The organism is Comamonas terrigena NBRC 13299, from assembly GCF_006740045.1.
Classification (GTDB): Bacteria; Pseudomonadota; Gammaproteobacteria; order Burkholderiales; family Burkholderiaceae_C; genus Comamonas; species Comamonas terrigena.
The window spans coordinates 1703206-1814817 of the sequence record NZ_AP019749.1; the positions used below are offsets into that span (position 1 = coordinate 1703206).

A 111612-nucleotide genomic window follows, 5' to 3' on the forward strand; every position below is an offset into this window, starting at 1 on the left:
GCTATATCGCCGACGGTTCCTACAAGGAATCCAACGAGATCGACGGCGAAGCCGCCGGCTCGCTGTAAACAGGGCTGAGAGAAAGAAAACACACCATGGCTTTGACCCTGTTTGTTTGTATCGTGCTGCTGATGGTCCTGGGCGTGCCCGTCGCCTTTGCACTCGCCATTTCTTCCGCTGTCGCCATCTTCGTGGGCGGCAAGTACCCCCAACTGGTGGTGTTCAAGGAAATGTTCACCGGCATCGACAGCTTTCCGCTGATGGCGGTGCCGTTCTTCATCTTCGCGGCCGAGCTGATGTCCGGCGGCGCGCTCACCCATGTGCTGCTGCGCTTTGCTGCGCAGTTTGTCGGCCATCTGCGTGGCGGTCTGGGCTATGCCAATGTGGGCTCGTCCATGCTGTTCTCGGGCATCTCCGGCTCGGCCCTGGCCGATGCGGCCGGTCCTGGCGCGATGATGGTCAAGATGATGCAAAAGGCCGGCTACGACCGCCCTTATGCGGCAGCCCTGTCGGCCAACGCCGCCATCATGGGGCCCATCATCCCGCCGTCGATCAGCATGATCATTTACGCGCTGCAGGATGAGAACGTGTCGGTGGGCGGGCTGTTCATTGCCGGCTTCATTCCCGGCCTGTTGATCGCTGCCGCGCTGTGCGTGGTGAACTGGTATGTCAGCAAGAAGCGCGACTACCGCTCCACCGATGCACGCCCCTCGGGCCGCGAAATGCTGGTCAACACCATCAAGGCGCTGCCGGCTCTGGGCCTGGTGGTGCTTATCATCGTGGGCATTCGTTTTGGCATCTTCACCCCCACCGAAGCTTCGGTGGTGGCCGTGGTCTATGCCTTCGTCTGCGGCAAGTGGGTCTACCGCACGCTGCGCTGGGATGCCATTCCGGCGCTGACCTCGCGCTCGGCGCTGCTCACCGCTTCGGTGCTGCTGGTGATGGCGGCGTCCCAGCCATTCGCCTGGATTCTGACGGTGGAGGGCATTCCACAGTACCTGTCCGAGCTGATCATCAGCTGGGAGCTGTCGCCCATCATGTTCCTGATTGCGGTGAATGTGCTGCTGCTGCTGTTCGGCATCTTCATGGAGCCGCTGCCGGGCATCATGATTCTGGTGCCTATCCTGGCGCCCATTGCCAATGCCCTGGGCATTGATCCCATCCAGTTTGCGATGGTGGTGGTGGTCAATCTGACGCTGGGCATGATCACGCCACCGGTCGGTGGCCTGCTGTTTGTGACCTGTGTGGCCACCAAGACCACGCTGAGCGAGCTGAACAAGGAACTGCCGCTGTTCCTGCTGGCGCAGTTTGTAGTGCTGATGCTACTGACCTTCATTCCCGCACTGTCCACCTGGCTGCCGCATGCACTGGGCTTCTGAGCGCCGTGAAAACTGCGCTGCAGCACCGTTTGGTGCAGCGGATGTGCTGCCTGCAGCGCACATCCTGCCTCGGGGCAGTTAACCGGCGATTTGCTGGGCCTGTCAGAGGCCATCAAGGCGGAGGGGAGCCAGCCTAAGAGGGCGAACTTCCTCCACGTAATAAAGCCCGCGATGTCGTTCGGGGGCTTTATTTATTTTGGGAATGAAGATTTTTTCTTTTATTTCCTGTGGTACTATACGTCTGTCGGGAAATGATTGACTCCACGAAGTAGGAGTTGGTCCCCGACGCGAAATACCGCGAGGTGGAGCAGTCTGGTAGCTCGTCGGGCTCATAACCCGAAGGTCGTTGGTTCAAATCCAGCCTTCGCAACCAAAGACAAAGCCCTGGTCAGCAATGACCGGGGCTTTTGTTTTTCTGCACTGCATGGCAACTCTGCCATGAAATTGTCACACCGCAGTGGCAGGATACATGGTGCTGGGAACCGGTGAAGCCGTTGGAACACTGCTTTGCCCCTGGCGCTAATTTCGAAGCTTGCGAAGCCCCGGCCTGCACCGCCGGGGCTTTTTTGTATGGAAAGTTAAACAAGCCCTTGCCTGACGGCAGCACGCTGGGGCAGACGATGGCCATTGCGTGGCATCCGCTGAAGACTGGAGGCAGCCAGGGCATTGGTGCCCTGGCACATGTTTCCAAGGAGAGGCAGATGAACACCAACAAAGCAGACCACTTCGCACACACGCCGACCGACCCCGATCTGCGCGAGCAGGCGCAACCCGGGCACGGCGTTCCTTCGCAAGACCCCGAGGACGCGGCCCAGGTGGGCCTGACGCCGGAGGAGGCTGCGCGGGAAACCAAGTCCTCCTGGGTCGGCGGCGGGGTGATTGCCGGAGTGGCCGCGGGCGCGGCAACGGGCGCTGCCGTGGGTGGGCCGGTCGGGGTGGTGGTGGGCAGTGCCGTCGGTGCGGTGGCCGGGGCCCTGGGAGGATCGGCTGCGGGCGCGGCGGTCAAGCCCGATCAGGCCCAGGCAGACGCCGACTCAGAGACCCGGCAGGGCCCGAAGTGAGCCCTTTGCGGCGGGCTGTCCACGGGGCATTAGGCCGGAACGGGCTGCAGACATCCGATGCGTTGCCAGCCATGTAGCCAGTCAACCAGACATCCCGGCAACTAGAGCGGTCCTGGTCCAGGGCTAGGGCTAGGGGTTATCTGGTGGGAATCTTGCTTCCCAGCGGCTTTCCGTCCGCACCGCGGGCATCCGCATCCTTGAGGCCGCGCTTCAGATCCTGATGTGCCTGCTTCATTTCCGGGGGGCGCTTTGCCATCCGTCATGTCCACCGACTGGTCGCGCTCATGCGGCAGCTTGGCGGCGGCTCCCGGGTCGGAAGGCTGCTGCTTGCGTGTGGTGTTGATCGTGGTTTCCGCGGGGGTGCCCTGGGGGGCTTTGGGTTGAGGTGTCATGTGTCACTCCTGTATCGGATCAGTGTGGATGGACACCGCAGGAGGGTGTGTAGGCCAGTTGCCTGCTTCTGAATTGTGTAGAAATGCATGTGGGGGCTTGTCTCACAGACAGGGGGCGCTGGGCGGCCTATGTTGGGGAGGTCTCGCACACGGTGTGCAGACACCAGACACCTGCCCACAGCAGGTGCCCATAAAGGAACCCACGATGACGGAAGCAAAAACGACCAAGTTGGCCCTGGATCAAAAGCGCCTGAATGCTGCCAAGCGCAGCCTGGACAAAGGCGCGGTGGTGCCGGACTTCAGTCCCTACCGTGAAGACATCATCAAGTTGCTGAACGATGCGCTGGCCACGGAATGGGTGTGCATCCTGCGTTACAAGCGCCACCATTTCACGGCTTCGGGCCTGGAGTCTCCCGCCATAGCCGAGGAATTTCTGGTGCACGCCAATGAGGAGCAGGCCCACGCCGACCGCATTGCCACACGCATCGTGCAACTGGGTGGCGAGCCCAACCTGGACCCCGACACCCTGACCCGGCGCAGCCATGCCGATTACAACGCGGATCTGGATCTGCACGCCATGATCCGCGCCAACCTGGTGGCCGAGCGCGTGGCCATTGAGGCCTATACCCAGATGGTCGACTTGATCGGCGACAAGGACCACACCACGCGCCGCATGATCGAACAGATTCTGGAGCAGGAGCAGGAGCATGCCGACGAACTGTCGGACTGGATGAAAAAGGCCCGATAAGCCGCGCCAGGCGATCACGTCCACCGTGCTGCGGTGGCTCACCCGTCTGTGCCGACGGGCGCGGATCGGGTGATTTTTGTGCGCAAGGCCTTCAGAATCGCTCCAGGCTGCCGATAACAGGCAGAGAGGCCGCATGGTTGCAGCCTGTAGCAAGGAGCGAAACTGGCTGTGAGCACTATTTCTGCAATCCGAACCGGCGTGTTGGCGGGGGACGTCAACCAGGGTGTGACGGTTTCGCCCAGCACTGCGGCAGTGAAAAGCGTGGCCGTTAGCACCACACCGGCGCGCTCTACCGTGGTGAGCGTGGATACGCGCGTCGCCTCGGACGTCACCTATGCCAAGTCGGCCTCCCTGTCCCAGAACCGGCAGGCATGGTCCAACCCGGTACAGGACGATGTGAGCGCCATCATGGTCCGCAACAGTGCGCGCCGCCAGTCCGACGGCCTGGCAGCGCAGTGGCGCGGGCTTGGCAGTGCCGTGCTCAGCCAGTTTGCGGCCACCGGCACGGCCTACCGGCAGACGCTGGTGAACTACGACGCCGCGGGCATGGGCGCCGGATCTGCGAAAGAGCTGGATCAGGCGGCGCTGGACAGTTTCAGCAGCACGGTGGCAAAGGCCAGCCTCACGGTCCAGACGCGCTCGGGCACGACGGTCGAGCTCACCCTGGCGGTGGACCGGGGCGGCGTTCTGGGCCGCAATGGTTTGCAGGTGGAGATCAAGGCTTCCGGTTCGCTGAGCAGTGCGGAAAAGCGGGCGCTGGCCCAGCTGGCGCAGGGTTTTGACAAGGCGCTGGAAGGCTTGGGGCAAGCCGACCAGCCCCGCATGGACATTGCGGACCTGGCCAATTTCGACCGGAACGTGCTCAAAAGCGTGGACCTTTCGGTCAAGAACCCGGGCGAGGGCGAGCTGCTTTCCTCCTTCGACCTGCACCTGGGCGCAGACCGCAATGCGATTGCCTATGCCGGCGCGCTGGGCAAGGTCGACGTGGATGTGAACGCACAGATGCCGCTGGGACGGACGGACGACAAGCAGCGGCAAGCGTCCATCACCGAACTGCTGCGCCAAGTGGATGCCGCAGCGCAGCGCAGCCATGCAGACAGCCGTCTGGTGACGCTGTTCAAGGACGCATTCAGCCAGTTGCACAGCGCCACGGGCGCCACGGGCGCACGGATTGCGGCATTGTCTGGCAACCCGCTGTCGGGCCGTATCGATCCGATGCTCAGCGGCCTGGCGGACTTCAACGCCAGCTTCAGCGGCGCCTTTGAGCGCACGGGGCGCTTCGGGGCCGTGGTGGAAACAGGCACGGCCTCCTACCTGCTCAGCCAGGAGACGACCTTGGTGCCCAGTGCCCAGGCCGATACCTGGAAACTCGACCAAAAGCAAAGCGAGAGCCTGGTGGCCCAGTACGTGAAGTCGCGCGGCGACGTCATGCTGGACATGAGTTCCGGGAACTACGATGTCTTTACCGTGAACGACAGCACCGAGAAGCGGACCACGGTCTCCGTGGTGGAGGGCCGGGTGAGCGATGCCCAGCGGACCACCGAGCAGAACCTGCTGCAGACCATGAAGAAGCTGGTCAACTTCAAGGTGGAAGAAGAGCAAGAAACCCCGGTGAACCGCAGCCAGCTGGAAATCCTGCAGCCCAACGCCTGAAGCCGCCGGGCGCAGCGTGCCTGCTGCGCGCAGCGCCAAAGGGAACCCGAAGAAGCCTGCCTGGCCATTGCACGGTGGGCTTTTTTGCATCGTCTGGCGTGGCCCGGTAGGGCGTGATGCCAGGGCGGTCCAGCCGTGTCGGCCTGTCGCCTCTACGTTGGGCGCCAAAAGCTTGGCGCGTGAAGTCGCCCGCCACACAATTTCGCCATGACCTCCCTCGCTCTTGCGGCGTTCATCGCCCAGGCCACCAGCCGCAGTCGCCTGCAGCCGGATGCTGCCGACTGCGTGCTAGCCCTTGCACCGCTGATGCTGGACCTGATCGATCAGGCGGGCTCCTTTCTGGAGCCGCAGCACTACCGCAGCAATGCCGCGGGCTACACCCGCAACCTCATCTTTGATGCGCCGGATGCCAGCCTCTCGCTGTATGCCATTGTCTGGCTTCCAGGCCAGTGGACCCCGGTGCACGACCATGGCAGCTGGGGCGTGGTCGGCGTGGTCGAGGGCGTGCTGGAAGAGCGCAGCTATGTGCGGCTGTCACCGGATCGCGGGGCGAATGCCGGGATTGATCTGGCACGCGGCGGCACGGTGCTGCTGCGGCATGGTGCGGTCACCAGCTTTGTGCCCAATCCGGCTCACATCCATGTGACGGGCGTGCCCGCAGAGCGTTCCCGTGCCGTCAGCCTGCACCTGTACGGCAGGACCATGAGCAACTTCAACATCTACGATGTGGCGGCCCGCACCCGGCAGCGGATCGAGGTTGTCCACAACGAAAGCTGAGCGGGGCCTTAGGCAACCGCCGCCACCGTCCGTTGCCGAAGCTGCGCCCGCACCATGGTGGCTTCACTCCTGTGTGCAAGACCCCCACACCAAAAACAACAAAGCCCGCGCGGCGTGGGCCGGGCTGGCTGAGGATGCGGCTGGGCGGAATCTATTTGGGAATATGCTGGATATTCTTGGAATATCTGTCGAGGTGCTCCAGCAGGCGTTCGTACAGCTCGTCGGTGGCCATGGAGTTCAGCAGCTCGGTTTTGGCTTCTTCTGCATGGTGTTCGAACCGCTCCAGCAGGCCACTGCGTTGCACCGGCTCCAGCGTTTCGATGACGGAGAACAACAGCGCTTCCTGCGCCAGGAGCTGGCTTTTCATTTTTCTCAGCTCAGTGGGCTGGTTTCCGAGGAAATCCATATATCTCCGTTTTCTTTTCCATGCGGATTATGAGCTTCCAAATACGCATGCATTGGCGTTCGGAGAAATAAATCAGCACCCGGCTACTCCCTTAGACTTACGCCATGGCCAACATCTACGATGCAATGGTCGCCGCGCTGCGCGAGCACTGGGATGCCCATGCAGGTGCATCGCCGCGACGGTTCGAACTGACTCAGAAAGCGTTCAATGCGTTGACGGATGCCCGCAAGGCGGTGATGTCCGTCGGAAGCTACTGTCCCCCTCCGGGGTGGGAGGCGGTTTTCCACGGCATTCCGGTATCGGTGGTGGAAGGTGCCGACTGCCATGTGGTGGACAAGAATGGCCAGCGCACCTCCCTGGGCATAGCGCCGCTGTACTGGGATGCGGATGGCCGGCAGGACCGCCGCCACACGCCCAAAAGCCAGGGTTCCTGAAAGCGGGCCTGACCAGGCTGGCGCCACGCGCTGCGGCGCGATTCTGCTTGTTTGATAGCACCAAACAATTGGAATCAAATCGTCAATAAAAATTTATCGTAGCGTCAATTACACTCTTTGACATTGCTGCAGCGGATCATTTCTTGCTCAGTGAAATCGCCCAAATCTTGCCCGGGTATCACGTTCAGCCTGTCTGGTGGGTGCCTGGGTGACAAGTTGGTGGCCGGAGGTGCTGCATGAATGATGTTTCCGCATGGGGTCAGAGTGATGCTGTCTACAAAACACTGTTGGAATCCACCAAGGCCATACCGTGGAAGATTGACTGGGCGACCAAGAAGTTTGCCTATATAGGCCCCCAGATAGAGCCTTTGCTGGGCTGGCCCCAGGACAGCTGGCAGACGGTAGAGGACTGGGTCATGCGCATGCACCCGGATGACCGGGATTACGTGGTGAATTTCTGCGTGTCGCAATCCCAGGCCGGCATTGACCATGAGGCGGATTACCGGGCACTGACGGCCGAAAACGGCTATGTCTGGATCCGGGATGTGGTGCATGTGATGCGCTTTCCGGACGGCAGCCCCGAGGCCCTGGTCGGGTTCATGTTCGACATCACCGAGCGCAAGAAAACCGAGGAAAAGCTCCTGGTCCTGCAGCGTGAGCTGGAAGCGCTTTCGTTCAAGGATGGGCTGACCGGCATTGCCAACCGGCGCCGGTTCGATGCGTGCTTTGCCATGGAATGGGACCGGGCACTCAGCGATGGCGCACCGCTGTCCGTGCTCTTGTTCGACATCGACTGCTTCAAGCAGTACAACGACGAGTATGGGCATATCCAGGGGGACAAATGCCTGGTGGATATCGCCAGCACCCTGAGTCTGGCCGTGGACGGCCCCCATGACCTGGTGGCCCGCTATGGCGGGGAGGAGTTCGTCATCCTGCTGCCGCGCACCGATGCCGCGACGGCGCTGAAAGTGGCCAACCGCTGCCAGCGGCTGATCCAGAAGCGGTCGATTCCGCACGCGCAGTCTCCGATCCGGGAGCATGTGACGGTCAGCATTGGTGCGGGGACCATCACTCCGGATGCAGACGTCGAGCCTTCGGCGTTTCTGGACGATGTGGACAAGCAGCTGTACGCCGCCAAGAAGAGCGGAAAAAACCGCATCGTGGCCATGCACAGCGCCCCCAGTCTGGCCCCCAGTCCGCTGGACGCCAAATAGACGCCAAATAGCTTCCGTCGCGTGGGATCTTTGCGGCGGAGGTGGTTGCGGCCGCGCCAGCCCGCCAGCCCTCTAGCAGGGTTGGCCAGGGCAGCGTGCCAGCGCCGCTGCTGACACCGCTTTCCATGCCGTGGCTTCGCCGGGCATGCCCAGGGAGCCGTAGCCGTGTGTATGCAGCGTGCAGCAACGCCCCAGCGGTTGCCGGGGTGGCGCATGCAGCACGCAGCGGCGCTCAAGCGCTCAGAAGGTGTTCACGCGGTAGCTGCAGCCCACCAGCACCTTGCCGGGGTGGGTGACCACGGTGGACACCTCATGGCTGATGACCGTGTTGATGGTGCTGCTGCCCACTTTTTCCTGGGTGTGGTGGGCCACGCGCATGGCCATGTATTTGAAGCTGTCATCGCGCAGAGCTTCTTCGATGCCGAGCTTGTGGGCCACTTCCTGCGGCTTCACGTTGTCCAGCACCGCCATCAGCGCGCCGGAAGCCAGCGCCACGCGCTGCGTGCGGTAGCCCAGTACCTCCACCGGTGCGGCCAGGTCGTACTCGTGCATGAAGGGGTTGGATTCATCCGCAATCCGTGTCAGCCCCATTCCAGCAGCCCCTTCACCCGCGGTGCCCAGGGCCATGGCGTATTCGTTGTAGGTGGGCACGTCGTACCTGCAGGCCAGCATGGTGGCCACATCCACCTTCTGGGGATCGGACTGCCGCTGCTGGCGCTCTGCGGCGCCAGCCACCAGGGCAGCACCCGCTGCCATCACCACCACTGAACGCACCGCCGTCGAAAAACAAAATCGCATTACTGGTATCTCAGCCAAAACGGTCATCCTATTTCAGCGGTGCGGCGCTTCTGGAGTCGCTTTTTGACGTGGATCACCGGGCCAGATGCCAGTGCAGGCCACCCAGGCCGAATGTTCTGGCGACACAACGGAGTGGCTTTCTGCCCCCACTGGCATGGGTAATGGGGATATCTCATGCAAGGCAGGCACAAAAAAATCCCCAGCAATGCCGGGGGAAGTCCTCTCATTCACGTGTGAGAGGAGGGAGATTTGATGCTCTCATTATGGGAGCGGCTGCCTGCTATTGCCCCACGCCCTCGGATGAATGGCATGCACGCTGGACAAAAGGCGCATACCCTTCACACAGGTAAAGCAATGCGGGTGGGAGCAGGAGCAGCCATGGGTTGCTGGATAAATACCAGCCACTTCATCCATCAGGCTGCCGGGCTTGCGGCATAACCCGACTTGTCCCGCGCCAGAAGGTGCGTGCGGGCCGCCAGCAGGCGGCGGTCTTTCTGTATCTCCCCCAAACCATATTGGCCCAGGTTTTTCCCGCGGCACCGGCATAAAAAAGCCCGCATGCAGCGGGCTCATTGGGGCGGGTGCGCATTCACTCAGATGGCATATGCGGCACGGTCTTTGCCCTTGATCCAGACGGGTTCCCGGCCACGACCAGTCCAGGTGGCGCCGGTGGCCGGATCCCGGTACTTGGGCGCCACCGTCGCGCGCGCGCCTGCAGTGCGGGCGCCCGTAGTGTTCTTTTTGCCAAACACATCGTCGACATTCAGACCATATTGGTCGACCAGCGCGCGTGCCTGCGCCACAGCCTGGGACTTTTCACGGTGCTGGGCCTCGGCGATCAGGGTGTCCAGTTCGGATTTCTGTTGAAGCAGACTTTGGTAGGTACTCATGGTGCAGATCCCTTCAGTGTGATGGTGCAGTGGCCGTGGATGGACTGCGGATATGGCGTTTACGAAGGTTTTACCCCGGGTACCAATACCTGGTAATCAGTGCCCGTTGATTGATTGTCAATGGTATGGAGATATTTTTGATTGCTGGAATGTAAATCAATTTATATGGTGGCCATTTTCTACCACAGCGCATTCATATTGCGTGCTGATCAGGTGTGGGTTGCCTGCACAGATCCAGGGGCAGGGCCGCCACGGGCTGTACACCGTTTTACCGTTTTGGGCCAATGTGGCGGAGGGCGGCGACAGGGCGTTAGGATGCAGTGCCCAACTTGGAGCAAGCATGGAAAAGTACCGGTTCAATGTGTTTGGCGACATCCTGGCCATAGAGCGCCATGGCCCGGCCTGGCGCTGTTTTGCCATCGGGGGTGATGGAAAGCGTGGCCCGGTGGATCTGGCCATTCCGCCGGAGGTCAGCCATGCCGAGCTGCCCCAGTACCTCTACGACATCTACCACGAGCAGGCGGTGATGTCGGATGTGGACATCTTCGAGATCCGCTAAGCCGCTCCTGCGCACCGCCGCCCCAGTCGCCCATATCTGCAGCGCCGGTCTGCGCGCCATTGGAGGCATGGGGGGGCGCTGTTTTCGAATGGTGCCAGCCTGCAGCTGTACAGGGCTCAGCCTTCAGGCTGTACCCAGTTGATGCTAAACCGCCCGGTTTTGAATATCTTGATGTCGACGGCCTTCCATTGCTGTGCATTTTCAGGAAGGGTGGCGCTGAGTTTTTCGACCAACATCGCAGGAATCAGGGGTCTGCACGGCTCCAGCCTGTTCGTCACACCGCCGGCACTCACGCGGTGGGTCACCGACACTTGATTGAGGCCTTTGTCATCCTTTCCATTGCGGGCGTAATGCACAGAAAGTTCATCCCAATTGCCTGGTGCATTTTCCACCAGGCAAGAGGCCAGGACCTGCACGATGTCCTTTTCGGCGTCGGCCCAGGCAGGGCTTGTAAAGCCCATGGCAATCAAGGCAGGCAAGAGAAGTTTCTTCATCTGTTTTTCAGAAGCTATTGGGTTTATGGCGAGCTGCAAAGCAGCAAGGGGTCTGAAGTTCACCGACTGTAAAAGAGGCAGAGCTATTTGCAGTGAAGGTCTGCTTCAGCGTTGCAAACGCGATTCTCAATATGTCGTTACTCAGTCAAGCCTGGGTGGCGAGCGGGGAGGGCGCAGCCCAGTCAGGCGTGGTTCGCTAATTTCCCGTTGCAGGCCGCTGTGATGGCTGCGCGAACACACTGCCTGTGCCCGCCACGGTGACGTCCGCCTGGGGCGGGATTGGTTCACCGCACGATCAGGACCGGCATCTTGGCCAGGCGCAGCACCTTGCAGGCCACGGAGCCCAGCAGCACGGCTTCGGCGGCCGTCCACCCGTGGGAGCCGATGCAGATACCCAGGCTGTCCAGTGATTCGGCCAGTTCCACGATGGCGGCGGCATCCTCTCCCATCAGCACATGCAGTTGCCAGGGCGTGGCGGATGCTTGCAGCAACTGGCGCGCCTGGGCGGTGGCGGCCCAGCCGCGCCGTGCCAGTTCGCACTCTGCGGCTTCCTTGCTCAGCCAGGGCTGGACGTTCACCAGATCCAGCACATCCCCTTGCCCCATCGCCACCAGGTGCGCGGCGGCGGTCACCGCGCGCAGAGAGCACGCGGAACCGTCCACGGCCACCAGCCAGCGCGTGCTGGTGGTGGCGGCGCGGGTCTGGCCGCCGAACCAGGCCAGGGATGTCAGCCTGCCCAGGTTGTCGCGCCGCTCCAGATCCGGTGCCGGCATACAGGACGGGACAGAGGCCGAGATGGTGGCCGGTGTGGCTGCATCGCTCATACAAGCCCCTTGGACGGTTTGCGGGCGGAGAGCTTCACGCTGAGCCACACGGAGACCAGCACGATCGATCCCACAATCGCCAGCGACCAGTGCGCCGGCATATGGAACCAGGGCATGGCCAGCATCTTGCCCCCGATGTAGATCAGCACCAGGGCCAGGCCGTACTTCAGCAGATAAAAGCGCTCCGCCATGTCTGCCAGCAGAAAGTACAAGGCCCGCAAACCCAGTATCGCGAAGATGTTGGAGGTGAAGACAATGAAGGGGTCGGTGGTCACCGCAAAGATGGCCGGGATGCTGTCGACGGCAAAGACCAGATCACTGGCCTCGATCATCAGCAGCACCAGGAACATGGGCGTTGCATGGCGCACCCCGTCGATACGCACGAAGAACGCCTGGCCGTGAAAGCCCGTAGCCACCCGCATGTGGCTGCGCAACCAGCGCAGCAGGGGGTTCTGTTCCAGATCGGGCTGGTGCCCGTGCATGAACAGCATCTTGCCCCCGGTGACGACCAGCAGCAGCCCGAACAGATAGAGCACCCAGGCAAACTCGGATACCAGCCAGATGCCTCCCAGAATCATGATGGCGCGCATGGCGATGGCGCCCACCACGCCGTACAGCAGCACCCGGCGCTGCAGCTCCGCCGGGACGGCGAAGTAGGTGAAGATCATCACGAATACAAACATGTTGTCGACCGACAGCGCCTGTTCGATCAGGTAGCCGGTAAAGAACTCCAGCGCCTTGCGGTTGGCGATGTCGCGGCCGGCCGTGGCATCCAGATACCACCACAGCAGAACGCCGAATGTGGTGGCCAGCGTCATCCAGGTGACGGTCCAGCCTGCGGCCTCCCGCACCGACACCTTGTGTGCCTTGTTGCCGCCCAGCACGAACAGGTCCAGGGCCAGCATGGCGCACACAAAGGTGATGAAGCCGATCCACATCGGGCCGGTGGCCAGGGTGTCAATGGTGTGCATGCCAAGGCTCCAGGCGGGGTGTGCCGTTTATGCGGTGTATGTCGTCAGGGCCGCTTTGGCCGGGATGCCCGGGCGGGCCGGGTGCGCTCATGGCGGTCGCGCCCCGGCCGCAGGCGCGGACAGGGTCAGCTGGAGGCCATCCACAAGGCGACCAGGCCCGCGCCGGCGCCAACGCCTGCGGGAATGCCAAAGCGTTCCAGCCTGGTGGCAGCTTCCCCCGCAATCACCTCCACGGGCACGCTGGTGCGCGCCAGCACCTGGTTGGTCACCGAGTTTTCGACCAGGCGCACCAGCGCGCTCTTGCGCGCCGTGCTCATCACAATGCCGTCACAGCCCAGCCGGCGCGCGGTGTCCACAATGCAGTCCACGGTGTTGCCGACTTCCGTGTGCACGGTGTAGGGAATGGCCGCCGCATCCAGCAGCTGCCGGGTGCCGGCCAGCGCGGATGCGGCCTGCTCCTGGTGGAACTCCATCAGGTCGCCCCTGCTGGCGTAATCGGTGAAAAGCTGCGGAAAGGGTGGCTGCACGTTCAGCAGGTGGATGTCCAGGCTGGGCTGCGTCTGGTACTGCTGGATCACATGGCGCACGGCGTAGTGCGCATTGGCGGAGCCATCGGACGGGACAAGAACTTTCAGCATGGTCTTTCTCCTGGCAGTTGCACGGTGTGTGCCACAGCGGATGGCGGTGCATGCCTGCGCCATGGCCGCATGGGTCCTGGGTTCGCAGCGGGTGGGGCGGGCCGCTGCCCGGCATCCTTCCCAGGTATCCCTCCCCGTTCTTCCCCTTGGTGTTTCCCTGCATGCGATGTCCCCAACGATAGCCATGCAGCCGGTTTGTAGAAGCAGATAATCAGGAAGCCACAGCTCTGAAAAACCGAACCATGGGTCCAGGCTTCAGTTACCGGCACCTCTACTATTTCTGGGTAGTCGCCAAGGAAGGCGGCATGGCCCGTGCTGCGGAACGCCTGGGCATGGCGGTGCAGACCGTCAGCACCCAGGTGCGCGAGCTGGAACGGTCCCTGGGCTATGCCCTGCTCAAGCCCGCCGGGCGGGGGCTGGTGCTGACGGATGCGGGGCTGGCCGCGATGCGGCAGGCCGAGCAGATCTTTCAGCTGGGCGAGCAACTGCCTGCGGTGGTGCACGATGCCGTGGGTACGCCGACGGTGCGCCTGGTGGTAGGCATTGCCGACGAACTGCCCAAGCTGGCGGTGCGCAGCCTGATGCAGCCCGTGATGCAGGAACCCCATCTGCGGCTGCTGTGCCTGGTGGACGAGTTTGCGGATCTGCTGGGGGACCTGGCGCTGCACCGGCTGGATGTGGTGTTGGCAGACCGCGCTGCCCCGCCCAACCCCAATCTAAAGGTTTACAGCCACCTGCTGTGCGCGTCACCCATCTCTTGGTATGCGCCGGCCTCGCTCTACGCCGCAGCCCGGCGGGGCTTTCCGCAGTCGCTGGCCAAGGTGCCGGTGCTGCTGCCCACCACCCACGCCGCGGTGCGCGCCAGGCTGGACCAGTGGTTTGAGCGCGAAGGCATACAGCCCCATGTGACCGGAGAGTTCGAGGACAGCGCCTTGCTCAAGACCTTTGGCGCGGCGGGCATGGGCGTCTTTCCCATGGCAAGCCTGGTGCACGACGAACTGACGACCCGCTACGGCGTGAAGCGCCTGGGCGATTGCGCGGGGGTGGAGGAGCAGTTCTTTGCGATCGGCGCCAGCCGCAAGCTGCTGCACCCGCTGGTGCAAAAGCTGTTTCCCGCTGGGGGTTAGCTCGGCCTTGCCAGTGGCTCAAGCCACTGGCCGTGAGCCACTCCCACCGCGTGCCTCAATGTGCAGAGGGCGTGCCCCAGTTCAGTTCCATGGCCTGCGCCACCAAGGCAGAGCCTGCGCGCAGCGGCTCCGGCTGTCCCACCGGGGCAAAACCATGTGATCGGTACAACTGCATGGCCGGGGAGTCTGCGACCGTTACCCCCAGTCGGACACGCTGTGCTCCCCGGCTTTTGGCCCAGGCCAGAGCATGGTCCAGCAAGGCCCGTCCGGCTCCCAGGCCACGGGCAGTGGGCGCCACCCACATCTGGTAGATATCGGCCACGCCAGGCTCTGCGACGGACAGCTTGCACCAGACCAGGCCACACACCGTCCCCCCATTGACGGCAAAAAGTGCCCGGTCCGTATCGCTTGCGGCTGCCGCTGCCATCCGCGTGGACCAATGCTCATCCGCCTGCGTTGCTTCCGCCGCCCAGCTGCTGCCAAAGGCATCGGGGGCATCCTGCAGCGCTTGCAGACGGATATCCCGGTACTTCTGCCATTCATGCGGGGCGATGGGACGAACGGAAATCAAGGTGCATCCTTGGCTGCTGGTGGTCGGCAGCCATTCTCACATCTCATTGCAGCGGGTTCAAACGGCAGGGGGCGAAAGTCGGGAAGCTTTGTATCCGGTTACCTCAAAACGTGCATTGATGGGAGCAATGACTGCAAAGCAGCGGGTGCCGCCATCCGCGGTCGAAAGCCGGGATCACGGTCTGGGACATGAAGCCGACATCGGTACGCCTGTTGCAGCGCCGAGAACGATGACCGCTGACCAGGGTGAAGCAGTCATTCAGCCGGTCTGGCCGGTACTCGGCGCACCAACCCCCTAGGAATGTCTGTTGCCCGTGCGGCCGAAATGGCGCTCTCGGCCAGAAGCGGAATTTCGAACTACTTGTTTCACTCTAAGTGAGATAGTTCCTCTTCAATATCCCTTTGCAACTGGCGCGGTGAAACGATTACCCCCTGCATTGTTGGCGTTGGGAATACTGCCGCAAGCATGCCGTCCTTTTCCATACCGGGAAGCCAACGACTCAAGAAATGGTGAATCTCAATGCTCGCTGGGGAATTTCCTGCCCACTCGCTACCTGCGCAAGCAGTTGCATAATCGGGATGTGGCCAAAAAGGGGACACAAGATTTCCACTGTTGTCTGAGGCTGTCACCCATCCATCTTCATTTCTCAGTCCCCACACAAATTCCCAGTCGGATACTCGACCGATGAAATGTCGATAACGCTGATGACTAGCAAGTGCCGATATAGCTTGGAACTGTTGCCGATTGAGTGAATAAGACTTTTCCATATGGGAATTGGCGCTGGATTAGTGAGGCATTCTGTCACCAAGTTACAGCCGGAGGTCTAGTCGTTCTAGAAATGATGAATTGACGGTAGCACCGATGCGTAGGACTGCTGTGGGTCGATCAAGGTCATCGGAGAGTGTTGGCCGACCGGCCGGGGGGCATCCCTTATAGTGCCGCCGATGACGAATCGACTGCAAGACGAAGTACTCCGACTGTTCCCGCCGCCGCTGCCGGACGGGAGCGTGCGGGCGCTTTGCATCGAGCTGGCCGGCCCGGCCGACTGGAGTTCGCTCGGGGCGCTGTGGCGCGGCGTTCAGGCCGAGCTGGACCTGCCGGCGCCGGGCATTGCCATCAATGGACGCCACGGCTATCAGCTGTGGTTCTCTACGGCCGTGCCAGTTGCTGCGACCGAGGCCGAGTCCTTCGCCGCGGCGCTACGCCGGCGCTGGCTGGCTCAAGCGGCCCCGCAACGCGTCCGCGTGCTGACGGCCAATCTCGAGGTCATCCTGCCCCCGCAGCAGGTGGCCGTCGAGCAATGGGCCGCCTTCGTGGCCCCAGACCTCGCCCCGGTGTTCGAGGACACGCCCTGGCTCGATGTGGAGCCCGGCGCGGAAGGACAGGCGGATCTGCTGGCCCGGCAGCAGACGATCCTGCTCGATGCCTGGCAGGAGGCGATGCGACGGCTCGGCGCGGCGCCTGTACCCGCGCAGCCCGGCGCGCCTGCTGTGACAACCGCACCGCTCGTCAGCCAAGAGAGCGATCCGCACGCCTTCCTGCTGCGTGTGATGAATGATCCGCATGTGGATATGTCGCTGCGCATCGAGGCCGCCAAGGCGTTGCTCTCAAATTGAAATGTGCCTCTGGGGGCGATGCTCCAGAACCCGCCGGAGCAGTTTCCAGCCCGACTGACCAGTAATTCGCCCGCGCACCACCAGCCACTGATCGCCGTGCACCCGCTCTCGGAAGCAAACCAGTCATAGGAGCAGCCAGCCGTCGAATGCCCGGTGACAGCCTCCGCAGTCGTTCAGCGGGTCACCCGCGTCTGACTCAGACCAGCCTAAGCCCGCCGCTAGCGCGGATGCTTTAGACAGCTGCAGGCAGGCAACTGTTTTCCGTTGATGCATGCCCGCCTATACCCATAATCACGGCATGACTGCAATACGAATGTCCCGGCCAAATGACGGCGCGCGCGCCGTGGAAATTTGGCGTGATGCTGTGGATGCGACCCATGACTTTTTGACCCGCGAAGACCGGGTGGCGCTGGATGCCATGGTCTGCGGTTTTCTGCTCAGCGCCCCGCTGTGGCTGGCGGTGGACGGGAACGACCGGCCGCTGGCGTTCATGCTGATCGACAACGGCCACATGGAAGCGTTGTTTGTGGACCCTGCTGTCAGAGGCCAAGGCATTGGCGCAGCGCTGGTGCGCCACGGGCTGGCGCTGCATGCCGGCATGACCACTGATGTCAACGAGCAGAACGCTCAGGCGGTAGGCTTTTACGAAAGCATGGGTTTTCAGCGCACAGGCCGTTCTGCGCTGGATGGGCAAGGGCGTCCTTACCCGCTGATCCATCTGCAACACGGTACGCCGGGGGCTGAAGGGCGGTAAGGGCCGCCAGGGGGCGGGCGGCGCACAGCGCCCGACTGCTGCCCCTTTGTCTCACCAACAGACTCTGCATTCAGACGCGCCGAGAGCACGCATCGACCGGGTGGCTCGCCATGGGGTGGTCCGCTGTTTACCTGCTTTGAAAGTTGCCGGCAGCCCTGGCACACGGGCCGCTACGCCGGTCAGCCGGGCTTGGCTCCCGGGAAGTGCTCTGCGTCACTTGTCGGCAAAGACAAACACCGGTTCGTAGGTGATGGGGAAGTTCACCGAGCGGGCGATGAAGCAGACTTCGTGAATGCGGCCATGGATGGCGTGGGCCACGTCCACATTGCTGCCTGGTTGCAGCGTGATCTTTGGGTGCAGCGTGGCACTGGCAAACCTGCCGGCACCGCCTGGGCCCAGTTCTGCGATCCCCACCGGCGTGTCCTGGTAGTCCAGCACCACCACCCCGTCCACGGCGGCATAGTGCAGGTACCACAGCATGTGGCAGGCGGCCAGCGCAGACAGCAACAGATCTTCGGGGTTCATCTTGGCGGGATCGCCGCCCAGCAGGGGGTCGTTGGAGCAATGGATGACCGGCTTGCCTTCGATCGCGATGTCCCAGGTGCGGTCATAGGAGCGGTAGCCGGAGGTGCCTTCTCCACGGTTGCCGGTCCACACAATGTGCGATTGGTACTGGTGCGTCATGGTTTTTTTGCTGCTGAGTTCTTGCTGCTGAAGAGGGCTTGTATTTTGCCCATGCTGCAAGACGGTTCCCGAAGGTCCGCCGCCCAGGGCTTCCACGGTCGGCATGGTGGCCTGTGGCGGCGGAGGGGCGAGCCAGTGAGAGGTGAGACCACGCTGTCCCTGCATGGCTCGCCTGCTCGCCAACTGCCGGCCACCGTCACACCAGCACCGCTGCTTACGCCGCCTGTGCGGCCAACCGGGGATCGGAGCGCAGGCTGCGGGCGGCGGCCACCATGTGCTGCAGTGCCGGAATCACTTCGGCCCACTGGCGCGTTTTCAGCCCGCAGTCGGGGTTGACCCACAGGCGCTCGGCGGGGATGCGCTCTGCCGCCTTGTGCATCAGGCTGACGATGTGCTGCTGGGTGGGGATGTTGGGCGAGTGGATGTCATACACCCCGGGGCCGATCTCGTTGGGGTACTGGAAGTGTTCGAAGGCGTCCAGCAGTTCCATGTCCGAGCGTGAGGTCTCGATGGTGATCACGTCCGCATCCATGTCCGCAATCGAGGCCATGATGTCGTTGAACTCCGAATAGCACATGTGGGTGTGGATCTGGGTGGTATCCGCCACGCCGTTGGCCGTGATGCGGAAGGACTCCACCGCCCAGTGCAGATAGTGCTGCCACTGGGATTTGCGCAGCGGCAGGCCTTCGCGCAGTGCGGCCTCGTCGATCTGGATGATCTGCACGCCGGCCCGCTCCAGGTCCAGCACTTCCTCGCGGATGGCCAGGGCCAGCTGGTAGCAGGAATCGGCGCGGGGCTGGTCATCCCGGACAAAGGACCAGTTCAGGATGGTGACCGGGCCGGTCAGCATGCCTTTCATGGGGCGCGCGGTGAGCGACTGGGCATAGCGTATCCATTCCACCGTCATGGCGCGGGGGCGGCTGATGTCGCCAAACAGAATGGGCGGCTTGACGCAGCGCGAGCCATAGGACTGCACCCAGCCGAACTGGCTGAAGGCATAGCCGTCAAGCTGTTCACCGAAGTATTCGACCATGTCGTTGCGTTCGGCCTCGCCGTGCACCAGCACGTCCAGACCCAGGGCCTCCTGTTCACGGACGCTGCGTTCGATCTCGGCGCGCATCGCCGCCTGGTAGCTGGCGCTGTCCAGCCGTCCGGCCTTGAAGGCGCTGCGGGCCTGGCGGATTTCTGCCGTCTGCGGGAAGGAACCGATGGTGGTGGTGGGGAAGGCCGGCAGCTTCAGCAGCGCCGCCTGCTTGGCGGCACGCACGCTGTAGGCACTTTGGCGTTGGCCCAGTTGGGCGCTGATGCGGGCCACGGCGGCACGCACGGCCGGGTTGTGCACGCGCGGCGAGGTGCGGCGGGCGGCCAGTGCGGCGGCGTTGTCTGCCAGTTCGGCACTGACGGCAGCGCGGCCTTGCGTGAGCGCCTGGCCCAGCACGCGCAATTCGCCCAGCTTCTGCAGCGCATAGGCCAGCCAGGATTTGACGTCGGCATCCAGCTTGTGCTCGCTGTTCAGGTCCACGGGCACATGCAGCAGGGAGCAGCTGGGGGCAATCCACAGGCGATCGCCCAGGCGTTCGGCCAATGGCTCCAGCCAGTCCAGTACCGACGCCAGGTCCGTCTTCCAGATGTTGCGGCCATTGATCACGCCCAGCGACAGCACCTTGTGCGGGGGCAGCAGGCCCAGCAGTTGCTGTACATCGTCGCGGCCGGTGGTGACATCGATGTGCAGGCCGGCCACGGGCAGGTTGGCGGCCAGGTATTTGTTGTCGCCCAGTTCGCCAAAATAGGTGGCCAGCAGAATCTTGAGGCGGCTGGCCTTCAGGTGGTGGTAGGCCAGGTTGAAGGCGTGCTGCCAGTCGGCGTCCAGCTCGGTCACCAGCACGGGCTCGTCGATCTGCACCCATTGCACGCCCTGTGCAGCCAGCGTCTCCAGCAGCTCGGCATAGACCGGAAGCAGGCGCTGCAGCAGGTCCAGCTTGTTGCTGTTGTCCTTGGCCTTGCCGATGGACAGGTAGGTGATGGGGCCGATGATGACGGGCTTGGCGTTCACGTTCTGTGCCCGGGCTTCGGCAAGCTGTTCCAGCAGGCGCCAGGCGTCCAGCTGAAAGGTGGTGGCGGCCGTGAACTCCGGCACGATGTAGTGGTAGTTGGTGTCGAACCACTTGGTCATCTCTCCGGCGGCCACGCCGCCGCAGCACAGGGCATGCGCTTCCATACCCTGGACGGAACGGCCCCGGGCCACGCGGAAGTAGTTGTCCAGCGGGTCGCCATGGAAGTCCTGCACCCGCTCGGGCAGGTTGCCCAGGGTGAAGCTCATGTCCAGCACCTGGTCGTAGAAGGCGAAGTCGCCCACGGGGACCAGGTCCAGGCCTTGCTGGCCCAGTGGCGTGCGCGCAGTTCGGCGCCCAGCTGTTTCAGTGCATCGCGGGAGGATTCGCCTTTCCAGTAGGACTCCAGCGCGAACTTGAGTTCACGCTGGGCGCCGATGCGCGGAAAGCCGAGGTTGTGGATGGTGGTCATGGAATGCTGCTCCTGTCGTCAAGCGTTGTGCGTTCAAGCAATGGGGCGAATGCTAGAGACCGATATCCATGAAGTAAAATGGTTAAATCTCACATATCCATGAGTTGTATTCATTCATGCTGGAGCGCATCCATCTCGCCATCCTCCAAGAGGTTGAAAAACAAGGCTCTTTGACCGCAGCGGCCGATGTGCTGTGCGTCACGCAGTCGGCGCTGAGCCACAGTATGAAAAAGCTCGAAGGCCAGCTGGGCACCGATATCTGGCTGCGCGAAGGCCGCAGCCTGCGGCTGACGCAGGCCGGGCAGTACCTGCTGGCCGTGGCCAATCGCGTGCTGCCGCAGCTGGACCTGGCCGAAGCCCGGCTCAAGCAGTTCGCCCAGGGAGAGCGGGGGGCGCTGCGCATCGGTATGGAATGCCACCCCTGCTACCAGTGGCTGCTGAAGATCGCCTCGCCCTATCTGGCGGCCTGGCCCGATGTGGAAGTGGACGTGAAACAGAAGTTCCAGTTTGGCGGCATTGGCGCGCTGTTCGGCTACGAGATCGACCTGCTGGTCACGCCGGACCCGCTGTACAAGCCGGGCCTGGAGTTTGTGCCGGTGTTCGATTACGAGCAGGTGCTGGTGGTCTCCAGCCAGCACCCGCTGGCGCAGGCGGACTATGTGCTGCCCCGGCAACTGGGCAGCGAGGTGCTGATCACCTACCCGGTGGCCACCGACCGGCTGGACATCTACAACCAGTTTCTGCTGCCCGCAGGCATTGCGCCGCGCCGGCACAAGACCATTGAGACCACCGACATCATGCTGCAGATGGTGGCCAGCGGCCGGGGCGTGGCGGCGCTGCCGCGCTGGCTGGCGCTGGAGTACGCCGGCAAGATGCCGGTGGTGCCCGTGCGCCTGGGCAAGAAAGGCATTGCCAAGCAGATCCACCTGGGCGCGCGCGAGGCGGACATGGACATCGACTACCTGCAGGCCTTTATTGCGCTGGCGCGCGAGCCGTTCAGCGCGGTCTGAGCGTCAGCGGTGCCTTACTGGTATTTCTGCTCCAGCCCGTCCCAGAAGTCCTTGTTCACCAGACGCTGGCGTTCCAGGAAGGGGGCCACGATGGCGGGGTCTTCATCCACCTGGTGCGCATCGCGCAGCACGGTCAGGCATTTCTGCATGCCGGCCACGGCGCCTTGCAGGGCGGCGTTGGCGTAGAGCACAAAGCCAAAGCCCAGCTGGCCCAGCGCATCGGCATTGAACAGCGGGGTCTTGCCGCCGATGACCATGTTCATCAGCTGCGGGGCGTGCAGGCGCTGGGGCAGGGCGCGCACTTCTTCGGCGCGGGTGACGGCTTCGACAAACAGGATGTCGGCACCGGCTTCCTCAAACGCCTGGGCGCGTTCGATGGCAGCTTCAAAGCCGTGCACGGCTGCGGCGTCGGTGCGGGCCATGATGAGGGTGCCGCTGTCGCGGCGGGCGTCGACGGCGGCCTTGATCTTGCCCAGCATCTCGCTGGTCTCGATCACCTGCTTGCCGTTGAAGTGGCCGCAGCGCTTGGGCGAGACCTGGTCTTCCAGCTGGATGCAGTCGGCCCCGGCACGCTCCAGGGTGCGCACGGCGTGGTAGGTGTTGACGGCATTGCCAAAGCCGGTGTCGGCGTCCACCAGCAGCGGCACTTCCACCGCGTCGCGGATGCGGGCGGTGTGGTCGGCAATGTCGCTCAGGCCCATGAAGCCCTGGTCGGGCATGCCGAACCACATATTGGTGACACCGGCGCCCGTGACGTAAATGGCTTCAAAGCCCAGGTCGGCAATGAGCCGGGCCGACAGGGCGTTGAAGGCGCCGGGCACCAGGACGCCGCGGCGGGCCAGGGCCAGGGCTGCGAGTTGTTGCTTGGGGTTCATGTGTATATGGGTTCCGGTGGTTGCTTCGGCGCCCGCTTTGTCCGGGGTTGTTGCGGTTGCTTCTGCGTTGACTGGGTACGGTGGGGTGTGCCGGTCCGGGCCGCCGGGCCGGTGGCGCGAGGGATCTTGGGATCGGTTGTGCAGCGCGGTTTCAGCGGGCGTTCAGTACGTCACCCGGCACGCGCACCCAGCCTTCCATCAGGATGCGGGCGCTGCGGCTCATCAAGGCCTTGGTGACCTGCCAGCTGCCGTTGGTGCATTGCGCCTCGGCGCCCACGCGCAGCGTGCCGCTGGGGTGGCCAAAGCGCACGGCGTTGCGTGCGCCGCCGCCTGCCGCCTGGTTGACCAGGGTGCCGGGCACGGCGGCGGCCGTGGCAATGGCAACGGCTGCGGTGCCCATCATGGCGTGGTGCAGCTTGCCCATGGACAGGGCGCGTACGAGCAGGTTGATGTCGCTGGCGGCAATGGCTTTGCCGCTGGATGCCGTGTAGCTTTGTGCAGGGGCCACCAGCGCAATCTTGGGGGTGTGCTGGCGCGTGGCGGCGTCTTCCAGGCGCTGGATCAGGCCCATGCGCAGGGCGCCGTGGGCACGGATGGTCTCAAACCGGGCCAGTGCGGCGGGGTCGTTGTTGATGGCGTCCTGCAGCTCGCAGCCGGTGTAGCCCAGGTCTGCGGCGTTGAGAAAGATGGTGGGGATGCCGGCGTTGATCAGGGTGGCGGCCAGGCGGCCCACGCCGGGGACATCCAGGCTGTCGACCAGATGGCCGGTGGGGAACATGGCGCCGCCGCTGTCTGCGCCATCGTTCGCACCTTCATCCGCAGGGTCCAGAAACTCCAGCGCCACCTCGGCCGCGGGGAAGGTCACCCCGTCCAGGGTAAAGCCGCCGGTTTCCTGCACCTGGCCGTCCGTGATGGGCACATAGGCCACGATGGTCTTGCCGATGTTCGCCTGCCAGATGCGGATGGTGGCCATGCCCTGGTGCGGAATCCGGGCCTGGTCGATCAGGCCCATGTGGATGGCGCAGGGGCCGACGGCGGCGCTCAGGTTGCCGCAGTTGCCGCTCCAGTCCACAAAGGCCTGGTCGATGGCCACCTGGCCAAACAGATAGTCCACATCGTGGTCCGGGTGGCTGCTGGGGCTGAGGATCACGGCCTTGCTGGTGGAGGAGGAGGCATTGCCCATGCCATCGATCTGTTTGCCATAGGGGTCGGGGCTGCCCAGCGTGCGCAGCAGGATGGCATCGCGCACGGGGCCGGGTTGTTGGGCGGCTTCGGGCAGGTCCTGCAGGCGGAAGAACACGCCCTTGCTGGTGCCGCCGCGCAGGTAGGTGGCGGGAATACGGATCTGCGGCGCAAACCGCTGTGGGTCACGGGGACTGTCCGGCAGGGTGCCGCTGGTGCTGTCGTTCATGCTGTGGTTCATGGTGTCTCTGGCGCGGTGTCTCGGTAGTGCTGTGCTTATACGGCGGCGGCAGCTTCCCGTTGGCGGGTGTTTTCGGCAAGGAAGTCCTGGGCAAAGCGCTGCAGCACCCCGCCGGCTTCGTAGATGCTGACTTCTTCTGCTGTATCGAGGCGGCAGGTCACCGGTACCTCGGTGCGTGCGCCGGTGGTGCGGTGGATGTGCAGTGTCAGCTGCGCACGCGGCTGGCGCTGGCCCAGCACATCAAAGGTCTCCGTACCGTCCAGCCCCAGGGTGTGGCGGGTGGTGCCGGGCAGGAACTCCAGCGGCAGCACCCCCATGCCGATCAGGTTGGTGCGGTGGATGCGCTCAAAGCCTTCGGCCACGATCGCTTCCACCCCTGCCAGGCGCACGCCCTTGGCGGCCCAGTCGCGGCTGGAGCCCTGGCCGTAGTCGGCCCCCGCAATGATGAGCAGCGGTTGCCGGCGCTGCATATAGGTTTCGATCGCCTCCCACATGCGCATGGTTGTGCCCTCGGGCTCGACCCGCGCGAGCGACCCCTGGCGGACCTTGCCCGCCGCGTCCAGCACCATTTCGTTGAACAGCTTGGGGTTGGCGAAGGTGGCGCGCTGGGCCGTCAGGTGGTCGCCACGGTGGGTGGCATAGGAGTTGAAGTCTTCCTCGGGCAGGCCCATGGCGTGCAGGTACTCCCCGGCGGCCGAGTCCAGCAGGATGGCGTTGGAGGGCGAGAGGTGGTCGGTGGTGATGTTGTCCGGCAGGATGGCCAGCGGCCGCATGCCACGCAGCGTGCGCGCACCGGCCAGCGCGCCTTCCCAGTACGGCGGGCGGCGGATGTAGGTGGATTGCGGGCGCCAGTTATAGAGCGCTGCTTCCCGGGCCCCGTGATCGGGCTGGATGGCAAACATGGGTTCGTACACCGCACGGAACTGCTCGGGCCGGACGGCGGCCTTGGCCACGGCGTCGATTTCGGCATCGCTGGGCCAGATGTCCTTGAGGCGGATCTCGCGCCCCTGGAACACGCCGAGCACATCGTTTTCGATATCGAAGCGGATGGTGCCCGCAATGGCATAGGCCACCACCAGCGGGGGCGACGCCAGAAAGGCCTGCCGTGCTTGGGGGTGGATGCGGCCGTCGAAGTTGCGGTTGCCCGAGAGCACGGCGGTGGTGTAGAGGTCGCGGTCGATGATCTCCTGCTGGATGGCGGGTTCCAGCGCGCCGCTCATGCCGTTGCAGGTGGTGCAGGCAAACGCCACCACGCCGAAGCCCAGCGCTTCCAGGTCATGCAGCAGGCCGGCCTGCTGCAGGTACAGCGGCACGGTCTTGGAGCCAGGGGCCAGCGAGGTCTTGACCCAGGGCTTGCGTGCCAGCCCCAGATTGCGCGCATTGCGCGCCAGCAGGCCGGCGGCGATCACATTGCGCGGGTTGCTGGTGTTGGTGCAGCTGGTGATGGCGGCAATGATGACCGCGCCGTCGGGCATCTGGCCTTCGGTCTGCGTCCAGGGCCCGGCAATGCCTTGGGCCGCCAGGTCGGTGGTGGCCAGGCGCGCATGCGGGTTGGACGGGCCGGCGATGTTGCGCACCACGCTGGACAGGTCAAAGTGCAGGGTGCGTTCGTATTCGGCGTGCGCCAGGGTATCGGCCCAGAGGCCGGCCTGCCTGGCATAGGTTTCGACCAGCTGCACCTGGGCCGGTTCGCGGCCGGTCAGGCGCAGGTAGTCGATGGTCTGCTCGTCGATGGCGAACATGGCGGCGGTGGCTCCGTACTCGGGCGCCATGTTGGAGATGGTGGCGCGGTCGCCAATGGTCAGGCTGCGTGCGCCTGCGCCAAAGAATTCCAGGTAGGCGCCCACCACTTTCTGCTGGCGCAGGAACTGCGTCAGGGCCAGCACCACGTCGGTGGCGGTGACGCCGCCGGGGCGCTGGCCGGTGAGTTGCACGCCAACGATCTCGGGCAGGCGCATCCAGGAGGCGCGGCCCAGCATCACGTTCTCTGCCTCCAGCCCGCCCACGCCCACGGCGATCACGCCCAGGGCATCCACATGGGGGGTGTGGCTGTCGGTGCCCACCAGGGTGTCGGGGTAGGCTTCGCCATTGACGGCGTGGACCACGGGGCTCATCCGCTCCAGATTGATCTGGTGCATGATGCCGTTGCCCGGGGGGATCACTTCGACGTTCTGGAACGCGCGCTTGCACCAGTCGATGAAGTGAAAGCGGTCCTCGTTGCGGCGGTCTTCGATGGCGCGGTTTCTGGCGAAGGCCTGCGGGTCATCGCCCCCGCATTCCACGGCCAGCGAGTGGTCCACGATGAGCTGCACGGGCACCACCGGATTCACGGCCGCCGGATCACCCCCTTGCGCCGCAATCGCGTCGCGCAGACCGGCCAGGTCCACCAGCGCGGTCTGGCCCAGGATGTCATGGCAGACCACACGGGCCGGGAACCAGGGAAAGTCGCGCTGGCGCTGGCGGTGGACGATCTGTCCCAGGCATTCGGTGAGGATGGCCGGGTCGCAGCGGCGCACCAGATTTTCGGCATGCACGCGGCTGGTGTAGGGCAGGGTGGCCCAGGCGCCGGGGCGGATGGCTTCCACGGCGGCCTGCGCGTCAAAGTAATGCAGTGCGGTGCCGGGCAGCGGTTGGCGGTAGGGGTTGGGGCTTTGGGGCGTGCTCATTTTTTTGGGTCTGGTGGCAGCGTTCACAGCGCGGTACTCGGGAGCGGCTGCGGCTCTGGTTGTTGCTGCGTGGGTGGCTGTGGCGGCAGCTGTGGGGTGGGGATGTGCGGAAAGACCGAAGCCGGGAGCGGCGCAGTGCCGGGTGGCCGACCGAAGGCCTGGCCCCATGGCGCACCACCTGCGTGACCTTGCGCCAGCCGCAGCCGGGCTTGCGCCACGGCGTGCAGCTGGCGGGTCAGCACGGTGCTGGCGGCATGGGGCTGGCGCTCCAGCTGGGCCAGGTGAGCGGCCAGCAGGCTGCACAGCTGCTGGGCTTCCAGCACCTGGGCGGGCGTGAGCTGTGTCACGCGCATGCCGCGCCGGGGCACGGCAGTCAGCAGGCCTTCCTGGCACAGCAGCTTCATGGCTTCCCGCACGGGGGTGCGGCTCACACCAAACTCCTGGGCCAGCGCGCCGTCGTTGATGTCGCTGCCGGGCGGGATCTGGTGGCTCAGAATGCGCTCGCGCAGTTTGCCGGCAATGGCGATGCACAACGAATGGGGCTGGATGGTCTGGGAGGTCATGGTGTGCGCGCAGGGTGCAGGGCTTATCGTCGTTCGTCGATGGGGACAAACTGCAGATCGTCCGGGCCGGTGTAGTGGGCGCTGGGGCGGATGATCTTGTTGTCCTGGCGCTGCTCGATGATGTGGGCCGCCCAGCCGCTGGTGCGGGCAATCACGAACAGCGGGGTGAACATGGCGGTGGGCACTCCCATCATGTGGTAGCTGACGGCGCTGAACCAGTCGAGGTTGGGGAACATGTTCTTCACCTCCCACATCACCGATTCCAGGCGCGCGGCGATGTCGTACATCTTGGTGCTGCCCGCTTCTTCGGAGAGCCGTTGGGCCACGCCCTTGATGACCACATTGCGCGGGTCGCTCACGGTGTAGACGGGGTGGCCGAAGCCGATCACCACTTCCTTGGCTTCCACGCGGCGGCGGATGTCGCCTTCGGCTTCATCGGCGTTGTCGTAGCGCTTCTGGATTTCAAAGGCGACTTCGTTCGCTCCGCCATGTTTGGGGCCGCGCAGCGCGCCGATGGCGCCGGTGATGGCCGAATACATGTCACTGCCGGTGCCTGCCACCACGCGGGCCGTGAAGGTGGAGGCATTGAATTCATGCTCGGCATACAGATTGAGCGAGGTGTGCATGGCGCGCACCCAGCTCTCGGAAGGGCTGGTGCCGTGCAGCAGGTGCAGGAAGTGGCCGCCGATGGAGTCGTCGTCGGTCTCCACCTCGATGCGGCGGCCCGAATTGCTGAAGTGGTACCAGTACAACAGCATGCTGCCCAGTGAGGCCATCAGGCGGTCGGCAATGTCGCGTGCGCCGGGCAGGTTGTGGTCGTCCTTCTCGGGCAGGGCGCAGCCCAGCGCCGAGACACCGGTGCGCATCACATCCATGGGGTGGCTGGCGGCGGGCAATTGCTCCAGTGCCAGTTTCACGCTGGTGGGCAGGCCGCGCAGTGCCTTGAGCCGGGTCTTGTAGGCCTTGAGTTCGGAGCGCGTGGGCAGCTTGCCGTGCACCAGCAGGTGGGCGATTTCCTCAAACTCGCAGACTTCGGCAATGTCCAGAATGTCATAGCCACGGTAGTGCAGATCGTTGCCGGTCTTGCCCACCGTGCACAGCGCCGTGTTGCCGGCGGTCACGCCGGCGAGGGCCACGGACTTCTTGGGTTTGAACGCGGCTGGGGCAGCCGCAGCGGCGGGTGGGGTGGGGATGGGGGCCACGGTGCTCATGCAGGTCTCCTGAAATATGGGGCAGGCAGATCCAGTGCTGGGGGCCGGCTGTGATCTGCCATACTTCGCAATCTACGCATTTGCTTGACACGGTGGTAGGCCTGAATTGGCGAATCATTGCGAAGCAAAGTGCGAAATTTTGCGAATCTTGCGAAGTCCACGAAGTTAGACCATCTGCCAAGGCCGATGGACTGCAGGACCAGCACACGGAGACAGGAACCATGGCCAAGACCTTCATGGGCGTGCGGCTGCGCAGCCTGCGCGCCGAACGCGGCATGACGCAGGCGGCGCTGGCCCAGGCGCTGGGGCTGTCGCCGAGCTATCTGAACCAGATCGAACAGGATCAGCGACCGCTGACGGTGGCCGTGCTGCTGAAGATCCACAAGGTGCTGGGGGTGGATATCCAGCAGTTCTCGGAAGACGAAGAAGCCCGGTTGCTGGCCCAGCTGCGCGATGCGTTGGCGGCCATGCCCCAGCCCACGGTGGCTGTGCCCCTGCCCGAGCTGCGCGAAGTCGCCACCCGGCTGCCACAGCTGGCGCAGGCGCTGCTGGCCATGCACCAGCGCCATGTGGCTGATGTCGAGCGGTTGGAAGCGCTGACGGCCCGCCTGGGCGATGGTCGCGCCGAATTAGCAGAAGGGGGCGGCAGCACCAGCGCGCTGCTGGCCGAGCCGCCACGCCAGATGCCGTTTGAAGCGGTGCGTGATTTCTTCTTTGCCCACCGTAACCACTTTGATGCGCTGGACCGTGCGGCCGAAACCCTGGCCACCCAGGCCAGGGAGCAGACCAGCGCGCAGGGCGGCAGCCTGCAGGAATGGCTGCAGTTCCGGCTGCAGGCCAGGCACCAGGTGCTGGTGCTGCGCGGCAGCCAGGGCGGGGCGCACAGCCACCGCCGCTTTGATGCCGCCACACGCACCCTCTACGTTGCGCCGCAGCTGCGCCCGGCCCAGCAGGCTTTTCAGCTGGCCACGCAACTGGCGCTGCTGGAGTTTGATGCGCTGATCGAGGACGCGCTGAAGTCCACCCTCTGGCAGGACGATGCCACGCGGCGCCTGGCCCGCATGGGCCTGGCCAACTATGTGGCCGGAGCCTTTGTGCTGCCGTATGGCGAATTTCTGCAGGCTGCCGAAAGCCTGCAGTACGACGTGGACCTGCTGGCCCGCCGCTTTGGGGTGGGGTTCGAGACGGTGTGCCACCGGCTTTCCACCTTGCAGCGGGCGGAGGCGCCGGGTGTGCCGTTCTTCTTCATCCGGGTGGACCGGGCCGGCAATATCAGCAAGCGCCAGTCGGCCACGCATTTCCACTTCTCCAAGACTGGGGGCACCTGCCCGTTGTGGGTGGTGTACGAGGCCTTCACCCAGCCGGGCCGCATCGTGCCCCAGCTGGCCAGCATGCCCGACGGGCGGGTCTACCTCTGGATTGCCCGCACCATCAGCCGGGCAGGGCACGGCTGGGGGGCGCCAGGCAAGACCTTTTCCATCGGCATGGGCTGCGACCTGCAGCATGCGGCGCGGCTGGTGTATTCCAAGGGCCTGGATCTGCGCAATCTGGACGCGGCGACCCCCATCGGCATGGGCTGCAAGGTCTGCGAGCGCAATGCCTGCCCGCAACGGGCCTTCCCCTTTGTGGGCAAGCCGCTGCGCGTGAACGAACATGAAAGCGGGTTTGTGCCGTACGGCTGACCCGCGACCAGCTATTCCCGGGGCCGTTGTTGGCGGTGCGACGCAGCGATAGCAGGACGATGGCGGCGGCGGAGGCAGGGTTACTGCCGGTTGCGCGCATCTGCACTGCTGCCGTGATCGCAGCCCAGCTTGCAAAGAGGTCGCAGGGAGGCCGTAGGCGCGGCCTCTTTATCATCGGCCTGCCGCCAGTTTTTTTGGCGATGGAAATGCCTGATGTCACGACTGCTGCGGCTGACCACAGCCTTGTTCTCCACCACCATGTTGCTGCCCTGGGGCGCGCACGCCGAGGAGTTCCCGGCCGACTGGCACGCCGCCACCTTGCGCGGCACCCTGCAATTCGAGATGGCTTCGCGCCACACCGGCGCCCGCTATGTCATTCAGGTGGGTTTGCCGCACGCACCGGCACCTGTCGGCGGCTATCCGGTGCTGTGGATGCTGGACGGCAATGCAAGCTATCCGCTGACCAGCTTTGTCCGGCCCCATGCGGATGACACCCGCCAGGGAAGCCGCCGCGAAGCGCCGCGCACATCCCGTCCGGCCGGTGTGATTGTGGCCATTGCCTCCGCAAACGACAGCCCTTTCGATGTCGACGGCCGTGCCCGCGACTACACCCCGGTGCCCGATGCGGCAACCGGCGATCGCCTGTCCCCCCGCTTTGGCGGCGCTGCCGCATTCCGCCAGTTCCTGGTTGAAGAACTGCGCCCACGGATCGCCCAGCAATTTCCTCTGAACTCACTGGCGAACACGCTGTTCGGGTTCTCGTACGGCGGGCTCTTCACGGTCGATACCTTGCTCACGGATTCCCGCCATTTCCAGCGCTACTGGGCGGCCAGCCCTTCACTCTGGTTCAGCGATGCACTGCTGGCACGCAGACTGGCAAGCAGCGCGCAGATCAACGCCGGGGCTGGGACCAAGGTGGTGCTGACGGTCGGGGAGGACGAGCAATACCCTGCGACTCCGGTGCCCGCCGCACGCCAGGAGCACCTGAACCAGCGCGCCATCGTCGACCATGTGCGCAGGGCTGGGGCCGCACTGGCTGCCGCCAACCCGGATGCCAGCGTGACCACCGTGGTGGCGCGCGACCACGACCATTTCGACATGCTGATGCACGGGACCCGCAGGGTGGTGGAGTTCGCTTTTGCGTCCTGAAGGGGGAGTGGTTCTCCAATCCCGCTTTTCAGCAAGGCTGGGTGGGATCAGCTGAACACAAACACCCGGGCGCACAGGTAATCCACCAGGGCCCGGACCTTGGGGGCGACATGCCTGCCCGCAGGCCACAGGATGTGGAAGACCCCTTCGCGCTGCGCCTGCCCGGGCATGACGCGCACCAGCCGGCCGTCGGCCAGCGGTTCGCGGATGGCAAAGTCCGGAAGGCAGGCAATGCCGCGCCCCTGCAGGGCGAAGCAGGCGCGGGTCTCGATGTTGTTGCAGACCATGGAGACCGGGACCGTGGGGGGCTCGCCGTCCGCCCCCGGCGGAAGCGGCCACGCCTCCAGCTTGCCGCTGTGGGGCCAGCGGAAATGCAGGCAGCGGTGGGACTGCAGGTCCTGCACATTGCGCGGCGTGCCGTGTGCGGCCAGGTACTCCGGCGACGCGACCAGCACCATCTGGAAATGGCCGAGCTTGCGTGCCGTCAGCCGGGAATCGGCAGGCTCGCCGGTGCGGACCACGGCATCGAAACCTTCATCGATCACGTCGACCAGGCGGTCTGAAAAATCCAGGTCCAGCTGGATCTCCGGATACTCCCGCATGAAATCGGCTAGCACTGGCAGAACCAGGGTGCTGACCAGCGGCAGGCTGACACGCAGCCGCCCCCGTGGGGCCGACGAGGCCTGGGACAGTTCCGTCTGGGCCGCTTCGATCTCGGCCAGGATGCGCCGGCTGCGCTCCAGCAGCAGCAGGCCTTCGGCCGTGGGGGTGATGCTGCGGGTGCTGCGATGGAACAGGCGCACGCCCAGCTTCTCTTCCAAGCGTGCCACGCTTTTGCCCACGGCGGAAGCGGAGACCCCCAGCAGGCGGCCGGCCGCGACGAAGCTGCGGGTTTCGGCGACCTGGACAAACACCACGAATGCGTTGAGGCTGTCCATGTGTTCCGGCCTTCGTCTCTGGGTGCATCTATCGATGCGTTGCTGCGAGTGCCGCTGCATGCACTGCTGGATTGCGGACATATATGTCCTGGAAGTGCGGAACTCTATCCTACTTTTTCTCGGATGGCAGGCCCCATAAGGTCACGGTGTCTGAGCAAAGAGAGCAGCGATCCGATGACTTTTTCACTTTCTTGCCCGCCCGCCACCGGCGCGCGGCATTCTATTTCCGGGCTAGAGGCGCAGGTGGCACACGCCGTGCACAGCGCCCTGGCAGACCAGCGCCTGGTGGGCGCGGTGGTACTGGTCTACCAGCACGGTCAGGCGCTGTGCCGCATGGCCGCAGGCTGGGCCGACCGTGAAGCCCGCAGTGCGATGGAAGAGGACACGGTGCTCCGCTGGGCTTCGGCCAGCAAGCCGGTGGTCAGCGCCGCCGTGCTGCGGCTGGTGGCCCAGGGGCGGGTGGCCCTGGACGACCCCATCACGGCCTGGCTGCCGGACTTTCGCCCGCGCTTGCCGGATGGCCGCGAAGCGTGCATCACGGTGCGCCAGTTGCTGAGCCACACTGCAGGCCTGGGCTACCGTTTTCTGGAGCCCGACGGGCAGGGCGCGTACGCCCAAGCCGGGGTGTCCGATGGCATGGATGCCAGCGGGATCGACCTGGGAGAAAACCTGCGCCGCATTGCCAGCGTGCCGCTGCTGTATGCGCCGGGCACGGCTTGGGGCTATTCCCTGGCGGTGGATGTGCTGGGTGGCGTGGTGGAGGCGTTGTGCGGCATGGCCTTGCCACAGGCCGTGGAGGCACTGGTGACGCGCCCCCTGGGCATGGCCGATGCCGGCTTTGTCTGCCGGGATGCGGCGCGCCTGGCGACGGCCTATGTCAACGGCAGTCCAGCACCCCACCGCTTGCAGGAGGGCGAGGTGGTGGCGCCGTTCGAGGGGACCGTGGGCATTCCCTACAGCCCGGCGCGCGCCTTGGATGCCGGCGCGTATCCTTCCGGCGGCGCCGGCATGGTGGGTACGGCCGATGATTTGCGGCACCTGCTGGAGGCCTTGCGCACCGGCCAGGGCGGCTGGATGCCCGAGCACCTGATTGCCGAAATGGGACGGGACCAGACACCAGGGCAGGAGCTGGCAGCCGGCCCCGGCCTGGGGTTTGGCCTGGGCTTTTCCGTGTTGCGTGACCCGGCACTGGCCCGGTCACCTGAATCCCCAGGCACCTGGCGCTGGGGCGGCGCCTACGGCCATGCCTGGTGGGTGGACCGGGCCCGGGGGTTGACGGTGGTGGCCATGACCAACACCTTGTATGAGGGCATGTCGGGGCGCTTTGTCACCGATCTGCGGGATGCGGTGTACCAGGGCCTGCAAGCATGACGTCTTCAGCCTTGGAAAATCGTCTGCCCTGGACCAGCCTGCTGGCCTTGAGCATGGGCGCGTTCATCACCATCCTGACCGAAGCCTTGCCTGCCGCGCTGCTGCCGCAGATGGCGGGGGATCTGGGGGTGTCGCAAGCCTGGATCGGCCAGACCGTGACTGCATACGCCGTGGGCTCGCTGGTGGCAGCCATCCCGTTGGTGACGGCAACGCGCAGCATGCGCCGGCGCCCGCTGCTGATGGCGGCGGTGCTGGGGTTTGCGGTGGCCAACAGCGTGACCGCGCTGTCGGGCAATTTCACCCTCACCATGGCCGCACGCGTGGTGGCCGGCATGGCCGCCGGGCTGCTGTGGGCGCTGCTGGCGGGCTATGCCACGCGTCTGGTGGCGCCGCAGCTTCATGGCCGCGCCATCGCCGTGGCCATGGTCGGCACGCCGCTGGCATTGTCCCTGGGCGTGCCGGCCGGAGGGTGGCTGGGCTTGGCCCTGGGCTGGCGCTGGTGCTTTGGCCTGGCCAGCGTGTTGGCGCTGCTGCTGTGGGTCTGGATGGGGCTGCGGCTGCCGGATTTCCCGGGGCAGGCCCAGCGCCAGCGCATGCCCATGGCCGCGGTGCTGCGCACGCCCGGGGTGAGATCAGTGCTGATGGTGGTGCTGTTCTATGTACTGGCCCACAACATTCTGTATACCTACATCGCGCCGTTTCTGGCGGCCAACGGGGTGCATGTCCGCATCGACCTGGCGTTGCTGGTTTTCGGTGTTGCGGCGCTGCCGGGCATCTGGTTGACGGGGTTGTTCGTGGATCGGCATCTGTACCGCATGTCGATGGCCAGCATCCTGCTGTTCTGCGGTGCCGTCCTGATGCTGGGGGCGAGCTGGGGCGGCCCCCCCCTGGCCCTGGCGGCATTGGCCGTCTGGGGATTTGCCTTCGGCGGCTCCGCCACCTTGTTCCAGACAGCGCTGGCGCAGGTGGCCGGGGAGCAGGTCGACATGGCCCAGTCCCTGCTGGTGACGACGTGGAACACCGCCATCGCCGGTGGCGGCCTGGTGGGCGGGCTGCTGATCGTGAGCTGGGGGGGCTGGGGTCTTTGCGCCGGTGCTGCTGGTGTTGCTGGGCGTGGCGGTGGTCTGTCAGCGGCAGCTTGCGGGGCCAGGCAGCAGCAGCCTTGCGGTACCGCAGCCGGATGGCAAGTGCTGAAGTCTGCAGCGGGCCGAACTGCGGTTGTCGCAGTTCGGCCAGACTTTGACCTATTCTAGGAGCGGAGGGGGTTCGTTCTGGGGGCACCACGGAGACAGCCATGGGACCAGCGGCGCTGCTGAAGGTTAACGCCCGCTGGCCCGCGACGCCAGCGCCCGCCAAGCGCTAGGGGGTCATTACGGGGACTGCCCGGACGAGCTCCATCCGGTCTCGTCCCTTGCGCTTCGATGCGTATAGGGCTTGGTCGGCCCGCTTGAGCCAGTGCGACAGCTCCTTGTCGGGCTGCTCGAACAAGGTGGCACCGATGCTCAGGGACACGGGTTCCGGTGTCTCAAACATGGTGCGCGCTTGTTGCGCGAACGATTCGCGCAGGCCCTGGCCCAGCGCCTGTGCGGCTGGGCCGGAGACGTTGCGCAGCAGAATCACGAACTCGTCCCCGCCCAGCCGTGCGGCCAGTGCGCCGTGGGGCAACACGATGCGGATGAGGTCGCTCAGGGTCATCAGCAGGCGGTCGCCGGCATCGTGACCGTGCAGGTCGTTGACCTGCTTGAAGTGGTCGATGTCAATCAACAGCAGCGCGCCCGGGCTGGCCGGCGACGCTTTCGCCAGCAACTCCGGCGCACGCAGATAGAGTGCGCGGCGGTTGTCCAGGGCGGTCAGGGGGTCGCGGGCGGCAATTTCCGCGATACGCTCCTCGCGGCGATGGCGTTCGGTGCCGGTCATGGACATCGCAAGCAGCATGATGGCCATCACGCCTTCCACCAGCGAGACCACAATCACCTCGCCCCGGAAATTGTTCAGGTTGATGAAGGCGTCCGGCGCTACGACCGACCCGGCCTTGGCGAGGTAGAACAGACCGTGCGCCAGCAGGACGAAGCGCAGCTGTGCGGCGCCCACGCTCAGCGTGCCGCCCTGCGGGCGCAGCAGCAGGCCGGCGCGCAAGCTGATGACGGCGATGAGCGGCGACTGGGTCCCCATCATCGCCTTGGACCACCACGGCCGGTCGGGCAGAAACAGCATGGCCAGCCAGACGACGACCACAAGCCACCAGGCGCGCGACAGCCGGGTGCGTGTGCAGCTGGCAACGCCGGCCAGGAACAGCCAGTGGGCGGAGATCAGCAGGCCATTGGGGAACCAGATGCCGAACAGCACATAGCCACGGGAGCGCAGCAGGGCCAGCACGCAGCCCACGGAGATGATGGCAAACCCCCCGCTCCAGAGCAGCAGCGAGCGTTCGCGCACGCTGCTCCATTCCGCGGCCAGGTACATCGCCGAGGCGGCTGCCATGGCCGAAGTGAGGACGAGCAGGGTGAAGGGGTCGAGAACCATGGACGAGATGGATGTGTCAGCGCGGGCGGGCTTCGCGCGAGGCGGATTGTCGCAGGATGCGGGTGCTCAGGCATGTCGTGTGGGGCGGTCTGCCGGGAGAAAGTAAGGGATTGAGCTATTCGCGAGGAGAGGATGCCCGGCGCCGCTCCGGCGGCGATCTGCAGACGGTCCTTGTTGACCCGCCGCTGCCGTGGCCTTCACTACGTGACCTTGCCGGCACGGCTGCGGAGTCACGCAGCAAAAAACACGCCTGTGACCCACTCGGTGGTGGCAGGTGTGCGCCGATCCATTGCCGCAGCGAGCGACTTGCACGCCGTTTGTCGCTGGTTGCGGGCGTTCGTGGCCAAAGTTGGCCGCGGAGAGGCCACTTTCGCGGCAGCGCAGGCAGCCGCCATGCGGCCCGAGCTTGCGCTGTGGAAGGTGGGCAGCAGAAAGTTGGCCTTGGGCGGCCGTTCGCGGGGGCTGTCCTCGGCCCGCCGCAGCCATGTGATGCACGCGCATGTGCATGCATCACATGGCGGGAGCGTGCGTCACGCGTCGGTGTGTACGTTGCGTCCCGCAAAGATACCCACCACGGCGGCGGTGAAGGCCAGAGCGGCACAACCGAGCAAGGGGATCTGCCACCCACCGAGCAGGTCGTGGAGCCAACCCGCGGCCATAGGCCCCACGGCGGCCAGCAGATAGCCCACGCACTGCGCCATGCCTGACAGCGAAGCTGCCTGGTGGGCGTTCTGCGTGCGCATGCCGATAAAGGCCAGCCCGAGGATGAAATGCGCCCCTGCGCCCAGCCCGAACAGCGTGGCCCAGGCGAAGGCGAGCTGCGGCGCAAGCTGGAATCCCATCAGCGCCACGCCAGACAGCGCGGCGACGCTGGCCGCCGCCCAGCGCTGGTCCTGGAGCCGTCGCAGAACAGGGCCGAGCAGCAGGCCCGGGACGGCCGTAGCCAGTTGCATCACCCCGTGCAGCGAACCTGCCTGTTCGGCGGACAAGCCGGCATCAGTCAGGATCAGGGGCAACCAGCCGATGACGATGTAGTAGATGGTCGAGTTCAGGCCCAGGTACAGCGTCACCTGCCAGGCCAGGGCTGAGTGCCATATTTTTTTGCCTTGGGGCGGGGTGGCGGTAGTGGCGGCCGGCTGCGTGCGGGAACGAAGCTGGGGCAGCCACATCGCCAGTGCCGCCAGGGGCAGCACAAGAAAGGCAAGCAGCGCCGGTTGCCAGCCCCACACGGTTGTCAACGGCACCACCGCAATGGAGGCCAGCGCTGCCACCACACCCATGGCCAGCGCAAAGGCACCGGTGACGCTGGCTATGCTGCTTGGGAAATCCCGCTTCACCAGGCTGGGTAGGAGGACGTTGCTCACCGCAATGCCCATGCCGATGACGGCGGTTCCCACATACAGCGTCCACACCGTGCCCGTGGAGCGCAGCGCAATCCCCGCGGCAATGGCGAGCAAGGCAGCGAACAAGGTCCGCTCCAGCCCGTATGACTGGGCAAAACGCGCGCTGAACGGGGACAGCAGTGCAAAAGCCAGCAAAGGCAGAGTCGTCAGGGCGCCAGCCGCCGTGGTGCTGAGCGCAAAGCTGTCCCGGACCAGGCCGAGAACGGGCGGCAGGCCGGTGACCGGCGCGCGGAGGTTGGCCGCGATGAGAAGAATGCCGATAAGCAGCGCTGCGCGGGTGCCGGCGCGCTGGTGAGTCAGTGAAGTCATGCAATGTCCTTGGGAATGACCTCGACTCTAAAAAGCTGGCGTTTGACTTGATATGGAAGCAGTGACAATCTATCTCTAAATCATGCCAATTTCCTCCAAACTCACCCAGGCCCTGTGCGGCTTCGATCCGGACACCGACGCGCGCCCGGCGAACGCCCTGCTGCTGGAGGTGGAAGACCACGATGCCGAGCAGCCGGTGCATTTCCATCGAAAGGGGCAGCTGGTGCTGGCTGCACGGGGAGGGGTGACCTGTGAGGTGCCCAAGGCCCTGTGGATGGTCCCGCCGCAGCATGCGGTCTGGATACCAGGTGGCATGCCGCACAGCAACCGCGCCACCGAGAATGCGCAGATCTACTTTCTGTTCATCGAGCCCGGCGCAGTTGCCATGCCGTCGGAATGCTGCACGCTGGCCGTGAGTCCTGTCGTGCGCGAGATGATCCGGCTGCTTGCCGCACAAGGGGGCGCATACGAACCCGACGATGCGACGGGCCGCCTGGTCTCGGTACTGCTGGAGCAGGTCGCACTCTCCCCGGTCGAGCAGCTGCATTTGCCGATTTCCGGGCACCCCAAGCTGCGGCACATCGCGGATGCACTTTCCGTGGACCCTGCCGACCGCACCACACTGCCGGAGTGGGCGGCGCGCCTGGCCATGAGCGAACGGTCGCTTGCCCGGCTGGTGGTGCGGGAGACCGGGCTGACCTTTGGCCGCTGGCGGCAGCAGTTCCACCTCATCGTGGCGGTGCGCAGCCTTTCCTCAGGATTGGCGGTTCAGGACGTCGCGAGCACGCTGGGCTACGACTCCGTCACTGCGTTCATCACCATGTTCAAGAAAGCGCTGGGCCAGTCGCCGGCCCGCTACATCTCACAGCTGCGGTAGAACACCAGGGCCTGGCCCCGGTGGCACCGCGCTGTGTCTTCAGGGGAGGTTCAAGTCCATACCCAGCTTGCTGGCCAGGGTGAAGGTCAGGAACAGCACCGTCAGCAGCGCCAGCATGAACAGGGCTGCCACCTTGCCGCACGTGCGCAGCAGCGTGCGCCGGTCCGTCTTGTTGCCCCCTTTCTTGCCCTGGTCGTAGTGCCACTTGATGGCGAAGAACATGCAGGTGCCGAAGATGAGCACCTTGAACGTGACGAAGACTATGGGGGTCCAATCGGTCATTTGAGAATTTCCAGCCTGTAACTTGACTTGCCTCCAAGGAGAGAGAGGCAAAAACGCCAGCGACATCCATACAAGAATGGAGGCTGCTACACGTTCGGGGGCATACTACTTAAAAGCAATTTCCATACATCGGGCGCAGACGCCGCCGTTGAAAACCATGCAAGACGACAATGCGCCCCTCTGGTTGCCGCGATTGGCCAGGCAGGGCGGACCACGCTTTTTGCAGATCGCCGATGCCTTGCAGGCGGCGGTGGCAGACGGATCGCTGAAGCCGGGTGACCGCCTGCCGCCGCAGCGCCACCTGGCGGCGCTGCTGGACGTCGACCTGACGACGGTCACGCGCGCCTACGATGAAGCCCGACGCCGCCACCTGCTGGAGGGCCGCGGCGCGCGCGGCACGTATGTGGCGGCGCCGAAGGTCGAACTGACCTCGGTCCTCGATTTGAGCATGAATACCCCGCCACCGCCGGAGGGGGTGGATTTTGACGACTTGCTGAAGCAAGGCTTGTCCCAGGTATTGATGCGGGCCGATGCGGAATTGCTGATGACCTACCACCTGGGCGGAGGCAGCGACTCCGACCGCAAGGCCGGAGCCCACTGGCTGGCGCCGATGTTTGGAGCGCTGGATGCAGGGCAGATGGTGGTCTGTCCGGGGGCACAGGCGGCGATTGCCGCGTTGATTCTTGCACTGACGGAGCCGGGCGATGTGATCCTGGCCGAGCCCGTCAGCTACCCCGGTTTGCGTGCCGCAGCGACCCAGTTTGGTCGGCGCATCATTGCGGTGGAAGCGGACCAGCACGGGATGGTGCCCGAGAGGCTGGAGCAGGCGTGCCGCCAGCACCAGCCCGGGTTGGTCTACCTCAACCCGACCTTGCAGAACCCGACCGCCATCACCATGGGCGAACGCCGGCGCAAGGAGATCGCCAGCATCGCCAGGCGCTGCCGTGTGCGCATTGTCGAGGACGATCCCTACTGGCTGCTGGCCGATGCCCCGCCGCCACCGATTGCGACCTGGGCCCCGGAACAGGTGTACTACATCTCCACCCTGTCGAAGTGCCTGACACCCGGCTTGCGCGTGGCCTTTGTGCTCATCCGTGACCCGCATGAACGGGAGCGCTTTCTGGTGGCGCTGCGCTCCTTTGCGCTGATGGTTGCGCCCTTGACGGCCGCACTGGCCACGCAGTGGATTCTGGACGGCTCGGCTGATGGATTGATGGAAGGCGTGCGCAAGGAGGCGCGCCTGCGCCACCGGATGGCCAGGGATATTCTGGCGGGGCGGTACAGCGGCGCCGGAGACGGCCTGCATGTCTGGCTGGAGTTGCCGGGGTATTGGAGCTCCGCCCAGCTTGCGCGTGCAGCCGGCAGCGAGGGCATCGCCGTCACCCCGGCGGAGGCATTTTCCACGGGCAGCGAATCCGTGAATGCCATCCGGATCTCTTTGGGCAGCATCAAGGACCGTTCACGTCTGAAGGCGGGTCTGCAACGCCTGTCCCATCTGCTTGCGCGTCGGCCCGAGCCGTTCAGTGCTGCGGTGGTGTAGTGGTGCAGAACCCAGGGCGCGGCATGCCGGCGTTTTCTCCAAGTGGTGGGGCACGAAGTGGCAGCTTGGTGTTTATGCCGCGTGAGATCAGGGCCCCTTGATACCCATTGCTTGGGCTCTTCGCTGCCTGTCGAGTCCGGAGCAATGGGAGTCCGTTGGCGAGCACTGGCCCGTCTGTGGTTCCCGTGTGGACCATATCAATGAATGCCATGCCATGGTTCTCGGGGAAGGTAGGCACAAATTCCTTGCCAGGAGCCGCGATATGTCAAAGGCGCAATTGATAGTGCCATCAATGAATGGAGCGATTCCTGCTGTGCTTGTCTTGATCTTGCGCATCAAATGCGTACATCAGGCTGAGCAGGATCGCTGCACACGCATTCTGTGGCGCGAGCGCAGTGTGTTACTGGCTCCATTTTTCCGTGCTGCCGTGCTGTCATGAGGCGATAGGTGTGGGGTGGAATAACCTATCGACGCCGCGCGATGGCTGAGTGTTATTTGTGCAACAAAAACGGAGTGGCCCGCAGGAGGTGACAACGCCAACTGTAAAAATATAGAATCACGAAAATTTTAGCCATGCCTATACACATTTTGGCATGTGCGTTTTTTACTGAATAACTGATTCTTGGTGGTTGCATGAATATTTTTGGTGTTTCATCTCATTCATCTATTGGCTATCGTGTAGAAGATAGAGGCGCCAAGTCTTCGGCGAAGGCTCCAGATGCTGAGGCTGGAACATCAAATGCTGCAGTTTCTGTGAATATCAGTGGCAAGGCTTTGCTGTACTCTCGTATCTTCAGGACGACAGACCTGTCGAAAGAGCTTCATGTTGAGACGGAAGTGGGGACTACCAAAAGCCTGACTACCAGTAAATATGATTATTTATCGAGAGATGACCGGGAGCTGTTGGCGTCTATTTATGACTACGCATCTGACAATAACATTGATCTCAGGCATGTAGATATTTTCGCTGATGAATTGGCTGGTTTTCGTCAGTCGGGCTGGGTGCCTGCTGGAGATCTATATACATTGGATGGAAGAAAAATCACTGCCGATTTCAATTCAGCAGACAAAGAGGTGGCCAATAGAATAAAAGATTCCAAAGAATTTTCATCTACCAAGATTGATAAGGCCTTTCTCAATAGAATTCTGGACAGCAGCAGACCAGTCCATGCGGTGGATTTTGAATTTTTAGAGCATCTGGTTTCTGCTTTTTCAGCTGATGGAGTGCCCAGTAATTCTGCTGAAAAGTTCGCCACTTATGACAACAAGCCTGGCTCGTGGGTGACGCATATTTCCGATGAAGTGGATGCAAGATTTATCCCGGAGGAGCCTGACCTGATCAGTATCAATGGTGGGCCATACTTCAAAAATCCGAAGAAAGACACATTGTCTAATGACGAATTTTTGAAAAGCATTGATGTGAATCTGGTATCAAAATACTTGTCCGAGTTTGTCGATTCATCGTTTAAAAAAACAGATTCTGCCAAGGCAACCTCGGAAGACAATAATTGGATCGGAGGCCTTTACCAAGGCGTAAAGAAGATGATTGGCGGGTGATGCACCGCCTTAGTCGCGATATCCGTTCTCAACTCATTGTTTGTCGCCGACCGTGTGATGGCGACTCGCCTCTGCACTGAGCCGCGCTGCCCTCCGTCGTATCACACAGCCGCCAAAGCGGCCAGGTGACTGTCCGCATTGCTTCCAGTGCTGGCGGCATTCACGTGGTCGAAATAGCCGTACCAGCCGCTGGCCTGGATGCCGGCCAGCAAGGCGTCCCGCGCGGCCAAGGTAGGGAAGCGCCAGATGCCAAGAAATCGGTGTGCGCTGCCCTGGTCGATGCCGGGATCGGTTTCTGCCAGTGAGAGGACTTCGACCCCCACGCTGGACAGCTGGGCAAGGGCACTTCCGATGTGGCCCAGAAACTGCTGGCGCTGTGTGGCGGGCAGTGCGTGCCAGGCGGCGTTGGGCGTATAGAGTTCCACGAGGTAATGGGACATGGTGCTTCCTTGGTATCGGTGTTGTTCAGCGGAGATTGCGCAGGGCGCGTTGGCAGATGCGCTGTGTGGCGCCGGTGGGGGCGTGTTCCAGCCATTGGGCGCAGGTGGCGCGCACCCAGTCGGGCTGATCCTTGGCTGCGTCATTGAGCCAGTTGGCGACCGAGTCCTGCACATAGGCGGATGGGTCGGCACGCAGCGCAGACAGCAACGGCAGCGCTTGGCCGGGCATCTTTTTGAGCGCGTCGATGTGGGTGCTCCACACGCCGCGGGGGCGCAGCACCTCGCACGCGAAACGCCGGATGCGCTCCGACGGGGCCTGCGTCCATGGCATCAGATGGGCCAGGGCTGTAGGTAACTCTGCCACCAGGTACGGCCGCACGGCCATCCAGGCCCATTCGCGCACCCCAAAATGCGCGTCATCTGCCAGCGGGCGGATGGCGGCTAGCCGAGCTTTCACATCCAGTCCGGGCTGAGCGCCGATCATGAAGCACGCCCAGCCGCGCACCATGTCCGCGCCGTGTGCCTGGCACTGGGTGAGACCCTCTGTGCCCAGCGCCTCCAGCAGGATTGCACCGATGCGGGCCATGCGCTTGAGCACGCCCAGTTGGCAGGCGGCATCAATGGCGTGCAGCGCAGAAGGCGCCAGCCCCGGAAAGACCGCCCGTGCCAGCACGGCCTGATCGATGGCCAGGCATTCCGCCAAGGTGGCGCTTTCCAATTCCCCATGCGAGAGCGCATGCAGCATATCCCGGGGAATGTCGGCCGCGCGCGTTGCGCCGGTTCGGATGGTCTGGCTCATGGTGCGGTACTCGCCAGACGGCCCGCCACCTTGCCCAGCAAGCTGGTCAGCTGCTGGCGTTCGGTGGTGGACAGGTGGCCGAACAGGCTGGCGATCCATTGGCCATGCTGGGCGATGACGGTGCTGGCCAGCTGCTTGCCTTTGGGAGTCAGCCGGATGCACAGTGCGCGGCGGTCCTTGGCATTGGCGTGGCGTGCAACCAGTTGCTCGCGCTCCAGCCCGTCGAGCAGGCCGGTCACGGTGGCACGGGTGACCCCGGCGCGTTCGGCCAGCACGTTGGGTGCGAGCCCGTCAGGTGCCGCATCCAGCAGGAACAGCAGCACAAACCGCCCCTCGGACAGGCCATGGGGGGCGAGCAGGGTTGCACAGTCCCGGTCGATATGGGCCGACAGCGACAGCACCTGGAAGCACAGCTGGATGCCATCCACATCCGGCAGCTTGCGCCTTTGCGCTTCGTCGATGAGTGCCAGGTACTTCTGCTCCAGCTGCATGGTTAGTCTGTAAATAATAAGGTGACTAATTATATGCATGAAGCACGCTATGTGATCCAGTGGTTGACTGCCACAAGTGCCTGAAGGCGAAGCGGGGATTTCGTCTCCAAGCCTTCGGAGTGCCGCAAGTGCCGCGAGAATCTGCCGAATGTCCGACGTCCATCTCTTCGCACCCTATCTCCAACGTTGGAGCGTAGAGGTGGCTGGTGATCCTTTCTCCACCCACACCAGTGATCTGCTGCCGGTGCGTCTCACAGGGGCGGGGCCAGGACGGCCTGCGATGATCAAAATCACGCGCAGCCTGGACGAGCAGATCGGCGGCCAAGTGCTGCAATGGTGGGGCGGTGAAGGCGCGGCGCGGGTCTATGCCCGTGACGAAGACACGGGAACGCTGCTGATGGAGCGTGCCATCGGCTCCAGGCATTTGCTGCGCATGGCTTTGGAAGGCGAGGATGATGCCGCGACGGCCAACATCTGTTACGTCATAGGCCAGTTGCATGCCCAGAGATGCTCAGCACCGACGGACCAGCTGCAGTCGCTGGGACAGTTCTTCAGATCGCTGGCACCGATGGCACAGCAGGAGGGGGGCCTGATGGCCGAATGTGCCATGGTGGCCGATGCGCTGCTGAGTGAACCACGGGAGCAGGTTGTGCTGCACGGCGATGCGCACCACAGCAACATCCTCGATTTTGGCGGGCGTGGATGGCTGGCGATAGATCCCAAGTGCGTCATTGGGGAGCGGTACTACGACTACGCCAATGTGCTGTGCAACCCGGATCTCAAGACTTGTACCGACCCGCTGCGCTTTGCCCGGCAGCTCGATTTAGTCACCGGTGTCGGTGGTTTGGAATGCCAGCGCTTGCTCAGATGGGTGATGGCCCAGGCCGCGCTGTCGGCAGCCTGGTTCCTGGAAGACGGAGGGCGCCCCCAGGGCGAAAAGCAGTTGGCCGTTGCACGTCTGGCTCAATTGGCCCTGCGCTGAGTCCCCTGTTCTGCCAACTGCATGGCCCTTTGTGGCTCTACACGGCGGGTGTTGCGCGTGCAGTAGTGGCGCAGACCCTGAAGGCGGCCAAGAAATGTCGTCATAAAGGCCGCCATAGAGGCCTGCGTTGGGTGGCTGTGAGCCATGGCTTCGGCAGGCTGTGGCTGGCGCGGCCCGTTGAAAATTTGGACCGCGACCAAGAAGGGGGCGGCACCTCTTTACTTGATCTGCACCACGACTTTGCCTTTGGCGCGGCCTTGCGCAAGATACGCCAAGGCCTGCTGGGCCTGCTCCCATGGAAACACCTTGTCGATGACCGGGCTGATATGCCCGGCGCTGAGCAGTTCCCCAATCCTGTCCAGTTGCTCACCGTCCGGCCGCACAAACAGGAAGGAGTAGCCCACGCCATGCGCAGATGCCTTGCGGATGATCTTCCGGCTCATCAGGCCAAAAATCAGCCGGAGCACAAAGTTCAACTCCCGGGTGCGCGCAAAGGCGGCGTCCAGAGGGCCGATGAGCGAGATGATTTGCCCGCCCGGCTTCAGGATGCCGACCGATTTTTCCAGCGCATCCCCGCGGATGGTTCCCAGGACCACGTGGTATCCGCGCAGTACTTGCTCGAACGCCTGGTTTGTGTAGTCAACCACTTCGTCTGCGCCCAGGTGCGTGACCAGGGGGACGTTTCCGGTGCTGGTGGTGGTGCCCACGTGGGCGCCCAGGTGCTTGGCCAGCTGAATCGCAAACGTACCAATGCCGCCGGAGCCGGCAGGAATAAACACCTTCTGACCTTGCTTCAGCTGGGCGCGCTCTTTCAGCGCTTGCCAGGAGGTTAGCCCCACCATCGGAACCGATGCGGCCTGCACGAAATCGAGATTGGCAGGTTTGGGTGCGGCCAGGTTTTGGGGGACCACCGCAAATTCGGCGAGCGATCCGGTTCCCTGGTCAAAGATGCTGGCAAACACTGCATCGCCGGGCTTGAAGCGCGTGACGTCGCGGCCCACTTCCACCACCACGCCCGCCAGATCGCTGCCCATGGTAGCGGGCAGCTGGAATGGGAGTACGGCTTTGAAGATGCCGGTCGTAATCATGTTGTCGATGGGGTTCAGTCCGGCTGCATGTACTTGGACCAGCAGCTCGTCGGGCTGTAGCGTGGGGCGGGGCAGCTCGGTGATGCCGATCTCTGGCGACTTGCCATAGCGTTGGAAGGTGAGGGCTTTCATGGTGTTCCAGCAGGTGGGTTGCAGAGGCTGCAGATGGGGAGGCACATGTGCGGCCTCCTACTTGGGCCGGTCTTCGGCGCCCTGGTGTTCCGGTTGGGGGCATCGGAGGGTTGTCACCGCACGAGGAGGGCGAGCACTTTCGGGACGAAGTCCTTGTGGCACGGGAAGATCACTCGGTGGTCTGTATCGGGATAAAACTGTCGCTGGCGCTGGGCAGGCGTTTGGCCGGTTTGTACGGCGTACCCCTTGGCCAGGGCACGGGCCGCATCAGGCACACACAGCGCTGCGTGCTGCGTGCTGCGCGCGCCCATGGCACGGTTGCCGCCCACACGCCCACACGCCCACACGCCCACACGCCCACACGCCCACACGCCCACACGCCCACACGCCCACACGCCCACACGCCCGCAGCATGGCAAGCTGTTGCGGCGCGGGGCGGTGGAGAGCAGGATCAGGCCTGTGGCTGGTAACGCTCTGCGGCATGGGCCTGGCGGATGTCGGACATCAGGCCCTGGCGCGCCTGGTTCAGTCCATCCCAGCGCTGCGCGACATGCAGTGGTGGAATGGTCACCAGTTCCTTGCGGTCAAAGCCCACGAGTGCTGCGTCCACAAGCTCACCGACTTCCATCACCTCCGGCAGGGTGTTGATGTCAACGCCGGAGCGGCTCCAGATTTCCGTGCGGGTGGCGGCCGGCAGCACCGCCTGCACGTAGACGCCCTTGGCGCCCAGTTCCACATGCAACCCCTGTGACAGGAACAGCACAAAGGCCTTGGTGGCGCCGTAGATGGTCATGCCCAGCTCCGGCGCGAAGCCCACGACCGATCCGATGTTGACGATGGCGCCCTGGCCCGCTTGTGCAAAACGCGGCGCGACAGCGGCCGCCAGCCGGGTTGGCACGGTGGTGTTGAGCATCACCAGGCGGTCGATGCTGTCGGGGCTTTGCTGGACGAAGGCGCCGGATTGCCCCATGCCCGCGTTGTTGACCAGGATGCCGATGGAGGCGTCTTCGCGCAGGCGCGCCTCCACCCTGGCCAGGTCGGCTTGCTGGGTGAGGTCGGCGGGCAGCACATCGACCGCGACCTGGGCTTCTGCGCGCAGGCGGGTGGCCAGCAGTTCCATGCGGGCCTGGTCGCGGGCCACCAGCACAAGCGGATGGCCGCGGCGGGCAAAGCGTTCTGCGTAGGTGGCGCCGATGCCGGAGGATGCGCCGGTGATGAGGACGGTAGGCAGGGTGGTCATGGTGGGATACCTGAGTGGGAGGGAAAGGACAAAGAACAGACCGGCTATCAGGTGCTTGTGCGATCAGACGGTCTGCTGGCGGCGAAGAAGTACGGTGGGCGGGCAGCACCCTTCCGCGCCACAGCGGCGGGCGCTGTAGCGGAGGGTGCTCCTGCGAGCGTTGCTGTAGTGGAGAGGGGCGTAGCGGGCAGGGACCCGGAGGCGGGTTCCTGCCGTGTGCTGCGTCGTACTGCCTGGGCCTGGGATCAGGCCGTGGCTGTGGCTGTGTGTGCGGGGTAGTCGGTGTAGCCTGCCGCGCCGCCGCCGTAGAGCGTGGCCATGTGCATCGGGGCCAGGGGGGCGCCAGACTGCAGGCGCTCCACCAGATCCGGGTTGGCAATGTAGTCATGGCCGAATGCGACCAGGTCCAGCTTGCCTTGCTGCAGCCGGGCTTCGGCCAGATCGCGGGTGTAGCCGTTGTTGGCCATGTAGGTGTGCTTGAAGCGTGTGCGCAGAGCGTCGTAGTCGAACGGGGCGACATCGCGCGGACCGCCGGTGGCACCTTCGATCACATGCAAGTAGACGATGCCCAGTGCGCTGAGCTGTTCCACGATGTAGTTGTACTGGGGCTGCGGGTCGCTGATGGAGATGCCATTGGCCGGTGACACCGGCGAGATACGCACGCCGGTGCGCTGGGGGCCGATTTCCTTGGCCACGGCAGCCGTCACTTCCAGCAGCAGCCGGGCGCGGTTTTCCACGGTGCCGCCATAGGCGTCGGTACGGTGGTTGGCGCCGTCCTTGACGAATTGCTCCAGCAGGTAGCCGTTGGCACCATGCACTTCCACACCATCAAAGCCTGCGGCCATGGCGTTGGCGGCGGCCTGGCGGAAGCTTTCCACAATGCCGGGGATTTCATCCAGTGCCAGTGCGCGGGGTTCGGACACTTCCACGAAGCCATTGTTCACAAAGGTCTTGGTCTGGGCACGGATGGCGGAGGGCGCCACGGGCGCAGCGCCGGCGGGCTGCACGGACACGTGGGACACGCGGCCCACATGCCACAGCTGCACAAAGATCTTGCCGCCCTGGGCGTGCACCGCATCGGTGACGGCGCGCCAGCCGGCGATCTGCGCGGGCGTGTACAGACCGGGGGTGTCCTGGTAGCCCTGGGCCTGGGCCGAGACCTGGGTGGCTTCCGCAATGATCAGGCCTGCCGAGGCGCGCTGCGCGTAGTAGGTGGCCGCCAGCGGGCTGGGTACCAGGCCTTCGCCAGCGCGGTTGCGGGTCAGCGGGGCCATCACGATGCGGTTGGCCAGCGCCAGATCGCCCAGAACATACGGTTGGAAAAGCGATTTCTCAGTCATGTTGCATCTGCTCCAGGGGTGAAGAAGTTGTAATGATGATGAGCATAATCTAAATTGTCAAGACTTTGATGATGGTCATCATCTATGTATAGTCAAGGCATTTCCTGCAGGTGTACACCTTAGGGCAAAGCCATGAAAACCAGCAAGGCACAGGCACAGGACAACCGGGCGCATGTCGTGCAGACAGCGTCCGCGTTGTTTCGCGAACGCGGCTACGACGGCGTGAGTGTGGCCGAGCTGATGGCGGCCGCAGGCTTTACCCATGGGGGCTTCTACAAGCAGTTCCGCTCCAAGGCGGATCTGATGGCCGAATCTGCGGCCTGTGGCATGGCACAGACCGCTGCACTGGCGGCGGGCATGGACCGGCCGGCCTTTGTGCGCAGCTACCTGTCGCGTGCGCACCGCGACACGCGTGCAGCGGGTTGCACCATGGCCGCCCTGGGGGCGGATGCGGCACGCCAGCCCAAAGCAGTCAGAGCCGCATTTGCCGAGGGCATCGAGCACCTGCTGCAGGCCCTGGAGAAAGAGGTTTCTGCGCCGGAGCAGACCGGGCCGGGCGTGGCGGGCGAAATGGGCGAGGTGCGTGCCCATGCCATCGACACCCTGGCACACGCGGTCGGGGCTCTGGTCCTGTCGCGGGCCTGCCCGGATGATTCGCCTTTGGCCGACGAGATCCTGTCGGTGTGCCGGGACCGGATGCTGCAGAGGCTGGCTGCGGCACCCTAAAAACCACCCAAGCCGCCATTCAAGACAAGGTCTGCGGCAGTGCGCGCCTCGGAGCCTCGCTGAGCACCTGCCGGGCGGGGTAGCTACCGCCTGCGGTCAGGCGGCTGGCGCATCGTCCAACGCTTCATCGTCACCCAGCAGTTCGATGCAGGAGTCCAGCAGCGCATGCAGCGCCACCACGCGTTCGCTGCCCAGTTGTTCGTTCAGCGCCAGCTGGGCGGCCTTCCAGGTCTGCTGCGCCTGGGTCTGCTTGGCGATGCCGGCTTCTGTGGCGCTGACCAGGCGGCTGCGTGCGTCCGCGCCGGCTCCCACGGTCAGCAAGCCAAGGGCCGCCAGCGGCTGGAGGTTGCGCGTCAGCGTGGAGGCATCCATCTGCATGCGCCGGGCCAGATCCCCCGGGCGTATAGGCCCGAGTTTGACCACATGGGACAGCAGCGAGTACTGCGTGATCTTCAAGCCCACGTCGGCGACAAAGCTGTCGTAGTGGCGCGTCACGATGCGGCTGAGCTGGCGCAGCTTGAGGTTGGTGCATCCCTGGGGCTTGATGGCGTTCTTCATTTGATATATTGTAGATACAACAGTTGCAATTGCAAGTTTAAGCAATCAAGGAGACCGTCATGACCATGGAACAGGTGATCGAACGCTGGCAGGTGGAGGAAGCTGCGGTACGCGCGCGTCTGGGGGAGGTGGGGACAGCGGCCCCCAGCGATGTGGCCCAGCGCTCAGGTATGGAAGTATTTGACGCCATCTTTGCCGGGGAACTGCCTCCGCCGCCCATTGGATTGACGCTGGATTTTGTGCCCATCCATGTGGCGCCAGGGGAGGCCGTGTTTCAGGGTAGCCCCAAGCGCCGCCACTACAACCCGCTGGGCACGGTGCATGGCGGTTGGTTTGCCACCTTGCTGGATTCTGCCGTGGGCTGCGCCATCCACGCGAGTTTGCCCGCAGGCAAGGCCTTCACCACGCTGGAGCTGAAGGTGAACATGGTGCGCGCACTGACCGATGGCGTGCCGCTGGTGCGGGCAGAAGGAAAGGTGATCCATGTGGGCCGCCAGGTGGCCACCGCAGAAGGGCGCATCGTGGGGCCCGATGGCAAGCTGTACGCGCATGCGACCACGACCTGCCTGATCTTTGACCATCCGGTTGGCAAGCAGCCGTCCTGAACTGCGCTCCAAGAGGGGGCTGCTGAAGGTGTGGACTAGAAAAAGCTGCCCGCCCAGTGGCACAAACGGCCTTGCGAGCCCGTACGCCGCGAAACGCGCCATCGACCGCTCCATGCTTATGGGGGGCGCCTGTTCAGGGCAGGCAACGTTCCACGCTGGTGTTGGTCGCTGCTGTTGTTGCTGCTCAGGCGCTGGAGCGGGAAGGACTCTGCCCAGCCAGCAGCCACCATCTACAGAACCCGCTGCTAGCACGGCTTGTGGACGGATGCAGCCGACGCCGTCGGCGGCCACCAGCGGACTGGGCGGCGATCGCCGGCGCAGGCGTGCACTCCACCAAAATGCGCAGCGGGCACTCTGCAGGCTGGCTACAGCGCGAGCAGATGCTCGCAATCCATCTCTGATTGGCTTGCTCCATAGCCTGCAACCCTGCCTGCCCTAGGCTTGGGGGAAGGATATGGGGGGCGTGGCGCTATGGCAATCTGCACTGCTCGCGCGTGCGGTTGCCCGTGGATAATGGAAACTCGAATAGAGCGGGTTGGACAGCGCGGGCAGCCTGGGGAACGACTCTGGGTGCAGAGGCCTTTTCAGTGGTCTGGACCCGGGCAGCTTGTTGTTTCTTTCCTGTATGCAAGAGATCATCTAGCCATCCATGAAATTCAGCCGCTTTCCCCTGACCTTGTGCCTGCTGGTGATGGCGGCGTCGCCAGCCAAGTCACAGACGGTTCACAACGCGATGAGCTTCGAGCAGGCCAGGGCGGCGTTCCTGGAACGGTCGGAGCAATTGGCTGCATCGATCAAGTCGGTGGACAGTGCCCGTTTGCGCCGGGAAGGCATGGAGGGGCTTGGCGGACCTTCGGTCTCCATCACCGGCATGGCGTATCGCTATTCGGCCAATGTCGACGTGGATCTGGATCCCGCACGGCGTGCGCTCGGTAACGGTATCTCGCTTTTGCCGCCCCAACTGGGCGGCGCGGTCGCGCAATTGCCCAGCCTGCCGAGCAACTACGATCTGCAGCGCAAGAGCAATGTAGGCTCGGCCAGCCTGGCCGCCGTCTGGCCTGTCTATATAGGGGGACTGGGCGACGCCGTACGCGGCGAACTGGATGCCATGACCGACGAAGCGGTTGCCGATGCGGCCAGCAGTCGTGCGCAGCTTCAGACCCTGCTGGTGCAGCGTTACTTCACGGCGCAACTGGCCGATCGGAATGCGTCTTTGCGCCGCCGCGCCCTGGAAGGCGTTCGGGCGCATGATGACGCGGCCCAGCGCATGCTCAAGGCCGGCGTTATTTCCCAGGTCGAACGCCTGCAAGCCAGTGCAGCCCTGGCCGACGCCCAGCAGCAGTCGCGCAAGGCCGATGACGATGCCCGGCTGGCACACAGTGCGCTGGCGCGGACGGTGCATGCCGGCGCTGCGGTGCGCCCCAGCTCCCCTTTGTTTGTCAGCAGTGAAGCCTTGCCGCCGCTGCTGCAGTTTCTGGATTCCGCACTGAACCATCACCCTGGGCTCAGCCAGGTCGCGGCCAAGCAGCGTCAGGCCGCTTCGCTGCACGATGCATCCGAGGCGCTGCGCAAGCCGCAGGTTCTGGCCTTTGGCCTGCGCGAGGTGAATACCACGGGCAAGCCCAGCTGGGTCGCGGGTGTGGCGGTGCGCTGGACGCTGTGGGACAGCATTGACCGCGACAAGCTTTCGGCGGCAGGCCTGCGCAAGGTGGAGCAGGCCGAGCTGATGGATGCCCAGGTGCGCTCCGACATCGGATTGCTGGTCGAGAAGAACTGGCTTGCCGTGGAACAGTCGCGCACCCAGTACCTGGCAGGACAGGCCCAGGAAAATCTGGCGCGTGAACTGCTTCGCCTGCGCCAGGCGGGCCTGAAAGAGGGCACCAGCACCACACTCGACCTGATTGATGCGCAGCTCAATCTTGCCAAGGTGCAGACGGAACGCGCCTTGGTGGCCAACCAGTATGTGCAGGCTCTGGCCGCCCTGCTGGAGAGCACGGGGCAGAGCGACGAATTCAGCCGCTACATGGCACGTGCCGACATTCAGATCACCGCAGACACACCATGAACACACCTGAACCTGCCTCTTCTGCCGCAAGCCCTGGCCCCATGGTCAGAAAGCCCAAGCGGCCGCCTGTTGCGGCGCTGCTTGCCGTGGCTGCGGTGCTGATCTTCATCGTCTGGGGGTTCTGGCAGTCTGCCCAGCCTGCTGCTCCATTCTTCCAGGGACAGATGGAGGCGCGTGAATCCGATATTGCAGCCAAGGTCACCGCGCGTATCTCCAAGGTGCATGTGACCGAGGGGCAGCGTATCCAGCCTGGCGATCTGCTGGTGGAAATGGACAGCCCGGAGGTGCAGGCCAAGCTGGCACAGGCCCAGGCTGCGCGTGATGCGGCCCAGGCCGTGGCCACCAAGGCCAGCAACGGTGCGCGTCCAGAGGAAGTGCAGATGGCGCGCCTGGGCTGGGAGCGTGCCCAGGCGGCGGCGAGTCTGGCCAAGACTTCGTACGACCGGGTGCAGAGCCTGTTCAACCAAGGCCTGGTTTCCGCCCAGAAACGCGACGAAGCGCTGACGAACTGGCGTGCTTCGGATGCGCAGGCACGCGCCGCCAAGGCCCAATACGACATGGCGGCCAGCGGCGCGCGTGCGGAAGACAAAAGCGCAGCGGCCGCGCAGGTGCGCCAGGTCGATGGTGTCATCGCGGAAGCCAAGGCCGCTGAAGCTGAAACCCAGTTGCGCAGCCCGGTGGGCGGAGAGGTGGCGAATGTGCTGGCCAAGCAGGGCGAGCTTTCGCCCCAGGGCGTTGCGGTGGTGACGGTGGTGGACCTGAGCGACCAGTGGCTGGTGCTCCATGTGCGGGAGGACCAGCTGCAGCGCTTTGCCATGAAAAGCCGCTTTACCGGTCGGTTGCCGGCGCTGGGAAACCGGCAGGCCGAGTTCGAGGTGAGCTTTCTCGGCGTACTGCCGGACTTTGCCACCTGGCGCACCACGCGTGGCAGCCAGGGTTTTGATGCGCGTACCTTCGAAGTGAGAGCCAAGCCGGTTCAGGTGATCGACGGTGCGCGCCCAGGCATGAGCGTGATCGTCGAAGGGGCTGCCGGAGCGGGTGCATGAGTGTGCTGACCGCCAGCTTGCGCCGTGAATGGGGCCGGCTGCGGGCGAGTCCCTGGGACTGGGCCATGGTCAGCTGGGTGCCCATGCTGGTGCTTGCGCTGATGTGCTGGATTTTTTCGGCGGGCCAGCCATATCGCCTGCCCATTGCCGTCTGGAGCGAAGACAGCTCTGCGCTGTCGCGCCAGCTGGTGCGCATGCTGCAGGCCACTCCCGGGCTGGAAGTGCGCCAGACCGTGCTCAACCGGGAAGAGGCAGCGGATGCGTTGCTACGCAGGGAGGTCTACGGGGTGGTCCATATTCCTCTGGATCTGGAGACCCATGTCAAGCAGGGGCGTGGCGGCGCGGTGACCTTGCTGCACAACGCACAGTTGGCCACGGCATCCAGTCTGCTGCAGCGTGACCTGAAGCAGGTGGTGGGCACGCTGTCGGCCGCTGTGGAGATGCAGACTTCGGCCAAGCGTGGAACGCCGCACCAGGTGCTGCAGGTGCAGATGGAGCCGATCAAGACCCAGTTGGTGGCGCTGTTCAATGTGTCCACCAATTACGAACAGTTTCTGGCTGCCGCCTTGATTCCTGCGCTCATCCATATTCTGGCGATGACGGCAGGCGCGTGGTCCGTGGGGCGGGAGCTGCGGGACCGTACGCTGGGGGACTGGCTGAGCCCGGATGGCCAACCTGCAAACGTCGCATCGGTGGCGGCCGCGCTGTTTGGAAAGCTGTTGCCGCCTGCGGTGCTGCTGTGGGGCAGCGGCATGGCGGCTTTGCTGTATCTGGCGCTGTTGAGAGGCTGGACCGTTGCCGGCAGCATGGCCTGGATTGCAGTGGGTCTTGCCGCGCTGGTTGCGGTGAGCCTGGCGTGTGGCGCGGCGTTGGCGGCCATCACCTTGTCGTTGCGTACGGCGCTTTCGGGGGCCGGCCTGTTGTCGGCGCCCGCATTCGCCTTCAGTGGCATGGGCTTTCCCTTGCTGGCGATGACGGGCAGTGCCCAAAGCTGGGCGCTGGCCATGCCCTACACCCATTACGCAAGGTTGCAGGTCGAGCAGTGGCAGATGGGCACGCCCGTGGTCCAGACGCTGCCCGTAGTGGCAGGCCTGCTGCTGGCGACGCTGCTGCTGTTTGCACTGGCCTCGGCGGGTTTGTCGCGCGGGCTGTGCAGGCCCGAGAAATGGGGAGGGCGCTGAGCCATGCCCCATCCCGATGTCGGTTTTCCCCGGTTGTGGCTGGACAGCCTGGTCCTCATGCTGCGCGACAAGGGCGCGCTTTTGCTGCTGGTGGGCGCGCCGATACTCTATGGTTTTTTCTATCCCTGGTTCTACAGCACCCAGGTGGTGCAGCAGGTGCCGGTCGCTCTGGTGGTGCATGACAACTCCGGCCTTGCCCGGCAAATGCTGCGGTTTGCCCAGGCCAGTCCACGGATTGATCTGAAACTGGTGACCTCCGATGAGGGCGAGGCCCGCGAGGCGGTGCTGCGCGGTGAGGTCATGGGCTATGCACTGCTGCCGCGTGATCTCAAACGCGATGTGCTGCGCCGCACGGATGTGGTGGTGCCGGTCTATGCCAACGGCGCTTATCCGCTGGTCAGCAAACAGGTGCAATACGGTTTTGCCGAGGCGTTTGGCACGGTGTCTGCCGGTGTCGAGATCAAGCGCTTGCAGGCTGGCGGTCAAAGCGCACCACAGGCGGCGGTGGGCCGCTCGCCGGTGAACTTGCAGACCGTGGCCCTGTTCAATCCCACAGAAGGCTATGGCAGCTTTGTTGTGGCAGCCGTGGCGGTGCTGATCCTGCAGCAGACGCTGCTGATGGGCAGTGCGCTGCTGGCAGGAACCTGGCGGGAGCAGGCGCTAGCGCATGTAGGCGCTCGCCAGTGGCTCGCACGGCTTCTGGCGCTGTGCGTGCCAGGCTGGCTGGCGGGGCTTTTCTATTTTGGCTGGATCTTTGTCTGGCAGGACTTCCCGCATGGCGGCAACCCATGGGGCGCTCTGGCGCTGCTGGCCTGTTTTGTGCCGGCGGTGGTGGGATGCGGCTGCCTGCTCGGCTGGTGGCTGGCGAACCGTGAGCGGGCGTTACAGGTGGTTCTTTTTACCTCGATTCCACTGGCTTTTCTGGGGGGCTTCACCTGGCCGGCCGAGGCCTTGCCTGAGCCGCTGCAGTGGTTGCGCTGGCTCTCGCCCAGCACGGCGGGAATTGAGGCCTCGCTGCGCTTCAATCAACTAGGTGCGCCGCTGCTTTCCGGCGTGGCACAGCTGGCCTGGCTGTCCAGCATGGCGTTGCTGTCCTGGCTGACCGTGCTCTGGCTGGGTGCACGGCGGCGCAAAGCCGCGGTGTGAGCCAGATCGGGCACTGTGATTCGACCCGCTGATGCAGCAGGCCTTGCCGAAATCCCCGTGGGTGTCCTTGTCCGGTCATGCAGCGGGAGCCAGGGGGCAGAAAGCGGACATCCTAATCATCCGAGATAGCCATACGCCCATGGCGCGACGGACCACACTATCCTCCAAGCAAACGGCAGTAGTCCTTTACTCTCCGGTCGCGCAGAAGGACTACCTACGCGCATCATGAAGATGGCCTGCTCATGGCATGGTGTTTGGTTAGATGTAGGGAGCCTTGCACAGATCGAGTCTATTGCTTTGCATCCATATATTGCGATAATAAATTTTAATTGACTTCGTGAAATTATTCGTATTAATGAAAATACTGGGAAAAACAGTGGTCTGGGATGAGAAGCATTGATTTAATTCAATAATGTAGATTGAAGTTATTAGATTTTTAGGGTGATTTCATTTTTTTGTAATTTTTGGACCAGTATAGACTATGTGGAGTGGCTGATCGTAGGCAACAGGCCATGAAAAATGTATTCGATATTGAGGAGGTAATTTAATTTTCCCATGCCATGGGCAAGATATTTTTCCACCATTGTTTGCAGGGTGGTTGAAATTCAATTCATTCTTAAAAACTATTTTTTCGGTGTCAGAAGAGTCAGAGAACCAGCCTTTATCTCCAGTGAAATATTCTTGATATAAAAAATGTCCACGAGGTGTTCTTTGGCCATTCAAGTCGAAACAAGTCTTAAATTCATTTAGCACTGAAAGCCGGTCAATGATTGAAATGGCTGCTGACTGGCTAAATGGAAGTCCATCTAAAGGCTCGAAGCAATCTTCAGAAAACGACAATTCAACAAAGCGTAGTCGGCATTGACCAGCCAATGCATTCCAAGTCAAAGGACTTGGCGCGCTAGCCTTCAGCTCGTCCTCTAGTAACTTCGATGAGTAATAGTTTTTTACATCAATAGGGTACGGATTTTGATTATTTAGATGAAAATTTACTTTCAGTGGATCCGACAAAAATGTAGAAGGCGAAGTGCTAGCAGTTCTACGATCAATTCCTAAATGAATGCAATAGGCAGCCTCGCCTAATGACGATTCAGTTATCACGTCCCCATTGTGCTCTAGGTAATCATCGGCTGAATGCTGTCGGCCATCTTCCCAAAAGGGGCCGCGACGATTAAACCATTCAATAAGTGCTCGTTGCTCATTTAAAGTTAGCGCCCCAATTATTTGGTGTAAATTTTTGTTATGGGTGATTTTTACTTCACTAATATTTTTTCGGCAATGAATCTCTCTCCCAAATCTTCTCGCCGTTAGACGCATTTCCATCATCAAATCAAGTGCATTCTTAAATTCGGAAATTTCTTGAAATTGACCATGGAAAGATAATTCGTTAAGATAAATTTCCACTTTAAGAACCCCAGCCTGCAAAAAATGATGAGTCTTTGTCGAATTGATCAAAAAAACCTTCGGGCCAAAAATCTATGTCGCCATCCTTGCTGATTGAAGGCGAAAGAACCTGTTGATCTGAAAGCGAGCGATCATGAAAAAAATGTAATGAAACCTGTTCGGGAGTTAAAGTCTCAGCCTTAACCGCTCGCCTTATGCCATTCAATATGTGGTCACTATGAGTTTCGATTAGGACCTGAACGCCGCTGCGTGCAACCTCAGCTAGAAAAATACCCATCTTAACTTGTCCGGAAGGGTGCAAGTGGACTTCAGGATTTTCAATCATTAATAAGTCATTTTTCGATGCAGAGAGCGCTGCGACAACTAATGGGAAAACTTGAGTAATACCAAATCCAACATTTATCGGCCGATGGAAATCAGTTCCATCTGAAGTTCTGATACCAAGAGATACAGCGTTTGCATTTGCAATTTGTTGTACATCAATCCCGCAACCGGGGAAAAATGTACGCATCCTAGCCTCTACCTGTCTAAGACGGGTGGGTGGGACATCAGGCAATGCTATCGCGGCTGAAACCGGCAGATCTCGCCCTATATGTAAGACCCCCGCCGCGTGCTCACCGGCAGAGCCCACAACCGCTGCAGATTGTGGATCACTTAGTTCGTAAAATTCTCTTGGACCAATACGTTCCGCTGTTATGTACGTGAGGTTCTTTAACTTGGTTCCAATCTGATGTGTAAGTGTAGTGGTATTAAAATATGGCATCATGTACTGCATATGCACCGGCTTATTTAAGATTCCAGCGCCTCCATCGAATAGCTCAATGCTCATCGACATTTCGGACCGATCACCAGAGAATTCCCAGCGAACATACCCGTCACTTCCTTCAATTCCGATGCCAATATTTCGTCGGCCATTCAGCTTATCAACTACATCAGCTACCGTGCCCAAGGAAACGGACTTACCGTTTAGCATTAACCGAGTGGACCATTCATGCTCACGCATGGTCTGACTGAGTAATGCAAGTGCTTGAAGAACTGATGATTTACCTGATGCGTTAGTGCCTGACAGAAGTGTTAGATTAGAGAGTGGTAGCTTTAAGATCTCAAAGCATTTGAAAAAAGATAGATCAATTCGTTTAATCATTAATAATTTCTTCCAGCATAGCTTCAAACATGGCAAAACGTGTTAAAACCCGATTGGGCTGGTTTGTTCCCAATGTTATTGAATCATTAAAATCAGAATTTAAAAGCAATTCATAAAAACAGTCTTTTATGGCTTCTGCATGGGCTTCCAAAACAGACTCAGGGTATCTGCAGAAAGTTGTAGTCATTACATCCCACAACGAGGCATTAAATACACTTCTGGCTTGGTCCTCGCTGTAGTGCTTTCTGAAAGCATGTTTTCCAAAAATAAAGATGGAACTCCTTAGGCTGGATCTAAATGCATTTGATAAACGAGCAAAGTGCATCTCTGGCATTGTATTCATATATACCAGTGCTTCAGCTAGGAATATATCCATGTCCCCTTTATAGTATTGATAGCCGTATAAAGCGAATGCACAAAATCTATTAATTAACTCACGATCCCGCATGGTTTCATGCTTTAGGCTACCTCCCGTTGCTTTTTTGAATAATTCTGATGCAGCTTCATCGCGTAAAAATTTTGTGGCAGGCCCCGTGTAGAGACTGTTTCTCATTTGTTGTCGGGTTAATGGTATTCCACTGTTAACTCGATCAAATATATCTAGCAATGCCTTTGCTGGCACTTTTGCATCAATGACATATAAAATTAATCCGCAGTCTTCAATTCTATTCTGTAGTTTAGGGGATAAATCACTGAAATATTTGCCGTGCAATTCTATTTGGTCAGGGAGCTTTAATGGGAAATTATTATTTGCAAATCTTTGGAATGTCGAAAGACGTTGTAGTCCATCCACAACAATCATTTGGCCACGGTTATTCTCTGCCAAGTAAAAAACAGGTAGGGGAATTCTCATTAAAACCGATTCGATCAGCTTACTTTGCTTGTCAATAGGCCAAATGAAATCTCTCTGGAAATCTGGATCCATGACAAATGAGCCTTTTTCAATCCGGCGCAAAACGTCATGTACTGTGCGGTTCTCATTTCTGATGAGCACTGTATCAATCGGGTAATCACCCCAAGATGCATCTTCATCCTTAGCGATACCTTCGATTTCTTCATTCATTTTATTAAATTCCTGATTCATTTAGCCATAAATATTATATTAGTTCACTAAATGTCATGTATAATATTTATTTAATCAAATAGGTGAAATAAAAACACCGTAGCTCTGCTACGGTACCCTAGCATTGACCTAATAGGTAGTATGGTACACGTTGACTGTTGATCCAAGCTTCAAAGCGATGTAAGGAGATAGACACAGAGCGCTCTTAAGCCAAGTTGCTTCCCGCTGTCGATGAAAAGCTAGTCAATGGATTTTTCGAATGCTGCCTGTTGATAGGTCATAGTTCTGCTTTGGGTGAAATCAGTTGTTGCCCCAAGTAGTCAGCGAATCCAAATATGGTCTGAGACTACTGAGGAGTCGCTGTACGACGGCCAAAAATTGACTCAAAGCAGCAGCTGATGGCACTTCAGGCACTTACGATGGAGGTTTGACATTGTGGAGGCCGAGCCGTGCCGGAGAGCTATCTGGGAAGCTGTTTATGTGCAAAGGTCAGCTACCGTCTGCTGACACCACCCAAGGCGGTGACCCATTGCCATTGCTCGCAGTGCCGCAAAAGCCATGGCGCGGCGTTTGCCACATACGGTGCGGTGCCGCGCCAGGAGGTGTGCATCGTTTCGGGGGAAGCGGACATCACGTCCTATGCCTCGTCGGAATCCGTGCTGCGGCAGTTTTGCCGGCACTGCGGTTCGTCCTTGTTCTGGTCCAGAAAAGCCGGGGATTGGAGCGACTGGGTCTGCGTGGCGCTGGGCACGCTGGATACGCCTTTTGAGGCGACCAAGCAAAAGCATGTGCACCTGGATGCGCAGCCTGCATGGTCCCCCTTCCCTGGACCGTGCGTGCAGCAGGGCTGAGCGCTCAGGCCCTGCGCTGCCATGGAGTTCGGCCAGGCATGGTGATCGCCAGGCCTGCGTCCCCATCCTGTGCCGTTGCTCAGCCGTTGCGTGGCCTGGCCGTGGTGCCATGGGCCTGCCCACGTAGCTGTTGGCTGGTGGACAGCACCAGCCGCCGGTAGCCCAGCAAGGTGCCTGTGGCGGCCAGGGCCAGCGCGCCCATGCTCAACAGCACCAGAACGATGTCACGCGGCCAGGCGTGCTGCAGCATCCACGACAGGTCCCAGCTGTGCAGAAAGTTGAACAGCCAGCGGTTGGCACGCTGTGCGCGGTCCAGGCTGAGCACCACCTCCCCGGATGCGGGGCTGAGGTAGACGACTGTGCGGCCCGGGTCCTGGAACTGCACCCGCAGCACGGGCAGGTCGCGGGCGGCGGCGGCGTACATGGATGCCTGTCCGCGCCGGTAGTAGTAGGCGTCGTAGCGGTCCAGAACGGTGGCGGAATGGATGGCGAAGGGCAGCAGCAGGGGGGCGGCGCGTTCCAGCTGTGCAGGCTCCAGCGCGCGCTGGACCTGGTAGCTGCCTGTTGCGCCGGACAGCACGCGGCTTGCGCCCGCTGCATCCAGGGCCAGCAGGTAGGGTTGGCCGGCCAGCACTTTCCATTCGATCTCGCGGGTGTCGAATCCGTCGGCCTGCAGCAGTTGCAGCGCATCCTGCACGGCCAGCGCGGGCCGGGTGGTGCCCGGAAGGCCTTGCTGGTAAGCCCGCAGGTCCGGGCGCGCACCCGTGGGGCTGAAGATGCCCAGCGGGTTCATGGACATCAGGCCGCTGAAGATCCACAACACCATCACCAGCCCGAACACCAGGCCGGTGATGTGGTGCCAGCGCATCTGGAATTCGCGGTACGGGGTTTTGGCGCCTGACTTGTAGCGCCCGCTGAAGCGCCAGCGCCAGATCCCTACCAGGGCCCCGGCCAGGGCCGAGAGGGTGCCCAGCGCAGACAGGCCAATGACCAGCCAGCTCCAGACCGGGTCTTTGGCGCCGTCGCGGAACATATAGACCCAGTGCAGCCAGGCGCCCACGTAGTTCCAGTAGCCCTGGTAGCGCGGCACATCCACCAGCACTTCGCCCGTGGTGGAGGAGATGTACAGCAGGGTCTGTGCAGCATCGTGCATCTGGACCTGGTAGAGCGGGCGGTGCGCATCCAGCATGCCCGCGTGGGACCAGCGGTCACCCTGGGTGCGCCCCAGCACCTGGCCGGAGGCACCGGGCAGGAAGGCCTGGGCGCTGCGCAGTGCGGTGGCCGCATCGACCGGAGGGGCGGCGGCCCCGGTGGTGGCATCCACCACGCGCCATGTGCCGTCGCCTTCCTTGAGCCGGTAGCTGGGCCGCCCGGCGATGGTGGTGAGCGTGATCTGCTGCACGGCCTGCGGCGCGGGGCTGCGCAGCAGGGCCGCTTCCACCGGCACGCAGCACTGCGCGGCGGCCAGGGGGAGCGGGGGCAGCGCGCCCAGCCGCTCTGCGGGCTGCAGCTTGGGATAGCCCACAAAGAGCATCACCATGCCGCTGAGCACCCACAGGGCCATCAGCACGCAAGCGGCCACCCCGGTCCAGCGGTGCACCAGAAACACCAGGCGTTTGGCGTGGGAAATAGACCACATACGCAGCCCGATCAGAAGCGGTGGTTCACCGTCAGCTCGACACGCCGGCCTTCACCGACGAACCACTGGTTGGTGGTGTAGTAGGCGGTGGTGAAGTAGTGCTTGTCGAAGACGTTGAAGCCGCGCAGCGTCAGCGTGGTGTCCGCCGTGGCCTGCCATTGCAGGGCCAGGTCGGTGGTGGTGTACGCCGGCAGCCGGAGCGTATTGGCCGCATCCGCATAGCGCTGGCCGACATGGCGCAGCCCGCCCGACAGCGTCCAGCCGGGTGTGAACTTCCAGCCTACCCAGACATTGGCCACGCGCTCGGGCACATCGGTGGGCACATTGCCGTTGCGTGATACGGCGACACCGCCCACGGATTCGCGGAAGTCGTCATAGCGGGCCTTGAGCAGTGCCACGTTGGCGTCGACCTGCACGGACGGGGTGATCTGCAGTGACAGCGTGCCCTCGAGTCCCTTGGATGAACGCTCGCCGACCTGGATACGCAGCGCGGGATTGCTGGGGTCGCGTGTGAGCAGATTGTTCTTGGTGATGGTGTAGGCAGCCAGGGTCCAGTCACCCTTGCCTTCCCAGAACGACTGCTTGAGGCCGACTTCGAACTGCTTGCCGGTGGACACATCGAAAGCCGCGTTCGCTGCCGACAGCATGAGCAGGCCGCTCACCGGGTCGGCCGCCTTGGCGGCCTGGGCGTAGAGCGACAGATCCGGCTGGAGCTTGTAGACCGTGCCCAGGCGCCAGCCGGTGTTGGAGTAGCTGCGCTGGAAGGCCTGGCTGCCCGCCACCAGGTCCTGGCGGGTGAGGTCGGCGTGGTCAAACCGGGTGCCTGCCACGATGGACCAGCGCCCGGTCAGCTCCAGCCGGTCTTCGGCGAACGGCGCATACTGGTCGGCCTGGTTGCGGTAGCGCGGAATGTAGGGCACCGCGCTGGTGTAATAGCCCGGGTCGGGGTGGTAGGGGTCCACGGAGCCGGAGCTGCCGGTGTAGGTGTTGTTGCTGTGCTGGAACGTGGCACGGTTCACATCGAAGCCCACGGACACCTGGTTGGGGCGGCCGAACAGGCTGCCGGTGAAGGTGATGTCGGTGGTGTTGCCGGTCTGCGTCTGGTCGTGGCCGATTTCGGTGTTGCCCGAACGGTCGATCAGGCCTGTGCTGGCGTTGTAGGCATAGGTTTCGGCGTTGCGCCAGTAGCGGTCGCTGCGGATGTGGTAGAGCTTGCTGCGCACCACGGTGCTGCTGCTGGGGGCCCACTGGGCCGTCAGTTCGGTCCAGCGGTCCTGGTAGCGTATGCGGCTGTCGGCCACGTTGTAGTTGCGCTCGCGCAGGGCCGGGTCCTGCCCGCCGTTGACCAGGGGCGTGCCAAAGTAGCGCATGGGTTTTTGCCGGCCTTGCGCGTGCGAGAGCTGGAGACTGAAGTCCGGCGTCAGGTCCCAGCGCAGCGCGCCGCTTACGGTGCGGTTGCTGGAATCACCGCGGTCCACCCAGCCGTCCGACTGGTCGCCGCTGACATCCAGGCGGTAAGACCATTGGTCATTGATGGCGCCACCGCTGCCAAAGGCCAGGGCGCGCTTGCCGTCCGTTCCGATGGTGGCCTGGACTTCGTTGCGCACCGGGCCGCGCGTGGGTTTCTTGGGGATCACGTTGACCACGCCGCCAATGGCGCCGTCGCCATAGATGACCGAGGCAGGGCCGCGTAGCACTTCGATGCGGTCGATGGACCAGGTGTCGAACGGAAAGCTGACGCCCACGCCGCCGTACTGGCGGGTGCCGTCATACAGGCGCATGACGGAGGTGGTGTCCGTGAAGCCGCGCGCGGACAGGGAGCTGCCGCTGTTGCCGGGGTGGCCCAGGCTGGTGATGCCGGTGGAGCGGGTGATGGCATCGACCAGCGTGCTGTCGCCCTTGGCCTCCAGCTGTTCGCGGGTGGTGACTTCCACGCTGGCCGGTGTGTCGCGCAGGCTCAGGTCCAGGCGGCTGCCGGTGCTGACCGGGCGTTCCAGGGCGGTGCTGCCGGACGAGTGGACGGTGACGGTGTCCAGCGTGGCAGCGGGTGCGGTGGCGGTAGCGGTGGCGATTTGGGCCCAGCCGGGAGAAGCCGCCCATGCCAGTGACAGCAGCCAGGGCAGCCGGGCCATGGCCAGGGCTGTGCGCGGGCGTTGCAGGGCGAGGGACGAGCGAAAACGGGCAGCGCCTTGGGGCGCTGCAGCAAAAATGGGACGGGTCATGAACGATCTGCGTGCAAGTGGAACCAGCCGCGCAGGACCAAGCCCGGCGGCGATGGCGTGCGCCGACAGTCATGCCGGTCGCACGGGGCTTACACGAGAGCGGGAGGGCCCCGGGGCGGGAGCGGCGCCCCCACCAGCGCGGCAATGCGCGCGGCGACAATGGGTTGCAGCGCCAGCCCCAGGGGCTGCGGCTGCGCTATATGCTGGTACTCATACACCGGCGGCGTGGTGATGGCCAGGCACAAGGGGCAGTCCAGAGAATGGTGCGGGCCGGGGACGGCCTGACCGTCCTCATCCAGCATGATCACCTGCATGCTGCCACCTGCCGTGCAGACCACTTCCATGGCGCGGGGGTGCACGATGGGCGAGGCCACTGCGATGCCCAAGGTCAGCATGAACCACGCCAGAACCAGGCGGGTCAGTGACAGGGAGGAGCGCAGCGCTTGCATGGCCTGCATTATGCAAGCCAGTGCAGCCAAACCGGAAACGGTGGCCGGAAAAATCCGGCCCGGTGCCGTGCTGTGTGCCATTCACCACGGGCTTGCGCCAGGTCCGCAACGCTGGCGTTGCAGGGCCGGGTTTGCAGCGTTGGTACGTTCAATTGCCCTTCCACACACGCATGCACCAGTGCCGCGCACGGCGGGTTGCAGCGGTGTGCAGGGCGGTATGCCAGAGCGGGTGTGGACACGCGTTCTGGCCATGCAAACACCGCCACCACGGTGGCCGCAGGGCGCTGCAGGTGACTGCAGGCCACTGGCAGCTACCGCCATGGGCGGGTCAGCCGACATCAGACCGGCTTACCAGGTGTGTGCGTAGCTGATGCGCAGCACCGTGCCTGCTGCGGGCAGGCGGCTGGTGTTGTTGTTGCTTCGCAGCAGCTGGCTGTACAGCGGGTAGTAGTTGCGGTTGAGCAGGTTCTCCACACCCAGGGAGATGCGGTTCTTGGGGTCGATCTTCCACTGGCTGATCAGGTCCAGCGTGGTGTAGCCCTTGGTGTTGTAGCGGCCGAAGCTGGTCTTGCCATCCAGGCGGTAGTCCTTGGAGGAATAGGAGCTGGCCTGCAGGCGGTGGCTCCAGCTGGCGCTGGGGCGGTACTCCACATAGGCCGTCAGCTTGAGGGGTGGAATGCGGTAGCCCGTCATGTCCTGGTACTGGGCCGCATTCTGGGGAAGTTCACGCCCCTTCATCCAGGTGAAGCTGCCGCCGGTGCTCCAGTGGTCGTCGTCGCTGAAGTAATCCAGGCTGCCTTCCAGCCCATGGATTTTTTCCTTGGTGCGCAGCAGGGTCAGGCCGTTGTTGAAGCTTTGCACAGCCCCCAGATCCGACTCGGACTGGAAGGCACCCAGGTTGGCGATGACGTTGGCGAACTTGCCGCGCCAGCCGATTTCGACGGTGTTGGTCTTGACCGCCTGCAGGTTGGAGTTGCCGATGTTGAAGGCTGGTGTGGCATTGCGCACCACCACGCCGATATCGGGCAGCTCGAAGCCCTGGCTGTAGGAGGCATAGAGTTCATGCCCCTTGGTGGGCGCGAACACCGTGCCCAGGTTGTAGGTCCAGGCGTTGTACTTGACGGTGCCGCCCGCCACCGGCTGGGGGGTGGACAGCTTGGACTGCGACAGCGGCGTGAAGTCGTTGAAGCTGGCCTGGGCGCGGTCGTAGCGCGCACCGCCTTCCACCGACCATTGTTCGTTGAACTTGTGCTGCAGTTGGGCAAAGCCGCCGAGGCTGCGCGTGGTGACCGGGGGCATGTACATCAGGCGCCCGGTCTTGTTGAACACCAGGCCGCCGCTGGCGTCATAGGCGGCGGGATCGAAAATGTCGATCGGCATGTCGGTGCGCTCGTGGTTGAAGTCTGCGCCCCAGATCAGCAGGGTGTTCTTTTCGGCCCCCAGCGGGGTCTTGACGGTCAGGCGGCCGCCGAACACATCGGAGTTCTGCATGGATTGGTCGACGTTGGCGCCCCGCACGGGCACGGCCCGCGCGTCGAACGGGGCAAAGCGCGTGTAGAAATCCCGGTAGTAGAACTGCGCCGCCACGATGCTGCCCGCAAGGTCACGGTTCTCGTAGTCCAGGCCCAGCATGGTGTTCTTGATCTGGTTCTGGTCGGCCAGCACCAGGCCGCGGATGGGCCTGGCCGCTGCCGTGCCTGCAGGCAGGCGGGCCACGGACGGATCGGACGCATAGTCCGTGTCCTGGTTGGCGTTGTAGTGGCTGGCGGAGAGCTGCAGGCGCTGGTTGGCATCCAGCTTGAAGCCGATCTTGGCCGATGCGTTGTAGATGTTGGAGTCGAACAGGTCGCCCTGGCTGGGTTCGGGGGCGATGCGTTTGCCCTTGGCATCGTAGGAGCCGCCGACATGCTTGGCACCCAGGCTGACCGAGTAGTCCACCACGTCGCCGCCGCCAGACAGGTAATGCTGGATTTCACCCCCCAGCCCCGCGCCCTGCAGTTGCGAGAGGGGGGCTGATCCCGTCACGACGGTCTCTGCCTTGGCTTCGCCCGAAGGGCGCTTGGTGCGCACGGAGACGATGCCGCCGGCCGCGCCGCTGCCGTAGATGGCGCTGCTGCCGCGCAGCACTTCGATCTGTTCGATGTCCGCGGGGTTGATGTTGGCCAGGTTGCGGGAGGAGTCGCGGTTGGTGTTCAGCGGAACCCCGTCCACTAGCACCAGCATGTTGCGGCCGCGCAGTGTCTGTCCGTAGTCGGTGATGGTGTGGCTGGAGTCCGCCATGCCGGGAACCACCTTGCTGAGCATGGTGGCCAGGCTGTCGGAGCCTTGGCGCAGCTGCTGGACTTCTTCCCCTTCCAGAATGGTCACCTGGCGCGACGGGGCCACCAGATTGTTCTGGGTGCGTGCGGACACGGTGACGGCGGCCAGTTCCGCTGCAGCTTGTCCATCTGCCGATGCGGCGGCGCCGGTCTTGGACGCGGCAGGGGCTGCGGGCGTTTGGGTGGCCGGCGCAGCTTCCAGCGCGTAGTTGCCTGCGCCCAGGCGGCGGGCATGCAGCCCCGAGTGTTCCAGCAAGCGTGCCAAGCCGCTGTCGACGGTGTGGGGGCCGGACAGGCCGGGGGTGCGCAGGTCCTTGAGCTGGGCCAGGTCCATGCTGAGGTTGATGCCGGCTTGGCCGGCAAAGTCCATCAGCGCGGGGCCCAGCGGGCCGGCGTTGATCTGGTAGGCCTTCTGTGCGGACTGGGCAGCAGGCTCTGCCGCGTGCACCGCCATGGGCAGGGCCAGTGTGGCGCTGCCGACGATGGCCACAAACGCGGCTCGGACGGCCAGGGTGAGCGGGTGCAGTGGCACCGCAGGGGAGTGGGGGGCGGTGGGCCGTGAGCGCGTGGCGGGCATGGTGTTCAGTCCTCGTTGTCTGTCAATGAATGGGTCTTGATGTGCTTGACAGGCGAAATCGAAAAACCGGACAGCAATGGACAAAAAAATTGGTATTCCTGCCTGCAAGCCAGGAATGGTCAGTGGCGAAAGATGACAGGCAAGGGCGGTGGAAAGAGCAAGCGGAGGGCAGCCGGAGAGGAATAGCGCAGTCCCATCAGCATCAGGCGGGGATGAGCGTCACCCAATAGCGGGTGCGTGCTTGCGTGCGCACGCGCAAGGTCTGCGTCAGCAGTTCCAGAATGCGGTCCGTGTCGCGTAGCTGGAACACGCCGGAGACGCGCAGGTCGGCCACACCGGGGGCGCACTGCAGCACCCCGGGGCGGTAGCGCTGCAGCTCGGCCAGGAAGTCGTCCAGGCGCATGTCCTGGGCATACAGCGTGCCCCGCACCCAGGCATCGGTATGGGGGGGCAGTGGTGTGACGGCACCAGTCTGGTGGCTGTTGAAGCTGACCTGTTCGCCTGCCTGCACCACCAGGGACTGGCCGGACTGCGCGGGCGTGACTTGCACGGCTCCCTGCAGCACGGCCAGCGTGGTGCCGTGCGCATGCTTGCGAACGGTGAACCGGGTGCCCAGGGCGCGCAACAGGCCATCGTCCGTCTGCACCACGAAGGGCAGGGCCTGGTAGACGCTGTCGTGCGCAGTCTCCACCAGGATCTCGCCCGCATGGTGGCGGACCCGGCGCGCTTCGCTGTCGAAACGGGTGCTGATGGCGGAGGCCGTGTTCAGCAGCACGTGGCTGTGGTCCGCCAGCGTCACATCGCGCGTTTCGCCCGTGGCGGTGCTGAAGTCTGCACTCCAGACCTGCCACGGCAGGTGGCGGTAGGACAGCCAGCCCAGCATGGGGGTGGCCAGGACCAGCGCCGTGGCCCGCAGCACGTGCCGGCGGCTGCCTGCCCGTGAACGGTTCAGCACGGCCATGCCCATGGATGGGGGGACGCCATCCATGCGCAATTGCAGCTGTTCTATGCGCTGCCAGACGGCTTCATGGGTGGCACTCCGGCTACGCCACTGGGCCAGCTCGGCCTGCTGCGCAGCGCCGAAGCCGGTGGCATGCCGGCGCGCCATCCATTGGGCCGCCTCGTCGAGAATGTGTGCATCCATGGTGTGGCCTTCACGCATCCCACATCACGCGCAGGCATTGCCGGAAGCCTTGTGCCATATAGCGCGTGACGGTGCGCACGCTCAGCTGCATCTGCTCGGCAATCTCCTCGTAAGCCAGACCTTCAAGCTGAGAGAGCAGAAATGCCGTGCGCACCTTGGCCGGCAGTTCGCCCAGCAAGGCATCCAGCTCTTCCAGCGTCTCCAGCAGGATGGCCCGGTCTTCGGCAGACAGGGTGGTGGCTTCAGGCAGCAGCTGCAAGGAGGTGAGATAGGCCTGTTCCAGCGAGCGGCGTTCCAGGTGGTTGATCATCAGCCGCCGGGCGACGGTGGTGAGATAGGCCCTGGGCTCGCGAATGTCTTCAATGGCCTGGGTCCTGGCCGTGCTCCAGATGCGCGTGAAGGTGTCCTGTGCAATGTCCGCTGCGTCGTGGCGGTCACCCAGCTTGCGTTGCAGCCAGGCAATCAACCAGCGGTTGTGCAGTGTGTACATGCCGCCAAGTGCTTCACTGGCGATGCTGTGGGCGGGGGTGGACACGGGAGGTTCAGGTGCATTGGAAATGCGGCGATTCTACATAAATGATACCTATTCTCAATTTGTACAAAGCCTCACCTCAAGATGCAGATTGGGGGCAGGTTGCGAATCGCAGAGAGCTTGTGTGGAGATGTGAGCCTGGACATTGGTGCGACGTGGGCAATGCCGCTGTGCGGTCTGTGCCCTCCGCCTCACCAGGCTGTGGGCTGTATAGAGAAACAGTAAACTTTGGACTTGATAGCTCCCAAAAAAGAAGCCAAGCATGTCCGTAGAACCCGAACAGGAAGACGTCTCCATCTTCGAAGACCGCCTTTGGCACCACAAGGGCTGGGAAGCCCGTGTCATCAAAAATGAAGACGACGATGGCTGGGCTGTGTCAATGACCCAGGACGGCCAATCGGAGCCCGCCCTGGTCGGCCCATGGACCATGGGCCGCGACAAGAAGAATCCCAAGCCACTTGATGTGTCGGCCTTCAATACCTTGGTGAAGACGGCCCACGAGGTCATCCGTCGGCATGAGCAGCACCTGGCAGCGCTGTTGCACCAGGCCATACAGATTGACGTGCACGGGTTGCGCGTGACGGTGGCTCTCGATATCGAGCCCGATGAGGAGAACCCCACTGCCACGCTCAGCGCGACGGCGGCGGACGGCAGCCAATTGGCCCAGGTACGGGCCCGCCCCGACTACAGGCTCACCCGCGCTGCTGCGCAGCAGTGGGCAGACGCCGGCTACCCGCGCACGAGCGAGGACTGAACGTCAGGGCAAGGCGGCTGCCTTGGCCTGGGGAGCGGCTTGAACATCACGCAACGCTGATTGCCCAGGAGTGCGGTGCGGCTGCAACGGGTGGATCTCCTGCGGTCGCCCGCCAGTTGCAGACGCTGCCCTCAACGCGTTGGGTTGAGGGTGGTGACCGAAAGCAGCTGCTCGGACATTTGGCTGCGGGCCCGCAAGCCTGCATTGGGGGATTGCACTTTTTCATCTTGAATAAGGCGGACAAACACCATGGCTTGCGCGCCTTTCCTGGCCCACCCGACATACCAGCCATAGGCTTGATCAGCTTGGTACTTGTGGTCCTGCCCCGGTGACCCGGTGCCTGTTTTCCCGTAGATCCGCCAACCGTTCAGATCTTCCTGTCGGGTGATCTCTTCCGTCATCCCATAAGCACCAGCGCTCACGGGGAGCTGGCGATTGACCAGCTTTCTCAGGAATGCAGCCTGCTCGATGGGGGAAATCTGGAGCGACGACATGACCCAGACACCCTGGTTTTCAGGGTGTTGCACCTGGACAGCTGAGGTGTCTTGGTTTCCGTAGTTGAAGGAGGCCACATAGGAATCGAAGCGAGTCTGGCCGAGTTGTTTCACCACCTGTTGGGAGTACCAGAAGACGGATTTCTTCATCCAACCGGCTGGATCAATATCTCCCTTCCATGCATCCCCTGCCCAGTCGGGGTAACCAGCTCGATAGGGCCATGCTGGGCGGTGACTGCTTTGGAGCACGCCAGAGTCAAACCCCATCAAGCTGATGGCGACTTTGAACGTGGATGCCGGCGTGATGCGCTGTGCGCAACTGGCACCACTGCGGACAACGGTATCGCCTGTTGTTGCATCCACAACCAGGGTGGGGTGCACAACTCGCCTGCGTGCGAGAGGGGCGCCGAAAACACCTAAAAAGCAGAAAATGCGGTGATGAGGCAGGCGGAGGCTTTGGGCATTTGGACGCTTGAATGGAAAGCTGTAGTGTCGCCCGAAACACCACTGCCCACGTGAAGCGCCCAGGGGCGATCGCTATGGTTCACCAGCTCCTGTTCGCCGCACACCTGAAACCCGTCATGGGGCCGTCGACCGCATCGTTGCTCAAATGACCGATAGGGGACCGTGAGGATGCATTGCTGCTTCATGCCACGGGGCAGGCTGGCAGCTGGCGCCCCGCCAGCAATGCCCCTCTCACCCTAGCCCCGGACATCCAGGTTCATCAGACGCACCACCAGCTTTTCCACTTCCAGCAGCACCAGCAGCAGCACGCCCAGCCCGATGGAAAGCAGGCCTGCGGTCATGTCGACGGGGCGGCTGTCGAACAGCGCCTGCATGGGCGGGGTGTAGGTGAACAGCAGCTGTGCCAGGATGACGCCGCCCACGCCCAGCAGCACGGCCGGGGTGCCCAGCACGCCGCGCAGGCTGAGCGAGGTGCCTTGTATGTAGCGCACGCTGAACAGGTAGAAGATTTCCATGATCACCAGGGCATTGACGACGATGGTGCGTGCCAGCTCGACCGAGTCACCACGTTGCAGCGACCATTCGAACATGCCGAAGCAGCCTATGGCGAACAGCACCGACACCAGGGCAACGCGCCACAGCAGATAGGGCTGCAGCAGCTGTTCGTCGGGGGAGCGGGGCTTGCGCTGCATCAGCGTGGGCTCCGGCGGCTCGAACGCCAGTGTCAGGCCCAGCGCCACGGCAGTGATCAGATTGACCCAGAGAATCTGCACCGGCGTGACCGGCAGCGACAGGCCCAGCAGGATGGCCGAGACGATGACAATGGCCTGGCCGCCGTTGGTGGGCAGGGTCCAGGCAATGACCTTGCGCAGGTTTTCGTAGACGGTGCGCCCTTCCTTGACGGCAGCGACGATGGTGGCGAAGTTGTCGTCGGCCAGCACCATGCCTGCGGCTTCCTTGGCAGCAGCGGTACCGGTGATGCCCATGGCCACGCCGATGTCGGCGCGCTTGAGTGCCGGGGCGTCGTTGACGCCGTCGCCGGTCATGGCAATGACGCTGCGGTCTGCCTGCAGGGCCTGCACCAGCCGCAGCTTGTGTTCGGGGCTGGTGCGGGCAAAGACCGTGGAGGCCCTGGCTACGTCGATCAGCTGGGCGTCGTTGAGGCCGTCCAGCTCATGGCCCGAAGTAACGCGGATGGTGTCGGCCAGGGCCAGCTCCTTGGCAATGGCGGCGGCGGTGGTGGCATGGTCGCCGGTGATCATCTTCACGGCGATGCCAGCGCTGCGGCACTCGCGCACGGCTTGCTTGGCGGTGTCGCGCGGCGGGTCGATCATGCCCAGCACACCCAGCAGGGTGAGGTCTTTCACATCGTCCATGTCCACGCTGTCTGCGCCGCGTGCCGGGGCGCGGCTGGCCAGGCCCAGTACGCGGTAGCCCCGGGCGGCCAGGGCGTCGATCTGCTGCAGCCAGTAGGGGGCGTCCAGCGGCTGCAAGCCTTCGGGGCCCTGCTGGTCCACGCACATGGTCAGCACCTGCTCGGGTGCGCCTTTGACAAAAACCACTGCCAGGGCGTCGGCAGGCCGGTGCAGGGTGGCCATGAAGCGGTGGACGGCATCGAACGGCACTTCATCCAGGCGGTGCCAGTCCAGACGCAAGGCCTCCACGTCCAGGCCGGCGCGGCTGGCCAATGCCACCAGGGCGCCCTCCATGGCGTCGCCTTCCACGGTCCAGGTGCCGTCGTCGGCCTGTCGCACGTGGGCGTCGTTGCACAGGGCTGCTCCCCGGGCGAACTGCAGCAGCGCCGGGTGGGCTGCGGGGTCCACCTGCTGGCCCGCCAGACTGAAGCGGCCCTGGGGGGCATAGCCTTCACCTTCTATGTCAAAGCTGGCGCCGGGCAGCACCACGGCGCGCACGCTCATTTCGTTGCGGGTGAGGGTGCCGGTCTTGTCGGAGCAGATGACCGAGACTGCGCCCAGCGTTTCCACCGCCGGCAGATTGCGCACGATGGCATAGCGCGCAGCCATGCGTTGCACGCCAATGGCCAGTGCAATGGTCATGACCACGGGCAGGCCTTCGGGGATGGCCGACACCGCAATGCCCACGACGGCGATGAATGCATCGGCCAGGTCGTAATGGCGCACCCACAGCGCAAAGCAGAACATCAGGGCGGACAGGCTCAGCACCGTGATGGTGAGCTGGCGTGCAAAGCGGTCCATCAACCGGGTCAGCGGGGTGGCCAGGGTCTCCACCGTGCTCAGCATGGTGCTGATGCGGCCCAGCTCGGTACGCGGGCCGGTGGCCACCACCACGCCCAGGCCTTGCCCTGCGGCGACCAGGGTGCCGGAGTAGGCCATGCAGAAGCGGTCACCCAGGGCGGCATCGGCAGCCACGGGGTCGACCGATTTGTCGACGGCGACCGATTCGCCGGTCAGCATGGCTTCATCCAGCTTCAGGCTGCTGGCGCGCAGCAGGCGCACATCGGCTGGGACGCGGTCTCCGGCTTCCAGCAGCACGCAGTCGCCTGCCACCAGCTCTTCGGCAGGCACGGAGCTGCGCAGGCCGTCGCGCAGCACATTGGCGCGGCTGGAGACCATGGCCTTCACCGCATCCAGCGCTTTTTCCGCGCGGCCTTCCTGCACAAAGCCAAAGATGGCATTGATCAATACCACCGCCAGGATGACCCCAGTATCGACCCAGTGCTGCAGCAATGCCGTGACCACGGCCGAGCCCAGCAGCACATAGATCAGCAGGTTGTTGAATTGCGACAGAAAGCGCACCAGCATGCTGCGTGACGCGGCAGCGGGCAGGGCATTGGGCCCTTGCTGCTGCAAGCGCTCACCGGCCTGGCCGGAGTCCAGTCCGGCGGCGGTCGTGTGCAATTGGGTGAGTACGGCATCGGCCGGCAACGCGTGCCAATCGGCAACGCGGCTCTGTTTCTGCATCTGAGACTCCCTGACGATTCAACTGAAACTGAAACGTGTGTGAGCCGGATCTGTGCCCGGTTGGATAGCTACCGTGGAGAACGCTGCGGCAAATGATAGGCGCTCAGCAAGCTTTGCCACTGACCATGGGCAGAACGGCGGCCATCGGCATGACAGCAATGTGGCGGCCCGATGGCGTTTTTTGCCTCTGGAGTCGCCGTTGCATTGCCGCAGTGCATTCTTTCGCCCGCTGCTTACTTCCTGCTGTGGACGTCGCCTATTTCGACTGCCACGGGCAGGCGTTCGCTCCACATTTCCACGGTGAATTTGTCACCAGCGTGAATACCCAAAGGTACGAACGCATCCGGCTGGACCGCACATCGCTGGAAGCGGGAGGGCGCGGGGTGGTGCGGTACCACCCAGACCCGGTGCAGTGTTCCTGAGCTATCAGCGCATGCTGGCAGTTCCTGAGCTTGTATGCCTGGCGGGCTTCCTGGCGGCTCCGTGCTGTGGTGCTTTGTCTGCGCGGGGCGGATGGCCTTGCGCCGCCGCTTGATGGGGCCGCGTACCTGTAGCATGCATGGGCGGCTGTCTACTTGGAGATAGTCCGATCAAAGCAATTCAGAGGAGTGCATAGAGATGGAGCAGCGCAAACTGGGAGACAAGGGAAAGCTCTCTTCAGCCATAGGCCTGGGCTGCATGGGAATGAGCGAGTTCTATGGAGAAAGCAACGACGCAGATTCGCTTCGAGTCCTGGCGCGAGCACTGGAGGTCGGCGTCACCCACTTCGACACCGCAGACACCTACGGCTTTGGCCGCAACGAACAACTCCTCGGTCAGTTTGTTGCTCACCTTGGCAAAGCACAGCGCGACCAAATAGTCCTTGCCACCAAATTCGGGATTGTTCGCTCTGAAGGGAAGTATGAGCGCCGCATCGACAACTCGCCTGCATACATTCGGCAGGCCTGTGAAGCGTCGCTGAAGCGGCTCGGCGTCGAAAGAATCGACCTGTACTACTGCCATCGGCGAGACCTCTCTGTTCCCATTGAGGAAGTCGTGTCCTCCATGGCCGCCCTGGTCGCCGCAGGAAAGGTCGCTGCAATCGGCCTGTCGGAAGTTTCCCCGCAAACGCTCAGGCGGGCCCATGCCATCCACCCCATTGCAGCCATTCAGAGTGAATACTCTCTCTGGAGCCGAGAGCCTGAGCACGCGATGCTGGACACCTGCGCCGAATTAGGAACGACCTTTGTTGCCTATAGTCCCCTTGGCCGCTCTTTTCTTGCCGGACCAGTCAATGTGGACGAACTGGCGTCGAATGATTTCAGGCGTTCCAACCCGAAATTCAACGGCGATGCTGGGGCACAGAACCAGCAACTCGTCAGCGAGCTGACGGAGTTCTCTTCACGCTATGGGCTGAAAAACTCCCAAGTTGCCTTGGCGTGGATTTTGAACAAGCACCAGAACGTCATTCCAATTCCTGGTACGCGACGGGTGAGCTATCTGGAGAGCAATGTCAGCGCTTCCAGCGTGACACTCACCTCAAAGCAAATTCAAGAACTCGATGAGATGTTCGCACCAGGGCGTGTGGCTGGCGAACGCTACCCTGAGGCGGGCTTCACCGGAATCGAAAGCGAGTGACCGTTCGGCCATGCAAAGCGAGTGGGCATAAGCCTCTCTCCTTGCCGCGCCATGGATTGACCCGGTTTCACGAGACACTTTTGAGCCCTTGGGTGGACGGTGCTCCTATGCGTGTGATCCCTCTGCAGGACTCTTGGGCGAGACGCCAGTTTGTGGTGTGCCTCAAGCAGGACGAGCAGCTTTCCCCGACGGCCAAATTACCGGAGAATTGTGCGAGTCCGTTGCGTTAGCCCAGTTAGGCAAAGGGTCGCTAAACGCTGCTTTTGGCCGATCTACGACTGTTGCAGTCCGACCGAGGATTTAGATGTTGTTGCTGCCAGATCGCGGAGACCTACCGCTTCAAGATGCTGGACCAATAACTGCGAAGCAGGACTTAGCTCCTGGGGGGGGCGCGAGCAGACTACGAGCTGGCGCCGTGCCCAGGAGTCGATCAATGGCAAGTAGCGCAGGCCATCGCTTACGTTTCGCAGCAGGCTGTCGGGTACAACGGCCAAGCCCAAACCTGCACGCACGCCGCGCAGGACACTGTCGATTGTGGTGACATTCATGCGGTAGCGGATCACCCGCCCCAGATGTACGGCAGCTTGGTCAAGGCTCTGCCGTAGCGCTGTGGAAGCTGGCATGCCGATATGGTCGAAGTCCAGCGTGTCCTCAAAGCTGCATTGGCTACGGTGTGCCAGCACGCTGTGAGGAGCTACCACGGCTACCAGCCGATCCTGCATGTAGGGCCGGACATGCAAGCCATCCAGCGCCTCTCGATCCCAGCAAAGGCCCACTGCAGTTTGTCCGCTACGCAGGCTGCGCACGATCTCGCGACCATTGCATTCAGTCACGCTGACATCTATTTGTCGATGGGTCGGATCGGCCAGAAAGTCGGCAATGTCGTCTGGAAGTTGCCCCAGGATCGCCGATAAAGTGGCCATTATCCGAACCTCGCCTTTGATGCCGGATGACAGACCGGAAAGCTCCTGCACAGCACTGTCTGCACGTTCCAGTATGGCCTTGGCATGGCCCAGGAGGACCTCGCCTGCAGCGGTAGGCAGCACGCCCCGCCGATGACGTGCCAGCAGTACCGAACCAAGTTGAGCTTCGAGCTGTTGCATACGTTTGCTCACGGCCGATCCCACAAGGTGGTGTTGTGCCCCTGCCTGTGCCAGGCTGCGAGTGGCACATACGGTCACAAACAGGCGCAAGTTACTTAAATCCAGGTCCCGCATAGACAAGAAAAGGTAGAGAAGAGAGTTCTGAAAGTTCTGAAATGGAATGGCTGGTGATCAATTATTACCGCTTCAGATTCCAATTTGGAACACGTAAAGTCGGCACCCCGCCTGCAGAGCCACGCGCTCTTTAAGTTGCTCTTGCGCTCATGTGCAGCGTTGCCCTGCCTTCCACTGTCTTTGCCAGACCATTTATGACTTCTTCGGATTCTCTAACGCCGCCAGCCCGTGTTGGGCGAGGCGGCCTTGTCGTGTTCATCCTGCTTGCCGCGGCCATGATCGTGCTAGGTGCGGCCCTGCTGTTTGCCGGCGTGCGCCTGCTGGCCGTGGGAGGCTCTTTCGTCTATGCCTTGACCGGAGTCCTGCTCATGGCTTCAGGTGTTCTACATCTGCAGCGAAAGCAATTGGGCTTCTGGCTTTTTGCCTTGCTTTCGGTGGCGACTTATGTATGGTCGATCTGGGAGTCGGGCAGCAACGGCTGGGCCTACATCCCGCGTCTGGCCTGGCTGATAGCAGTCAGCTTCCTGTGGCTGGCATGCTGGTCTGTAGTGCTGCGTATGCTGCCCAACATACGTCCACGCACATATGCTGCCGTGCATGGGGCCTTGCCTCTGGTCATGTTGCTGACCATTCTTGTGCCCATCCAGTTTCCCTCCGCAGTGCAGCTGGCCGACACAAGTTTGGCTCAACAACGCCCGGCCGCACCCTTCAGCCGTTCCCAAATGACCTCGCCCGACGGCAACATCGCTGCAAGCCATGACGAGACCAATTGGACAGCCTATGCCGGCTCCAATATGGGGAACCACTATTCCGCAGCAGCTCAGATCACGCCGACCAACATCGGCCAGCTGGAAAAAGTCTGGGAGTACCACCATGGTGACGTCAAGCCCGCAGGCAGCAAGGTCGCTTACCTGAATGAGTCCACGCCGCTCAAGATTGGGGATTTGCTCTACACCTGCACTCCTACGCAGGTAATTGTGGCGGTGGAAGCCACTACGGGTAAGGAGCGTTGGCGTTTCGATTCCAAGGTGGATCCGGTTTACCTGAAGGGTGGCGGCGCCAATTGCCGTGGTGTTGCTTATTTTGAGGTACCTGGCGCACAGCCGGACTCAGCTTGCGCGCGGCGCGTGATCTGGGGCACAACCGACGTGCGCTTGGGGGCGGTAGACGCCACCACGGGCCAGCCTTGCGAAAGTTTCGGCCAGGGGGGATTTGTGGATCTCAAACAAGGCTTGGGCAAATTCCGCCCAGGATCAACGGCCATCACCTCTGCGCCCACCATTATTCGCGGCACCATCGTCACAGGAGGGCAAGTCATCGACTCTGATGTGCGCCCAGCTCCGTCAGGTGTAGTGCGCGGCTATGACGCAATCACTGGTCAGCAGCGTTGGGCGTGGGATTTGGGCCGCCCGGGCGTGAACACACCTGCGCCGGCAGGTGAGACCTATACGCTGAGCACACCCAACTCCTGGGCTCCGCTGTCTGCGGACGACGAATTGGGTCTGGTCTATGTGACCACGGGTAATGCGGCCGGCGACTTCTACGGCGGCACCCGCACTGAGCAGGAGGGCAAGTACAGCTCTGCCCTGGTTGCGCTGGATGCGTCCACTGGCCAGCCGCGCTGGCATTTTCAAACCGTGCACCACGACGTCTGGGATTACGACCTCAGTCCACAGCCCAACCTCGTGGATTTCCCCACGCCCGACGGCGTACGCCCGGCTGTGATCCAAGCCACCAAGTCGGCACAGATCTTTGTGTTGGATCGCGTCACCGGTCAGCCTCTGGTGCCCGTGACCGAAGTGCCCGTGCCTCAGACCGATGTCCCAGGGGAGCGCACAGCCGCTACCCAGCCCATGTCACTGGATATGCCCAATACCATGGGCCGCCCGGGCAAGGCACATGAGCTCCTGACCGAAGCCAGCACCTGGGGGCTGACGCCGTTTGACCACATCCAGTGCCGCATCGACTTCCGTCAGGCCCACTATGAAGGCCAGTGGACGCCTGCGCGTGTAGACCAGCAAACGCTGGTCTACCCGGGCCACCATGGTGGTCTGAACTGGGGCGGGGTCATGGTGGATCTGCAACGTGGCCTGCTGCTTTTGAACAACCAGCGTCTGCCTTATATGCAAAGCCTGGTATCGCGCGAAAAGCTCGATGCTATGGGGGCGAAGTCTTTCCAGCAGGCCCCAGGTAAAAGTAAGGGCTTCCGTGTACAGGAAGGCCAGGCTTACGGCGCCTCCAAAGGTCCGTGGATGTCGTCGCTGAACCAGCCCTGCATCGCGCCACCCTGGGGCTTCCTGTCGGCCATCGACCTGCGCACGCGTGAAGTGGTCTGGAGTCGCCCTTTCGGTACTGGCTACGACAGCGGCCCTTGGGGGATTCCTTCGCGCACCAAGTGGGAGATCGGTACACCCAGCGATGGCACTGGCGTGACCACTGCTGGCGGTGTCACCATCATCGGTGCAGCCCTGGACCAGTTTATCCGTGGCTACAACAGCGAGACTGGCGAGCTGCTTTGGGAACAGCGTTTGCCCGCAGGCAATCAGGCATCACCCCTGACCTTCATGGCTAATGGACGTCAGTACGTGGTAGCCGTGGTGGGCGGACATGAACGTATCCCAACAAAGCTGGGTGACAGCATCATTGCTTGGGCTCTGCCGCAGAAATAACTGAATCCACGGACGACAGGATCTGCACAGAAAAAGCCACCTTGGGTGGCTTTTTTGTGTCCCGATGACCCTGGTGCCGCTTCTTCATGCACCACGCCTGGGCTCGATACATCGGGTTTATCAACGAGCCAGGCGGGTTCACCATGCCAGGGCGTTCGGAAACCTGTCCTGGCTTGTGATCTCCGTACTCCGATACGGCCCGCGTTTTCGCAGGCTCGACAGCGCGTCAGGTTGAGGCGACTTGGTTTAGCCAGGCTGTGTTGAGGGAATCCAGAGCCAGATGGTCGAACGCATCCTGCGCGAGACTGGGGCATCTGCGGCCATGGCGCACAGCATGAGTGCGGTGCACCTTGTGAAGGCGTACTTCACCTGAACTGCTTGGCAAGGTGCGCAGCGGCCTTTCTCAGCTGTCACGCTCCGGTCATGCGGTGCAGCGGTGTTTCAGGCGCCGCAGCGCTTCCGCTTTCGACACCAGCGCCTGCTGCCCGGCCTTCGATGCCGGCATGTGCCCGACATGTGCGGCTTCGATCGGCACGCGGCAGACTAGGTTATCGAGACAACTGCAGGAGCTTGGAGGATTGGCTGGAATCCTCTGTGGACAGCGTGAACCGGCTCACCGCATCGGACAAGTGGTGGGCCTGTTCGTTGAGCACGCCCGAGGCGGCCGTGGACTGCTCGACCAGGGCGGCGTTTTGCTGGGTGGATCGATCCATTTCTGCCACGGCCTGGTTGATCTGATCAATGCCCGTGCTCTGCTCTGCCATGGAGCCGTGGATCTCATTGATGATGCGGGCCACCCGCTGGATGCTGTCCACAATCTCTCCCATGGTGGCGCCCGAGGCGCGCACGCGCTCCGTGCCTGTGCGTACGCTGGCTCCCGAGGCGTCAATCAGGGCCTTGATCTCCTTGGCGGCGGTGGCACTGCGGTGGGCGAGAGAGCGAACCTCGCTGGCGACCACGGCAAAACCGCGGCCCTGCTCGCCCGCGCGGGCGGCCTCGACGGCGGCGTTGAGTGCCAGGATATTGGTCTGGAAGGCAATGGCATCGATCACGTTGATGATTTCGCCAATGCGGGTCGAGGACTGGGCGATCTCATCCATGGTGGCGACCGCACTGCTCACGGTGGCACCGCCACGGTTGGCCGATTCACTGGCGGCATCGGCCAGGCGCGTGGCCTGCGCTGCGGCGTCGGCGGACTGGCGCACATGGACCGTGAGCTGGGACAGGGCGGCCGAGGTTTCCTGCAGGCTGCTGGCCGAGTCCTCGGTGCGGGTGGACAGGTCCACGTTGCCGGCCTTGATCTCGTCGGTGGCGGTGGTCATGGAGTCCACGCGATTGCGCACGTCCTGCAACACGACACCGATCTGCTGCACAAAGCTGTTGAAGGCCACGGCAATCTGTGCCACCTCGTCCCGGCCGGTCACGGGCAGGCGCTGGGTAAGGTCTCCGCCGCCCGAGCCGATCCGGTTCATGGCGTCGCGCACCTGAGACAGGCGGCGGAAGGATGTCGCCGTGAGCGCGGCAGCCACCGCGGCGGCCACCAGGGCCAGGATCACGATGGCGGCGATAAGTGTATGCAACAGGCTGGACAGGCCGGCCGTGGCTTCCGCCTCGTCCAGGGCAACGACCAGCAGCCAGTCGGTTCCGGCCACCGTCTGGGCCTTGAGCAACTGGGGGCGGCCGCCCAGGTCCAACCGCATGGGCGCCTGGGCGCTGGCCAGCGCAGCCAGCGCTGCAGGCGTCAGCTCGGTAGAGAGCGAGGTGGCAGGCTTGAGCGCGTACTCCGCGTTGGCATGCGCCAAGATCAGGCCTTCGGTGTTGACCACCCAGCCGCTGCTGCTGGGCGTGGGGTGGATGGCTGCCACTACGGCGCGTACGCCATCCAGGGGCACGGCGCCGCTGAGCACGCCGCGCACACCGGCGGCCTGCAAGGGCGCCACAAAGGCCACATAGGGTATGCCGGTGCTGGAGTCGCCATAAGGCTTGGTCACCGTCAGCTTGCCGGCCTGTACGGCGGCCTTGTACCAGGGCCGGGCTGTAGGGTCGTAGTCAGCGGCGGTCTGGGTGGTGGACTTGAAGCTCTTGTCTTCCCAGCCCACGGTGGTGATGGGGAAACCGCTGGCCTGGCCCATGTGGGCCGCCAGGTCGCGCGGGTCACCGTGTTCGATGGCAGCTGCGGCGGCGGTCACGGCTTGCGCCTTGGCGGCCACCCACTGGTCGACAGCCATGGTGTTGCCCGCCGTGATGGCATTGAGGTCCTGCGCCAGCGTCTGGAAACTGCTGGTGCGGGCGATGGTGTAGCTGGCAGCACCGGTGATCGCCAGTGCGCCCACCACGGTGGCCGTGCTGATGGCCAGGATTTTTGAACGAAGGGTATGGAACATACGGAATCCGAGGCACTCAACAGGGGGTGAAACAAGATGCACAACTACCCTTGTTCTCGGAAATGCACGAGAAAACTTGAGAGATGTGAAAAATGAAATCTTTTTCATATCTCTGGCGGCACTTGTCGTGGTGAACGTGACAGCGGTCGGCGTCTCGCGGTCCCATGTTGTTGCGTCCCATCAGGTCCGTTGCGGCCCGGCTTGCTTTGCCGGTGTCGCTTGTGGTGTGCACCACCTGTGCCCGGGCCGGGCCATTGGGCGAGAAGCGCCCCGGTACGCTGGGATGGGTCTTATTTTCAGAACTGGCGTTGCTGCCAACGCGGTGGAAGGGAGCCATGGTCATGCCCTGCCGCCCTTGCTGGGCAGTGCTGGCCGCCATGGTCTTTCCAGCGCAGGCAGGAGCCGCTGCTGGAACGGTCGCCTGGTTCGGTTACCGGATGCCGCAGACCACGGGCCGCGGGCCGCGTCGCGTCGCGTCGTGTGGCGTGGCGGCCAGCGTCGTCAGCGCACCGGGTAGGGAACTCCCAGCTTCCAGCGGGACTGCCAATGCTGGAGGTACTGCTGGGTCACTTCCGGCATGCCGCGAATCACCACCACGTTTTCCGAGTTGGCGGTCTCGGCCGACGGGGCGTAGTTGAAGGAACCGGTTTCCACGGCATCACCGTCCACGATCATGGCCTTGTCGTGGTGGATGTGAAAGCGGTCGTTGGTGCGCAGTTCAATGCCGTTGCGCACCACCAGATCCATTGCGGCCTGGCTGGCTTTGCCGGTGTTGCGTTTCTTGTCCACCACGATGCGCACCAGCACGCCGCGTTGCCGGGCATCGACCAGGGCCTGGGCTATGTCCGGCGCCTGGAAGGCATAGGCGAGGATCTGGATGCTGGTCCGGGCGCTGGTGATGGTGTCCAGCACCAGTTGCCGGGCCGACCCTTCGGGTGAGAAGCCCACCTGTACGCTGGGTGCGGCACTGGAAAGGATGGGCAGTCCCAGCAGGCCTGCCAGAGCGATGGCGGGGATGGGGTTCCGGTTCATGTGGGCGAGCCTCTGCGCAGCAATGGTGGATGTGGACTGGTGATCCTGATGGCAGGGAGTAGAACGCAGAAACCGGAAACCGGCCACCATGATGGTGGCGCGGTGCTACTTGTGCATGACAGCGGCCATTTCTTGTTGCTTGAGCTTCATCGCCATGGCGCTCAGAAAGACCCTGAACAGCAGGCCGCACACCAGGGCGGCGATCGTGATGGTGAAGAAGATCGACACGATGAGGTCGACGGCCAGCATGTTGCTGTGTATCAGGCGCGGCTGGTAGACCAGCACGGCTGCGATGACGACCCAGTGGCTCATGCAATAAAAGCAGGTGAACAGATAGCCCACCATGTGGCCCAGCTTCTGGCTCCAGGAACGCAGTGGTGCAAACAGCTCCGTCATGGTGACGGTGTAGGAAATGCTGGCGGCAGCTACCGCGATGACCACGCACATCCACAGCGCTGCGGCACTGTGGGCCCAAATGATTTCCATGAAGCGTGCTGGCGCAATTCGCGGACATTGCCAAGACGCTGGGCAACCCGCAGCGGCTGGCGCTGTTGGAGCAGCTGTCACAGGCGGAGATGGCGGTGGAGCGGCTGGCGGAGCTTGCGCAACTGAGCGTTGCCAATGCTTCGCAGCACCTGCAGACGCTCAAGCGCGGCGGTTTTGTGACGGCACGCAGGCAGGGCAAGCAGATGCTCTACCGACTGGGCGCAGGCCCGTTGACCGAAGTGCTGGCGGCCTTGCGCAACTATGCGGAGTTTCAGCGCAGAGCGCTGCAGCAGACGCTGGCGCTGGATTTCCAGTCGCTCAAGCTGGAGGCCATCACGGTGGCCGAGCTGCGCCGCAGAATGGCAGAGCAGAGCATTACGCTGGTGGATGTGCGGTCCGAGACCGAGTTTGCGCAAGCCCATATCCCGGGCTCGGTGAACATTCCGATTGCCAAGCTGCAGTCACGGATGCGGAAATTGCCCAAGACGGACATCGTGGCCTACTGCCGCGATCCCTACTGCATCTCGTCCACGAAGGCGGTGGAGCTGCTGGTCAGCCACGGCTACCAGGCCCAGCGCTTGGTGGGGGGCGTGCCGGAATGGGAGCAGGCCGGAATGGTCAGCGAGAAGGGCGGGGCCTGAGCCCGCGCACTATCCCTTTGCGCCAGGGGCGTCTGCAGGAGGGAAGCCCATGGCGAGCCGCTTTCGTCGCTGGCGCCAAGCCTTCAGCGGCGCGGAGCAACTGGTAGGCTGCTCCGTTGCCTGTGGCTCACTGCTCCTTGGCGGGCTTGCGCATCAGCTTGGATGCCCGAACAGAACGACGCCTACGCAGAACAGCGATGTGCCGGGCAGCCACAGCCCAGGACGGTCGCCTGCAATGCCGGCTGCCAGCATGCCTATGCCAGCACCTGCGGCGAGGGTCGAGAATCGGGTGAGAATTTTCATGGCTTGATCTGCGTGGTTGGGTTGGCACACCCTGTGGCGGCAGATGGCTGGAGCCGGCTGTGTGCGAGAGGGCGGTGTCGTTGCTTGCTGTAGGGCCTGTTCCTGCTGGCTGGCGTGCTTCCGATGGTGCAGCAAACGATGGGGAGGATGGGGCCGGGCGGCGAAATCTGCTGCTGCCTGCGGGCGACGCTCTTGTTGGGATGGCACTTTTTGCACTGGTGCGCGCTGCCGAGGGCCATGTGGAGCGAAGATGGGTGGCGCGAGCTGATGCTGGTTGTGAGAGGGCGCGGGACAATGAGAAAAGCCCCAGCTACTTGCGTAACTGGGGCTTGGGGTTCAATGTGGCGGAGCAGGCGGGATTCGAACCCGCGGTGGGCTATTAACCCACACACGCTTTCCAGGCGTGCGACTTAAACCACTCATCCACCGCTCCACATTGATAACCGGCGTTGTTTCCCTGGAGGGAAACAAAAAACCAAGCTCTACTGGCAGCTTGGTTTTGAAAATTCATTTGGCGGAGCAGGCGGGATTCGAACCCGCGGTGGGCTATTAACCCACACACGCTTTCCAGGCGTGCGACTTAAACCACTCATCCACCGCTCCGTGTGATGAAGCCGCAATTCTAGCCTGAAATTCCGCCGCTCCCGGCGAAGTGCCTGTTTTTTTGTGCAGGCACGCGGGAGCGGGGTCGCAAATCAGACGCTCTTGCCGACCTGCACCATCTTCATGGCGGAGGTGATCAGGCCCGAGACTTCGGTCATGTTGCTGGGCACCACCAGGGTGGTGTTGGAGTCCGCTGCCACCTGGCTGTAGGCTTCCACGGCCTTTTCTGCCACCTTCAGCTGCACGGCCTGTTCGCCGCCGGGCTGGCGGATGGCAGTGGCCACGCGTTCGATGGCGGTGGCAGTGGCTTCGGCCACGGCCTTGATGGATTCGGCCTCACCCTGGGCCTTGTTGATGACGGCCTGCTTTTCACCTTCGGAGCGTGCAATGAAGGCTTCGCGTTCGCCGGTGGCGATGTTGATCTGTTCCTGGCGGCGGCCTTCGGAGGCAGCGATCAGCGCGCGCTTTTCGCGTTCGGCGGTGATCTGGGCCTGCATGGAGCGCAGGATTTCAGCGGGCGGCGTCAGATCCTTGATCTCGTAGCGCAGCACCTTCACGCCCCAGTTCAACGCAGCCTCATCGATGGCGGACACCACTTGGGCGTTGATCATGTCGCGCTCTTCAAAGGTCTTGTCCAGTTCCAGCTTGCCGATCACGCTGCGCAGCGAGGTCTGTGCCAGCTGGGTTACGGCCATGATGTAGTTGGACGAGCCATAGCTGGCACGCATGGGGTCGGTCACCTGGAAGTACAGGATGCCGTCGACTTGCAACTGGGTGTTGTCGCGCGTGATACAGACCTGGCTGGGCACATCCAGCGGGATTTCCTTGAGGCTGTGCTTGTAAGCCACGCGGTCGACAAAGGGCACCAGAAAGTTCAGGCCGGGCGTGAGGGTGCCGGCGTACTTGCCCAGGCGCTCCTTGACCCAGGCGTGCTGCTGGGGGACGACCTTGACGGATTGCGCCACAAAGATGATGGCGATGACGAACAGGACGATGGCAATTTCCATGGATGCTCCTTCAGCATGAAAGGGGAGTTGCAAAAAAGTGGGCTGCCCGCGCTGCAGCAGCGCTGGATGGGCAGCCAATAGGGATCAGGATATCGAGGGCAAGAGGTCTGTAAGCGGCAAGCCTGGATCAGGCCTTGTCCACCACCAGGCGGTTGCCTTGCAGCTCGACCACGCGGTATTGGCCGGGTGCCGGCATGGAGCCGGCGCGCAGCACGGCTGTCCATTGTGCGCCGCGGTAGGCGACACGGGCCGTGCCATCGGCTTCCCATTGGTTGACGGTGACGGTTTCACCTATGTCCAGGTTCATGGCCGGATCGGCCGAAGCCGGCAGACCAGAGCTGCGGACGCGGCGGATGCGGCGCGCCACCAGCACGCACAGCACGCCCACCACGGCGGCCACCACGATTTGCAGTGGCATGCCCAGACCCAGGTGGGCCGATACCGCGCCGGCTGCCAGGCCCAGGCAGATCATCAGCAGATAAATGGTGCCCGTCAGCAGTTCGGCCACTACGGCCATGCCCGCCAGAATCCACCACCAGGTGCTTGCCTCCATTGTCTGCAGTCCTTTCGGCGCCGTCGTGCGGCGCAGTATGTTGGTAACAAAACCCCGTTTTGCCATGAATTGCGGGCAAACCGCAGGGAATGCCCTCGATATTACTTACACTTCGCGCCTGTTTCGTTATTTATGAGGCCCGGTTGCACGGGGCTGCGCATGAAATTTCGTTTTCCCATCGTCATCATCGACGAGGACTATCGTTCCGAGAACACCTCGGGTCTGGGTATCCGCGCCCTGGCGCATGCGATCGAGGAAGAGGGCTTCGAAGTGCTGGGCGTTACCAGCTACGGCGACCTGAGCCAGTTCGCGCAGCAGCAAAGCCGGGCCAGCGCCTTCATTCTGTCGATCGACGATGAAGAGTTCACGCTGGGCAGCGACAAGGACCCCATCATTCACAGCCTGCGCAACTTCATCGGTGAAGTGCGGCGCAAGAATGAAGAGGTGCCGATCTACATCTACGGCGAGACCAAGACCAGCCGCCACCTGCCCAACGACATCCTGCGCGAGCTGCACGGCTTCATCCACATGTTCGAGGACACCCCCGAATTCGTGGCCAAGCACATCATCCGCGAAGCCAAGAGCTACCTGGAAAGCGTGCAGCCCCCGTTCTTCAAGGCGCTGCTGGACTACGCAGAAGACGGTTCGTACAGCTGGCACTGCCCCGGTCACTCGGGTGGCGTGGCGTTCCTGAAGAGCCCCGTGGGCCAGATGTACCACCAGTTCTACGGTGAGAACATGCTGCGCGCTGACGTCTGCAATGCCGTGGAAGAGCTGGGCCAGCTGCTGGACCACAACGGCGCCATCGGCGAGTCCGAACGCAATGCCGCGCGCATCTTCAATGCCGATCATTGCTACTTCGTGACCAACGGCACGTCGACTTCCAACAAGATCGTCTGGCACCACACCGTGGCCCCCGGCGATGTGGTGGTGGTGGACCGCAATTGCCACAAGTCCATCCTGCACTCCATCATCATGACGGGTGCGATTCCGGTGTTCCTGAAGCCCACGCGCAACCACTTCGGCATCATTGGGCCGATCCCGCAGAGCGAGTTCAGCGTGGAGTCGATCCAGGCCAAGATTGCGGCCAATCCGCTGCTCAAGGGCGTGGATGCCAAGGCCGTCAAGCCGCGCGTGTTGACCTTGACGCAGTCCACCTACGACGGCGTGCTGTACAACACCGAAACCATCAAGGGCATGCTGGACGGCTATGTGGCCAACCTGCATTTCGACGAAGCCTGGCTGCCCCACGCCGCTTTCCATCCCTTCTATGGCAGCTACCACGCCATGGGCAAGAAGCGTGCGCGTCCCAAGCATTCCGTGGTGTATGCCACCCAGTCCATCCACAAGCTGCTGGCCGGTATCAGCCAGGCATCGCATGTGCTGGTGCAGGACAGCCAGACCGAAAAGCTGGACCACCCGCTGTTCAACGAGGCGTACCTGATGCACACCTCGACCAGCCCGCAGTACAGCATCATCGCCAGCTGCGACGTGGCGGCCGCCATGATGGAGCCGCCCGGAGGCACTGCGCTGGTGGAAGAGTCCATCCTGGAAGCGCTGGACTTCCGCCGTGCCATGCGCAAGGTGGACGACGAGTTCGGTGACGACGACTGGTGGTTCGAAGTCTGGGGCCCAGAAGCCCTGGCCGAAGAAGGCGTAGGCTCGGCCCAGGACTGGATCATCCGTGGCCCCGATGCCTCGCGCAAGCACAAGGCCAAGGGCAAGAGCGGCAAGGAATTCGACAACTGGCACGGCTTTGGCGACCTGGCTGACGGCTTCAACATGCTGGACCCGATCAAGTCCACCATCGTCACGCCGGGCCTGGATCTGGATGGCGACTTTGCCGACACCGGCATTCCCGCGTCCATCGTCACCAAGTACCTGGCCGAGCACGGCGTGGTGGTGGAAAAGACCGGCCTGTATTCCTTCTTCATCATGTTCACCATCGGCATTACCAAGGGCCGCTGGAACACCATGCTGACTGCGCTGCAGCAGTTCAAGGACGATTACGACCGCAACCAGCCGCTGGCGCGCATCCTGCCCGAGTTCGTGCAGCAGCACCGCCGCTACGAGCGCATGGGTCTGAAGGATCTGTGCCAGCACGTGCACGAGCTGTACGCCAAGTACGACATCGCCCGCCTGACGACGGAGATGTACCTGTCCGATCTGAAGCCGGCAATGAAACCTTCGGATGCCTACGCCCACATTGCCCAGCGCAAGACCGAGCGTGTGGAGATCGATCACTTGGTGGGCCGCACCACCGTGGGTCTGGTCACGCCGTACCCACCCGGCATTCCGCTGTTGATTCCCGGAGAAGTCTTCAACAAGAAGATTGTGGATTACCTGGTGTTCGCCCGCGAATTTGCCAAGGAATGCCCAGGCTTCGAGACCGATATCCACGGCCTGGTGGAACTGGAAGACGAGAACGGCAACATCCGCTACTACGCCGACTGCGTGGCAGAACCCGTGGCCAAGCCGGCGGCCGCGCCGCGCAGCCGCACGGCCAGTGCCAAACCGGCGGCCAAGCCTGCCGTGAAGGCGGCTGCGGTCAAGAAGGTGGCAGCCAAGCCAGCGGCCAAGCCCGCCGCCAAGAAGCCTGCCGCAGCGGCGAAGAAGCCCGCTGTGAAGACCGCCAAGGCAACGAAGGCATGAGCTTCAGGTGCCGTGCTCAGGGTATGCCCTGACAGGCCGATAGCTGCTATCGCCAAGCCCGCTCCGCAAGGTGCGGGCTTGTTTCATGTGCGGGTCATGGCCCAGCGGTTGTGGCGCCCGACTGCTGTGCGAGGTTGGCGCACCCGCAGTGCCAGGCCGCGCGCAATGACTGCTCCCATGCGGGCACCGAAAGCACCCGCATCTCAGGCCCGCGTAAAGCGGCGCACGGCCGAGAAATACCAGGCGTCGGGCAGGCAGCGCAGCAAGCGCATCCAGCGCGTGAAGCGGCGCGGAAAATTCATCTCGAAGCGCCCCTGTGCCCAGCCGTGCAGCATGTGCCGGGCGGCCTCGTCGGCGCTGATCAGAGCCGGCATGCTGAAGCGGTTCTGGGCCGTCAGCGGCGTATCGACAAAGCCGGGGTTGATGATGGACACGCCCAGGCCTGCGCCGTGCAGGTCCAGGTAGAGGTTTTCTGCCAGGTTGTTGAGTGCCGCCTTGGTCGGGCCGTAGGCCAGAGACATGGGGAGCCCTCGGTAGCCGGCCACCGATCCGACCAGGGCCAGATGCCCCTGTCCTGTGGCCAGCAGCATGGGCAGCACGGCATCGAGCAGGTGTAGCGCCCCGCCATAGTTCACGGCGAGGTGGCGCTGCATCTCGGGCAGGTCGAAGGCCGTGGCGCGCTGGGGCAGGTAGTGGCCTGCGCAGTAGAGCACCAGATCGGGCGCCTTACCCGCATGGACCTGCACGGCCTGAGCGGCTGCGGCCACGGCGGGGGCATCGGTCACGTCCAGCGGCAGGGCCAGGCAGCCCGGATGGCCCTGCACGAAGTCCTGAAGCGCATCGCCCTGCCGCGCAGAGACGATCACGCCTGCTCCCTGTTTGTACAGTGCTTCGGCCGTGGCCCGGCCTATGCCCGAAGAGGCTCCCAGAATCCATGCAGTGCGGCCCTGCCAGTCGCGCAGCGGTGGGTTCAGACGGTGGGAGAACAGTGGCATGGCAGTCACTCCTTTGTGATGGCCAGCGTCACATCACCCAGGTGCAGGCCGAACTTGCTCATGGCGGTCCGATTGAGCAGGGTGCGCCCGTCCATCAGGTACATCCAGTCGTCCATGCGGACGTTCCAGACCCGACCGTCCACGGGCAAGGCCAGCACATAGCTCCAGCGGATAGCATTGCCTGCACTCTGGCCCTGTGCCTCGCCCACCACGTCGTCGGCCCGGCCGCTGTAGCGTCCGTTGCCCAGGTGGCGGAGATGCCAGGTTCGCTGCTGCGTGCTGCCATCGCTGTAGACGAACTGTTCTTCCAGCGTGCCTTCGTCGCCATTCCACCGGCCTGTCATGCGCACGGTGAAGCGCTTGACCACCTTGTCCGAGCGGTCCGTGAACATGCCATGCGCTGTCAGCGGTCCGTTGAAGTACTGGCGCAGATCCAACTGCGGTTGCTCCTTGGCGTAGTCCTGTACCGAAGGCCCGGCACAGCCTGCCACAGACAGTGCCAATGCTGCCCCCAGGCAGATGCGCCGCAGTGGCGAAAACGAAATGGAGTGGGAGATGTGGCTCATGTGTGCCTCCAGGAAGAATGCAGTTGCTCGGCGCGCCAGAGCAGCGCCGCCGCTGCCAGCTTGAGCAGGCAGGGCAGCCCGCCATAGGCCCAGGCCAGTGCCTGCAGGCCGTTCGGATCGGTGCCGCCGCTGCGGTAGCCCGCCAGTGACAGCAGCGGCAAAGCCAGGCCTGCCGCCAGGGCGAGGTTGAGTTTGGTGGCGCAGGTCCACCAGCCCAGGTAGCGGCCTTCACCCCGACCGCCTTCACCGGAGTTGTGGATCACGCCCGTGAGCAGGGCGCCTGGCAAGGCCAGGTCTGCTCCCAGGGCCAACCCGCTGGCCAGGCAGATCGCTGCGAAGGCCATGCCATCGCCAGCTCCCAGCCAGGGCGTGCAACCAAAGACCAGCACGCTGGCCAGCATGCCCGCGCGCCAGCTGGGCGCCAGACCCCAGCGGGAAACGGCCTTCACCCACAGCGGCAGGCCCATAGCCGCCGCGCCGAAAAAGCACAACAGCAGTACCGGCTGCAATGCGGGTGACTGCAACCTGTCGGCCACGAAAAAGGGCAGCAAGGTGGCTGGGATGGCGGCGGCTACCCCGTTGAGCATGAAGATGGACAGCAGCCTGCGAAAGCCGGCATCCGCCCACGGTGAAGCGGCAGGGCCGTCGGCGGGCTGTTGCTGCGCCACGGGCGCCTGCAGCCGGTACAGCCCGGTCAGGCCCAGCACCAGGCCCAGGGCCAGCACGGCAGTGGTCGCATCCAGTCCCAGCCAGGAAGGCAGCACACTGGCCAGCAGCACGCCCACCAGGGTGGCTCCCTCACGCCAGGCGGTGACGCGTGCACGCCATGCGGGGGCTCCGCCCCAGCGGGTGCCCCACGCCTGGTGGAGGATGGTGAGGAAGCTATAGGCCAGCGTGCACACCAGCAGGCTGCAGGCCAGCCATCCCAGCAGCCCCACCTGTGTTTGCGCACCGAACGGCGGACGCCAGAGGGCCCCGAAGCCCAGCACCATCAGCAGGCCTGCCAGCGCGGCCGCAGCTGCGGCGCTGGCCGTGCCCCGGCGCAGCAGCCGGTCGGCCTGGCGGCCGATGGCGGGGTCGACCAGGGCATCCAATGCGCGCGTGGCCAGCAGCACGGCGCCCAGGCCGGCCAGCGGTGCACCTGCGACGCTGGCGTAGTGGTAGGGCAGGTTCACATACAGCGGCAGGGACACGAAGGCCAGCGGCGCCGCCAGGCCGCCATAGGCCAGCCCTGTGCGCCAGGGCAGTTGGGGGGCGGCGGCGGGGTGCGAATCCATGGCCTGGTTCCGTGGTGCTTAGCCCAGGCCCAGCAGGGCGGTGCGCATGGCGGGCGCCGAGGTCTGCGGGGCCAGCCAGATACCGAAGAACAGGCGTGCGTACTCGGCATCGCGTATCTGCGCAGTCGGGCGGCTGTTGTGGAAGAAGCGCACCTCGCCCTGGCCGTCGTTCAGGCCCAGCAGCCGGTCCCGGGGCTGAACGTCGGGGAATGCCTGCTGCATCAGCTCCAGCCATTGCCGGGACTGCGCTTCGGTGAAGCTGCCCACCCGGCGCATCTCGGCAATGGAGCGCTCGGCAATGGCCGCGCCTTCCAGCTTGCGGTCATAGACCAGTTCCAGCGCAAACGGGTGGCGGGCGTAGTCCTCGGGCAGGAACCCGGGTGCCGCCCACAGCCGTGCTTCGTAGACACGCAGGCCGAAGAAGCGCAGCACCCCGGTACCCACCAGGCGGCTGGCAGGCTGGGCACTGCGCAGTTCGGTCGGCAGGTCTGCAGCGTGGGCTGCCGCCGGGGTCATGGCATGGAGGGCGTTGGACATGGCGATCAGAGAGGGGGCAAGCGCAGAGGCAGCGCCCCAGGCCAGGGCCTGGCGGCGGCGCGCGCGGGGTTGTAAGGGCGGGAGGGGCTTCATGGCAGGGGCCTGCGCAGCGTGAACTGGACGACATCGGTGTTGCCTGTGTCGAAGGCCGCCTCGCAGTAGGCGAGGTAGAAGGTCCAGATGCGTATGAATCGCTCGTCAAAACCCTGGGCGCGCACGGCCTCGAGCTGGGCTGCGAAGGACTGGTGCCAGCGCCGCAGCGTTTCTGCATAGTCGCGGCCGAAGGCCATGCGGCCTTCCACCACCAGGCCTGCGCGCCTCGCCTCCTGCTCGAATGCGGAAATGCTGGGCAGCAGGCCGCCCGGGAAGATGTATTGCTGGATGAAGTCGGTCGAGCGCAGATAGCGTGCGAACAGGTCCTCGCGCAGCGTGATGGTCTGTATGCAGGCCAGACCGCCGGGTTTGAGGCAGGCGCGCAGTGTCTCGAAATAGCCGCGCCAGTACGCGTGGCCCACGGCCTCGAACATCTCGATGGAGACGATGGCATCGAAGGGCTGGCCCGTATGCAGGGCAGGCAGGTCGCGGTAGTCCTGGTAACGCAGGTCCACGGTGTCGGCCAGGCCGGACTGCAGCATGCGCTGCTGTCCCCAGACCAGTTGCTCGCGCGACAGCGTCACGCCTGTGACCCGGGCGCCGAACTCGTGCGCCGCTGTTTCGGCCAGTCCACCCCAGCCGCAGCCGATCTCCAGCAGGCGCTGGCCGGGCTGCAGCTGGACCTCGTTCAAGGTGCGCCTGAGCTTGGCCTGCTGGGCATCGTGCAGGTCGGCCTGGTGCAGTGCATCGCCGGTGCGCCCCTCGAACCAGGCGGCGCTGTAGCTCATGCCAGGGTCCAGCCACAGGCGGTAGAAGTCATTGCCCAGGTCGTAGTGGGCATGGATGTTCCGGGCGCTGCCGGCCCGCGTATTGCGCTGCAGCAGGTGGCGCAGGCGGTAGCCCAGCCGGCCCCACCAGCTGCCGTAGACCAGGCGCTGCACATGGTCGCGGTTGGTCATGCACAGGCGCAGCAGGGCTGCCAGATCGGGGCTGTCCCATTCGCCAGCGATATAGCCTTCCGCCAGCCCGATATCGCCCGACTTGAGGGTACGCTCCAGCGCCTGCCAGTGGTGCAGCACGCAATGCGCGTCGGCGGGGCCAGGGCCGGGTTGGGGGCGGGGCAGGTGCAGCAGGCGGCCGTCGGGCTGTTCCAGATCCAGCTGCCCGTGCGGCAGGCGTTCGAGCAGGTTCAGCACACGGCGTGCCCGTACAGGCATGCGGTGCGGTGCGGCGGCGGAGGGGCTCAGCAGGGGGGCGGCGGTGGTATTCATCGTGTGACAAAGCGCTTGGGCTCGGAAGGTTTGCCATGGAAAGGCACACGCTTGGCCCAAAGGCGCAGCGCCTGCCAGTGGATGCGGAAAATGACGCCCAGGGTCATCAGCGGTGTGCCGAAGAAGGCCCGGCGCACGGTGGGCGCATCCAGCGGATGCAGCACGCCGCCCACGCTGGTCTGCAGCAGTGGGCCGTCCTCGTCATGCAGGTCCACACGCGCCAGGGTGCGGTTGCCGCTGCGCTCGAAGCGGAAGCGGTACTCGCCCCGCACCTCGCAGAACGGCGAGACATGGAATTGCTTGTGCGCCACCTGTTCACGGCCCCAGGCCAGGTCCGGTCCGGCCAGCAGATAGGCATGGCGCTCGCCAAAGGTGTTGTTGACCTCGGCCAGCACGGTGGCGAGCGAGCCATCGGCGCGGTGGGCGTACCAGAAGCTCACGGGCTTGAACACATAGCCCAGCACGCGCGGAAAGGTGTGCAGCCAGATTTCGCCATCGGCGTCGTCAATGCCTTCGCTGTGCAACAACTGCTCGAACCAGGCCAGCGCATCGGGCCCGCCCTCGCCGTGGTCGCGGTCATGAAAGCTCAGCCAGCCGAGCCGGTTGCGGCGCAGCACGGGGTCCGGCTGCGTGCGCAGGCTGCGCAGCGGCAGCAGCAGGAAGTAGCCCGGATAGCGAAAAGCATGCTCCACCGGCCGCAGGCGGCGGTGCCAGACATGGCCAAAGCCGATAAGGGGCAGGGCGTTCATGCGGCCCCCTCGATGGCGGGGCTGGACGGCAAGGTCTGCAAGGTGTGCAGCAGGCTGTCGGCGGCGTCCAGGCCCGAGCGCAGGCCATCTTCATGGAAGCCGTAGCCACACCACGCGCCGCAGAACCAGGTCCGGCGCTGGCCTTGCAGGGCACCCACCTGGGCCTGGGCCTCGATGGCGGCCAGGTCAAACACCGGGTGGCTGTATGCGATGCGCGCATGGACCCGGCTGTCATCAATGGGGCGCACCGGATTCAGCGAGACCATCACCGGCTGCTGCCACGGCAAGGGCTGCAGGCGATTGAGCAGGTAGTGCAGGCAGACGCCGGCCTGGTCGCGCCCCGCATCGGCTGCGCGTTCATAGTTCCATGCAGCCCAGGCCGCTTCGCAGTGCGGCAGCACGCTGGTATCGGTGTGCAGCACGGCCTGGTTGGGCTGGTAGCGGATAGCGCCCAGCACGCTGTGCTCTTGCGGCGTGGCATCGGTGCCCAGCAGGCGCAGGGATTGGTCGCTGTGGCAGGCCAGCACCACGGCGTCGAACTGCTCCGTGCCGTGCGCCGTTTGCAGCAGCACGCCATGCGCCATGCGGCGCAGGCCCAGCACCGGGGTGTTCAGGCGTGCCTCGTGGCGGCCATCCTGCTGCAGCGCGGCCACGATGCGCCGTACATAGTGGCGCGAGCCACCACGCACCGTGTACCACTGCGGACGGTCTGTGACCTGGATCAGGCCGTGGTTGTGGCAAAAGCGGATCAGTGTGGCCACGGGAAAGCGCAGCATCTGGTCTGTGGGGCAGGACCAGATGCAGCCCATCATGGGCAGCAGATAGTCCTGGCGAAAGGCCGGTCCAAAGCCGTGGCCGTCCAGAAAAACCTCGATGGAGCTGTGCAGCCGTGCTTCGTTGCCTTCCTGGGCGATGCGCGTGGCCAGGCGGTTGAAGCGCAGGATCTCCGCCAGCATCTTCAGAAAGCGCGGCCGCAGCAGATTGCGGCGCTGGGCGAACACGCCGCGCAGCGAGCTGCCGCTCCACTCCAGGCCCGCGCGGCCATCGGCCTGTGGCACCTGTACAGAAAACGACATCTCGGCCGCCGCCGTAGGCACCTGCAGTTCTTCGAACAGACGCTTCAGCAGCGGATAGGTGCGGTGGTTGAACACCAGAAAGCCTGTGTCCACGCCCTGGCTCACGCCTTCCAGCGTCATGTCGACGGTGTTGGCGTGGCCGCCGAAATGGCTGCCCGCTTCCAGCAGGGTTACGCCATGCCCGCCCGGCGCGCTGGCCAGCCGCCGCGCTGCGGCCAGCCCCGCAATCCCAGACCCGATGACTGCAATGCGATGCATGGAATGCCTTTCCTGGTTGTACGGTACAGTTTGTACCTTCAAGGTCAAACTGTGAACTAATGAGTTCAAACTATAAACCAATAACTCCAAATTTGCACTATTTAGTATTGGCTATGGTCTGTGAGGTCTAAAATATGCCCATGACTAGCCGTTCCTCCATCAAACAGCAGATACAGCGCGTGCGTGAGCAAGCCATCGTGGCGGCCGTCAATCGGCTGCTGGCCACCAAGGGCTATGACGCGATGACGGTGGACGAGGTCGCTGCCGAAGCCGGCATGGCCAAGGCCAGCCTGTACAAGCTGTTCACTTCCAAGGAAGAACTGGCGGGCGCCGCCATGGTCGGTGTGCTGGACCGTGCCCTGGCTTTTGTGGACGGCCTGCGCGACGAAGCGGCCCAGGCGGCGGAAGCCGGCATACCCATCCGCCCGCTGAACCAGCTCAAGGCCGTGACGCGGTGGGCCATGCAGACCCAGCTGGAGGGAGAAATGCCTTCTCTGCCGGCGCAAAACTCCAACCTCAGCGCCTCGCTGCAATCCAACGACGCCTACATGGACCGGTTGATTGCGCTGAGCAACCGCCTCAGCATCTGGATCACCGAGGCCCAGACCAGCGGCCAGTTGCAGGCCGCGCTGCCTGCTGAGCTCGTGCTGTACACGCTGTTCGCGCGGGCCTGCGATCCCGTGGTGGCCCTGCTCAAGGAATCGGGCCAGTACACGCACACGCAAATCATCGACTGGGTGACGAGCACCACGTTCGACGGGCTGGCAGACGTCAAGTCAATGGCCCATTAAGTGGCGCAGTGAGTGGCCTGCGTGGGCCCATGCACTGCGCCCTGGCAGAGTCGTCGCCTGCAAGCAAAGGGCGACGACCCGTTTTCAGGCGTCTACATGACTGCTTGGGGGAAGTGCTGGTTTCACCAGGCGCACACGCTTCGGGTTCAGGAGGACATTACCACCGGCCCGCCCTTGCTCAAGGCCCGTTGGTAAGCGGGGCGCGCCTGCATGCGTTGGCGATAGGCGGTCAGGTGGGGCCACATGGCCTCGTTTCCTCCGCGCACCAAAGCAGCTTCGACGGCAAAGCTCATCTGGAAGTCGGCCATCGTCAAATGCTCGCCCGCAAACCAGCGGTGGCTGGCCAAATGGTCGTTCATAAAGCCCAAGGCGGTCTGAACATTGGGGGCCACGAGGTTTTGCTGCACCTTGCCGCAAAGGGCGCGTGCGATCGGGCGCACGAAAAATGGCATGGGCTGGCGCGGGATGGTGTCGAAAACCAGCTTCATCAGCAACCAGTTCATCAGCGAGCCCTCGGCGTAGTGCATCCAGAAACGGCACTGGCGGTGCTCGGCAGTGCCCCGCAGTGGCTCCAGATGCGCAAGCTCCGCAGGCGCCTGGTTGCCATAGCACTCCACCAGATATTCGATGATTGCCCCGGATTCGGCGACCACGGTGTCTCCATCGGTAATCACGGGCGATTTGCCCAGTGGGTGCACACGCTTGAGCTCGGGCGGGGCCAGACGGGTACGCGGGTCCCGCTTGTAAAGGCGCAATTCGTAAGGCACACCCAGCTCTTCCAGCAGCCAGAGAATGCGCTGCGAGCGCGAGGTATCAAGGTGGTGAACGGTCAGCATCGATGGTCTTCCCAGAAGCGGAGCCCGCTTTGCGCAGCCAACGCATCAGGGGTCCAAGCAGAGGTAATTTTGCATACAGCTCTTCAGCCGTATCCCAGTAGTCGCGGTGCATGCTAACGCGGCCTTGGGCATCAAAGGTCAGCCATGTGGCGCCGTTGATGCATTGCGCGGTATCGGGTCGCCAGCTTCGCAGCCGAAAATGAAACTCCCATGCCAGAAAAGCCTGCTGGCCTTGCACCAGCCTTTGGGTGACCACGAAACGCGGATCCTGCAACGACGCGAACATGTGCTCGAAGATGCGGGTAATGGCCGGCACCCCGGATACATCGTTGAAGGGGTCCTTGAAGTGCGCATCCGGTGCATAGCACGTACCCAGCAGCCGGATATCGGCCTGGGTCAGCGTTTCATACAGCTGCACCAGCCGCTGCACTGCGGCATCCATATTGGCTAAGGAATCGGGCGAATTGGCAGACATGGATCACCGCTCTCTCATTTATCAGCGCGCACATGCGAAGCCACGAGCATAGGGCAAGGACTGGCCACGGAATACATGAAAGACTGCTGGTGACCGTTCAACTGCTGTCACAGGTCGGCGGGAAAGCCAATGGAGAGGGAGAACAAGGTAAACAGGAAGGCCTGTCCCTTTTTATTTAGTCCGCGGCTCTGGGGTATGGCATGGCCGGTGGCTTACACCACAAAGACCTCTCTGCAAAAAGAATCGCTTGTTGTGCAGGTTATAGTGCCATTGTGTAAAAAACATCTGTAAAACGTACATCACCAGGGAGTAAGCATGGATTGGTTTTTGAAGGCGCTGAAGAAATATTCCACTTTCTCAGGCCGTGCACAACGTGCTGAGTACTGGTATTTCGTACTCTTTTACCTTCTTATTATCTTGTGCGCATCCGTTGTCGATGGAGTGACGGGTCTGTACCAAGCGGATATTGGAGCGGGGCTGTTCGGGTCTTTGGCATTTTGGGGATTGCTGATCCCGTCCATTTCCGTTGGCGTGCGCCGGCTCCATGACACAGGGCGCAGTGGCTGGTGGATGCTCTTATGGGTGGTACCGCTCGTCGGGACCATCGCCTGGCTTGTTTTCACGCTGCAAGACAGCACCCCTGGCGCCAATGAATATGGCCCGAACCCCAAAGAAACTCCCATCTAACGATTCACATATGCAGGCCAGTGGCCTCTGCGCTATCAAGGTATAGAGGGTCTGCTGAGCCTGGTCGTTACACCTTACCGCCACAGACGGCCCATATCGCCAAGCCCGCTTCGCAAGCTAGCGGGCTTTTTTATGTGTGCTTGTGTGGGCGGGTTTTCCAACATTTTTCCAGACCAGGTGAGACCGCCGGCACCAGACAGTAGCTGCGGTGTGCGGCGGTCTGCACCGCTTCAGGCATGTCCAAACCCGCCATCGCCAGCTTGCTGACCGTTTTTGCCATGGCCCTGGGCTACTGGCTGGGTGAGCACCATTTTTCGGCCCTGCCTGTGTGGCAGCTGTTGCCGGTGTGCGCGCCTGCTGCTGTGTCGTTTTTTCTGCTGCGGGGGGCGGGCGTTCGCACCGGTGCCTTGGTTGCGGGCTGCTGTCTGGCGGCAACGGTCTTTGCCTGGCTCATCGGCAGCCGTTCCGCCACAGCCGCATTCAATCAGTGCGTGGCGGATGGAGAGGGCATACGGGTGCAACTGGCGGCATACCGGCAACAGCACGGCCACTATCCCTCCCAGCTGAGGCAGTTGGATTCGGATCTGCCGTGCCAGCTTTTCTTTCCGCCGCAGTTTTTGCACTACAGCGCCCATGCAAACGGCTATGTGTTGTCGTTCTCGGATGCTTTTGTGGTGCACAGAGCGACAGACACGGAAGCCTTTTGGGCATCCAAATAAACAGCGCATGCTTGCGCTTGCATGCAGGCGCACGGGCTGTGCCCGCCGCTGAACCTGGCGTTGAGCGGCTGCCTATCGACGGTCGCAAGCCGGTGAACATCTGATGCACCGGCGAGGGGGAGGGCCTTTGGCCAGGAACGTCACCCTGCAGGCGGCCCGTTCAGCGCTGCTTCGAACAGCGCCAGTTCTTCATCCAGCGTGCCGCGTTGCCGGAACCGCCGGCCGGCGCGCTCGTACCAGTTCTCGGCATCTTCCAGATCCCCTTCCTGCCAATGCAGCAGGCCATGGAGCCAGGCGGCATGCAGACCTTCGTACTGCTGCACACGGTCGTGCGCCGCATTCCAGTGGCCGGCACGCAGGAGCGCCAGCACGTCGCGCAGTTCGGTGGTGGTGTCGCGCATAGCCGGCCTTGTCAGGGCTGCATGGCTTGTTGCACCAGGTGGCTGTCCACATACTGCTCCATGCGGATGATTTTCCCGTTCTGCAGGTGGTACAGGTGGGCGAAGGTCGCGGTCATGGCCTTGCCCGTCTTGCGGTAGGTGCCCGAATAGACACCGAAGGCTGCCACCCGGTCTCCGTCCGCCAGATAGGTGTGGGCCTTGGCGCTGTAGCCCTCCCACTCGGTGCCCAGGCGCTGCAACACGCCCGCCACAATCTGCTCGGCCCCCACATAGGTGCCGGCATAAGGAAAGCCCGCGGCCTCGGTCCATGTGGCATCGGGGGCCAGCACGGCCAGCAGGTGCTTGCCGTTTTCTTCCGACGTGCCTTCGTAGGTCGCGCGGATGATGTCCAGGTTGGTGGTCATGGTGCTCCTCTGGTTGAACGGTGAAAACTAAGCTGTCTGCAGCTCTTGGGCAAACGCTTGCGGGTCGGCGAACGCGGAGCCCGCATGCAACAACTTGCGTTGACCTTCGGTTTCCAGAATGAAGGTGGGTACACCGCGGGCACCGAATGCCTGCAAGAGGCGCTGGGCTTGATCCATCCGTGCCCGGTTGGTGTCCAGCAACTCGGCCTCCGGGGTCTGCAGTCGCAGTGCCGCCTGTGCCAGCCCCAGGGTCTCCAGTATCGACACCAGCGTGTCGGTCCGCGTGATGTCCTTGCCGTCCACGTAGCGGGCCTGCTGCATGGCCTTGAGTGCGTCCAGCTCTTTGTCCGGGGCGGTCAGTGCTACGGCGGACAAGGCCAGGGTGGCAAGGGCGCTGTCGAAGCGCTGCTGGCGGTTGCCCAGCACCTCTGCGCGGTAGCGCTCGGTAAAGCGCTGGCCGGTCAGGCGTTCGATGCGCTGGTCGTTGCTCCAGGCATAGGCCGCAAAATCGTCGTCCATCTTTCGGGCTCCTTCCTCTGCAAACAGGCCGCTGGGCAGCAGGTTCAGGTGCACTCCTGCCCTGTCGGCAACCGCTGCCAATGCGGCACTGGCGCCGTAGCACCAGCCACACAGCGGATCGAAGATGTAGTGCAAGGTCTTGTCCATGGAGGGGTCCTGTGAATGCAATGCCCCGATGGTAGAAACTGTGGATTGAAAGATAAATAGAAGTAAATGGATTGGTTTGTATGGAAAAAGCAAACAATCCAGCGGTCGCCACCACGCTGCTGCCCAGATGCCCTGATTGGGGGCAACTCCCGTGGAGGCGTGACCTGCACGGGAAGGCTGCGTGCGGTGGTGGTCACCGGCTTGGGGTGGGCCAAAGGGCTGGGTGCATGGCCGTGCCCTCAACAAGCAGGGACTGCCTGCCTGGGATGGAAAGGCGCCGGAAACCAGCCACTGACGGAAAGCAAGGGGCGAAAAGGCGTGGGCCCTTGCGTTGGAGCAAGGCGCGGATCACTCCGTCTGCGCATCATCCCTGGGAAGGTAGGCGCCGGACCGGAAGGCGTGGGCCCGCCGGACCAGGCTGTTCATCTCGGCGGCGGCGTGTATGGTCACCGGATGGGTGGTGAAGCCTGGCCTCGGAGAGATGTGGTCCGCCATTTCGCGTGCCAGTTCCAACTGGCGCTCGGACGATTGGGCCAGCAGCGCGATGACGATGTTCTCCAGGGCGATGACACGCACACGCAGTTGCACCAGTTCGGCATCGCTCAAAGGCGGGCTGCTGTCGGCCCGCTGGCCTGTCGGCTGAGCCGTCTGGCCGCTGGCTGCCGGTTCGCCGCCGTCCTTGTCCTTGTCCGGGGAGGCCGTGTGGCCTTGACTTTGAATGGGATTGGCACGAACTCTGGAGTCTGGTGTGGTGTCTGGCATGGTGAACTCTTGTGTGGGGCCATGGTTGCTCCAGTCTGACCCAGCGCGCACCGCTTGTGCAATGGGTGCCCCGCGAGATCCGTCGGCCTTTGCACCATGGCCGCTGCTGGCCATGGATGCCAGGCCGGGAATGCGGGCCTTGCGGCGACCGTGCCGCCAGAGGTCCGGCGGCCAGTCTGCGATGGACCTCCAAGCCTGCCCCTGTGCGAAAACCCTGATGGAACCACCCCATGGCCTTGCTGCAACACCTTGAAGAACCATCTGCTCCGCAACCCAAGGGCTTTGCGCTGTTCGCACTTGGCTTTCGGCCTTTCTATCTGCTGGCCAGCATTTTTGCCGCCTTGTCGGTGCCGTTGTGGGCGCTGCAGTTCGCTGGCCTGCTGCCGCGTCCGTATCTCAGTGGAGTGGTCTGGCATGCCCATGAAATGCTTTTGGGTTTCACCTTGGCCGTTATCGTCGGCTTTCTGCTGACTGCCGGTCGCAACTGGACCAATCTGCCTACGCCCACCGGCGCAAAGCTGTGCGCTCTGGTGGCTCTGTGGTTGCTGGCGCGGGTCCTGGTGCTGACGCCTTACGCGCTCGCCGCAGCCGTGGCCAATGTGGCGTTTCCCCTGGCGGCAGCCGCCGGGCTGGCGGTGCCGTTCTTCCAGGCGCGCAACCGCCGCAACTACTTTTTCGTGGCGCTGCTTGTGCTACTGGCTGCAGTGGCGGCACTCTTCCACCTGACGGCTTTGGGTGCGCTGGCCACGCCGCCGTGGGCAGGCTTGCAGATCGCACTGGATACGGTGCTGTTCATTGTGGTGGTCATGGGCGGGCGGGTCATTCCGATGTTCACCAACAACGGGGTGCCCGGTGCGTCTGCGGCCAAGCGGCCCTGGGTCGAAAAGGTGGCGCTGGGCTTTGTGCTGGTGCTGCTGCTTGCCGATGCTTTCGGCCTGCAGGGCTGGCCCGTGGCAGCGGTGGCCGCAGTGGCCTGCGTGGCGCACCTGTGCCGGTGGCTGCTGTGGCAGCCGTGGAAGACGCTGGGCACGCCGCTGGTATGGGTGCTGCACCTGGCCTATGTGTGGGTGCCTATCCATCTGTTTCTGCGCGCATTCAGCGCCTTCGGGTGGGTGAGCCCGTCGCTGTCGGTCCATGCGCTGACGGTGGGGGCCGCAGGCGGCCTCATGATCGGCATGATGACCCGGACCGCCAAGGGCCATACCGGGCGCCCGCTGCAAGCCAGCCGGGCGGACACGGCAGCCTATGTGCTGGTGCTGCTGGCTGCGGTGGTGCGTGTGGCCCTGCCGCTCATTGCCCCCAGCCAGACGCTGCACGCCATCCTGGTGTCGGCGGTGCTGTGGTCGGCAGGCTTTGGCCTGTATGCCTGGTGCTATGGGCCGTTGCTTACCCGGCCGCGCATGGACGGGCGTCCCGGGTAAACCGCGGACCTGGTTGCGGCGCTGCCGGGGTGAGGCCGGGAGTTGCCTGCTTCTGGCTGCTCAGCGATGGCGGCCGGTTGGGTCGCAGGCAGGTTCTTGGCATACCATGCACCATGGCTGCCGCCAGGAAGGGACGAAGCCGAAGGCGCAGGCCATGCACACCAGAATCGGCGGCTGATTGTGCGGACACCGCTCCGCTCTCTGACGCCAGCCAAAATCCCGGGCACCGCCTCGCCTTGGCCTCCGCGTCACCCAGTTGGAGCGCGACATGCCATCTACTGTCTTCCCTTCCCATGCGGTTCGCTTTGGCCGATTGGCCCCGACGATTTCGGTGTCCGATATCGATCAGGCGATGCACTTCTACACCGGCATTCTTGGGTTCACCAAGGTCTTCGAGAATGGGAGCCCGGTCGGCTTCGCCATACTCAAGAAGGAAGATGCCGAGCTGCATTTTTCCCTGCACAAAGGCCACAAGGCGACGGTCCAGAACGTGGCCCACCTTCTGGTGCACGATGCAGAGGCTCTGTACCAACATCTGCAGGCGCACAGGGTCAAGATCATCAAAGCCATTCGCGATGCAGATTTTGGGCTGAGGTGCTTTGTCTTTGTGGACCCGGACGGGAACCGCATCGACGTGGGCCAGACCCTGTAACGGGCGAGTGCCTTGGGCGCGGCGTGGGCCGGCGCACCACGGTGCGGGTGAACGTGCGCTCTCGCCCTTCAGTTCCCCTTGCATGCCGACTTAGTGCCGCCGATTTGTATTCGCAAAATCAGTCACTAGCCCGAAGGCGAAATGGTGATGGATCACCTTGATTGAGTAGTCGGTTATTGCATCGAAGTAGATGTTCACCTAGATGTGACGAGCCTTCTCCGGCACTGGTTTGACAGTTAGGGGTGCTTGGTTCCACTCCTGATCCGGTTGGCTGCTTCCCCATGCGAAGGGGCCCGTCATTCAATTTTGGCCTGTGTATCACACCATAAGGACACACGGAAGGCGGGCGAGTCTTTCAGGAGGGAGGCGTGATCCAGGGTAGAAAAAATGCCTGAGCTACATTACTGTTTGTAACGGTTTGCTGGGGGGAGAAGCAGGCCGACCGCGCAATCCACATTAATGAGGTTGTGCTGTCTCGAACAGGGAGTGACATGGCCGAACGACCGTTGAATACGTGCAGCTTATGTGGAAATACGTGGTATCCAAGGGGCAAAGACCTCTCCACCAAATGCCCTGGCTGTGGAAGTGCAGATGTTCATATCGTCGTGCCAACCTTCGTACCCACACCGAAAAAGCGTGGCGGTGGTCTGTACGTTTGGCTCATTATTGTGGCTGTCGTCTTCTTTCTTGCCTCCAAAGACAACCCCAAGAGCGCTCCGCCGTATGCACCTGCGCAGGAAAGCAATGCGAAAGCGGAAGAGTTTGTTGAGCCAATTACGTATGTGCAATCGGCACCCACCCCAACTCCTGAGGTCCAGCCCTCAAGCTTAGAAGTCGTGCGAAGCAGCGATTCTTCCGCATGGTTTGATGGGAAGTTCCCCGACCCAGATTCCGCAGCGCGTGCGCAACCAACTTCCACGTCTACTTCCTCTGTGCGTGCGTCACTAACTCCCACTTCAATTTGTGCCCACGAAGGGAGCATCTTCAGTCGGAACAACTGCGAATGGCGGGAGTGTGAAAAGCCCGAGTTCACTGACCTAGAGGAGTGCAGGCATAAGCGGCGAAAAGAGGACAGCTTTGGGGGTTAGGAAACTGGGAGGGAGGCGGAATGTTTGCCAGAAAAATTTCTGAGCCCCTTTAATAGGGTCAGCCCCGGCGCACTATCCCCCGTGCCGGTAGCGTCGCCAATTGCTTTCCCCGGTTTTCCGGACGACCATAAACACAACCTCACTCGTGCAAGGCTCGCCTATGAACGGACAGACTCCCAATCCCAACTGGCCCAGCAAGACTGGCGAACCATCAGGAAAAGGCAGGGGAAACAACCCGCCCGGAGGTGGCGGGAAGAAGTGAAGCCATAGACCTATCAACCATGAAGCCCCTTGCGAGGGGCTTTGCTGTCTCTGGCTTGAGGGATGCAGGTCTCGATGCTATTCATGTGCTTCAATTCATTCAAAAGGAGAGGGCATGTTGAATGAATTGAGTTGTTGGAAAGTCGATTGGACTGCTATTGGAAGTCTGGCTACAGCCTTCGCCGCTGGGGTTGCGCTCTATATCGGTTGGTGGGAGCCACGACGAATTCAAAGCGTGCGTGAAAAACGCCTCGCATCTGTCATGGCGAGTGTTTTACAGCGGGAGGTCGGAGTATTGCGGAGCACTGGCTCCTTGGTTGCTAGCGCGGACGATGAAACAGCCCAGCTAGCGCAGGAGGATGCAAAGAGCCGCATCTTGAACTCGTGCAGTGCCCATTGCTGCATGGATGTGTCGATAAAGCCTATGAGTTTCCTGAAGAGTTGGCTTACGAAATGGGCGACCTTTATGGAGTTGCGTCGGTTTTTGAACTGCGAGTAAATGGCTTTGGTCGGCAGGGGGCTCAAGATGACATTCCCCAACTTGAGCAACTGGCCTCTGTCCTTGCCAGTTGCGCGGAGCGGCTTCAAGGAAGTCTGGTTTCCTATACCCCTGCAAGAAATCGTTGGTTTGCTGACAGCGCTTAAAAATCAATGCTCGCTTTGGTTGGGCAGTGCCGCGAGATGATGACACCGCCATTTAGTGGCAGCTGCACAGGCCAGCCAACTCGCGACTGATATTCAAATCAGAGCTTGTTCATGAAGGCTGACACATTAAAGCCTTCAACTATTGCCAGCACAGGGCCTGTTAGCTCTCGAAGTCACCGTGTGCGCTCTGGCAGGCTGTACTCGAACCGGTAGGCATGCTGCCCGTCGGTGATGGTGATGACCAGGCTTCCAGACAGTCCGGCCAGCGCCTCTGTGCCGGAATCCGGCACGACGGTGATGGACTGGGTGGGCGCCCCCTGGTTCATGGTGGAGCTGTGCTGGAGCACAAAACTCCCTTGGCGGCCATGCAGGCTGCCTCGGACGACCTCCATGGCCACATAGCCCGCAGAACCTGGGACACCGCTGCGAAATGCCAGCATCTCGCCTTGGCTGACAGCTTCCAGGTCGCCCTGGAATTTTTTATCCAGCGACATGCGGGCCAGACCGGTGCTTGCGGCAACGCCGCTCAAGGGCTGGCTGTCGAGGGCGATCTCAAACTGACCGATTGCGACATGGTTCATAAGAGTGCCTTGGGTAATGAGTTATGTATAAATATACAGTTATTTATGGTGGCGGCGCTTTTGGCGCATCCACTGGCATAGGTCCCAGGCGTGCTGCGTTCCCGTAAGTGGGGCAGCACAGGCTCGGTGCGGAAGGGGCTGCCGCAGGAGGGTGTCTGAAACAGCGGACTGTCCACGCCACCAGGGAAGGCCAGGGCATGCGGATCGGCCAGTTTTCGAATTCCAAAGCAAGACACGGAGTGCCTGAAAATCGCGTGCGACCTACAGTTTGGGCATGCAATCCTTGATGAGAGGTTCAACCATGTCGAAGCAAACTGAAACCTGCGCACAGGCGGTGCTGACCGATCCCCGTTGGGCGGCGGTCGTGGCGCACGACGCGCAGGCCGATGGGCAGTTCTGGTATGCGGTGAAGACGACCGGGGTGTATTGCCGCCCTTCGTGCGGAGCCCGCACGCCGCGTCCCGAGAATGTGTGGTTCTTTACGGCGCAGGCGGCGGCACAGCAGGCGGGCTTTCGCCCATGCAAGCGCTGCAAGCCGGACCAGCCCCCACGGCTGGAGCAGCATGCCGAACTGGTGGCAAAGCTGTGCCGCTTCATTGCCTCCGCCGAAACCCCGCCCAGCCTGGAAGCGCTGGCCGAAGTGGCACAGATGAGCACTTTCCACGTGCACCGGGTGTTCAAGGCCGTGACCGGGGTCACGCCCAAGGCCTACGCCGCGGCCCACCGTGCCAACAAGGTCCGAGAGGAACTGGCGCGGGGCGGCTCGGTCACGGAGGCGATCTATGGGGCGGGCTACAACTCCCACGGTCGTTTCTACGAGCAATCGGACCAGTTGCTGGGGATGACACCGTCCACCTACCGCACAGGCGGGGAGCAGGTCTCCATCCGTTTTGCGGTCGGCCAGTGTTCCCTGGGGGCGATCCTGGTGGCGGCCAGCGCACGAGGTATCTGCGCCATCCTGCTGGGGGACGATCCCGATGCGCTGGTACGCGATGTGCAGGACCGCTTCCCGAAGGCCGTGCTGATTGGCGGGGACGCCGGGTTCGAGCAGTTGGTGGCCCAGGTGGTCGGTCTGGTGGAGATGCCGAAACAGGGCCTGGATCTGCCGCTGGATGTGCGTGGAACCGCCTTTCAGCAGCGCGTCTGGCAGGCGCTGCGCGATGTGCCGGCGGGGCAGACCGTCAGCTACACGGAGATTGCCCGGCGCATCGGTGCGCCCAAGGCGGTGCGTGCGGTCGCGGGGGCCTGCGCCGCGAATGCACTGGCGGTGGCGATTCCCTGCCACCGCGTGGTCCGGACCGACGGCAATCTGTCCGGCTACCGCTGGGGGGTGGAGCGCAAGCGTGCCTTGCTGGAGCGGGAGGCCCAGGCATGAGCGGGCGGGGCGATGGCGGGCTGGCACAGCGCCTGGTGGCGGTAGATTGGCAGGAGGTCAGCGACGGCCTGAACTACAGCGGCTGCGCCGTGATTCCGCAACTGCTGATGCCGCAGGACTGCCAGGCCCTGGCGGCACTCTACGCCCAGCCTGAGGTGTTCCGCAGCCGCATCGTCATGCAGCGCCATGGCTTTGGCAACGGCGAGTACCAGTATTTCGGCTACCCCTTGCCCGACCTGGTGCAGGGGCTGCGCACCAGCGTCTATCCCCACCTGGCACCGATGGCCAACCGCTGGTACGAGCAGATGGGCCTGCAGCCGCGTTTTCCGGCGGAGCATGCCGACTTTGTGGCGCGCTGCCATGCCGCAGGGCAGCAGCGCCCGACCCCGCTGCTGGTGCAGTACGAGGCAGGTGACTACAACTGCCTGCACCAGGACTTGTATGGCGAGCATGTGTTTCCCTTGCAGATGGTGGTGCTGCTGGCGCAGCCGGGGCAGGACTTCACGGGCGGGGAATTGGTACTGACCGAACAGCGGCCGCGCATGCAGTCGCGTGTCGAGGTGCTGGCGCTGCGCCAGGGCGATGCCGCCGTGTTTGCGGTGCAGCAGCGGCCCGTTCAGGGGAGCCGGGGCAGTTACCGGGTCACCATGCGGCATGGGGTGTCCCGCATCCGCTCCGGCCGGCGGCATACGCTGGGCATCATCTTTCACGACGCGACCTAACACCCGCAGGGTAGCGGGAGGTGTACGGGCGCGCGCGACTGCGGCGAAGGACTGTCGGGAAGCGGGAGCACCGGGGCGGCATGCACCCCGGCGTGTCCTGGTCGTGCGGGGCTGGTTCAGCCCAGGGCGGTGTCCAGCACCATCATCAGCACAAAGCCCAGCATCAGCCCACCGGTGGCAAAGGCTTCGTGCCCCTTGCGGTGGGATTCGGGGATGATTTCGTGGCTGATGACAAACAGCATGGCGCCTGCGGCAAAGCCCAGGCCCCAGGGCAGCAGCACGGCCGAGCTGCTGACCACGGCGGCGCCGATGACGGCGCCCACCGGTTCCACCAGGCCGCTGGCCATGCCCAGCAGCACGGCAAAGCGGCGGCGGTAGCCGGCGGCCAGCAGGGCCACGGCCACGACCAGACCTTCGGGCACATCCTGGATGGCAATGCCGGTGGCCAGCGCGTTGGCACGCAGGCCGTCGTTGCCGGCATAGCCCACGCCGATGGCCAGGCCTTCGGGCAGGTTGTGCAGGGCAATGGCAATCACGAACAACCAGGTGCGCTGCAGCTTGCGGGCGGCGTCGCCGTCCAGCCCTTCACGGCCTTTGATGAAATGCTCGTGCGGCAGCAGCTTGTCCATGGCCATCAGTGCCGCAGCGCCCAGCAGGATGGAGGTGCCCATCACCCCACCAGCGCCCCAGCCGCCACCGCCCCACAGCGACTGGGCCTTGGCGGCTTCCAGCCCGGGCAGGATCAGCGAGAAGGCACAGGCCGCCAGCATGACGCCGGCGCCAAAGCCGAACAGCGTGTCCTGGGTGCGCTCGGACATGCGCTGGGACAGCATGACGGGCAGGGTGCCCAGTGCCGTGGCCAGCGCCGCCATGCTGCCGCCCAGCAGGGCCTGCCACACCACCGGGTGGTGCTGGGCGTACAGCCAGAACTGGCTGCACAGGGCCCAGACACCGGCCATGGTGATGGTCAGCCCCAGCCACAGCCGGGCGCTGTGGCGCACACCGGTGGCGGCGTGCAGGCGGGAGGCCGGTGAAGGTGCCGGGGACAGGCTGGCACTGGCTTTTTTCATGGAGAGGTCCTGGTGCGGGGGCAAAGCCATAGAGCGGTGCGCTGGCGGGAATCAGCCCAGCGCCTGCTGGTAGCGGCGGGCCACTTCGTCCCAGTGGATGACGTGGAAGAAGGCGGCGATGTATTCCGGGCGGCGGTTCTGGTACTGCAGGTAGTAGGCGTGCTCCCACACGTCCAGCCCCAGGATGGGGGTGCTGCCCGAGCCGATGCCGGCCATCAGCGGGCTGTCCTGGTTGGCGCTGCTTTCCACTGCCAGCTGGCCCTGGGCGTTGACCACCAGCCAGGCCCAGCCGCTGCCAAAGCGTGTCAGCGCGGCCTGGGTGAAGGCTTTCTGGAAGGCTTCCATGCCGCCCAGATCGCGCTCAATGGCATGGGCCAGGGCGCCACCGGGGGCGCCGCCGCCACCGTGACCGGCCGGTGCCATCACGGTCCAGAACAGGCTGTGGTTGGCGTGGCCGCCGCCGTTGTTGCGCACGGCAGGGCGAATGGCTTCGGGCAGGCGGTCCAGGTCGGCAATCAGCTGCTCCACCGGCACCTCGGCAAACGGCGTGCCTTGCACGGCGGCGTTGAGGTTGTTCACATAAGTCTGGTGGTGCTTGCTGTGGTGGATTTCCATGGTGTGCGCATCGATGTGCGGAGCCAGGGCGTCATAGGCATAGGGCAGGGGGGGCAGCGTGTGTTGGGTCATTCCGTTTTTTCCAATCACGGGTGGCAAAAAGGCAGGTGCGCGGGGGCCGATCAGTGCAGCCGGTCGGCGGGCAGGGGGCAGCGTTCCAGCGGTTCGGGCTGCAGCGCTGCGGTGGCTGGGGCGGTGGGCGGCGGTGCGGCCGGGGGCGCGCAGTGCGTGGCCTGCAGCAGCTGCGTCACACGGGCGCTGGGGCCGTGCTGGCGCTGCCACTGCAGCAGGGCCTGCACCGTCTCGCGCTGGTGGCGCCAGGCGGCTTGCTGCAGCAGGGTCACTTCGGTGCTGTGGCCCAGGCCTAGCAAGGCGGTGTGGGCATCGCACAGGTAGTCCAGCGCGGCCGGCAGTTGCTGGCGTTCGGCCAGCAGCTCGGCAATCCACAGGTGGGTCACCACCCAGGCGGCCAGGTAGTCGTCGGGCTGTACGGTCAGATAGGGGCTGCGCAGCAACTGGTGGGCCAGCGGAATGGCCTGCACCAGCTGGGCCAGGGCAAATTCCTGTTCACCGTTCTGCCACAGCGCTTGCGCGCGCTGCATGCGCTGTTCCCAGGCCTGCAAGGGCGTAGGAGGGGCGGGGGGCGCGTTGGGATCCGCATCGCCGTGGTGCTCCGGGGCCATGGGAGATACTCCAAAAACAATTTGATTGAGAATTATTCTCATTCAAATTGATGCGTATCACCAGTCATTCACTCCAATATCCACATTCAGCGAAAGGGTTACCTGCAGCGCGACGGACACGAAAAAGCCCCGCAGGCGGTGAACCTGCGGGGCTCGGCGGTGCGGGCAGAAAGTGCTGCTTACACCTGGTCGGCCGACAGGCCAGCGGTCTGGCTGAAGCCACCGTCCACGTAGGTGATCTCGGCGGTCACGCCCGAAGCCAGGTTGGACAGCAGGAAGGCGGCGACATTGCCCACGTCTTCGATGGTCACGTTGCGGCGCAGGGGGGACGCATCGGCCACGCGGCCCAGCAGCTTGCCGAAGTCCTTGATGCCGGAGGCAGCCAGGGTCTTGATGGGACCGGCGGAAATGCCGTTGGCACGGATGGCGCGGCCGTCGGCGGTGCGGCCCACGGCTTCGGCCAGGTAGCGCACGGAAGCTTCCAGCGATGCCTTGGCCAGGCCCATGGTGTTGTAGTTGGGGATGGAGCGCAGTGCGCCCAGGTAGGACAGGGTCAGCAGCGAGGACTTGTCGTTCAGGTAAGGCAGGGCAGCCTTGGCCATGGCGGGGAAGCTGTAGGCGCTGATGTCGTGGGCGATCTGGAAGGATTCGCGCGACAGACCGTCCAGGAAGTTGCCCGCAATGGCTTCACGGGGTGCAAAACCGATGGAGTGCACAAAGCCGTCGAACTTGCCCCAGACGGCGCCCAGGTCGGCGAACATCTTGTCGATCTGGGCGTCGTCGGCGACGTCGCAGTCGAACACCAGCGTGGAATTGAATTCGGCGGCGAATTCGGTGATGCGGTCCTTGAAACGCTCACCGACGTAGCTGAATGCCAGCTCGGCACCTTGTTCGTGGCAGGCCTTGGCGATGCCGTAGGCGATGGAGCGGTTGGACAGCACGCCCGTGATGAGCAGCTTCTTGCCGGTCAGAAAACCCATTGTTCTTCTCCTGAGGGGTAAAGGGTGGAAGCGGCTGGTGCAGGCCATGCATCTACAGGAGGC

General features: G+C 63.3%; 103 protein-coding genes, 3 tRNA genes and 2 pseudogenes (1 of these 108 only partly in view). 42 read left to right on the forward strand and 66 right to left on the reverse strand.

The window, feature by feature from the left end:
• The 7 genes from CT3_RS07840 to CT3_RS07870 all read left to right on the forward strand — a co-directional run.
• A protein-coding gene (locus CT3_RS07840; protein WP_066535307.1) for a TRAP transporter small permease crosses the window boundary here: on the forward strand, positions 1 to 68 show its 3' end. Its footprint begins 448 nt before the window's first position; only the last 68 of its 516 coding nucleotides appear in the window; its start codon lies beyond the left edge, outside the window; its stop codon occupies positions 66 to 68.
• Between the two features lie 27 nt (positions 69 to 95).
• A complete protein-coding gene (locus CT3_RS07845) occupies positions 96 to 1379 on the forward strand; it encodes a TRAP transporter large permease (protein ID WP_066535303.1) in 1284 nt (427 codons plus the stop codon).
• 296 nt (positions 1380 to 1675) lie between these two features.
• Positions 1676 to 1752, forward strand: a tRNA-Met gene (locus CT3_RS07850).
• Positions 1753 to 2080: 328 nt separating this feature from the next.
• Complete coding sequence (locus CT3_RS07855; RefSeq protein ID WP_066536158.1) at positions 2081 to 2440, forward strand: bacteriocin; 360 nt, start codon at positions 2081 to 2083, stop codon at positions 2438 to 2440.
• Positions 2441 to 3037: 597 nt separating this feature from the next.
• Positions 3038 to 3580, forward strand: coding sequence for a ferritin-like domain-containing protein (locus tag CT3_RS07860; protein ID WP_066535301.1), 543 nt, complete (start codon positions 3038 to 3040; stop codon positions 3578 to 3580).
• 261 nt (positions 3581 to 3841) lie between these two features.
• The gene (locus CT3_RS07865; protein ID WP_127446191.1) at positions 3842 to 5233 is read left to right on the forward strand and encodes a hypothetical protein; all 1392 of its coding nucleotides are present in this window, start codon (positions 3842 to 3844) and stop codon (positions 5231 to 5233) included.
• Positions 5234 to 5440: 207 nt separating this feature from the next.
• A complete protein-coding gene (locus CT3_RS07870; RefSeq protein ID WP_066535296.1) occupies positions 5441 to 6010 on the forward strand; it encodes a cysteine dioxygenase family protein in 570 nt (189 codons plus the stop codon).
• Positions 6011 to 6161: 151 nt separating this feature from the next.
• Here CT3_RS07870 and CT3_RS07875 read toward each other — a convergent pair whose 3' ends face one another.
• Complete coding sequence (locus tag CT3_RS07875; protein ID WP_225608566.1) at positions 6162 to 6377, reverse strand: hypothetical protein; 216 nt, start codon at positions 6375 to 6377, stop codon at positions 6162 to 6164.
• Positions 6378 to 6520: 143 nt separating this feature from the next.
• Here CT3_RS07875 and CT3_RS07880 point away from each other — a divergent pair, with 143 nt between their 5' ends.
• Together CT3_RS07880 and CT3_RS07885 are read left to right on the forward strand one after the other, a co-directional pair.
• Complete coding sequence (locus CT3_RS07880; protein ID WP_066535288.1) at positions 6521 to 6850, forward strand: hypothetical protein; 330 nt, start codon at positions 6521 to 6523, stop codon at positions 6848 to 6850.
• Positions 6851 to 7086: 236 nt separating this feature from the next.
• Positions 7087 to 8064, forward strand: a complete 978-nt coding sequence (locus tag CT3_RS07885; protein WP_066535285.1) for a GGDEF domain-containing protein — start codon at positions 7087 to 7089, stop codon at positions 8062 to 8064.
• A 240-nt stretch (positions 8065 to 8304) separates the two neighbouring features.
• On the opposite strand, the gene CT3_RS07890 is transcribed toward CT3_RS07885, so the two are convergent.
• Both CT3_RS07890 and CT3_RS07895 read right to left on the reverse strand, forming a co-directional pair.
• A complete protein-coding gene (locus CT3_RS07890; protein WP_141891732.1) occupies positions 8305 to 8862 on the reverse strand; it encodes a hypothetical protein in 558 nt (185 codons plus the stop codon).
• A gap of 593 nt (positions 8863 to 9455) precedes the next feature.
• On the reverse strand, positions 9456 to 9752 hold the full coding sequence (locus CT3_RS07895; RefSeq protein ID WP_066535281.1) for an H-NS histone family protein: 297 nt from the start codon (positions 9750 to 9752) through the stop codon (positions 9456 to 9458).
• A gap of 340 nt (positions 9753 to 10092) precedes the next feature.
• Between CT3_RS07895 and CT3_RS07900 the strand changes: the two genes are divergently transcribed.
• On the forward strand, positions 10093 to 10311 hold the full coding sequence (locus tag CT3_RS07900; protein WP_066535279.1) for a DUF7661 family protein: 219 nt from the start codon (positions 10093 to 10095) through the stop codon (positions 10309 to 10311).
• Between the two features lie 116 nt (positions 10312 to 10427).
• Here CT3_RS07900 and CT3_RS07905 read toward each other — a convergent pair whose 3' ends face one another.
• The 4 genes from CT3_RS07905 to CT3_RS07920 all read right to left on the reverse strand — a co-directional run bounded on the left by CT3_RS07905 (position 10428) and on the right by CT3_RS07920 (position 13238).
• Complete coding sequence (locus CT3_RS07905; RefSeq protein WP_066535275.1) at positions 10428 to 10805, reverse strand: hypothetical protein; 378 nt, start codon at positions 10803 to 10805, stop codon at positions 10428 to 10430.
• A 284-nt stretch (positions 10806 to 11089) separates the two neighbouring features.
• On the reverse strand, positions 11090 to 11629 hold the full coding sequence (locus tag CT3_RS07910) for a universal stress protein (RefSeq protein WP_066535270.1): 540 nt from the start codon (positions 11627 to 11629) through the stop codon (positions 11090 to 11092).
• Complete coding sequence (locus CT3_RS07915) at positions 11626 to 12600, reverse strand: TerC family protein (RefSeq protein WP_066535267.1); 975 nt, start codon at positions 12598 to 12600, stop codon at positions 11626 to 11628. The genes CT3_RS07910 and CT3_RS07915 overlap by 4 nt, the downstream gene beginning before the upstream one ends.
• 125 nt (positions 12601 to 12725) lie before the next feature.
• Positions 12726 to 13238 carry a universal stress protein gene (locus CT3_RS07920; protein ID WP_066535264.1) on the reverse strand — a complete coding sequence of 171 codons (513 nt, stop codon included), beginning with the start codon at positions 13236 to 13238 and terminating at the stop codon, positions 12726 to 12728.
• A 242-nt stretch (positions 13239 to 13480) separates the two neighbouring features.
• On the opposite strand from CT3_RS07920, the gene CT3_RS07925 reads away from it, so the two are divergent.
• Positions 13481 to 14365: a LysR family transcriptional regulator gene (locus tag CT3_RS07925; protein ID WP_066535261.1), complete on the forward strand. Its 885-nt coding sequence runs from the start codon at positions 13481 to 13483 to the stop codon at positions 14363 to 14365.
• A gap of 55 nt (positions 14366 to 14420) precedes the next feature.
• Here CT3_RS07925 and CT3_RS07930 read toward each other — a convergent pair whose 3' ends face one another.
• Positions 14421 to 14936 carry a GNAT family N-acetyltransferase gene (locus CT3_RS07930; protein WP_066535258.1) on the reverse strand — a complete coding sequence of 172 codons (516 nt, stop codon included), beginning with the start codon at positions 14934 to 14936 and terminating at the stop codon, positions 14421 to 14423.
• 365 nt (positions 14937 to 15301) lie between these two features.
• Positions 15302 to 15703, reverse strand: coding sequence for a DUF2750 domain-containing protein (locus CT3_RS07935; protein ID WP_083520384.1), 402 nt, complete (start codon positions 15701 to 15703; stop codon positions 15302 to 15304).
• Positions 15704 to 15880: 177 nt separating this feature from the next.
• Between CT3_RS07935 and CT3_RS07940 the strand changes: the two genes are divergently transcribed.
• Together CT3_RS07940 and CT3_RS07945 are read left to right on the forward strand one after the other, a co-directional pair.
• Entirely contained in the window at positions 15881 to 16552 is a 672-nt protein-coding gene (locus tag CT3_RS07940; protein WP_066535255.1) for a hypothetical protein, read from the forward strand.
• Positions 16553 to 16850: 298 nt separating this feature from the next.
• Positions 16851 to 17306: an acetyltransferase gene (locus CT3_RS07945; RefSeq protein WP_066535247.1), complete on the forward strand. Its 456-nt coding sequence runs from the start codon at positions 16851 to 16853 to the stop codon at positions 17304 to 17306.
• 213 nt (positions 17307 to 17519) lie between these two features.
• Here CT3_RS07945 and CT3_RS07950 read toward each other — a convergent pair whose 3' ends face one another.
• Together CT3_RS07950 and metE are read right to left on the reverse strand one after the other, a co-directional pair.
• Positions 17520 to 17990, reverse strand: coding sequence for an OsmC family protein (locus tag CT3_RS07950; RefSeq protein ID WP_066535245.1), 471 nt, complete (start codon positions 17988 to 17990; stop codon positions 17520 to 17522).
• A gap of 214 nt (positions 17991 to 18204) precedes the next feature.
• Positions 18205 to 20513: pseudogene (gene metE / locus CT3_RS07955) on the reverse strand (5-methyltetrahydropteroyltriglutamate--homocysteine S-methyltransferase).
• 116 nt (positions 20514 to 20629) lie between these two features.
• Here metE and CT3_RS07960 point away from each other — a divergent pair.
• Positions 20630 to 21523, forward strand: coding sequence for a LysR family transcriptional regulator (locus tag CT3_RS07960; protein ID WP_066535243.1), 894 nt, complete (start codon positions 20630 to 20632; stop codon positions 21521 to 21523).
• Positions 21524 to 21537: 14 nt separating this feature from the next.
• Here CT3_RS07960 and CT3_RS07965 read toward each other — a convergent pair whose 3' ends face one another.
• From CT3_RS07965 to prpC, 5 genes are all read right to left on the reverse strand, one after another.
• Positions 21538 to 22398, reverse strand: a complete 861-nt coding sequence (locus CT3_RS07965) for an isocitrate lyase/PEP mutase family protein (RefSeq protein WP_066535240.1) — start codon at positions 22396 to 22398, stop codon at positions 21538 to 21540.
• A gap of 151 nt (positions 22399 to 22549) precedes the next feature.
• Positions 22550 to 23809, reverse strand: coding sequence for a 2-methylaconitate cis-trans isomerase PrpF (gene prpF, locus CT3_RS07970; protein ID WP_066536147.1), 1260 nt, complete (start codon positions 23807 to 23809; stop codon positions 22550 to 22552).
• Positions 23810 to 23856: 47 nt separating this feature from the next.
• Positions 23857 to 26487, reverse strand: a complete 2631-nt coding sequence (gene acnD / locus CT3_RS07975) for a Fe/S-dependent 2-methylisocitrate dehydratase AcnD (protein ID WP_066535237.1) — start codon at positions 26485 to 26487, stop codon at positions 23857 to 23859.
• A gap of 23 nt (positions 26488 to 26510) precedes the next feature.
• A complete protein-coding gene (locus tag CT3_RS07980; RefSeq protein WP_083520383.1) occupies positions 26511 to 27050 on the reverse strand; it encodes a GntR family transcriptional regulator in 540 nt (179 codons plus the stop codon).
• 23 nt (positions 27051 to 27073) lie between these two features.
• Positions 27074 to 28261, reverse strand: coding sequence for a bifunctional 2-methylcitrate synthase/citrate synthase (prpC, locus tag CT3_RS07985; RefSeq protein WP_066535228.1), 1188 nt, complete (start codon positions 28259 to 28261; stop codon positions 27074 to 27076).
• Between the two features lie 221 nt (positions 28262 to 28482).
• Here prpC and CT3_RS07990 point away from each other — a divergent pair, with 221 nt between their 5' ends.
• Together CT3_RS07990 and CT3_RS07995 are read left to right on the forward strand one after the other, a co-directional pair.
• Positions 28483 to 29943: a short-chain fatty acyl-CoA regulator family protein gene (locus CT3_RS07990; RefSeq protein WP_066535226.1), complete on the forward strand. Its 1461-nt coding sequence runs from the start codon at positions 28483 to 28485 to the stop codon at positions 29941 to 29943.
• Between the two features lie 213 nt (positions 29944 to 30156).
• A complete protein-coding gene (locus CT3_RS07995) occupies positions 30157 to 31092 on the forward strand; it encodes an alpha/beta hydrolase (protein ID WP_066535225.1) in 936 nt (311 codons plus the stop codon).
• A gap of 47 nt (positions 31093 to 31139) precedes the next feature.
• Here CT3_RS07995 and CT3_RS08000 read toward each other — a convergent pair whose 3' ends face one another.
• Positions 31140 to 32030, reverse strand: a complete 891-nt coding sequence (locus CT3_RS08000) for a LysR family transcriptional regulator (protein ID WP_066535224.1) — start codon at positions 32028 to 32030, stop codon at positions 31140 to 31142.
• A gap of 174 nt (positions 32031 to 32204) precedes the next feature.
• On the opposite strand from CT3_RS08000, the gene CT3_RS08005 reads away from it, so the two are divergent.
• On the forward strand, positions 32205 to 33401 hold the full coding sequence (locus CT3_RS08005; protein ID WP_066535222.1) for a serine hydrolase domain-containing protein: 1197 nt from the start codon (positions 32205 to 32207) through the stop codon (positions 33399 to 33401).
• A pseudogene (locus CT3_RS08010) lies at positions 33398 to 34595 on the forward strand (MFS transporter). Before CT3_RS08005 ends, CT3_RS08010 begins: the two are co-directional and overlap by 4 nt.
• A gap of 165 nt (positions 34596 to 34760) precedes the next feature.
• On the opposite strand, the gene CT3_RS08015 reads toward CT3_RS08010, so the two are convergent.
• On the reverse strand, positions 34761 to 35924 hold the full coding sequence (locus CT3_RS08015) for a GGDEF domain-containing protein (protein ID WP_066535220.1): 1164 nt from the start codon (positions 35922 to 35924) through the stop codon (positions 34761 to 34763).
• A gap of 530 nt (positions 35925 to 36454) precedes the next feature.
• Complete coding sequence (locus tag CT3_RS08020; protein ID WP_066535218.1) at positions 36455 to 37636, reverse strand: CynX/NimT family MFS transporter; 1182 nt, start codon at positions 37634 to 37636, stop codon at positions 36455 to 36457.
• 82 nt (positions 37637 to 37718) lie between these two features.
• Between CT3_RS08020 and CT3_RS08025 the strand changes: the two genes are divergently transcribed.
• The gene (locus tag CT3_RS08025; RefSeq protein ID WP_066535212.1) at positions 37719 to 38513 is read left to right on the forward strand and encodes an AraC family transcriptional regulator; all 795 of its coding nucleotides are present in this window, start codon (positions 37719 to 37721) and stop codon (positions 38511 to 38513) included.
• A 39-nt stretch (positions 38514 to 38552) separates the two neighbouring features.
• On the opposite strand, the gene CT3_RS08030 is transcribed toward CT3_RS08025, so the two are convergent.
• Positions 38553 to 38795, reverse strand: a complete 243-nt coding sequence (locus tag CT3_RS08030; RefSeq protein ID WP_066535210.1) for a hypothetical protein — start codon at positions 38793 to 38795, stop codon at positions 38553 to 38555.
• A 157-nt stretch (positions 38796 to 38952) separates the two neighbouring features.
• Between CT3_RS08030 and CT3_RS08035 the strand changes: the two genes are divergently transcribed.
• The gene (locus CT3_RS08035; protein WP_066535207.1) at positions 38953 to 40335 is read left to right on the forward strand and encodes an aminotransferase-like domain-containing protein; all 1383 of its coding nucleotides are present in this window, start codon (positions 38953 to 38955) and stop codon (positions 40333 to 40335) included.
• Positions 40336 to 40968: 633 nt separating this feature from the next.
• A complete protein-coding gene (locus CT3_RS08040; protein ID WP_127446193.1) occupies positions 40969 to 41892 on the forward strand; it encodes a hypothetical protein in 924 nt (307 codons plus the stop codon).
• Between the two features lie 101 nt (positions 41893 to 41993).
• Here CT3_RS08040 and CT3_RS08045 read toward each other — a convergent pair whose 3' ends face one another.
• From CT3_RS08045 to CT3_RS08055, 3 genes are read right to left on the reverse strand one after another with little or no spacing between them, the layout of a single operon-like run.
• Positions 41994 to 42332, reverse strand: a complete 339-nt coding sequence (locus CT3_RS08045) for a DUF6616 family protein (protein ID WP_066535203.1) — start codon at positions 42330 to 42332, stop codon at positions 41994 to 41996.
• A 25-nt stretch (positions 42333 to 42357) separates the two neighbouring features.
• A complete protein-coding gene (locus CT3_RS08050) occupies positions 42358 to 43131 on the reverse strand; it encodes a DNA alkylation repair protein (protein WP_066535196.1) in 774 nt (257 codons plus the stop codon).
• A complete protein-coding gene (locus tag CT3_RS08055) occupies positions 43128 to 43622 on the reverse strand; it encodes a MarR family winged helix-turn-helix transcriptional regulator (protein WP_066535193.1) in 495 nt (164 codons plus the stop codon). The genes CT3_RS08050 and CT3_RS08055 overlap by 4 nt, the downstream gene beginning before the upstream one ends.
• Before the next feature lie 148 nt (positions 43623 to 43770).
• On the opposite strand from CT3_RS08055, the gene CT3_RS08060 reads away from it, so the two are divergent.
• Positions 43771 to 44604 (forward strand): aminoglycoside phosphotransferase family protein, encoded by an 834-nt coding sequence (locus tag CT3_RS08060; protein WP_066535191.1) that lies wholly within the window; start codon positions 43771 to 43773, stop codon positions 44602 to 44604.
• 218 nt (positions 44605 to 44822) lie between these two features.
• Here CT3_RS08060 and CT3_RS08065 read toward each other — a convergent pair whose 3' ends face one another.
• From CT3_RS08065 to CT3_RS08075, 3 genes are all read right to left on the reverse strand, one after another.
• The gene (locus CT3_RS08065) at positions 44823 to 45824 is read right to left on the reverse strand and encodes an NADP-dependent oxidoreductase (protein ID WP_066535188.1); all 1002 of its coding nucleotides are present in this window, start codon (positions 45822 to 45824) and stop codon (positions 44823 to 44825) included.
• Positions 45825 to 46275: 451 nt separating this feature from the next.
• Positions 46276 to 47064: an SDR family NAD(P)-dependent oxidoreductase gene (locus CT3_RS08070; protein ID WP_066535186.1), complete on the reverse strand. Its 789-nt coding sequence runs from the start codon at positions 47062 to 47064 to the stop codon at positions 46276 to 46278.
• A 245-nt stretch (positions 47065 to 47309) separates the two neighbouring features.
• A complete protein-coding gene (locus tag CT3_RS08075; protein ID WP_066535184.1) occupies positions 47310 to 48404 on the reverse strand; it encodes an alkene reductase in 1095 nt (364 codons plus the stop codon).
• A gap of 132 nt (positions 48405 to 48536) precedes the next feature.
• Here CT3_RS08075 and CT3_RS08080 point away from each other — a divergent pair, with 132 nt between their 5' ends.
• Positions 48537 to 49130, forward strand: a complete 594-nt coding sequence (locus tag CT3_RS08080) for a TetR/AcrR family transcriptional regulator (RefSeq protein WP_066535181.1) — start codon at positions 48537 to 48539, stop codon at positions 49128 to 49130.
• Positions 49131 to 49226: 96 nt separating this feature from the next.
• Here CT3_RS08080 and CT3_RS08085 read toward each other — a convergent pair whose 3' ends face one another.
• Positions 49227 to 49688 carry a MarR family winged helix-turn-helix transcriptional regulator gene (locus CT3_RS08085; protein ID WP_066535178.1) on the reverse strand — a complete coding sequence of 154 codons (462 nt, stop codon included), beginning with the start codon at positions 49686 to 49688 and terminating at the stop codon, positions 49227 to 49229.
• 59 nt (positions 49689 to 49747) lie between these two features.
• Here CT3_RS08085 and CT3_RS08090 point away from each other — a divergent pair, with 59 nt between their 5' ends.
• From CT3_RS08090 to CT3_RS08110, 5 genes are all read left to right on the forward strand, one after another.
• Complete coding sequence (locus tag CT3_RS08090; protein ID WP_066535177.1) at positions 49748 to 50293, forward strand: PaaI family thioesterase; 546 nt, start codon at positions 49748 to 49750, stop codon at positions 50291 to 50293.
• Between the two features lie 691 nt (positions 50294 to 50984).
• Positions 50985 to 52358: a TolC family protein gene (locus tag CT3_RS08095; protein ID WP_305954873.1), complete on the forward strand. Its 1374-nt coding sequence runs from the start codon at positions 50985 to 50987 to the stop codon at positions 52356 to 52358.
• Positions 52355 to 53404, forward strand: coding sequence for an HlyD family secretion protein (locus CT3_RS08100; RefSeq protein ID WP_083520380.1), 1050 nt, complete (start codon positions 52355 to 52357; stop codon positions 53402 to 53404). Before CT3_RS08095 ends, CT3_RS08100 begins: the two co-directional genes overlap by 4 nt.
• Positions 53401 to 54585: an ABC transporter permease gene (locus CT3_RS08105; protein WP_066535170.1), complete on the forward strand. Its 1185-nt coding sequence runs from the start codon at positions 53401 to 53403 to the stop codon at positions 54583 to 54585. Before CT3_RS08100 ends, CT3_RS08105 begins: the two co-directional genes overlap by 4 nt.
• 57 nt (positions 54586 to 54642) lie before the next feature.
• The gene (locus CT3_RS08110; protein WP_370510806.1) at positions 54643 to 55731 is read left to right on the forward strand and encodes an ABC transporter permease; all 1089 of its coding nucleotides are present in this window, start codon (positions 54643 to 54645) and stop codon (positions 55729 to 55731) included.
• A gap of 447 nt (positions 55732 to 56178) precedes the next feature.
• Here CT3_RS08110 and CT3_RS08115 read toward each other — a convergent pair whose 3' ends face one another.
• The 3 genes from CT3_RS08115 to CT3_RS08125 are packed head-to-tail and all read right to left on the reverse strand — an operon-like array spanning position 56179 to position 59342.
• Positions 56179 to 57135, reverse strand: coding sequence for a hypothetical protein (locus CT3_RS08115; RefSeq protein ID WP_127446194.1), 957 nt, complete (start codon positions 57133 to 57135; stop codon positions 56179 to 56181).
• 1 nt (position 57136) lies between these two features.
• The gene (locus CT3_RS08120) at positions 57137 to 58279 is read right to left on the reverse strand and encodes a DUF3696 domain-containing protein (RefSeq protein WP_083520379.1); all 1143 of its coding nucleotides are present in this window, start codon (positions 58277 to 58279) and stop codon (positions 57137 to 57139) included.
• A complete protein-coding gene (locus CT3_RS08125; RefSeq protein WP_083520410.1) occupies positions 58272 to 59342 on the reverse strand; it encodes a DUF262 domain-containing protein in 1071 nt (356 codons plus the stop codon). Before CT3_RS08125 ends, CT3_RS08120 begins: the two co-directional genes overlap by 8 nt.
• A gap of 449 nt (positions 59343 to 59791) precedes the next feature.
• On the opposite strand from CT3_RS08125, the gene CT3_RS08130 reads away from it, so the two are divergent.
• On the forward strand, positions 59792 to 60193 hold the full coding sequence (locus CT3_RS08130; protein WP_066535162.1) for a GFA family protein: 402 nt from the start codon (positions 59792 to 59794) through the stop codon (positions 60191 to 60193).
• Positions 60194 to 60272: 79 nt separating this feature from the next.
• On the opposite strand, the gene CT3_RS08135 is transcribed toward CT3_RS08130, so the two are convergent.
• The 6 genes from CT3_RS08135 to CT3_RS08160 form a co-directional block, all read right to left on the reverse strand.
• The gene (locus tag CT3_RS08135) at positions 60273 to 61832 is read right to left on the reverse strand and encodes a PepSY domain-containing protein (RefSeq protein ID WP_066535160.1); all 1560 of its coding nucleotides are present in this window, start codon (positions 61830 to 61832) and stop codon (positions 60273 to 60275) included.
• An 11-nt stretch (positions 61833 to 61843) separates the two neighbouring features.
• Positions 61844 to 64054, reverse strand: a complete 2211-nt coding sequence (locus CT3_RS08140; RefSeq protein WP_066535157.1) for a TonB-dependent receptor — start codon at positions 64052 to 64054, stop codon at positions 61844 to 61846.
• Positions 64055 to 64143: 89 nt separating this feature from the next.
• Positions 64144 to 64503, reverse strand: coding sequence for a DUF2946 family protein (locus CT3_RS08145; RefSeq protein ID WP_066536142.1), 360 nt, complete (start codon positions 64501 to 64503; stop codon positions 64144 to 64146).
• A 348-nt stretch (positions 64504 to 64851) separates the two neighbouring features.
• Positions 64852 to 67398, reverse strand: a complete 2547-nt coding sequence (locus CT3_RS08150; protein WP_066535154.1) for a TonB-dependent receptor — start codon at positions 67396 to 67398, stop codon at positions 64852 to 64854.
• 202 nt (positions 67399 to 67600) lie between these two features.
• Positions 67601 to 68542 carry a FecR domain-containing protein gene (locus CT3_RS08155; protein WP_066536131.1) on the reverse strand — a complete coding sequence of 314 codons (942 nt, stop codon included), beginning with the start codon at positions 68540 to 68542 and terminating at the stop codon, positions 67601 to 67603.
• Positions 68543 to 68552: 10 nt separating this feature from the next.
• Positions 68553 to 69032 carry a sigma-70 family RNA polymerase sigma factor gene (locus CT3_RS08160; protein ID WP_066536129.1) on the reverse strand — a complete coding sequence of 160 codons (480 nt, stop codon included), beginning with the start codon at positions 69030 to 69032 and terminating at the stop codon, positions 68553 to 68555.
• A 304-nt stretch (positions 69033 to 69336) separates the two neighbouring features.
• Between CT3_RS08160 and CT3_RS08165 the strand changes: the two genes are divergently transcribed.
• The gene (locus tag CT3_RS08165; protein ID WP_066535147.1) at positions 69337 to 69828 is read left to right on the forward strand and encodes a hypothetical protein; all 492 of its coding nucleotides are present in this window, start codon (positions 69337 to 69339) and stop codon (positions 69826 to 69828) included.
• 131 nt (positions 69829 to 69959) lie between these two features.
• Here CT3_RS08165 and blaOXA read toward each other — a convergent pair whose 3' ends face one another.
• Entirely contained in the window at positions 69960 to 70769 is an 810-nt protein-coding gene (gene blaOXA, locus CT3_RS08170; RefSeq protein WP_115594679.1) for a class D beta-lactamase, read from the reverse strand.
• Between the two features lie 254 nt (positions 70770 to 71023).
• On the reverse strand, positions 71024 to 73729 hold the full coding sequence (locus CT3_RS08175; RefSeq protein WP_066535140.1) for a cation-transporting P-type ATPase: 2706 nt from the start codon (positions 73727 to 73729) through the stop codon (positions 71024 to 71026).
• A 618-nt stretch (positions 73730 to 74347) separates the two neighbouring features.
• Here CT3_RS08175 and CT3_RS08180 point away from each other — a divergent pair.
• On the forward strand, positions 74348 to 75346 hold the full coding sequence (locus CT3_RS08180; RefSeq protein WP_066535139.1) for an aldo/keto reductase: 999 nt from the start codon (positions 74348 to 74350) through the stop codon (positions 75344 to 75346).
• A 272-nt stretch (positions 75347 to 75618) separates the two neighbouring features.
• On the opposite strand, the gene CT3_RS08185 is transcribed toward CT3_RS08180, so the two are convergent.
• The gene (locus tag CT3_RS08185) at positions 75619 to 76563 is read right to left on the reverse strand and encodes a LysR family transcriptional regulator (protein ID WP_083520378.1); all 945 of its coding nucleotides are present in this window, start codon (positions 76561 to 76563) and stop codon (positions 75619 to 75621) included.
• A 251-nt stretch (positions 76564 to 76814) separates the two neighbouring features.
• Between CT3_RS08185 and CT3_RS08190 the strand changes: the two genes are divergently transcribed.
• Positions 76815 to 79232: a membrane-bound PQQ-dependent dehydrogenase, glucose/quinate/shikimate family gene (locus CT3_RS08190; RefSeq protein WP_218333975.1), complete on the forward strand. Its 2418-nt coding sequence runs from the start codon at positions 76815 to 76817 to the stop codon at positions 79230 to 79232.
• A 548-nt stretch (positions 79233 to 79780) separates the two neighbouring features.
• Here the strand turns inward: CT3_RS08190 and CT3_RS08195 are convergent.
• From CT3_RS08195 to CT3_RS08210, 4 genes are all read right to left on the reverse strand, one after another.
• The gene (locus tag CT3_RS08195; protein WP_066535124.1) at positions 79781 to 81616 is read right to left on the reverse strand and encodes a methyl-accepting chemotaxis protein; all 1836 of its coding nucleotides are present in this window, start codon (positions 81614 to 81616) and stop codon (positions 79781 to 79783) included.
• 16 nt (positions 81617 to 81632) lie between these two features.
• Positions 81633 to 81995, reverse strand: a complete 363-nt coding sequence (locus CT3_RS08200; protein WP_127446195.1) for a hypothetical protein — start codon at positions 81993 to 81995, stop codon at positions 81633 to 81635.
• A 122-nt stretch (positions 81996 to 82117) separates the two neighbouring features.
• The gene (locus tag CT3_RS08205) at positions 82118 to 82648 is read right to left on the reverse strand and encodes a phospholipase D family nuclease (RefSeq protein ID WP_066535123.1); all 531 of its coding nucleotides are present in this window, start codon (positions 82646 to 82648) and stop codon (positions 82118 to 82120) included.
• 105 nt (positions 82649 to 82753) lie between these two features.
• Positions 82754 to 83134 (reverse strand): DUF1360 domain-containing protein, encoded by a 381-nt coding sequence (locus tag CT3_RS08210; protein ID WP_066535121.1) that lies wholly within the window; start codon positions 83132 to 83134, stop codon positions 82754 to 82756.
• 5 nt (positions 83135 to 83139) lie between these two features.
• Between CT3_RS08210 and CT3_RS08215 the strand changes: the two genes are divergently transcribed.
• A complete protein-coding gene (locus CT3_RS08215) occupies positions 83140 to 83775 on the forward strand; it encodes an ArsR/SmtB family transcription factor (protein WP_066535118.1) in 636 nt (211 codons plus the stop codon).
• A gap of 153 nt (positions 83776 to 83928) precedes the next feature.
• Here the strand turns inward: CT3_RS08215 and CT3_RS21220 are convergent, their stop codons facing one another.
• The 5 genes from CT3_RS21220 to CT3_RS08235 all read right to left on the reverse strand — a co-directional run bounded on the left by CT3_RS21220 (position 83929) and on the right by CT3_RS08235 (position 86241).
• Entirely contained in the window at positions 83929 to 84078 is a 150-nt protein-coding gene (locus tag CT3_RS21220) for a hypothetical protein (protein ID WP_172591826.1), read from the reverse strand.
• A gap of 342 nt (positions 84079 to 84420) precedes the next feature.
• A tRNA-Ser gene (locus tag CT3_RS08220) sits at positions 84421 to 84511 on the reverse strand.
• A 79-nt stretch (positions 84512 to 84590) separates the two neighbouring features.
• Positions 84591 to 84681: transfer RNA gene (locus CT3_RS08225), tRNA-Ser, on the reverse strand.
• Positions 84682 to 84773: 92 nt separating this feature from the next.
• Complete coding sequence (locus CT3_RS08230; RefSeq protein ID WP_066535114.1) at positions 84774 to 85688, reverse strand: SPFH domain-containing protein; 915 nt, start codon at positions 85686 to 85688, stop codon at positions 84774 to 84776.
• Positions 85689 to 85815: 127 nt separating this feature from the next.
• Positions 85816 to 86241, reverse strand: coding sequence for an NfeD family protein (locus CT3_RS08235; protein WP_066535112.1), 426 nt, complete (start codon positions 86239 to 86241; stop codon positions 85816 to 85818).
• 159 nt (positions 86242 to 86400) lie between these two features.
• Here CT3_RS08235 and CT3_RS08240 point away from each other — a divergent pair, with 159 nt between their 5' ends.
• Positions 86401 to 88893 carry an arginine/lysine/ornithine decarboxylase gene (locus CT3_RS08240; RefSeq protein WP_066535111.1) on the forward strand — a complete coding sequence of 831 codons (2493 nt, stop codon included), beginning with the start codon at positions 86401 to 86403 and terminating at the stop codon, positions 88891 to 88893.
• A 203-nt stretch (positions 88894 to 89096) separates the two neighbouring features.
• Here CT3_RS08240 and CT3_RS08245 read toward each other — a convergent pair whose 3' ends face one another.
• Genes CT3_RS08245 through CT3_RS08275 form a run of 7 tightly spaced genes read right to left on the reverse strand, consistent with a single transcriptional unit; the run spans position 89097 to position 95715 of the window.
• The gene (locus CT3_RS08245) at positions 89097 to 89888 is read right to left on the reverse strand and encodes an SDR family NAD(P)-dependent oxidoreductase (protein WP_066536127.1); all 792 of its coding nucleotides are present in this window, start codon (positions 89886 to 89888) and stop codon (positions 89097 to 89099) included.
• A 5-nt stretch (positions 89889 to 89893) separates the two neighbouring features.
• A complete protein-coding gene (locus tag CT3_RS08250) occupies positions 89894 to 90454 on the reverse strand; it encodes a DUF3833 domain-containing protein (RefSeq protein WP_066535109.1) in 561 nt (186 codons plus the stop codon).
• Positions 90451 to 91731 (reverse strand): MFS transporter, encoded by a 1281-nt coding sequence (locus CT3_RS08255; RefSeq protein WP_066535098.1) that lies wholly within the window; start codon positions 91729 to 91731, stop codon positions 90451 to 90453. Before CT3_RS08255 ends, CT3_RS08250 begins: the two co-directional genes overlap by 4 nt.
• Positions 91732 to 91749: 18 nt before the next feature.
• Positions 91750 to 92361 carry a chalcone isomerase family protein gene (locus CT3_RS08260; protein ID WP_066535096.1) on the reverse strand — a complete coding sequence of 204 codons (612 nt, stop codon included), beginning with the start codon at positions 92359 to 92361 and terminating at the stop codon, positions 91750 to 91752.
• Positions 92358 to 93632 (reverse strand): SAM-dependent methyltransferase, encoded by a 1275-nt coding sequence (locus CT3_RS08265; protein ID WP_066535093.1) that lies wholly within the window; start codon positions 93630 to 93632, stop codon positions 92358 to 92360. Before CT3_RS08265 ends, CT3_RS08260 begins: the two co-directional genes overlap by 4 nt.
• Complete coding sequence (locus CT3_RS08270) at positions 93629 to 94381, reverse strand: DUF1365 domain-containing protein (RefSeq protein ID WP_066535088.1); 753 nt, start codon at positions 94379 to 94381, stop codon at positions 93629 to 93631. The genes CT3_RS08265 and CT3_RS08270 overlap by 4 nt, the downstream gene beginning before the upstream one ends.
• Positions 94378 to 95715 carry an NAD(P)/FAD-dependent oxidoreductase gene (locus CT3_RS08275; protein ID WP_066535085.1) on the reverse strand — a complete coding sequence of 446 codons (1338 nt, stop codon included), beginning with the start codon at positions 95713 to 95715 and terminating at the stop codon, positions 94378 to 94380. The genes CT3_RS08270 and CT3_RS08275 overlap by 4 nt, the downstream gene beginning before the upstream one ends.
• Before the next feature lie 140 nt (positions 95716 to 95855).
• Here CT3_RS08275 and CT3_RS08280 point away from each other — a divergent pair, with 140 nt between their 5' ends.
• Positions 95856 to 96506, forward strand: coding sequence for a TetR/AcrR family transcriptional regulator (locus CT3_RS08280; RefSeq protein WP_172591825.1), 651 nt, complete (start codon positions 95856 to 95858; stop codon positions 96504 to 96506).
• Between the two features lie 146 nt (positions 96507 to 96652).
• Here CT3_RS08280 and CT3_RS08285 read toward each other — a convergent pair whose 3' ends face one another.
• The gene (locus CT3_RS08285; protein ID WP_066535080.1) at positions 96653 to 97342 is read right to left on the reverse strand and encodes a glutathione S-transferase family protein; all 690 of its coding nucleotides are present in this window, start codon (positions 97340 to 97342) and stop codon (positions 96653 to 96655) included.
• The gene (locus CT3_RS08290) at positions 97320 to 97817 is read right to left on the reverse strand and encodes a nuclear transport factor 2 family protein (protein ID WP_066535078.1); all 498 of its coding nucleotides are present in this window, start codon (positions 97815 to 97817) and stop codon (positions 97320 to 97322) included. Before CT3_RS08290 ends, CT3_RS08285 begins: the two co-directional genes overlap by 23 nt.
• Before the next feature lie 315 nt (positions 97818 to 98132).
• Here CT3_RS08290 and CT3_RS08295 point away from each other — a divergent pair, with 315 nt between their 5' ends.
• Both CT3_RS08295 and CT3_RS08300 read left to right on the forward strand, forming a co-directional pair.
• The gene (locus CT3_RS08295) at positions 98133 to 98504 is read left to right on the forward strand and encodes a DUF805 domain-containing protein (RefSeq protein ID WP_066535074.1); all 372 of its coding nucleotides are present in this window, start codon (positions 98133 to 98135) and stop codon (positions 98502 to 98504) included.
• A gap of 236 nt (positions 98505 to 98740) precedes the next feature.
• Entirely contained in the window at positions 98741 to 99223 is a 483-nt protein-coding gene (locus CT3_RS08300) for a hypothetical protein (protein WP_066535070.1), read from the forward strand.
• Between the two features lie 140 nt (positions 99224 to 99363).
• On the opposite strand, the gene CT3_RS08305 is transcribed toward CT3_RS08300, so the two are convergent.
• The 4 genes from CT3_RS08305 to CT3_RS21225 form a co-directional block, all read right to left on the reverse strand.
• Positions 99364 to 99624: a hypothetical protein gene (locus CT3_RS08305; RefSeq protein WP_066535067.1), complete on the reverse strand. Its 261-nt coding sequence runs from the start codon at positions 99622 to 99624 to the stop codon at positions 99364 to 99366.
• Positions 99625 to 99635: 11 nt separating this feature from the next.
• On the reverse strand, positions 99636 to 100028 hold the full coding sequence (locus CT3_RS08310) for a nuclear transport factor 2 family protein (protein WP_066535064.1): 393 nt from the start codon (positions 100026 to 100028) through the stop codon (positions 99636 to 99638).
• Between the two features lie 27 nt (positions 100029 to 100055).
• Positions 100056 to 100694, reverse strand: coding sequence for a DsbA family protein (locus CT3_RS08315; RefSeq protein ID WP_066535061.1), 639 nt, complete (start codon positions 100692 to 100694; stop codon positions 100056 to 100058).
• A gap of 348 nt (positions 100695 to 101042) precedes the next feature.
• Complete coding sequence (locus tag CT3_RS21225) at positions 101043 to 101456, reverse strand: hypothetical protein (RefSeq protein ID WP_218333995.1); 414 nt, start codon at positions 101454 to 101456, stop codon at positions 101043 to 101045.
• 230 nt (positions 101457 to 101686) lie between these two features.
• On the opposite strand from CT3_RS21225, the gene CT3_RS08325 reads away from it, so the two are divergent.
• From CT3_RS08325 to CT3_RS08335, 3 genes are all read left to right on the forward strand, one after another.
• On the forward strand, positions 101687 to 102877 hold the full coding sequence (locus CT3_RS08325; protein WP_066535058.1) for an NnrS family protein: 1191 nt from the start codon (positions 101687 to 101689) through the stop codon (positions 102875 to 102877).
• 268 nt (positions 102878 to 103145) lie between these two features.
• Positions 103146 to 103529, forward strand: a complete 384-nt coding sequence (locus CT3_RS08330) for a glyoxalase superfamily protein (RefSeq protein WP_066536125.1) — start codon at positions 103146 to 103148, stop codon at positions 103527 to 103529.
• 1464 nt (positions 103530 to 104993) lie between these two features.
• Entirely contained in the window at positions 104994 to 105377 is a 384-nt protein-coding gene (locus tag CT3_RS08335) for a hypothetical protein (RefSeq protein WP_127446196.1), read from the forward strand.
• A gap of 319 nt (positions 105378 to 105696) precedes the next feature.
• On the opposite strand, the gene CT3_RS08340 is transcribed toward CT3_RS08335, so the two are convergent.
• Positions 105697 to 106104 carry a DUF3224 domain-containing protein gene (locus CT3_RS08340; RefSeq protein WP_066535047.1) on the reverse strand — a complete coding sequence of 136 codons (408 nt, stop codon included), beginning with the start codon at positions 106102 to 106104 and terminating at the stop codon, positions 105697 to 105699.
• 301 nt (positions 106105 to 106405) lie between these two features.
• On the opposite strand from CT3_RS08340, the gene ada reads away from it, so the two are divergent.
• A complete protein-coding gene (gene ada / locus CT3_RS08345; protein WP_066535045.1) occupies positions 106406 to 107479 on the forward strand; it encodes a bifunctional DNA-binding transcriptional regulator/O6-methylguanine-DNA methyltransferase Ada in 1074 nt (357 codons plus the stop codon).
• On the forward strand, positions 107476 to 108201 hold the full coding sequence (locus CT3_RS08350) for a 2OG-Fe(II) oxygenase (RefSeq protein ID WP_066535041.1): 726 nt from the start codon (positions 107476 to 107478) through the stop codon (positions 108199 to 108201). Before ada ends, CT3_RS08350 begins: the two co-directional genes overlap by 4 nt.
• Before the next feature lie 116 nt (positions 108202 to 108317).
• Here CT3_RS08350 and CT3_RS08355 read toward each other — a convergent pair whose 3' ends face one another.
• The 4 genes from CT3_RS08355 to fabI form a co-directional block, all read right to left on the reverse strand.
• Positions 108318 to 109160: a ZIP family metal transporter gene (locus CT3_RS08355; RefSeq protein ID WP_225608612.1), complete on the reverse strand. Its 843-nt coding sequence runs from the start codon at positions 109158 to 109160 to the stop codon at positions 108318 to 108320.
• A gap of 162 nt (positions 109161 to 109322) precedes the next feature.
• Entirely contained in the window at positions 109323 to 109958 is a 636-nt protein-coding gene (locus CT3_RS08360; RefSeq protein WP_066535037.1) for a superoxide dismutase, read from the reverse strand.
• Between the two features lie 50 nt (positions 109959 to 110008).
• Complete coding sequence (locus CT3_RS08365; protein WP_066535032.1) at positions 110009 to 110569, reverse strand: hypothetical protein; 561 nt, start codon at positions 110567 to 110569, stop codon at positions 110009 to 110011.
• Positions 110570 to 110748: 179 nt separating this feature from the next.
• Entirely contained in the window at positions 110749 to 111549 is an 801-nt protein-coding gene (gene fabI, locus CT3_RS08370) for an enoyl-ACP reductase FabI (protein WP_066535028.1), read from the reverse strand.
• Positions 111550 to 111612 lie beyond the last annotated feature (63 nt).

Bases quoted from the DNA above. Each gene is read 5' to 3' on its own strand.
- CT3_RS07845 (WP_066535303.1), top strand. From the start codon at position 96: ATGGCTTTGACCCTGTTTGTTTGTATCGTGCTGCTGATGGTCCTGGGC.
- CT3_RS07855 (WP_066536158.1), top strand. From the start codon at position 2,081: ATGAACACCAACAAAGCAGACCACTTCGCACACACGCCGACCGACCCC.
- CT3_RS07860 (WP_066535301.1), top strand. From the start codon at position 3,038: ATGACGGAAGCAAAAACGACCAAGTTGGCCCTGGATCAAAAGCGCCTG.
- CT3_RS07870 (WP_066535296.1), top strand. From the start codon at position 5,441: ATGACCTCCCTCGCTCTTGCGGCGTTCATCGCCCAGGCCACCAGCCGC.
- CT3_RS07875 (WP_225608566.1), bottom strand. From the start codon at position 6,377: ATGAAAAGCCAGCTCCTGGCGCAGGAAGCGCTGTTGTTCTCCGTCATC.
- CT3_RS07880 (WP_066535288.1), top strand. From the start codon at position 6,521: ATGGCCAACATCTACGATGCAATGGTCGCCGCGCTGCGCGAGCACTGG.
- CT3_RS07885 (WP_066535285.1), top strand. From the start codon at position 7,087: ATGAATGATGTTTCCGCATGGGGTCAGAGTGATGCTGTCTACAAAACA.
- CT3_RS07890 (WP_141891732.1), bottom strand. From the start codon at position 8,862: ATGCGATTTTGTTTTTCGACGGCGGTGCGTTCAGTGGTGGTGATGGCA.
- CT3_RS07895 (WP_066535281.1), bottom strand. From the start codon at position 9,752: ATGAGTACCTACCAAAGTCTGCTTCAACAGAAATCCGAACTGGACACC.
- CT3_RS07900 (WP_066535279.1), top strand. From the start codon at position 10,093: ATGGAAAAGTACCGGTTCAATGTGTTTGGCGACATCCTGGCCATAGAG.
- CT3_RS07905 (WP_066535275.1), bottom strand. From the start codon at position 10,805: ATGAAGAAACTTCTCTTGCCTGCCTTGATTGCCATGGGCTTTACAAGC.
- CT3_RS07910 (WP_066535270.1), bottom strand. From the start codon at position 11,629: ATGAGCGATGCAGCCACACCGGCCACCATCTCGGCCTCTGTCCCGTCC.
- CT3_RS07915 (WP_066535267.1), bottom strand. From the start codon at position 12,600: ATGCACACCATTGACACCCTGGCCACCGGCCCGATGTGGATCGGCTTC.
- CT3_RS07920 (WP_066535264.1), bottom strand. From the start codon at position 13,238: ATGCTGAAAGTTCTTGTCCCGTCCGATGGCTCCGCCAATGCGCACTAC.
- CT3_RS07925 (WP_066535261.1), top strand. From the start codon at position 13,481: ATGGGTCCAGGCTTCAGTTACCGGCACCTCTACTATTTCTGGGTAGTC.
- CT3_RS07935 (WP_083520384.1), bottom strand. From the start codon at position 15,703: ATGGAAAAGTCTTATTCACTCAATCGGCAACAGTTCCAAGCTATATCG.
- CT3_RS07940 (WP_066535255.1), top strand. From the start codon at position 15,881: ATGACGAATCGACTGCAAGACGAAGTACTCCGACTGTTCCCGCCGCCG.
- CT3_RS07945 (WP_066535247.1), top strand. From the start codon at position 16,851: ATGACTGCAATACGAATGTCCCGGCCAAATGACGGCGCGCGCGCCGTG.
- CT3_RS07950 (WP_066535245.1), bottom strand. From the start codon at position 17,990: ATGACGCACCAGTACCAATCGCACATTGTGTGGACCGGCAACCGTGGA.
- CT3_RS07960 (WP_066535243.1), top strand. From the start codon at position 20,630: ATGCTGGAGCGCATCCATCTCGCCATCCTCCAAGAGGTTGAAAAACAA.
- CT3_RS07965 (WP_066535240.1), bottom strand. From the start codon at position 22,398: ATGAACCCCAAGCAACAACTCGCAGCCCTGGCCCTGGCCCGCCGCGGC.
- prpF (WP_066536147.1), bottom strand. From the start codon at position 23,809: ATGAACGACAGCACCAGCGGCACCCTGCCGGACAGTCCCCGTGACCCA.
- acnD (WP_066535237.1), bottom strand. From the start codon at position 26,487: ATGAGCACGCCCCAAAGCCCCAACCCCTACCGCCAACCGCTGCCCGGC.
- CT3_RS07980 (WP_083520383.1), bottom strand. From the start codon at position 27,050: ATGACCTCCCAGACCATCCAGCCCCATTCGTTGTGCATCGCCATTGCC.
- prpC (WP_066535228.1), bottom strand. From the start codon at position 28,261: ATGAGCACCGTGGCCCCCATCCCCACCCCACCCGCCGCTGCGGCTGCC.
- CT3_RS07990 (WP_066535226.1), top strand. From the start codon at position 28,483: ATGGCCAAGACCTTCATGGGCGTGCGGCTGCGCAGCCTGCGCGCCGAA.
- CT3_RS07995 (WP_066535225.1), top strand. From the start codon at position 30,157: ATGTCACGACTGCTGCGGCTGACCACAGCCTTGTTCTCCACCACCATG.
- CT3_RS08000 (WP_066535224.1), bottom strand. From the start codon at position 32,030: ATGGACAGCCTCAACGCATTCGTGGTGTTTGTCCAGGTCGCCGAAACC.
- CT3_RS08005 (WP_066535222.1), top strand. From the start codon at position 32,205: ATGACTTTTTCACTTTCTTGCCCGCCCGCCACCGGCGCGCGGCATTCT.
- CT3_RS08015 (WP_066535220.1), bottom strand. From the start codon at position 35,924: ATGGTTCTCGACCCCTTCACCCTGCTCGTCCTCACTTCGGCCATGGCA.
- CT3_RS08020 (WP_066535218.1), bottom strand. From the start codon at position 37,636: ATGACTTCACTGACTCACCAGCGCGCCGGCACCCGCGCAGCGCTGCTT.
- CT3_RS08025 (WP_066535212.1), top strand. From the start codon at position 37,719: ATGCCAATTTCCTCCAAACTCACCCAGGCCCTGTGCGGCTTCGATCCG.
- CT3_RS08030 (WP_066535210.1), bottom strand. From the start codon at position 38,795: ATGACCGATTGGACCCCCATAGTCTTCGTCACGTTCAAGGTGCTCATC.
- CT3_RS08035 (WP_066535207.1), top strand. From the start codon at position 38,953: ATGCAAGACGACAATGCGCCCCTCTGGTTGCCGCGATTGGCCAGGCAG.
- CT3_RS08040 (WP_127446193.1), top strand. From the start codon at position 40,969: ATGAATATTTTTGGTGTTTCATCTCATTCATCTATTGGCTATCGTGTA.
- CT3_RS08045 (WP_066535203.1), bottom strand. From the start codon at position 42,332: ATGTCCCATTACCTCGTGGAACTCTATACGCCCAACGCCGCCTGGCAC.
- CT3_RS08050 (WP_066535196.1), bottom strand. From the start codon at position 43,131: ATGAGCCAGACCATCCGAACCGGCGCAACGCGCGCGGCCGACATTCCC.
- CT3_RS08055 (WP_066535193.1), bottom strand. From the start codon at position 43,622: ATGCAGCTGGAGCAGAAGTACCTGGCACTCATCGACGAAGCGCAAAGG.
- CT3_RS08060 (WP_066535191.1), top strand. From the start codon at position 43,771: ATGTCCGACGTCCATCTCTTCGCACCCTATCTCCAACGTTGGAGCGTA.
- CT3_RS08065 (WP_066535188.1), bottom strand. From the start codon at position 45,824: ATGAAAGCCCTCACCTTCCAACGCTATGGCAAGTCGCCAGAGATCGGC.
- CT3_RS08070 (WP_066535186.1), bottom strand. From the start codon at position 47,064: ATGACCACCCTGCCTACCGTCCTCATCACCGGCGCATCCTCCGGCATC.
- CT3_RS08075 (WP_066535184.1), bottom strand. From the start codon at position 48,404: ATGACTGAGAAATCGCTTTTCCAACCGTATGTTCTGGGCGATCTGGCG.
- CT3_RS08080 (WP_066535181.1), top strand. From the start codon at position 48,537: ATGAAAACCAGCAAGGCACAGGCACAGGACAACCGGGCGCATGTCGTG.
- CT3_RS08085 (WP_066535178.1), bottom strand. From the start codon at position 49,688: ATGAAGAACGCCATCAAGCCCCAGGGATGCACCAACCTCAAGCTGCGC.
- CT3_RS08090 (WP_066535177.1), top strand. From the start codon at position 49,748: ATGACCATGGAACAGGTGATCGAACGCTGGCAGGTGGAGGAAGCTGCG.
- CT3_RS08095 (WP_305954873.1), top strand. From the start codon at position 50,985: ATGGCGGCGTCGCCAGCCAAGTCACAGACGGTTCACAACGCGATGAGC.
- CT3_RS08100 (WP_083520380.1), top strand. From the start codon at position 52,355: ATGAACACACCTGAACCTGCCTCTTCTGCCGCAAGCCCTGGCCCCATG.
- CT3_RS08105 (WP_066535170.1), top strand. From the start codon at position 53,401: ATGAGTGTGCTGACCGCCAGCTTGCGCCGTGAATGGGGCCGGCTGCGG.
- CT3_RS08110 (WP_370510806.1), top strand. From the start codon at position 54,643: ATGCTGCGCGACAAGGGCGCGCTTTTGCTGCTGGTGGGCGCGCCGATA.
- CT3_RS08120 (WP_083520379.1), bottom strand. From the start codon at position 58,279: ATGATTAAACGAATTGATCTATCTTTTTTCAAATGCTTTGAGATCTTA.
- CT3_RS08125 (WP_083520410.1), bottom strand. From the start codon at position 59,342: ATGAATGAAGAAATCGAAGGTATCGCTAAGGATGAAGATGCATCTTGG.
- CT3_RS08135 (WP_066535160.1), bottom strand. From the start codon at position 61,832: ATGTGGTCTATTTCCCACGCCAAACGCCTGGTGTTTCTGGTGCACCGC.
- CT3_RS08140 (WP_066535157.1), bottom strand. From the start codon at position 64,054: ATGACCCGTCCCATTTTTGCTGCAGCGCCCCAAGGCGCTGCCCGTTTT.
- CT3_RS08145 (WP_066536142.1), bottom strand. From the start codon at position 64,503: ATGCAAGCGCTGCGCTCCTCCCTGTCACTGACCCGCCTGGTTCTGGCG.
- CT3_RS08150 (WP_066535154.1), bottom strand. From the start codon at position 67,398: ATGCCCGCCACGCGCTCACGGCCCACCGCCCCCCACTCCCCTGCGGTG.
- CT3_RS08155 (WP_066536131.1), bottom strand. From the start codon at position 68,542: ATGGATGCACACATTCTCGACGAGGCGGCCCAATGGATGGCGCGCCGG.
- CT3_RS08160 (WP_066536129.1), bottom strand. From the start codon at position 69,032: ATGTACACACTGCACAACCGCTGGTTGATTGCCTGGCTGCAACGCAAG.
- CT3_RS08165 (WP_066535147.1), top strand. From the start codon at position 69,337: ATGTCCGTAGAACCCGAACAGGAAGACGTCTCCATCTTCGAAGACCGC.
- CT3_RS08175 (WP_066535140.1), bottom strand. From the start codon at position 73,729: ATGCAGAAACAGAGCCGCGTTGCCGATTGGCACGCGTTGCCGGCCGAT.
- CT3_RS08180 (WP_066535139.1), top strand. From the start codon at position 74,348: ATGGAGCAGCGCAAACTGGGAGACAAGGGAAAGCTCTCTTCAGCCATA.
- CT3_RS08185 (WP_083520378.1), bottom strand. From the start codon at position 76,563: ATGCGGGACCTGGATTTAAGTAACTTGCGCCTGTTTGTGACCGTATGT.
- CT3_RS08195 (WP_066535124.1), bottom strand. From the start codon at position 81,616: ATGTTCCATACCCTTCGTTCAAAAATCCTGGCCATCAGCACGGCCACC.
- CT3_RS08200 (WP_127446195.1), bottom strand. From the start codon at position 81,995: ATGGCGGCCAGCACTGCCCAGCAAGGGCGGCAGGGCATGACCATGGCT.
- CT3_RS08205 (WP_066535123.1), bottom strand. From the start codon at position 82,648: ATGAACCGGAACCCCATCCCCGCCATCGCTCTGGCAGGCCTGCTGGGA.
- CT3_RS08210 (WP_066535121.1), bottom strand. From the start codon at position 83,134: ATGGAAATCATTTGGGCCCACAGTGCCGCAGCGCTGTGGATGTGCGTG.
- CT3_RS21220 (WP_172591826.1), bottom strand. From the start codon at position 84,078: ATGAAAATTCTCACCCGATTCTCGACCCTCGCCGCAGGTGCTGGCATA.
- CT3_RS08230 (WP_066535114.1), bottom strand. From the start codon at position 85,688: ATGGAAATTGCCATCGTCCTGTTCGTCATCGCCATCATCTTTGTGGCG.
- CT3_RS08235 (WP_066535112.1), bottom strand. From the start codon at position 86,241: ATGGAGGCAAGCACCTGGTGGTGGATTCTGGCGGGCATGGCCGTAGTG.
- CT3_RS08240 (WP_066535111.1), top strand. From the start codon at position 86,401: ATGAAATTTCGTTTTCCCATCGTCATCATCGACGAGGACTATCGTTCC.
- CT3_RS08245 (WP_066536127.1), bottom strand. From the start codon at position 89,888: ATGCCACTGTTCTCCCACCGTCTGAACCCACCGCTGCGCGACTGGCAG.
- CT3_RS08250 (WP_066535109.1), bottom strand. From the start codon at position 90,454: ATGAGCCACATCTCCCACTCCATTTCGTTTTCGCCACTGCGGCGCATC.
- CT3_RS08255 (WP_066535098.1), bottom strand. From the start codon at position 91,731: ATGGATTCGCACCCCGCCGCCGCCCCCCAACTGCCCTGGCGCACAGGG.
- CT3_RS08260 (WP_066535096.1), bottom strand. From the start codon at position 92,361: ATGAAGCCCCTCCCGCCCTTACAACCCCGCGCGCGCCGCCGCCAGGCC.
- CT3_RS08265 (WP_066535093.1), bottom strand. From the start codon at position 93,632: ATGAATACCACCGCCGCCCCCCTGCTGAGCCCCTCCGCCGCCGCACCG.
- CT3_RS08270 (WP_066535088.1), bottom strand. From the start codon at position 94,381: ATGAACGCCCTGCCCCTTATCGGCTTTGGCCATGTCTGGCACCGCCGC.
- CT3_RS08275 (WP_066535085.1), bottom strand. From the start codon at position 95,715: ATGCATCGCATTGCAGTCATCGGGTCTGGGATTGCGGGGCTGGCCGCA.
- CT3_RS08280 (WP_172591825.1), top strand. From the start codon at position 95,856: ATGACTAGCCGTTCCTCCATCAAACAGCAGATACAGCGCGTGCGTGAG.
- CT3_RS08285 (WP_066535080.1), bottom strand. From the start codon at position 97,342: ATGCTGACCGTTCACCACCTTGATACCTCGCGCTCGCAGCGCATTCTC.
- CT3_RS08290 (WP_066535078.1), bottom strand. From the start codon at position 97,817: ATGTCTGCCAATTCGCCCGATTCCTTAGCCAATATGGATGCCGCAGTG.
- CT3_RS08295 (WP_066535074.1), top strand. From the start codon at position 98,133: ATGGATTGGTTTTTGAAGGCGCTGAAGAAATATTCCACTTTCTCAGGC.
- CT3_RS08300 (WP_066535070.1), top strand. From the start codon at position 98,741: ATGTCCAAACCCGCCATCGCCAGCTTGCTGACCGTTTTTGCCATGGCC.
- CT3_RS08305 (WP_066535067.1), bottom strand. From the start codon at position 99,624: ATGCGCGACACCACCACCGAACTGCGCGACGTGCTGGCGCTCCTGCGT.
- CT3_RS08310 (WP_066535064.1), bottom strand. From the start codon at position 100,028: ATGACCACCAACCTGGACATCATCCGCGCGACCTACGAAGGCACGTCG.
- CT3_RS08315 (WP_066535061.1), bottom strand. From the start codon at position 100,694: ATGGACAAGACCTTGCACTACATCTTCGATCCGCTGTGTGGCTGGTGC.
- CT3_RS21225 (WP_218333995.1), bottom strand. From the start codon at position 101,456: ATGCCAGACACCACACCAGACTCCAGAGTTCGTGCCAATCCCATTCAA.
- CT3_RS08325 (WP_066535058.1), top strand. From the start codon at position 101,687: ATGGCCTTGCTGCAACACCTTGAAGAACCATCTGCTCCGCAACCCAAG.
- CT3_RS08330 (WP_066536125.1), top strand. From the start codon at position 103,146: ATGCCATCTACTGTCTTCCCTTCCCATGCGGTTCGCTTTGGCCGATTG.
- CT3_RS08335 (WP_127446196.1), top strand. From the start codon at position 104,994: ATGTTGAATGAATTGAGTTGTTGGAAAGTCGATTGGACTGCTATTGGA.
- CT3_RS08340 (WP_066535047.1), bottom strand. From the start codon at position 106,104: ATGAACCATGTCGCAATCGGTCAGTTTGAGATCGCCCTCGACAGCCAG.
- ada (WP_066535045.1), top strand. From the start codon at position 106,406: ATGTCGAAGCAAACTGAAACCTGCGCACAGGCGGTGCTGACCGATCCC.
- CT3_RS08350 (WP_066535041.1), top strand. From the start codon at position 107,476: ATGAGCGGGCGGGGCGATGGCGGGCTGGCACAGCGCCTGGTGGCGGTA.
- CT3_RS08355 (WP_225608612.1), bottom strand. From the start codon at position 109,160: ATGGCCGGTGTCTGGGCCCTGTGCAGCCAGTTCTGGCTGTACGCCCAG.
- CT3_RS08360 (WP_066535037.1), bottom strand. From the start codon at position 109,958: ATGACCCAACACACGCTGCCCCCCCTGCCCTATGCCTATGACGCCCTG.
- CT3_RS08365 (WP_066535032.1), bottom strand. From the start codon at position 110,569: ATGGCCCCGGAGCACCACGGCGATGCGGATCCCAACGCGCCCCCCGCC.
- fabI (WP_066535028.1), bottom strand. From the start codon at position 111,549: ATGGGTTTTCTGACCGGCAAGAAGCTGCTCATCACGGGCGTGCTGTCC.